Below are 112,604 nucleotides of genomic sequence, written 5' to 3'. Positions count from 1 at the left end.
GCCCTTCGCGACATCCACCCGATACGAAAGCGTCACCACGCCGGTCTCCCCGGGCGCCAGCGTCAGCCGCCACGTGAGCTCGCCCAGCTCTGATGTCTCCACCGGCTCCGGTGATGTCTTCACGTCCCGCACCGTGATCGTGTCGTCCCGCGAAACCGGGGCCTGGTCCAGCACCGTCACCACAGCGGCACGCGGCCCGTGGTTCCCGACCGAAATCCGGTACTCGGCCTCGCGCCGCTTCTGGCCGGACAGCGTGGCCTTCGAAGCCGTGCGGCGGACCAGTTCCCGCTCCACGCGGATCCGGTCGTCGACGCCGAGAGCCAGCTCGAGTTCCTCCCCGGGCGCCCACGGCTCCAGCATCGTCGTCCCGACGAACTCCGCGTCGTGGAACACCGAAGCCCGCCCGGGCCGCAGGGCCTGCTCCGAAGTGTTGACGACGGTGGCCCGCAAGTAAGCCTCCTCCGCCAGAACCGGCGCCGTGACATATCCCAGCGAAGCCGTGAGATCCAGCTGCGCCAACGTAGTCCGGTGCCCCTGCGCGCCGGAAGGCACCGCCACCGGCCGCGAAGGCCGGTACGTGACCGCCGTCGTGCCCTGCTCCACCGCGGCCAGCTTCGGCGCCAAAGACGCCGACGAGGCCGCGTAGTCCCTTCGGAGCCCTTCCGGAATTCCGCCGCCTGCTGCGCCGTACGCCATGGCCGGCGCCGCGGGGGCCACCGGCACCGGGCGGACGCGGTCCAGGTACCACGGCTGCAGTTCCGGGACCACCACCGACACCGCGGGCCGGGCCGTCGACAGTGCCAGCTCGCACTCCGGCCAGTCCTCGCCCGTGTACTGGCTCACCAGCCCGTACGACACCACCGTGACGTCGGTCCCGCGCACCCGGACGTCGTAGCCCGGCTCCCAGCTCGCGCCGGGGACCACATAGGACAGTTCCAGCTCGGCTTCCCCGGACGGCTCCGCGATTTCCAGCTCCACGATCACCGACGTGCTGTCCCGGCCGGACTGCGCGCCCTGCGCCTCGATCCGCCGGTCGAGCGCGGCGAGGTCTTCGCGCAGCCGCGCGATCCGCTCGGTCAGCACGCGGCGCGCCTTCAACGCGGCGGCCAGCCGCGCACTCAGCGCGTCGGTGACTTCGGCGACGCGCGAAGGCTCGGCGGTGCCGGCGGCGAGGGCCTTCGCGAAGCTGCCACCGCTGCGCTTCGCGAGCGAAGTCAGCAAATCCACCTTCATCGTCTCGGCCGCTTCGTCGTCCAGGACGCCGTCGAGCGTGGCCTGGTCGGCACGCCGTTGCTCGACGAGCGTCTCCAGGGCCGCGTCGGCCGGGGCCGCGTGCCACTCGGTGCGCACGTCGACGCCGGTGATCAGCGCCGGGCCGGTGCCGGTGACGCGCACCGAAGCCGGGTCCAGCGCCGGCGGCAGCCCGGCGAACGTCAGGCGCGGTCCGCCGTCGAGCGGGGCCTTGCCCCGGCGGGTGATCCGAGCCTGCTGCGGGTAGACGGTGACGGCGGTGATCGGCGCTTCCACGGTCGGCATGCCTCCGACGTTAGTCTCTTGACACCTCCGCGGGCGGACCGGAAGTGTCTTCAGGCGTCCGCTTCGCCCGGCTTGGGGGTTTGAGTGAAAGCCGCAGTCCTGCTCGCCGCCGTCCTCGCGCTGCCGCTGACCGCGGGCATCGCCGAAGCCGCGCCACCGGCCCCGGTGTTCACCGGCGGCCAGGCGCAACCGGTGTTCGACCCGGCCGACGTCATCCGCGAAGACGTCTGGGTCACCGCGCCCGTCGACAGCGACCACGACGGCGCCGACGACCTCGTGCACGCCCAGGTCGTGCGCCCGCGCGCGACCCAGCAGGGCTTGAAGGTGCCCGTCGTCTACCAGGCCAGCCCGTACTACGCCGGCGGCAACGACGTCGCCAACCACGACGTCGACGTCGAGCTGTACGCGCCGGGGTACGCCCGCGGCCCGGAAGGCCCGCGCGTCGCCGCGCACGGCGTCGGCCCGGCCACCCCGATCACCTGGCGCTACCAGGACTACTTCACCGCGCGCGGGTTTGCGGTCGTCTACGGCGAATCGCTCGGCACCGGGCTTTCGACCGGCTGCCCGACCACCGGTGACGTCAACGAGACGATCGGGGCCCGCTCGGTCGTCGACTGGCTCAACGGCCGCACCTCCGCGCGGGACGCGAACGGCGTTGCGGCGAAGGCGGACTGGACGACGGGCAAGACCGGCATGATGGGCGTGTCGTACAACGGCACGCTGCCCAACGCCGTCGCGAGCACGGGTGTCGCGGGGCTCGAAACGATCGTGCCGATCGCGGCCATCTCCAGCTGGTACCAGTACTACCGCAACGACGGCGCGGTGGTCGCGGCCGGCGGGTTCCAGGGCGAGGACGCCGACGTGCTCGCCGAGTACGTCTACACCCGCGCCGACCGGCAGGTCTGCCGCCCGGTGATCGACGGCCTGACCCGCGACCAGGACCGGGTCACCGGCGACTACACGCCGTTCTGGGACGTCCGGAACTACCGCAACGACGTCGGCAAGGTGCACGCGTCGGTGCTCGCGGTGCACGGCCTCAACGACTGGAACGTCAAGACCGACCAGGTCGCCGAGTGGTACGAGGCGCTGAAGGCCCGCGGCGTCGAGCACAAGATCTGGCTGCACCAGTCCGGCCACGCCGACCCGTACTCGCTGCGGCGCGACGTCTGGCTCGCGACGCTGAACAAGTGGCTGTCGCACTACCTCTACGGCCTCGACAACGGCATCCAGAACGAGCCGAAGGCGACGATCCAGCGCGAGGACCTGTCCTGGACCGACGAGGCCGACTGGCCCGCCCCGGGCACCGCCGACGTCCGCGTGTACCCGTGGCCGGGCGGTCGCTCGAAGGGCACGATCGACACCCGCAACCCGGTGCCGGGCACCGCGGCCGTCGAAACCCTCGCCGACGACTCCTCGAAGACGATCGAGCAGCTGGCCGGCCTCGCCTCCTCCGGCAATCGCCTGCTGTACGCGACTTCGGCGGCGAAGCAGGCTGTCCGTCTCTCGGGCACCGCGAAAGCCGACCTGGCGCTGGCGTTCGACCGGCCCGCGGCGAACGTCTCGGCGATCCTGCTCGACCGCGCCCCCGACGGCACGTCCCACGTGATCAGCCGCGGCTGGACCGACCCGCAGAACCGCACGTCCCCGGCCCGCACCGAGCCGATCACGCCCGGGCAGACCTACCGGATCGGGGTCGAGCTGATGCCGAAGGACTACATCCTGCAGGCCGGCCACCGGCTGGAGTTCCTGCTGGCCTCCAGCGACCACGACTACACGCTGCGCCCCAAGCCGGGCGCGGGGCTGGCGCTCGACCTGACGAGGACGGCGGTGACCCTCCCGGTCACCGGCGGCAAGCCCGCGCTGCGAGCCGCGTTCGGCTGATGCTGCCGGAGCACCTGCACGCCGACGTCCGGACGCTGTGGGAGTACCACGACCTGCGGCACGAGCCGCGGCGCTCGGACGTCGGGATCGGCCTCGGCAGCCGGGACCCCGGCGTGGCCGTCCACACGGCGGAGCTGTTCCACGCCGGGCGGTTCCCGCTGGTCGTCTTCACCGGGGCCAACGCGCCCACGACGGTGGACCGCTTCCCGCGCGGCGAAGCGGTCCACTACCGCGAGATCGCGCTGGAGCTGGGCGTGCCCGACGACGTCATCCTGGTCGAACCGCAGGCCCGCAACACCGGCGAGAACATCGCGTTCACCCGGCGGCTGCTGGCCGGGCGCGAAATCCGGTCGGTGACGCTGGTGACGCGGCCGTACGCGCAACGCCGGGCCTACGCGACGGCCAAGCGGCTCTGGCCGGATGTCGACGTCGTGTGCGCGTCGAAGGCGGTCTCGTTCGAGGACCACCTCACCGGTGAAGAGGACGTCGAGCGCGTGATCGGCATGCTCGTCGGGGAGACGCAGCGGATCACCGAGTACGCCGAGCAGGGCTTCGCGATCCCGCAGGACGTCCCCGCCGAGGTCGAGCGGGCGTCCGGCCGGCTGGCCGACGCGGGGTTCACCCAGCGCCTGATCCGCGCCGACGATCACTCGAGGTAACGGTTTTCGCAGGGCACGTCAGCCGGCGATGCCCGCCCGGTAGGCGAAGGCGACGGCCTGCGCGCGATCGCGCAGGCCGGCCTTGGCGAACAGGTGGTTCACGTGGGTCTTCACGGTCGCCTCGGTCACCACCAGGGTCCGGGCGATCTCGGTGTTCGACAGGCCCGCCGCGATCAGCCGCAGCACCTCGATTTCGCGCGTGGTCAGGCCTTCGACCTCCTTGACGCGCGGCGGGGTGGTGCGGGCGGCGGCCTCGACCAGCCGCCGCTGCAGCTCGCCGTCCACAGTGGACTGGCCGGCGGCGGCCGAGCGCAGCGCCCGTGCGATGGCCTCGGCGTCGGCGTCCTTGGTCAGGAACCCGCGGGCACCGGCGCGAAGCGCGGCCAGCAGCGCTTCGTCGTCGGCGTAGGTGGTCAGGACGACGACCTCGGTGCCGGGGTGCTCCGCGCGGATCCGCTCGGTGGTCTCGACGCCGTCGCAGCGCGGCATCCGCAGGTCCACCAGCACGACGTCGGGCCGGTGTTCGGCGACGAGGCCCAGCGCGGCGAGCCCGTCGGCCGCGGCGCCGACCACCTCGATGCCCGGCAGCAGCCCGAGCAGCGTGACCAGGCCTTCCCGGACGACCGCCTGGTCGTCGGCCAGCACGACCCGCAGCGTCACGCCGGCACCGTCAGGTGAATCCGCCATCCGTCCTCCCCCGGCCCGCTCTCCAGGCGTCCGTCGAGCAGCGCGACCCGTTCGCCCATCCCGCGCAAACCGTAGCCTGCCGCGGGTGCGTCCGGCGGGCGCCTGCCCTGCCGGTCGGCCACGGTCAGGTGCACCGCGGCCTCGGCGTAGTCCAGCGTGACGTCGACATCGGCCTGCGCGGCGTGCTTGCGGGTGTTGACCAGGGCCTCCTGCACCGCGCGGACGAGCGCGGTGCCGACCGCCGGGTCGAGCTCGCGCGGCTCGCCGCCGACCGTCAGGTCCGCCCGGGCGCCGCTGTCGAGCCGGTAGGCGGCGAGCAGGTCGGCGATCGCGCGTTCCACCGGAACGGCGTCCTCGCGCAGCGCGGCGACCGCCTTCCGCGCCTCGGCCAACCCGTCCGACGCCAGTTTCTGGGCGCGTTCGATCTGGGCGACGGCCTCGGGGCTCGCGCCGTCGCGCACCAGCATCAGCCGGGCGCCCTGCAGGTTCAGCGACAGCCCGGCCAGGGAATGCGCGAGGACGTCGTGCAGCTCGCGGGCGATGCGGGCGCGTTCGGCGAGGGCCGCCGCGCGGGCGTGCTCCTCGTTGGCGGTCTGCGCGCGGGCCAGCGCCAGCTCGGTCTGCTCCACGCGGGCCAGCCGGGCGCGCCGGTTCAGCCCGATCAGCACGATCACGACGACGGCCGCGTACGTGGGCACCGCGCCCTGCCAGGTGCCGTGCAGGACGGCCCAGCAGGTGATCGCGGCCAGGTCGATCGCGACGGCCAGCACGATCGGGCCGGTCCGCTGCTTGAGGACGACGAAGAAGGTGGTGCCGAACATCGTCACCGACGCCCAGCTGTTCGGCACGATCGCCAGCATCGTCGCCGCGGCCGCGATCACCGCGACCGCCACGGCCGGTGCCCACCGGTGCGCGGCGGCGTCGTGGAACCACAGCATGGGGACCGAAAGGACCAGGGTGAGCCCGATCAGGACCCAGGCGAGGGTGTTCGCGCGGGGCATCGCGGCGAACATCGGCCCGGCGACGAGCGCCCAGCGCAGCCAGTCCTGCGCCTGGGGCCGTCGCGTGGTCATTCCGGGTCCTCCGCGGGGTGCTTGTACGGAAAATGTACCGGCGCGGGCTTCGCTGGGTGGCGTCAAGATGTCCCGTTTGTCAGGAGGTTCCCCCATGTCCAGGTTGCGACGGCTCGCCCTGCTCGCCGCCGCCGCGGCGCTGCCCGCGCTCGGCCTCACCCTCGCCGGCCAGGCGACCGCCTCGGCCGCGCCCAACTTCCAGGTGCCGTTCAAGTGCGGGGTCACGGTGACCGCGGCGACGTTCAGCGGCCACAGCCCGGCGTACTCGGTCGACTTCCAGAAGGACGGCATCACCGGCATGCCGGTGCTCGCGGCGGCGTCCGGCACGGTGACCCGGGTGGCCGACGAGGGCAGCACGAGCTACGGCAAGTGGATCGAGCTGGACCACGGCGGCGGCTGGCGCACCCGGTACGCGCACCTGTCGGCCCAGGAGGTCTCGGTCGGGCAGTCGGTCGCCCTCGGCAAGGAGATCGGCAAGGCCGGCGCGACCGGCGGCGTCAGCGGGCCGCACCTGCACTTCGAAGAGCGCCTGGACGGCGTGGTGCAGAAGGCCAAGCTGAACGGCGTCGCGGTCCCGTACTACGGCCACACGAACTTCACGAGCAAGAACAACTGCGGCGGCAACCCGTACTCGGCGGAGGAGGTGTGCGGCGACGGCTTCTCGGTCGTCGACCAGCAGGCACTGGCGAACTCCTCGGGCACGGCTTACCTGCTGTACAACGCATCCACCAAGGCGAACTGCGTGACCACGCTGAAGGCGACGTCCCTCGGCACGGCCAGCGCGGTTTCGGCGTTCCTCGAGGTCCAGGGTTCGACGCGGGTGACCGACTCGGGCAGCTTCACCTACTACGCCGGACCGGTGAAGAAGACCGCCGACTCGACCTGCGTGAAGTGGGGCGGTTCGGTGGGCAGCAACACCTACGAGAGCGGGTTCGAGCACTGCGGCTGAGCCGGTGGCAGCCGGGCTTCGCGCGCCGCTACCCGGAGTCCGGCAGGGCGGTCGGTGTCCTTCGGAGCCTCGCTCGGGCGGGCTCCGCTACCCGGCTCTGCAAGGCGATCGGCGTCATTCGGTGCTTCGCTAGGGCCAGGGTGCCGCGACCCGCAGTTCCGCAAGGCAATGGGTGCTGTTCGGGGCTTCGCCTGGGTGGGGGTGCCGCGACCCGGGTCCCGCAAGGCGATCGGTGTCCTCCGGCCCTCGCCCCGAGCGGGGTCCGCCGCTCCCCGGACCCCCGCAAGACGAGTCCCCGGCCGGTGGGGCCGGGCAGCATAGCCCGCCCCACCGACAGGAACGCCCCGCCCGGTCCCCGCCGGGCGGGTTCTGTCCACATCGGCCCCGCCCATCCACAGATTTGCCGCCACCGCCCCATCCGGCCCCGTCCTGCCGCACCGTGGAGGCATGACCACTGCCACCCCGGCCGGCCACCCGCCGGCCGACCTCCGGAATCCCGCGCAGCTGCTGGCCGCGCTCCCGTACGTGATCGGCTTCCGGCCCGCGCGGTCCGTCGTCCTGATCGGCCACCAGGGCCCGGCGGGCCAGGAGCCGGGCCTGATCCTGCGCGGCGACCTCCCCCGCCGCGAACACCGGGCGTACCAAGCCCAGGCCCTCGCGGCACGGTTCGCCACGGGCCTGCACACCGGCGTGACCCTGGCGATCGTGGGTGGCCGGCGAAGACCCGGCAGCGCGCCACCGCACGCGGGCTTCGTCGACGTCCTGACGAAAGAGCTGGCCGTCCTCGGCGTCCCGGTGAGGCACGCCCTGTGGGCGGCGAAAATCCAGGAGGGCGCGCGCTGGCGGTGTTACGCGAGAACGGACTGCGGCGGCGAGCTGCCGGACCCCCGCACCACGGTCGCGGCGGCCGCCGCCACCGAGCGCGGCACGGTGGCGTTCGACAGCCGCGACGAGCTCGAGGCCCTGCTGTCCCCGCGCTCCCCGGAAGCGCTGGCCCGCAGGTCGGCGGTGTTGTCGCGATTGCCGTGCCCGCCTTGCCCGGACCTGAACGAGGCGGCCTCGGCGATCCGCGCGGAGTTCGAGCGCCACCGCCGCGGCGAAGGGCCGCCGACGGACGAGGAGGCGGTGACGGCGGCCGGTGCCCTCACCCTCCCGGAGATCCGCGACGTGTGCCTGGCCATGGCGGTACCCCCGGAGACGTCGGCCGCGCGCGAGGCCGAGCGCGTGTGGCTGACGCTGGTCCGGGAGCTCCCCGCACCGGAACGAGCGGAACCGGCGGTACTGCTGGGCTTCACGGCGTACATGCGCGGCGACGGCGCATTCGCCGGGATGGCCCTGGAGAACGCTCTGGCGGCGAACCCGGACCACGTGCTGGCGAGATTGCTGAAGACGGTCCTGGACCGGGGAACCCCACCCCAGGTGATCCGCGGCCTGGCCGCGGCGGCCGACCCGGTGGCCACCCTGGGCCTGGAACCGGCGGATTTCGACACGGGGCAAGCGTTATGAGCGGCTTGACGCTGCCCGGAGGACCGGGATCAGGCGGGGCCGAGGAGGTCTGTCCACTTTGGACCGGCGGCTCCGGGGCGGAACCACCGGTCCGGGTGAACCGGCGGGCTCGGCCGCGGCCCGCCGGTCGTGCGGTCAGCCTCGCCGCGACTGGGTGAATTCCCATGCGTCGCGCACGATCCCCGCCAGGTCGGTCCGCTCCGGCTTCCAGCCGAGCTCCTCCCGGGCCCGGTCACTGGCCGCCACGAGCACCGACGGGTCGCCCGCGCGGCGCGGGGCCACCGCGGCCGGCACCGCGTGCCCGGTCACCTCGCGGCACGCCTCGATCACCTCGAGAACGGAGAACCCCGTGCCATTGCCCAGGTTGTAGATCCGGTGCTCACCCGCCGTGGCGTGCTTCAGCGCCAGCAGGTGCGCGTCCGCGAGGTCCACGACGTGGATGTAGTCGCGGACCGCCGTGTGGTCCGGCGTCGGGTAGTCGTCGCCGAAGATCTGGATGCGCTCGCGGTCGCCCGTGGCGACCTGGAGAACGAGAGGAATGAGATGGGTTTCCGTGGTGTGGCGCTCCCCGAAGGTGCCGTACGCGCCCGCGACGTTGAAGTAGCGCAGGCTGACCGCGGCCAGGCCGTGCGCGCCGGCGAAACTGGTGATCGCGTGGTCGATGGCCAGCTTGGTGGCGCCGTAGGTGTTGGTCGGCCGCGTCGGCGCCGTCTCCGGGATCGGCGACTGCTCCGGCTCGCCGTAGGTCGCCGCGGTCGAGGAGAACACCAGGCGGGGCGTGCCGTGCTCGCGCATGGCCTCGAGCAGCCGCAGCGACGTGACGACGTTGCCTTCCCAGTACTTCGCCGGATCCGTCATCGACTCGCCGACCAGCGACTTGGCCGCGAAGTGCAGCACGCCGTCGAAACCCTCGCCCAGCAGGCTGCCCGCCACCTCGGCGGCGTCACCTTCGATGAACCGCGCGTCCGGGTGGACGGCGTCGGCGTGCCCGGTGGACAGGTCGTCGACGACGGTGACCCGGTGCCCGGCCTCGACCAGCCGGGCGGCGCAGACGCTGCCGACATACCCGGCCCCGCCCGTCACGACCAGCTTCAGGGCGTTGCTCTGCTCCGACACGTCCAGGCCTTCCTGTCGAGGGTGACTGTGCTCCCCAGTCTTCCCCCTGGCCGACGCGCGGGTCCGGCCGGGGGTTGCCCCGGCCGGACCCGCGTGGCCTCAGACCTCGTCGCGGCCGGCGCCGCGGGAGGGCACCGCCGTGAACATCCGCGGCCGCCGGTAGCCGGCCTTCTCGTACGCCGCGTCGACGGCCGCCTTGACCCCGTCCAGGTCGGCGTCGCGGACCAGCGCGATCGCCGAGCCGCCGAAGCCGCCGCCGGTCATCCGCGAACCGAGCGCACCGGCCTCCCGCGCCGCGTCGACCGCGAGGTCCAGCTCGGCCGTGGAGATCCGGTAGTCGTCGCGCATGCTGACGTGCGAGGCGTCCAGGTACGGCCCGATCTCGGCCAGCCGCCCGGCGCGCAGGAGCTCGACCGTCTCGACCACCCGCTGGTTCTCGGTGACCACGTGCCGCACGAGCGGCGCCAGCTCGGCCGGCAGCCGGCCGAGGGCGTCGTCGAGGCCCTCGACGGTGACGTCGCGCAGCGCCTTCACCCCGAGCAGCTCGGCTGCCCGTTCGGTGCCGCGGCGGCGCTCGCCGTAGCCGCCTTCGGCGTGCGAATGCTTCGTGCGGGTGTCCATGATCAGCACCTGCAGCCCGGCCTCGGCCAGGCCGAACGGCACCTGCTCCTGCTCGCCCGAGCGCACGTCGAGGAACAGGACGTGGGACTCGGTGCAGCAGAGAGACGCCGTCTGGTCGAGCAGGCCGGTCGGGGCGCCGACGAAGTCGTTCTCCGACCGCTGCACCCACCGCGCCACCTGGGGCCGCGTCGGGACGCGGTCGCCGGTGCCGTCCAGTTCCAGGCCGGCCAGCCCGAGCAGGGCCAGCGACACCGCGCATTCGAGCGCGTGGGAGGAGGACAGACCCGCTCCCGACGGCACGTCCCCGGCGACGACCAGGTCGGCCCCGGCCGTGAAGCCCTGGTCGCGCAGCACCCAGGCGACGCCGGCCGGGTACGCGGCCCACCCGTCGACGGTGCCCGGCGCCAGGTCGGCGATCTTGAGCTCGCCGGTGCGCTGGATCTGGCCGTCGTCGCCCAGGGTGGCCACGGTCAGGATGCCGTCCTCGCGGGGCGACGCCGCCGCGGCCAGCCGGTGCGGCAGGGCGAACGGCAGCACGAAGCCGTCGTTGTAGTCGGTGTGCTCGCCGATCAGGTTGACCCGGCCGGGTGCCGACCAGACGCCGGCCGGCGCGGTGCCGTGGACCGTGCGGAACGCCGCCACGGCGTCCGAAGCGGGGCTCATCGGGCCTGCGCCAGGACGGCGTGCAGCGCGGAGCTGGCGACCTGGGCGGTGGTGTCGCCCCCGGTGACCTCGATGGTGCCGCCGGTGGCCTTGCCGACGGTGACGGTGCCGCCCGGCACGATGCCGACCGACTTGAGCTCGGTCATCAGCGACTCGTCCAGCTGGACGTGTTCGGCGATGCGCCGGATCTCGACGCGGCCGCCGCCGGTGCGGGCGAACTCGTCGAGCCGGACCAGGTCGGCTTCCGCGGGCGGCGCGGGATCGCCGTCGCCCAGCTTGTCCAGGCCCGGGATCGGGTTGCCGTAGGGGGAGGTGGTCGGGTGGTCGAGCAGCTTGACCAGCTTGCGCTCGACGGCCTCGCTCATCACGTGCTCCCACCGGCACGCCTCGTTGTGCACGTGCTCCCACTCGAGCCCGATCACGTCGACGAGGAGGCGCTCGGCGAGGCGGTGCTTGCGCATCACCGCGATGGCGAGTTCGCGGCCGTGGTCGGTCAGCTGGAGGTGCCGGTCGTCGGCGACCACGACCAGCCCGTCCCGCTCCATCCGGGCGACGGTCTGGCTCACGGTCGGGCCGCTCTGCTGCAGGCGCTCGGCGATCCGGGCGCGCAGCGGAACGACACCCTCTTCTTCGAGCTCGTAGATGGTACGCAAGTACATCTCGGTGGTGTCGATGAGATCGTTCACGCTGTCCCCTTCGTCCGCGTTGCTCATCGTAGTCGTTGACCCCGGGAGCGGCGGCGGCCCTCGGACCTAACAACTCGCCGGTGGGGGATATGTCCGCACCCCGGCGCGGCCGGGTGGCCGGCCGCTGGAAGATGGGAGGCATGCGTCCGCTGATCAGCACCACCGACCTCGCCGCCGCGCTGGCCGGCCCGGCCGGGGACCGGCCCGTGGTCCTCGACGTCCGCTGGCGGCTCGCCGGTCCGCCCGGCGCCGACTCCTACCGCGAGGGCCACGTGCCCGGCGCGGTGTTCGCCGACCTCGACCGCATGCTCGCGGCCGAGCCGGGCGACGGCGGCCGGCACCCGCTGCCGGACCCGGCGGACCTGGAGCGCGACCTGCGTGCGGCCGGCGTCCGCACGGGTGTGCCGGTGGTGGCCTACGACGACGCGGACGGGTCGGTGGCGGCCCGGGCGTGGTGGCTCCTGCGCTGGGCGGGCCACGCCGAGGTCGCGGTCCTCGACGGCGGTTACGCGGCGTGGACGGCCGAGGGCCGTCCGGTGAGCACCGAGCAGCCGGACCCGGAGCCGGGCGACCTGACGGTCCGTCCGGGCGCGATGCCGGTCCTCGACGCGGACGAGGCCGCCGCCCTGGCCCGCGACGGCCTGCTGCTCGACGCCCGCGCAGCCCAGCGCTACACGGGCGAGACGGAACCGGTGGACCCCCGCCCGGGCCACATCCCGGGCGCGGTGAACGCCCCGTTCGCCGGCCACAACCGCGAGGACGGCCACTGGCGCACGCCGGAGCAGCTGGCGGCCCGCTTCGAGGAGCTGGGGCTGCGGCCGGGCGAGCCGGTGGGGGCGTACTGCGGGTCCGGGGTGACGGCCAGCTCGGTGGTCCTGGCGTTGGAGCTGGCCGGCCACCCGGGCGCGGGCCTGTACGCGGGCTCGTGGTCGCACTGGTCCCGAGACCCCGGACGCCCCGCGGCCACGGGCACCCTCCCCGGCTGAGGGACGGCGGCCCCACCGGGCGGGTCGGGTGGCCTGAGGCGAGGAGCCCGGCCCGGGCGAGCCGCGCCGGCGCAGCCGAGCCTGCTGCCGACCGCCGCCGTGCCCTGCTCGGCCGGGTCGGGCGGCCTGAGGCGAGTAGCCCGGCCCGGGCGAGCCGCGCCCGCGCAGCCGGGCCTGCCGCCGACCGCCGTCGTGCCCTGCTCACCAGCGTGCCGTGCGCCTCCCACTCCACGGATCGCCCCCGATCGCACTACAGTCGGACCCATGTCGCCGGCCGTCGTTTGGGACCGTGCTCTGCTGGGTTACGACCTCGGTGGGGAGCACCCCTTCAATCCCGTCCGGCTGGAGCTCACCGTCCGGCTGGCCGGCGAGCTCGGCGTGCTCGAGGACGTCGAACTGCTCGTCCCGACCGCCGCCGGGGACGAGGAACTCCTCCGGGTGCACGCCCCCGAATACCTCGCCGCCGTGCGGGAGGCCCCGCTCGTCGGGTGGGATGTCGGGCACGGGCTGGGCACCTCCGACAACCCCGTCTTCTCCGACATGCACGACGCCTCCGCGCTCGTCGTCGGCTCGACGCTGCTCGCCGCGCGGAAGGTCGCCGAGGGCGAAGCGAACCGGGCCGTCAACATCGCCGGGGGACTGCACCACGCCATGCGGGACCAGGCCGCCGGGTTCTGCGTCTACAACGACTGCGCCGTCGCCATCTCGTGGCTGCTCGACCACGGCTTCGAGCGCATCGCCTACATCGACACCGACGTCCACCACGGCGACGGCGTCCAGGCCGCCTTCTACGACGACCCGCGCGTCCTCACCATCTCGATGCACCAGCACCCCTTCACCCTCTGGCCGGGCACCGGCTACTCCGCCGAGACCGGCCGAGGGAAGGCCGACGGCACCTCCGTCAACGTCCCCCTGCCGCCGCGGACGAAGGACCCGGGCTGGCTGCGGGCCTTCAACGCCGTCGTCCCCTCACTGCTCGCCGACTTCGAACCGCAGCTGCTGTTCACCCAATGCGGTGTCGACTCGCACGAAGAAGACCCCCTGGCCGACCTCTCCCTCAGCGTCGACGGGCACCGCACCATCTACGCCACCCTCCGCGACCTCGCCGAGACCTACGCCGGCGGGAAGTGGATCGCCGTCGGCGGCGGGGGCTACCAGCTCATCCGGGTCGTCCCGCGGTCCTGGACGCACCTCATCGCCACCGTCCTCGACCGGGACGTCGACCCGGCGACCCCGCTGCCGCCCGGCTGGGTCGGAACCGTCTCCAAGGCGGCACCGCACGCCGAGCTGCCGCCGACCATGTCCGACGACCGCGACACGGAGTTCAAGCCGTGGGGCGACGGCGAGGACGACCCGGTCGACATCGCCGTCCGGGACACCCGCCGCGCCGTCTTCCCGCTGCACGGCCTCGACCCGGACGACCCCAGGGACTGACCATGACCGGCCGGGATCCCTTCGACTACCCCCGCGACTGGGAGGCCGACGTCGTCCTGTCCGACGGCGGCACCGTCCACCTGCGCCCGATCGTCCCCACCGACGCCGACGGCCTCGTCGCCTTCCACGCGAAACTCTCCGAGCGCACCCGCTACTTCCGCTACTTCGGCGCCTACCCGCGCATCCCCGAACGGGACCTGAAGCGCTTCTCCACGGTCGACCACCACGACCGCGTCGCGTTCGCCGCGTTCCTCGGCGACGACATCGTGGCCGTCGGCCGGTACGAGCGGCTCGACGACGGGCCCTCAGCGGAGGTCGCCTTCGTCGTGAGCGACGCCCACCAGGGCCGCGGGCTCGGCTCGATCCTGCTCGAACACCTCGCCGCCGCCGCGTCGGAGTGCGGGCTGCGGCGGTTCGTGGCCGAGGTGCTCGCCGAAAACGCCGCCATGGTGCGGGTGTTCCGCGACGCCGGCTACCAGGTCAGCCGCGAGATCGAAGAAGGCGTGCTGCACCTCGAGTTCGACATCGACCCGACCGAGGAGTCCCTCGCCGTCGCGCGCTCGCGCGAGCAGGCCGCCGAGGCGCGCAGCGTGCACAACCTGCTGCACCCGTCCTCGATCGCGGTGATCGGCGCGTCCGCCGAGCCGGGCAAGGTCGGCCACGTCGCCTTCGTGAACCTGCTGGCCGCCGCGTTCACCGGCACCGTCTACCCGGTCAACCCGGAGCACCGCGCGATCCGGGGTGTCCGCGCGTACCCGTCGGTGCTGGACATCCCGGATCCGGTCGACCTGGCCGTCGTCGCGGTGCCCGCCGAGGCCGTCGAGTCCGTTTTGGACGCCTGCCTGGCCAAGGGCGTGAAGACGCTGCTGATCCTGTCCAGCGGCTTCGCCGAAGCCGGCCCGCACGGCTTGCACGCCGAGCTGCGGCTGGTCGGCGAGGCGCGGGCGCACGGCATGCGCGTGGTCGGCCCGAACGCGCTCGGCGTGCTGAACACCGCGCCCGGGATCCGGCTGAACGCCACCCTCGCGCCGCGGCTGCCCGGCCGCGGGCGCACCGGCTTCTTCTGCCAGTCCGGCGCGCTGGGCACCGCGATCCTCGCCGACGCCGAGTCCCGCGGCCTCGGCCTGTCGACGTTCGTCTCGGCGGGCAACCGCGCCGACGTCTCCGGCAACGACCTGCTCCAGTACTGGGAAACCGATCCGGACACCGACCTCGTCCTGCTGTACCTCGAGTCCTTCGGCAACCCGCGCAAGTTCGCGCGCCTGGCCCGGCGGCTCGCCCGGACGAAGCCGATCGTCGCGGTCAAGTCCGGGCGGCACGCCGTCCGGCCGCAGCTGGCGGCGACGTCGACGGAAATCGACGAGGCCAGCGTCCAGACGCTGTTCGAGCAGGCCGGCGTCGTCCGGGTGGAGTCGCTGGCGCAGCTGTTCGACACCGCGCTCGTGTTCGCCCACCAGCCGCTGCCCGCCGGGCCGCGGGTCGGGATCGTCGGCAACTCCAGCGCGATCGGCCTCCTGGCCGCCGACACCGCGCGGATGCAGGGCCTGCGGCTGGCGTCGGACCCGGTGGACGTCGGGCCGCAGGCCGCGCCGGAGGAGTTCGCGAAGGCGGTCCGCGAGGCCCTCACCTCACCGGAGACCGACGCGCTGGTCGTGGTGTTCGCGCCGCCGGTGGCGATCCCCGGCACCGCGTACGCGCGCGCCCTGCGGGAGACCGTCGTCGAACTGGGGGAGCGCAAGCCGATCGTCTCGACGTTCCTCGCCGCCGAAGGCGTCCCGGACGAACTCGCGGTCCTGACCAAAGACGGCGTGCCGACGCGCGGTTCGATCCCGTCGTACCCGAGCCCCGAACGCGCGGTGAACGCGCTCGCCCGGGTCGTCCGGTACGCGGCGTGGCGGCAGCGCCCGCAGGGCACGCTCGTGCGGCCCGCGGGGATCCACACCGAGCAGGCGCAAGGCATCGTGCGCGAGCTGCTCGAAGCCGACAGCGGCAAGACGACGTTGCTTTCGGACGCCGAAGTCGTGCGGCTGCTGGACTGCTACGGCGTCGACGTGGTGCCCTTCCGCATCGTGTCCACTGTGGACGACGCGGTCGCGGCGGCGGCCGAGCTGGGCTACCCGGTGACGCTCAAGGCCGTCGACGAACGGCTGCGCGGCCGGCCCGACCTGGCCGGCGTCCGGCTCGACCTGGCGTCCGCGGATTCGGTGCGCAACGCCTACGAAACGCTGCGCGAGGTCTCCGGCGACGACGAGGTCTACGTCCAGCGGATGGCGCCCAAGGGCCTGTCGTGCGTGATCGGCCTGCAGGACGACCCGTCGTTCGGCACGCTCGTCTCGTTCGGGCTGTCCGGTCTGGTCAGCACGCTCCTGGGCGACCGCGCCTACCGGGCCGTGCCGCTCACCGACGTCGACGCCGCGACCCTGCTGCGCGAGCCGCGGACGGCGCCGCTGCTCACCGGCTACCGCGGCGACGAGCCGGCCGACCTTGCCGCGCTGCAGGACATGGTGCTGCGGGTGGCGGCGCTGGCCGAGGACAACCCGGAGGTGCGGTCGCTGGTGCTGGACCCGATCCTGGCGTCGCCGGACGGGGCCTTCGTCGCCAACGCCCGCCTGGTCCTGGGGCCGCCGCCGTCGCGGCCCGACACCGGCCCGCGCCGGCTGCGCGCGATCAACCCGCTGGACTGAGCACCTTGTTCCGGTCAGGACGGCGCCACGGAACGCAACCCGCCCGCACGAGGCGAACCTCGCGCCGGCCGACAGCAGAATCAAGGTCCTGAGCATGTCCGAACTGTCCGAGCTGCTGACCCGGCACACCGGCGACCTCCCGGGCGCGGTGGCGCTCGTGGCCCGCGGCGACCAGGTCGAAGCGGCGGCGGCCGGCTCGGCCGACGCCGAGGGCACCGTGCCGATGGCCCGGGACTCGCTGTTCCGCATCGCGTCGCTCACCAAGCCGATCACCGCCGCGGCCGTCCTGCTGCTGGCCGACGACGGTGACCTGGCCCTGGACGACCCGGTCGCGCGGTGGCTGCCGGAACTGGCGTCGCCGGTGGTCGTCCGGACGCCGGCGGGCCCGGTCGACGACGTCGTGCCGGCCGTCCGCCCGATCACGGTGGCCGACCTGCTCACCTTCCGCTGCGGGTACGGCCTCGCCGCCGACCTGACGCTGCCCGCGGTCGACCTGCTGCTCCAGGTCCTCGGCCACCCGGCCGCGTCGCCGCGCGCGTTGTCGCCGGACGCGTGGCTGGCGGCGCTGGCGCAGGTGCCGCTGCTGCACCAGCCGGGCGCGGCGTGGCTCTACGACACCGCTTCCGACATCCAGGGCGTGCTGATCGCGCGGGTGTCCGGCAGGCCGCTGCCGGAGTTCCTGGGGGAGCGGTTGTTCGAGCCGCTCGGCATGGCCGACACCGGGTTCACCGTGCCGACGGCGGCGCTGGGCCGGTTCACCAGCGCCTACCGCCGCGGCGAGGAGGGGCTGCGGCTGATCGACTCGCCGGAGGGCCGGTGGAGCGCCCCGCCGCCGTTCCCGTCCGGAGCCGGCGGGCTCGTCTCCACGGCCGACGACCTGCTGGCGTTCGCGCGGTTCCTGCGCGACGAAGGCACGGCGGGCGGCCACCGCCTGCTGACCCCGGAGTCGGTGCACCGGATGACGACCGACCACCTGACCCCGGCTCAGCGGCAGTCCGCCCGCCTGTTCCTGCACGGCCAGGGCTGGGGGTTCGGCGGTTCGGTCGACGTCGACCCGACGGAACCCTGGGAGGTCCCGGGCCGCTACGGCTGGGTCGGCGGCGCGGGCACGGCCCTGCACCTGATCCCGTCGACGGGCACGATTTCGGTGCTGCTGACCCAGGTCGAGCTCACCAGCCCGGCGCCCACCCCGCTGATGAAGGAGTTCTGGACCTACGCGGCGAGCTAGCCGCGGTCCGCCAGGAGGTCGCCGAGGGCCAGGAGCTGGTGGGTGGCCGGGCCGAGCTCGAACTCCAGGCGTTTCGCCGCCGCGAAGTAGCGGTGCACCACGTGGTCGACGTCGATGCCGACGCCGCCGTGGACGTGGACCGCCGTGTGGGCCACGCGGTGGCCTGCTTCCGCCGCCCAGAACTTGGCCGTCGCCACCGCTGCCGCGGCCGAGGCGGCCGGGACGTCAGAGGTCAGCTGCCACGCCGCCTGCAGCGTCGTCAGGCGGACCGCTTCGACGTCGAGGTAGGCGTCCGCCAGCCGCTGGCGGACCGCCTGGAACCCGCCGATGACGTGGTCGAACTGCTTCCGCTCGGCCGCGTACGCCGCCGTCAGCTCCAGTGCCCGCTCGACCACGCCGAGCTGTTGCGCGCACACCCCGGCCGTCCCGCGCAGGCGCAGCCACTCGCCGATGTCGCCCAGCGACACCCCCGGCACGTCGGACAGTTCCAGAAGTCCGGCGTCCGCGTGGTCGACCGTCTGCTGCGGCTGCACCGAAACCCCGGGCGCGGACGCGTCGACCAGGAACACCTCGTCCGGAGCGGCCACCAGGAAGCCGTGCGCGAACGCGGCGAACGGCACCGCCGTCCGCGTCCCGGACACGCGACCGTCCGAAGCGGTGAACCCGGACAGCGCCACCGCGAGAACACGTTCTCCCCGCAGCACCGGCAGCACCCAGCGGTCCACCAGCTCCGGCGTGCCGAACTCCGCCAGCGCCGACGCCGCCATCGTGATCGACGGCAGGTAGGGGACCGCCGCCACCGCGCGGCCGACCTCGGTCAGCACCGCGCACTGCTCCGGCAGGCCGAACCCGCCACCGCCGAGCGACGACGGCAGCGCCGCGTCCAGCACGCCCGCCTGGCCGAGGGCCGTCCACGCCACCGGGTCGAAGCCGCCGGTGCCGTGGGGGTCGTGGGTGGCCTTGTCGGCCAGCAGCCGCCGGGTCAGCGCGGCGAGGTCGGCCGACGCCTCGGAAAGGGTGAAGTCCATGGGTGCTCCTAGCGCGTGACGGGCAGGCCGAGGGCGGTGGCGGCGATCATGTCCCGCTGGATCTCGTTGGTGCCGCCGCCGAAGGTGAGGATCAGCGCCGACCGGTGCAGCCGCTCGATCCGCCCGGCCAGCAGCGCGCCCGGCGAGCCTTCGCGGACGACGGCCGCCGCGCCGAGCACCTCCATCAGCAGCCGGTACGCCTCGATCGCGAACTCCGTGCCGAACACCTTCGTCGCCGACGCCTCCGCCGGGCCGAGCTCGCTCGCCGCGGCCGCCCAGGCGATCCGCCAGTTCCGCAGCTTCAGGTACTCCGCGCCCGCGTGCACCCGCGCCAGGTGCAGCCGCACCCATTCCTGCTCGATCGCGCCGGTCTCCCGGGCCCACGCCACGACGTCGGCGAGGGCCTTGCGGACCGGCGCCGACGACGTCAGCGCGACCCGCTCGTGGTTGAGCTGGTTGGTGATCAGCGGCCAGCCCGCGTTTTCCTCGGCCACGCGCGCGGACGCCGGCACGCGCACGTTGTCGTAGTAGGTCGCGCTCGTCCCGGCGCCCGCGACCGTGTGCACCTTCGTCCACGAGAATCCGCCGGCCGACGTCGGCACGATGAGGATCGACAGCCCGCGGTGCTTCTTCGCCGCCGGGTCGGTCCGGACCGCGAGCCAGACGTAGTCGGCGTATTCGATCAGGCTCGTCCACATCTTCTGGCCGTTGACGACGTACTCGTCGCCGTCGCGCTCGGCGCGGGTCCGCAGCGACGCCAGGTCGGTGCCGGCCTCCGGCTCGGAGTAGCCGATCGAGAAGTGCAGTTCGCCGGCGGCGATCTTCGGCAGGTAGAACGCCTTCTGCTCGTCGGTGCCGTAGCGCATGATCGTCGGCCCGACGGTGTTCACCGTCAGGAACGGCACCGGCACCCCGGCGACGGCCGCTTCGTCGGTGAAGATCAGCTGATCGAGCATCGAGCGGCCCTGCCCGCCGTACTCGGGCGGCCAGCCCAGCGCGAGCCAGCCGTCCTTGCCCAGCTGCCGGACGATCTCCTTGTACGCCACGCCGTCGCCGTACTCGCCGCCGCCCGAGCGCAGGCCCTCGCGCCGTTCGGGCGTCATCAGCTCGGCGAAGTACGCCCGGAGCTCCGCGGCCAGCGCCTGCTGCTCGGGTGTGTAGTCGATCCGCACAGTCACCTCGATCCGGCGTTACAATAGAACCTGTTCTAGTTGTACCAGGGCTCACGTGGCGGAGGAAGCATGGAGATCGGCGTCGACCGGCTGGCCTGCGAGGCGAACGCAGTGTGCGTCGGGCTCGCCCCGGCCGTCTTCGACCTCGATGACGAGGAGGAACTCGTCATCACCCCCGGCCCGGTGCCGGCGGACCAGGTGGAACGTGTTTCCGATGCGGTCAAAGCGTGCCCGAAGAACGCGCTGTTCATCACCGGTTAGCGGTGTTCACCTGAAGGCTTGCTCAAAACGAGAACAGATTCTACTGTAGGCGCGGAATCCAGGACTCGATGAGGAGGCCTCGCGTGAGCCTGACCGGCAGGACAGCGATCGTCACCGGCGCCGCCGCCGGGCTCGGCCGGGCCGAGGCGCTCGCGCTGGCCGCCCGCGGCGCGACCGTCGTCGTCAACGACCTCAATGAGCCGAAGGACGTCGTCGCCGAGCTCGAGGCGGCAGGCGGCAAGGCCGTCGCGGTCGGCGGCGACGTCGGGGACCGCGCCACCGCCGACGCCCTGACCCAGGCCGCGCTCGACCTCGGCGGCCTCGACATCGTGGTCAACAACGCGGGCGTGCTGCGCGACAAGATGCTGTTCTCGATGTCCGACGACGACTGGGACACCGTGCTCCGCGTCCACTTGCGCGGCCACTTCCTGTTGTCCCGCAACGCCGCCAAGCACTGGCGCGACAAGTCCAAAGCGGACGGCGGGCCGGTGTACGGGCGGCTGGTGAACACCGCGTCCGAGGCGTTCCTCATCGGCTCGCCCGGCCAGCCCAACTACGCCGCCGCGAAGGCGGGCATCACCGCGCTCACCATGTCGGCCGCCCGCGGCCTGGCCAAGTACGGCGTCCGCGCGAACGCGATCTGTCCGCGTGCCCGGACGGCGATGACCGAGGGCGTGTTCGGTGCTCCTCCCGCCGAGGGCACCGATCCGCTCTCGGTCGAGCACGTCGCCCCCTTCGTCGCCCACCTCGCCTCCCCGGCGGCCGAGCACGTCAACGGCCAGGTGTTCGTCGTGCACGGCGGCACGGTCGCGCTGGTGGAGCCGCCGCGGATCGAACAGCGCTGGCGCCTCGACGAGCTCGAGACGTCGATGAGCACCTTCTTCGCCGGCCGCGACCCCGGCCGGATGTTCGCCGCCACCGAAATCCTGGAGGACCTGTGAGGCTGGACGGGAAGATCGCCGTCATCACCGGCGCCGCGCGCGGGCAGGGCGAGGCCGCCGCCCGCGCGTTCGTCGCCGAGGGCGCGAAGGTGGTGATCGCCGACATCCTGGACGACGAGGGCAAGCAGCTCGCCGCCGAACTCGGCGAGCAGGCCGTCTACCAGCACCTCGACGTCGGCGACGAGGACGGCTGGGCCGCGGTGGTCGAGCGCGCGACCACGGAGTTCGGCCACCCGAACGTGCTGGTCAACAACGCGGGCATCCTGCACTTCTCCGAGCTCGCCCAGACGACGCTGGCCGATTACGAACGCGTGATCCGGGTGAACCAGATCGGGGCGTTTCTCGGGATGCGTTCGGTCGTTGAACCGATGACCGCCGCCGGCGGTGGCTCCATCGTCAACGTGTCCTCTGTGGAGGGACTGGCCGGGATGCCCTACCTCGTCGCCTACACCGCGAGCAAGTTCGCGATCCGCGGCATGACCAAGGTCGCGGCGATGGAACTCGGCAAGAAGCACATTCGCGTCAATTCGGTGCATCCCGGCGCGATCGACACGAAGATGGTCGAGACCGCGGCCGGCGGCCAGAAAGTCGACATGTCCTACGTCGGGAAGAAGGTCGCCCTGAAGCGGGTCGGGCAGCCGGAGGACATCGCCAAGCTGGTGTTGTTCCTGGCCAGCGACGAGAGCGCGTACTGCACGGGTGCGGAGTTCGTGGCCGACGGCGGGGCGACGGCGACGCACGCCCTCAACTTCTGAAGGAGAACTGCCGAAGAGGTGGGTGAACACCGCTAACTCAAGCGGGGACCGGGTGTGGAGAAGACTCGGAGGTCAACGGCGAGCTACTGGGAGGTGTGGTGAGCGGAAGCAGTGGCACGCTCCCGGGAACCGCGGCCCTGACCCAGGTCGGCCGCCTCGCGACGCTTTCGGTGGAAGTCCTGCGCGCGATCTTCAAACGCCCGTTCCAGGCGCGGGAATGGATCCAGCAGTGCTGGTTCTTCGCCAGCGTCACGATCCTGCCGACCGCGCTGGTGGCCATCCCGTTCGGCGCGGTGATCGCGCTGCAGCTCGGCTCGCTGACCGCCCAGATCGGCGCGCAGTCGTTCACCGGCGCGGCCAGCGCGCTGGCCATCGTGCAGCAGGCCAGCCCGCTGATCACCGCGCTGCTGGTCGCCGGCGCCGGCGGCAGCGCGGTCTGCGCGGACATCGGCGCGCGCAAGATCCGCGAAGAGATCGACGCCATGGAGGTCCTCGGCGTCAACCCGATCCAGCGCCTGATCGTGCCGCGGGTGCTCGCCGCGATGGTCGTCTCGGTGCTGCTGAACGGCTTGGTCAGCGTGGTCGGCGTGCTCGGCGGCTACTTCTTCAACGTCGTCCTGCAGGGCGGCACGCCCGGCGCGTACCTGGCCAGCTTCAACGCCCTCGCGCAGGTTCCGGACCTGTGGATCAGCGAGATCAAGGCGCTGCTGTACGGCTTCGTCGCCGGGGTCGTCGCGGCCTTCCGCGGGCTGAACCCGGCCGGCGGCCCGAAGGGCGTCGGCGACGCGGTCAACCAGGCCGTCGTCATCACGTTCCTGCTGCTGTTCCTGATCAACGTCGTGCTCACCGCGATCTACTTGCGGATCGTCCCGCCGAAGGCGATGTGATGACCGCCGAACCGCTGGACGCCGACCGGACGCTCGAGTACATCGCGCGCCCGGGCCAGAGCCTGGAAGGGCTCGGCAAGCAGCTGGCGTTCGCCGCGAAAGCGCTCGCCTGGTCGCCGCGCACGATCCGCCGCTACAGCCGGGAAACGCTGCGGCTGCTCACCGAGGTCTGCTTCGGCACCGGCGGCCTGGCCGTCATCGGCGGCACGCTCGGCGTGATGATCGGGATGACGCTGTTCACCGGCCTCATCGTCGGCCTGCAGGGCTACTCGGCGCTCAACCAGCTCGGCACGGCCGCGCTCACCGGGTTCATCTCCGCCTACTTCAACACCCGCGAGGTCGCGCCGCTCTCGGCCGGGCTCGCCTTGAGCGCGACCGTCGGCTGCGGCTTCACCGCCCAGCTCGGCGCGATGCGGATCTCCGAGGAGATCGACGCCCTGGAAGTCATGGGCGTGCCGAGCATGCCCTACCTGGTGACGACCCGGGTGCTCGCCGGCGTCGCCGCGGTGATCCCGCTGTACGCGGTCGGCCTGCTGTCGAGCTACCTCGCGTCCCGGCAGATCACCATCTGGCTCTACGGCCAGTCCGCGGGCACCTACGACCACTACTTCACGCTTTTCCTGCCACCCGGCGACGTCCTCTGGTCGTTCGGGAAGGTGATCGTGTTCAGCGTGCTCGTGATCCTGTCCCATTGTTATTACGGCTTCACCGCCAGTGGCGGCCCGGCCGGCGTCGGCGTGGCGGTGGGCCGCGCGGTGCGGACGTCGATCGTGCTGATCTCGGTACTGGACTTCTTCCTCAGCCTGGCGATCTGGGGTGCGAACACGACGGTGAGGATCTCCGGATGAGGCGCGAGGTGTGGCAGCGGCTCCGGTACCAGGTGCTGGGGCTGGTCTTCCTGCTCGTCGCCGCGTTGTTCATCGTGTTCACCCTCGCCGTCTACCACAAGGCGTTCACCCCGGTGACGCTCGTGAAGCTGGAGACCGACCGCGTCGGCAGCCAGCTGCGCACCGGCGGCGACGTCAAGGTCCGCGGCATGCTCGTCGGCGAAGTCCGGTCGGTGCTGGCGAAGGGCGACCACGCCGAGCTGGAGCTGGCCCTCGACCCGGGCAAAACGCACGTCATCCCGAAGAACGTCTCCGCGCGGCTGCTGCCGAAGACGCTGTTCGGCGAGCGGTACGTCGCTCTGCAGCTGCCCGAGGCACCGGAAGCCCCGATCGAAGCCGGTGACGTCATCCCGCAGGACCGCAGCAGCGCGGCGATCGAGCTCCAGAAGGTCCTCGACGACGTGATGCCGCTGCTGCAGGCCGTCCAGCCCGAGAAGCTGTCGAGCACGCTGACGGCGGTGTCGACCGCTCTGGAAGGCCGCGGCAAGCAGCTCGGCCAGACCCTCGTGCAGCTGTCCGACTACCTCGGCAAGCTCAACCCGTCGCTGCCGGACATCAAGGCCGACATCACCGGCTTGGCGAACGTGGCGAACACCTATGACAAGGCCGCACCTGATCTCCTGCAGGCGCTGTCGGACCTGACGACGACGAGCCGCACGATCGTCGACCAGCGCGCCCAGCTGAGCGACCTCTACGCCACGGTCACCGCGGCTTCGGTGGACCTGACGAGTTTCCTGCAGGTCAACAAGGACAACCTGATCCGGCTCACGACGGCGATCCAGCCGACGCTCGACGTCCTGGCGAAGTACGCGCCCGAGTACCCGTGCCTGCTGCGGCAGCTCGCGGAGTCGGTGCCGCGCGCGGAACTGGCGTTCGGCAAGGGCACCGCGCACCCCGAGGTCAGCCGGGTCACCATCGAGTTCGCCGCCAGCCGCGGCAAGTACCTCCCCGGCGTCGACGAGCCGAAGTACGAGGACAAGCGCGGCCCGCGCTGCTACCCGCAGGTCCCGAAACCCGGCGTCTGGCCGCAGTACCCGCCGGACGGCGCGATCAAGGACGGCTCCAGCAAGCCCCCGCCGCCGAAGAACCCGCCCGAGACGCTGCCCGCCGGAGGCGGGGCCGTCGGCGGGGACGGCACGATCGTCGGATCCGCCTACGAGAACGACCTGATCGACCTGCTCGCGTCGCCCGCGCTCGGCACCTCGCCGGGTGACGTGCCGGGCTGGGCGGGCCTGCTCGTCGGGCCGCTGTACCGCGGGGCGGAGGTGGAGCTGAAGTGAGGAGCTTCCTCCCGTCGCTGGTCAAACTCGGGATCTTCGCGGTGGTCACCGTGCTGCTCACCGGGATCCTGGCGGCCACCATCGCGAACACGAACTTCGGAGAGACGTCCGGCTACCTGGCGAAGTTCACCGACGCGTCCGGGCTCAAGGAAGGCGACGACGTCCGCATCGCCGGCGTCAAGGTCGGTCAGGTCGACGCGATCGAGGTGGTCGAGGGCGAGCGGAACCTGGCGCAGGTGCGGTTCGACGTCGAGCAAACCTACCGGCTGCCGGAGACGGTGACCGCCACGATCAAGTACCGCAACCTCGTCGGCCAGCGCTACCTCGCGCTCGGCACCGACGTCCCCGGCGACAAGGCGCTGCCCGACGGCGGCACGATCCCGCCCGAGCGAACGAAACCCGCGTTGAATCTCACCGTGCTGTTCAACGGGTTCAAGCCGTTGTTCAAGGCGTTGAGCCCGAAGGACGTCAACCAGCTGTCGGCCGAGATCATCAGCGTCTTCCAGGGCGAAGGCGGCACGATCACCAGCCTGCTGCAGCACACCGCGTCCCTGACGACCGCGATCGCGAGCAAGGACCAGGTGATCGGCCAGGTCATCGCCAACCTCAACACGGTGCTCGGCACGGTCAACGCCCGCGGCCCGGAACTCGGCGACCTCGTCGAGCAGACGCAGAAACTGGTCAGCGGGCTGGCCGAGCAGCGCAAGCCGATCGGCGACGCGGTCAGCGCGCTCGGCGACCTCGCGGTGTCCACGACGGGCCTGCTGGCCGACGCGCGCCCGGCGCTGAAGGACGACGTGGCGCAGCTCGGCGTGCTGTCGCAGAACCTCGGCGATTCCGGCGTGCTGCTCAACCACCTCCTCGAGGTGCTGCCGGGCAACCTGCAGAAGTTCACCCGGACCCTGAGCTACGGCAGCTGGTTCAACTACTACCTGTGCGGGATCACCGGCACCATCGGCATTTCCTCGCTCGACATCACGCTGCCGATCATCCCGATCCCCGGTACGCAGCGCGCGGAGAGGTGTGGTCCGTGAAGCCGCTGAAGGAACGCAACCAGGCCGCGGTGGGCGCGGTCGCGCTCGTGCTGATCGTGCTCGTCACGGCCACGACGTACTTCTCCGACCAGCTCCCGTTCTTCGGCAACGGCACGACGTATTCGGCGTACTTCGGCGAGTCGGCCGGGCTGGCGCCGGACAACGAGGTCGAGGTCGCCGGGGTCAAGGTCGGCACGGTGTCGTCGGTGAAGCTCGCGGGCAAGCAGGTCCTGGTCCGGTTCCGGGTCAAGGACGTCCGGGTCGGCGACGCGACGACGGCGTCGATCGAGATCAAGACGCTGCTGGGGGAGAAGTACCTCGCGCTCGACCCGAAGGGCAGCGGGGCGCAGGAGCCGGACGACACGATCCCGCAGGCCCGCACGCGCACGCCGTTCCAGCTGCAGGACGCCTTCGAACAGCTGTCGACGACGGTCGGCGACATCGACACGAAACAGCTCGCGGACAGCTTCAACGCCCTCTCCGACAGCCTCAAGGACAGCCCGCAGTACCTGAAGGACACGCTGAACGGGTTGTCCTCGCTGGCGAAAACGGTTTCCTCCCGTGACGCCGACCTGCACACGCTCCTGGCCAACACCAGCCAGATCTCGAAGACGCTGTCGGACCGCAACACCCAGCTGCAGCGCGTGATCAGCGACGGCAACCTGCTGCTCACCGAGCTGCAGAACCGCAAGCAGGCCATCAACGCGCTGCTCACCGGCACCCAGCAGCTCTCGCACCAGCTGACCGGGCTCGTCCAGGACAACCGCGCGCAGCTGAAACCGACCCTCGACAAACTGAGCAAGGTGACCGACATCCTGCAGCGCAACCAGGGCAACCTCGACAAGAGCCTGCAGCTGATGGCGCCGTTCGCCCGCGTCGGCGCGAACGCCACCGGCAACGGCCGCTGGTTCGAGGGCTACCTGTGCGGGCTGCTGCCGCCGACGATCACCGCGGGCGGGCTGCACATCAACCCCGAAGGCTGCACCCCGCCGATCGCGGCGCCGAACCAGGGGGTGGGCCGCCGATGACCATCCACACGTCCCGCGGCCGCAGCCTGGTGACCTGGCTGGCGTTCGCCTGCATCCTCGCGCTGATCGTCACCGCCGGCCTGTACCTGGTGTTCCGCTCGTCGACCGGCACCAAGCTGTCGGCGTACTTCGGCAAGACCGTCGGGCTGTACGCGGGTTCGTCGGTGCGGGTGCTCGGGGTGCCGGTCGGCGAGGTCACCGACGTCACGCCTGAGGGGGACGCGGTCCGCGTCGACATGCGCGTCGACGACGTGCCGCTGCCGGCCGGCGTCGGCGCGGTCGTCGTCGCGCCGAGCCTGGTCAGCGACCGGTACGTCCAGCTGACCCCGGCCTACGACAGCGGGCCGGTGCTCGCCTCCGGCACGGTGCTGCCGCGCGAGCGCACGGCCACGCCGGTGGAACTGGACGACCTGTACTCGAGCCTGGACAAGCTGTCGACGGCGCTGGGGCCGAACGGAGCGAACAAGGACGGCGCGCTGTCCGGCGTGCTGGACACCGCGGCGAACACGCTGAAGGGCAACGGCGCTTCGCTGAACTCGACGGTCGGGCAGCTCGCCGGTCTCGCGAAGACCCTGGACGGCTCGAAGGACGACCTGTTCTCGACCGTGCAGAACCTGAACTCCTTCACCGGCGCCCTGGCCCAGAGCGACCAGCAGCTCAACGAGTTCTACGGCCGCGTCGCCGACGTCAGCAAGTTCCTCGCCGCGGACTCGTCCGACGTCGGAGCCGCGCTGCAGTCCCTCGGCGGGGCGCTCGGCGACGTCCAGCAGTTCGTCAACGACAACAAGGCGGCGCTGGAGTCCAATGTGGACAAGCTGGCGTCGCTGTCGAAGGTCCTCGTCGACCAGCGCGCCGCGCTCGCCGAGGTGCTCGACATCGCGCCGACCGGCGCCACGAACTTCATCAACTCCTACGACGCGGCGTCGGGCACCATCGCCGTCCGCGACAACCTGAACGAGCTGACGAACCCGCCGATCCTCACGGTGTGCCGGCTGATCAGCTCGGTCACGCCGAAGGAAGTGCCCGACGCGCTGGGGAACATCTGCAAGCAGCTGGCGCCGATCTTGGACGGCGCGCTGAAGCTGCCGACGATCCCGCAGGTGCTCAATTCCCTGCAGAACGGGACACTGCCGCCGTTGCCGCTCCCGCTCGTCGACGTCATGGAGCAGCTGTCGGGCGGTGCGAAGTGAAGGGGCGCAGGCGGATCGCGGGCGCGCTCGCCGGGGTGCTCGTGCTCGCCGGCTGCAGCGACGGCGGTTTCAACGGCCTCTACGGCACGCCGCTGCCGGGCGGCGCCGACGTCGGCGACCACCCGTACCACGTCACCGCGCTGTTCACCGACGTGCTGGATCTGGTGCCGCAGTCGAGTGTCAAGGTCAACGACGTCGCCGTCGGACGCGTCGACAAGGTCACCCTGACGCCGGACACGCGGTCGGCGCTGGTGGCGATGACCGTCAACGGCGACATCGCGCTGCCCGCCAACGCCCGCGCCGAGCTGAAGCAGTCTTCGCTGCTGGGGGAGAAATTCGTCGAGCTGAGCGTGCCCACGGCCGAGCCGGCGACCGGGAAACTGGGCGACGGCGGGCAGATCCCGCTCGGGCGCACCAACCGCAACCCCGAGGTCGAGGAGGTGCTCGGCGCGCTTTCCCTGCTGCTCAACGGCGGCGGCGTCGAGCAGATCCAGAAGATCAGCCACGAACTCAACGACGCGTTGTCGGGCAACGAGCCGGAAATCCGCGCACTGCTGTCCCGAGTGGACGAACTGGCGACGCAGCTGGACGGGCACAAGACGGAGATCCTGCGCGCGATCGACGGGCTCGGGAAGCTGTCGAAGACCTTGACCGGCCAGACGCAGAACCTGACGAACGCGCTGGACAACCTCGCGCCCGGCCTGAAGGTCGTCACCGACCAGCGTGACCAGCTCGTCGGGATGCTGAACGCGTTGAACACGCTGTCCGGCGTCGCGGTGGACACCGTGACGAAGAGCCGCGACCAGCTCGTCGCGAACCTGCGGGCGCTGCAGCCGACGCTGGCGAAGCTCGGCGAGGCCGGCGCCAACCTGCCCAACGCGTTGCAGATCCTTCTGACGTATCCGTTCCCGGACTACGCGGGCAACGTGATCAAGGGCGACTACGCGAACGTCGAGGCGAACGTGAACCTCGACCTGGACGTGCTGATCTCGAACTTCGCGAACTCGTCGCAGCCGCCGATCGCGCTGCCGTCCGGCCAGCCGTCGGCCGTCGCGCCTCCGCTGCCGCTCCCGGACCTGGGTTCGGTGCCGCCGGCGGCCGGTCCCGACCTGCTGGGCGGGCTGCTCGGCCTGATCGGGGGTGGCCGGTGACCCGCAGGATCCGGATCCAGCTGTTCGCGTTCGTCGTCATCGCGGTGGTCTCGGTGGTCTACGCCGGCGGCCGCTACGCCGGGCTGGACCGGCTCTTCGGCAACCGCGGCTACGTCGTGACCGCGCAGCTGACCGACTCCGGCGGCATCTTCGTCAACTCCGAGGTCGCCTACCGCGGGGTCACGGTCGGCCGGGTGACGTCGATGACGCTGACCGAGCACGGCGTCGACGTCGCCCTCGACATCGACGCGGGTGCCCCGGACATCCCGGCCGACGCGCACGCGCAGGTGGCGAACCGGTCGGCGGTGGGGGAGCAGTTCGTGGACCTGCTCCCGCAGCACAACGGCGGCCCGTTCCTGAAGGACGGCTCGGTGATCACCGCGGACCGGACGTCGCTGCCGCCGTCGCCCGATACGGTGCTGACCCACCTCGACGACCTCGTCGCCAGCGTGCACCCGGATTCGCTGCGGACGGTCGTCGACGAGACGTACGACGCGTTCGCGGGCGCGGGCCCCGAACTGCAGCAGCTGCTCGACAGCACGGGCTCGCTGACCGCGGTGGCCGCGCAGTACGTCCCGCAGACGCAGGGGCTGCTGGCGAACTCGCGGATCGTGCTCGGCACCCAGGAGCGGCAGGCGGCGAACATCACCGACTTCGCTGCCGGCTTGAAGACGATCGCGGGGCAGCTCAAGAAGTCCGACCCGGACCTGCGGCGGGTGATCGCGCAGGCGCCGCAGCTGAGCAGGCAGATCAGCGACGTGCTCGCCGCGTCGGGCACCGACCTGGGCGTGCTGTTCGCGAACCTGCTCACCACCGCGCAGATCACGACGTCCCGGAAGGACTCGATCGAGGAACTGCTGGTGGCGTACCCGATCATTTCGGCGTTCTCGCCGTCGACGTCCCCGGACGGCACCGGCCACCTGGGCGTGGTGTTCAACTTCTTCGACCCGGCATCGTGCACGAAGGGCTACGAAGGCACGAAGCAGCGTCCGGCGAACGACGAGACCGAAGCGCCGGTCAACATGAACGCCTACTGCGCCGAGCCGCCGGGCAGCCCGACCGGGGTCCGCGGGGCGCAGAACGCGCCTTACGCGGGGAAGCCGCCCGCGATCCCGGCGGCGCCCCAGCAGCAGGCCGCGTCGGCTCCTCCGCAGCTTCCCGGGATGCTCAGCCTGCTGACCGGGCCGTCCCCGGGCGGGCTCGGCCGGTTGCTGGGCGCGCCGTGAAGCAGCGTCTCCTGGTGGTCTTGGCCGTGGTGTCGGTCTTGGCGGCGGCCTTCTCCGGCTGGTCCTGGTGGCGTGCGGCGGCGGACGACTCCGCCGCGCGCGGCCGTGCGCGTGACGCGGTGCTCGCCGCGGCGGGCCCCCAGCTGGTCACCTTGAACACGATCGACTACCGCACGGCGGCCGCCGACGTGGACCGCTGGATCGCGGCGACGACCGGGCAGTACGGGAAAGACCTCTCCGGCGACCGCCAGCTTCAGATCGACCGCGCCGTTTCGGCTCGCACCGTTTCCTCCGCTTCCCTGGTCCAGGCGGCGGTGACGGAGATCGATCCGTCGCGCGGCGCTGCGCGTCTCCTGGCGGTGCTGGACGTCCGGGTGTCGACGGGCGGCGGCGCGGTGTCGCCGAAGATGAACCGGCTGACGGTGGACGCGGCCCGGTCCGCGGACGGCTGGAAGATCAGCGGCGTCCAGGCGGCGGGCTCATGACCCGGATCCTGGTCGCGGTGGTGGTGCTCGCCCTGGGCTGCACGGCGTGGTTCACGATCGAGACGGCATCCCTGTCACCGGGCGACAACGCGGCCCTGGTGGATTCCCCGGCGACGGCTTCGGTTTCGTCCGAGGTGAGCGACGCGGTGAAAGCGGTGTTCTCCTACGACTACGCGAACCTGGCCCGCACCGAGCGCGCGGCAGCGGACGTCCTGACGGGGGACGCGGTCCGGCAGTACCAGGCCCAGTTCGCGGCGGCCAGGACCCGGGCCTCGGCGGAGAAGCTGGTCCGGACGACAACGGTCCGCGCGGTGGGAGTGCGGTCGTTGCGCGGCGACGAAGCTTCGCTGTTGTTGTTCCTGGACCAGCAGACGGTGGCCCAGGGCGGGGGAGCACCGTCGTCGTCGGTGGCCCAGCTGGCGGTGACGGCGAAGCGCATCGACGGCCGCTGGAAGCTGGCCACCCTGACGGCGCTTTAGCTCGCGGTGCCGGGCGCAGGCGCCGGACCGGGTGCCTTCCGCATGGTGCTCGACCACCGCGCGCCCTCCTCGCTGATCACCGCGTGCAGGTCCTCCGCCAGCACCTCCCGCCGGGTCGCGGCCTCCCGGTAGGGACCCACCCGGCCCGCGTACCGGTACGCCAGCTGCCGGATCGCCTCCGCCGAACCGCGGTAGCTCAGGTAGTTCGTGTGCAGCTGGAACAACTGCTGGATGCCCTCGAGCACCACGACCACCGCGGCGAACGACGCCGTCCAGGCCGGCGGGGCGGAGACTGCGGCCAGGACCGGGACCGCCGCGGCCACCGCGATCGACACCGTCTTCAGGCCCTGGTAGCCGAGCCGGGTCCGGGTGGCGGCCTGGTGGTACCACGCGAACTCCGCGCGGAGGTGCTGCCAGACGACGTCGGCCTCGTCCTGGGGATCGGGCAGCGAGGGGAGTGCTTCGTCGAGGCGTTGCCACTGCAGGCGTCTGGGCGATCCCGGCATGGCCCTACAGTGGCACACCGAGCCTCAGCCGTCCCAGACTGCCGCGCCCTGGCGCAGGACCTCGACGCCCGATGGTGCCGCAGCCGGCCACAGCTCCACCACGTACCGGTAGTGCTCCCCGTACTCGTGGTCGTTCCAGTCCACCGGCGGCGGCCCCGCGGGCACGTACGACACCCGTGCCCGGTACAACCCCGGCAGCACCGAAAAGAACTTCTCCTGCGACGGGTAGTCGGCGGGCCCGGAAATCACGAGTTTCCCGCTCGGAACCGGAAGATCCGCTTCCACGACGTGCTCGGCGTCAGGCGAAAGAGCAGCCGGCGAAGGCAGCAGGGTCACCGAAGACTCGACCAGGTCCGAGCGTGCCGTCGCGATGGCGAGACCGCCGGGCTCCACCCCGATCCGGTGACATTCCACCGCTTCCGGCGTCCAGCCGCTGCCGGTCAACCGGGAGCGGGAGTCCCGCACCGAGAACTGCCGCTGGTCGGCGTGGACGACGAGGTGCACACGAACCACCCTAGCCAGGACCCGCCCCGAAATGGTATCGACACCGGGTTTAGCGTTGGGGCCATGACCACTGCTTCCGTCGACGTCGACACGGCCCGCAGCGAGTACGCGGCCCTGGTCGGCCGAGGCCTCTCCCTGGACATCACCCGCGGCAAGCCGTCCCCCGAGCAGCTCGACCTTTCGAACGCGCTGCTCTCCCTCCCGGGCGATGGCACCTTCAAGGCCGAGGACGGCACCGACGTCCGCAACTACGGCGGCCTCAACGGCCTGCCCGAGCTGCGCCGCATCTTCGCCGGCGCGCTGCAGGTGCCCGCCGGCCGGCTGCTGGCCGCGGGCAACTCCAGCCTCGAGCTGATGCACGACGCCGTCGTCCAGGCCCTGCTGAGCAAGGTCCCCGGCGCCGAGCGCCGCTGGGCCGACGAGCCGCAGGTGAAGTTCCTCGCCCCCGTCCCGGGTTACGACCGCCACTTCGCGCTCACCGAGCGGTTCGGCATCGAACTCGTCCCGGTCGCGATGACCGACGAGGGCCCGGACATGGACGCCGTCGAGACGCTGGTCGCCGAGGACGCGAGCGTCAAGGGCATCTGGTGCGTGCCGAAGTACAGCAACCCGACCGGTGTCACGTTCAGTGACGACGTGGTCCAGCGGCTCGCCACCATGCGCACCGCGGCGCCGGACTTCCGGATCTTCTGGGACAACGCCTACGCCGTGCACCACCTCACCGACGCCGAGCCGGAGCTCGCCGACCTCCTCGCGCTGGCGACCGAGGCCGGCAACGCCGACCGCGTGTTCGTCTTCGGCTCGACGTCGAAGATCACCCTCGCCGGCGCCGGCGTCGGCTTCTTCGGCGCGTCCGAGGCCAACCTCGCCTGGTGGACCGGGAACACCGGCAAGCGCACCATCGGCCCCGACAAGGTGAACCAGCTGCGCCACGCCCACTTCCTCAAGGACGAAGACGGCGTCCGCGCCCACATGCGCAAGCACGCCGAGATCATCGGCCCGAAGTTCGCGGCCGTCGACCGCATCCTCAGCGAGGAACTGGCCGACCTGGCGTCCTGGACCAAGCCGACCGGCGGGTACTTCATCACGCTGACCGTCCCGCAGGGCACCGCGAAGGAGGTCGTGCGGCTGGCGAAGGAGGCCGGGGTCGCGCTGACCCCCGCCGGGGCGACCCACCCGCACGGGAACGACCCGGCCGACGCCGTCATCCGGATCGCGCCGACCTTCCCGAAGCTCGCGGAGGTCGAAGAGGCCGTCCGCGCGCTGGCCGTGTGCGTCCGGCTCGCCGTCGCGCAGCGCGGCTGACCTGGGGAAACCCAAGTCGATCAAAAATTTTCCCGATTTGACCGAGCCGGGGGACGCCCAGGTACGTATGACCGGTGGGTGAGGTGGACGAACTCGTCACGAGAGGACGTCCCCCGGTGTTCGGAAAACGCTACACAGAGCAGCTGATCGAGCGCAGCGCGGAGAACGCGACCGACCGCCGCCGCTTCCTCAAGGCTGCGGGAGCGGCGGGACTCGGCGTCGCGGGTGCCGGCGCGCTCGGCACGGCGCTGTCGCTGGGCCTCGGCTCGGCGGGTGCCACGTCGCAGTACGGTGCGCAGGGAGGTGACAAGGCGAAGGAGGCGGCGAGTGACGCCGCCGTGCTGAACTTCGCGTTGAACCTCGAGTACCTCGAGGCGAACCTGTACTCGTTCGCCGTCTACGGCTACGGGCTGAACGAGAAGTACGTCAACGGCGTCGGCAACCTCGGCAAGGTGTCCGGCGGCCACGCGGTGAAGTTCAAGAGCGAGCACACCAAGCAACTCGTCCAGGAGATCGCCGGCGACGAGGTCGCGCACGTCAACTTCCTGCGCAAGGCGCTGGACAAGGCCGCCGTCGCGCAGCCGGAAATCGACTTCCAGAACAGCTTCACCGCGGCCATGCAGGCCGCCGGCGTGATCAAGCAGGGCCAGACGTTCGACCCGTTCGGCAGCGAGAACAACTTCCTGCTCGCCGCCTACCTGTTCGAGGACGTCGGCGTCTCCGCCTACAAGGGCGCCGCCCCGCTGGTGAACAACAAGACCTTCCTCGACGCGGCCGCGGGCATCCTGGCCGTCGAGGCCTACCACGCCGGAATCGTGCGGTCGGCCCTGTTCGAGCGCGGCCTCGGGGACATCACGAACAAGATGTCCGACGCCCGCGACAGCCTCGACGGCAAGGCCGACGACGACGAAGGCGTCATCAAGGACGGCAAGGCGAACCTCGTCCCCGCGGACGCGAACGGCATCGCGTTCGGGCGTTCCGCGGACCGCGTGCTCAACATCGCCTACCTGAACCCGGACAAGGTGTCCTCGGGTGGCTTCTACCCGCGCGGCCTGAACGGCGAGATCGCCACCAGCGGTGCGAAGGAGAAGTAGGCCCCGCGTGCCGCCGTCACGGTAACGTCGGCGACGGCGGCACGCGGAGTCGAGGGGGCGCGAAGTGCGGGTACTGGTCGCGGGTGGCGGGATCTCGGGCACGGTCACGGCGATGGCGCTGAAGCTCGCCGGGCACGAACCGGTCGTGTACGAGGCCCACCCCACCGGTGGGGACGACGCCGGCGCGTTCCTCACGATCATGCACAACGGCATGGACGCCCTGCGCGCGATCGGTGCCGACGGCCCGGTGATCGAGGCGTCCTCCGCCGCCTACGGCGTCGAGCTCGTCGCCCCGACGGGGGAGACCGTCGGGCGGCGCGAGTTCGACACCGAAGGGCTCGACGGGCCGCGCACCCTGACCCGCGCGACGCTCTACCGCGTCCTGCAGGACGAAGCCGCGCGCCGCGGTATCCCGCTGGAGCGCGGCCGCCGGCTGGTGGGCGCGCAGCCCGGCCCGGACGGGAGCACGGCGGAGTTCGCCGACGGCACCACCGAAACGGGTGACGTGCTGGTCGGCGCGGACGGGTTGCGCTCGGTCGTCCGGCGGCTGATCGACCCGGCCGCGGACGAGCCCCGCTACACCGGCCTGACCGTGGTGTACGGCTACACGCGGGCGGGCGGATTGCCTGCCGCGCCGGGGATCTACCGGATGGCCCGCGGCAGCCGGGCGGCCTTCGGGTTCACCACGGACCCGGACGGCGCCACCTTCTGGTTCGCCCGCATCCCGGACGCCGAGCGGCCCCGCGACGAGATCGCCGCGGTCACCCCGGCGGGCTGGCGCGAGTTCGCGTACGCGGCGTTCGACGGAGACCCGTTGCCGTGCACGGACATCATCGCCGCCACGGGGGACGAGGTGTTCGGCGGGCACTCGTACGACGTCCCGGAGACGCGGGTGTGGTCGACGCCCGAGATGGTCCTCGTCGGCGACGCCGCGCACGCCGCGTCCCCGGCCGCCGGTCAGGGGGCGTCGATGGCGCTGGAGGACAGCGTGGTCCTGGCGCAGTGCCTGCGCGACCTGCCGGATCCGGCCTCGGCTTTCGCGGCCTACGAGGGGTTGCGCCGGGAACGCGTGGAGAAGCTGGTCGCGGCAAGCGCGGGCCAGGACGTCGGCGAAGAGAGCGGCTGGCTGTACTCGCACCACATCGACTGGGACGCGAAGATCACCGTCTAGGGGTCTGCCGCGGCTTGTCGTGAGTGAGAAACAGTGTTAGAATACTGTTTCTCACTCACGACCGGGAGCCGCAGGATTCGCGGACCACCAGTTTCGTCGGCAGCAGCACCGGTTCCGGTGCGTCGGCGTTCTCGAGCATCGCCAGCAGCGCGCCGGCCGCTGCCGTGCCGAAGCCCGGTTTGTCCTGGGCCACCGTCGTCAGCGCCGGGTCCACCAGGGACGCCACCTCGATGTCGTCGAATCCCACCACGGCCAGGTCCGCCGGGACCTGCAGCCCGGCCGCGCGGGCCGCCAGGAGCGCCCCCACCGCCATCTCGTCGCTCGCCGCGAACACCGCCGTCGGCGGGTCCTTTCTGGCCAGGAGCCGGCGCATGCCGACGAAGCCGCTCTCGCGGTAGAAGTCGCCCGTGATCACCAGGTCCTCGCGCGCCTCCAGCCCCGCCTCCGCCAGGCCGCGCCGGTAGCCCTCGGTCCGGGCGGTCGCGGGCGCGTTGCCGCGCGGGCCGGTGATCGTCGCGATCCGGCGGTGGCCCAGGGACGCCAGGTGCCGGACCGCCGACGCCGCGCCGCCGGCGTTGTCCGACGTCACGTACGTCGCCCGTGGTCCGGACAGGGCCACGTCCAGCGCGACGCACGGCAACCCCGACTGGGCGAACGCCGTGAACGCCTCGGCGTCCGTCCCGCTGTCGATCAGCACCAAGCCGGCCAGGTGGTGACGCCGGGTCATGCTCACGTAGGCGAGCGGGTCGGCCAGTGACACGCCCGGGTGGCGGTCGCGGGCGTCGTCGCTGGTCGCGAGCATCAGCAGGTGGTAGCCGTGCGAACTCAGCGCGGACTTGAGGCCCAGCAACAGGTCCTGCAGGAACGGGTGCCGCCAGCCGGGCCGCCGGTGGTCGGTGTCCCAGACCAGCCCGACCATCGCCGACTGCTGCCGCGACAGCGCCCGCGCCGACTCGTTCGGCGAGAAATCCAGGTCCCGCGCCACGCGTTCGACGCGTTCGCGCGTCGTCGCGCTGACCGTGGCGGGGCGGTTGAAGACCCGCGACACGGTGGCGACGGAAACCCCGCAGAGCTGCGCTACTTCGCGGGCAGTGACCATGGCGATCTCCGTTCTTGTAACCGGTTACATCAGTAGCACACGATCTCAGGCTGCGTAAACGCCGGAGTCAGTTACCATTTCGTTACTTGACGGATGGTTGCTGGGAGCGCTCTCATGGGACCCGCGTTTTCCCGACGGCCCGCAGAACAACGGAGATCTCATGCGCCCGAAAACGACGAACCGCCGGCTTCGCCTGATCGCCGGGGCGTGCGCCGCCCTGGCCGCGGTCACCGCGCTGACCGCCTGCGGTGGCGGTGGCAGCGCCGCCGGCGGCGGCAAGGTCAAGCTGAGCCTCGGCCTGTTCGGCAACTTCGGCTACACCGACCTGATCAAGGAGTACCAGGCGGCGCACCCGGACATCGAGATCACCGAGCGGACCGCCGCCTACTCCGACCACCACAAGAACCTCGCCGCGCACCTGGCCACCGGCGCCGGCGCCGCGGACGTCGAGGCCATCGACACCGGGTACGTCGCCCAGTTCAAGGCGGCGCCGGACAAGTTCGTCGACCTCAACACCGTCGGCGGCGACAAGCTCAAGGACCGCTGGCTGGCCTGGAAGTGGGCGGCGTCGCTGGCCAAGGGCGGCCAGCAGATCGGCTACGGCACCGACGTCGGCGGCCTGGCCATCTGCTACCGCCGCGACCTGTTCGAGCAGGCCCAGCTGCCCGCCGACCGCGACGCCGTCTCCGCGCTCTGGCCGACCTGGCAGGCGTTCTTCGAGACCGGCAAGCGCTTCCAGGCCAAGGCCCCGAACGGCGTCAAGTTCATGGACGGCGGCCCGACCGTGCTCAACGCGATCGTCGGCCAGGCACCGCAGGGCTACTACGACCAGAACGACCAGATCATCGTGGGCAGCAACCCGGCGCTGCGCCAGGGCTGGGACCTCGTGGTCGACGCGGTCAAGGCGAACCTGAGCGCGGGCCTGCTCTACAGCACGCCGCAGTGGAATACCGGCTTCACCCAGGGGCAGTTCGCCACCGTCACCTGCCCGGCCTGGATGATGACCAAGATCAAGGACCAGGCGCCGGACACCGCGGGCAAGTGGGACGTCGCGGCCGTGCCCGGCGGGGGCGGCAACTGGGGCGGTTCGTACCTGACCGTGCCGAAGCAGGGCAAGCACACCAAGGAAGCCGCCGAGCTCGCCGCCTGGCTGACCGCGCCCGAGCAGCAGGCGAAGGTGTTCACCAGCAAGGGCCTGCTGCCGTCGGCGCCGTCGCTCTACGACGACCCGAAGATCACCTCCTACACCAACCCGTTCTTCAACAACGCGCCCGTCGGCAAGGTCTTCACGGACGCGGCGAAGAAGCTGAACCCGCAGTACCAGGGCCCGAAGGCCGGCGACGTGCAGACCGAGTTCGGCAACGCGATGCAACGCGTCGAGCAGGGCAAGCAGGACGGCCCGGCGGCGTGGCAGCAGCTGGTCGGTGACGTCTCGAAGATCAAGTAATGGCACTCACCTTCGCCGAGCGGCGGCAGAAGTGGGACGTCAAGCTGTCGCCGTTCGGTTTCATCAGCCCGTACTTCCTCATCTTCGGCGTCTTCGGGCTCTTCCCGCTGCTGTACACGGCGTTCGTGTCGCTGCAGAAGCGGAACCTCATCGACGCCGAAGGCGCCCAGTTCATCGGGTTCGGCAACTACGAGCAGCTGCTGTTCCACGACCCGTACTTCTGGAACTCGATGGGGAACACGGTCAGCCTGTGGCTGCTCACCACGGTTCCGCAGATCCTGTTCGCGCTCGGCATCGCGCACCTGCTCAACCGGCGGCTGCGCGGGCGGATGTTCTTCCGGATGGGGATGATCCTGCCGAACATCACCTCGGTGGCGGCGGTGACGATCATCTTCGCGCAGCTGTTCGGCCGGGACTTCGGCCTGGTCAACTGGGTGCTGAGCTGGTTCGGCGCCGGCCAGGTCGACTGGCAGGCCGGCACGGCCAGCTCGCACACCGCCATCGCGGCGATGGTGGTGTGGCGCTGGACCGGCTACCACGCGCTGATCTTCCTGGCGTCGATGCAGGCGATCCCGTCGAGCATGTACGAGGCCGCCACCCTCGACGGCGCCAAGGGGTGGCAGCAGTTCTGGCGGATCACCGTGCCGCTGCTGCGGCCGCAGATCATCTTCTCGACGGTGATCGCGACGACCGGGAACATGCGGCTGCTGGCCGAGCCGCTGCTGTTCAACCCCGGCACCGCGGCCGCCACCGGCGGCTCCGACCGGCAGTTCCAGACCGCCGCGCTCTACCTCTACGAGCAGGGCTTCACCAAGTACGACTTCGGCTACAGCTCGGCGATCGCGCTGATCCTGGCCGTGGCCACGATGCTCGTCGCGGGCCTGTCGTACCTGGTCACCCGGCGGATCCAAACGGACTGAGGAGCGACATGACTTCCGTGCTGACCTCGGCGCCCGCCGCGCCGCCGAGCCCGCCCGGCCGGGCGCGGCGGCTGGTCCGGCGGGCCACGAGCCCGTGGACCTACGCCGCGCTCATCGCGATCCTGGCCGGCTCGGCGTTCCCGGTGTACTGGTCGTTCGTCGTCTCTTCGCAGACGACGGAGGCGGTCGGGAAGGTCCCGCCGGTGCTCGTGCCCGGCGGGCACCTGTTCGAGAACATCGCCCGCGTCTTCGACGAGACGGACTTCGCGCTGGCGCTGGGCAACTCGCTGATCGTCGCGGGCACGATCACCGTGTCGGTCGTGCTGTTCTCGACGCTGGCGGGGTTCGCCTTCGCCAAGATGCGCTTCCGCGGGCGGACGTTCCTGCTGCTCGTCGTGGTCGCCACCCAGGCGATCCCGACCGAGCTGGGTGTCGTGCCGCTGTACATGATGATGGCCGACTTCGGGTGGGCCGGGCAGCTGCAGGCGGTGATCGTGCCCGGCCTGGTCACCGCGTTCGGCGTGTTCTTCATGCGCCAGTACTTCGAGCGGGCACTGCCGCTGGAGCTGCTGGAAGCGGGCCGGATGGACGGCTGCGGCTCGCTGCGGCTGTTCTGGCACGTGGCCCTGCCCGCCGCCCGCCCGGCCGCGGCGGTGCTCGGCCTGTTCACCTTCATGCAGGCGTGGAACGACTTCTTCTGGCCGCTGGTGGTGCTGGTGCCGGAGAACCCGACCGTCCAGACCGCACTGTCCACACTGGCCAGTGGCTACACCACCGACTACACGCTCGTGCTCACCGCCGCCACCATCGGCACCGTCCCCGTCCTGATCGTGTTCCTGCTGTTCGGCCGCCAGATCGTGGGCGGCATCATGCAGGGCGCGCTCAAGGGCTGACCTTCCCGGAGCTCACTGTGACCACCAGTTTCCCGCCCGGCTTCCGCTGGGGCGTAGCGACTTCGGCGTTCCAGATCGAGGGCGCCACCACCGCGGACGGCCGCGGACCGTCCATCTGGGACACCTTCGCCGCGGTGCCGGGCGCGGTGGCGGGCGGTGACACCGGGGAACCGGCGGCCGACCACTACCACCGCTGGCCGGACGACCTGGCCCTGCTCACCGGGCTGGGCGTGGACTCGTACCGGTTTTCGGTGTCCTGGCCGCGCGTCCAGCCGGACGGGCGCCGCGTGGAGCGCCGCGGCCTCGACTTCTACCGGCGGCTCGTGGAAGGGCTGCGGGAGAAGGGGATCGAGCCGTTCCTGACGCTGTACCACTGGGACCTGCCCCAGGCCCTGGAGGACGCGGGCGGCTGGCGCTCGCGCGACACGGCGTACCGGTTCGCCGAGTACGCGGCGCTGGTGCATGGGGAACTCGGGGACGTCGTGGACTTCTGGACGACCCTGAACGAGCCGTACCCGTGCGCGGTGGCGGGGTACGGCGAGGGCCGCCACGCGCCGGGGGCGCGGGAGGGACACGGCGCGCTGGCGGCCGCCCACCACCTGCTGCTCGGCCACGGCCTGGCGGTCCGGGCGATGTGCGAGCGGGCGGCGTTGCCGCACCAGTTCGGCATCGTCCTCAACCAGTCACCGGCGGTCCCGGTCTCCGACTCGGCGGCCGACGCCGCGGCGGCGGCCCGCCAGGACACGCTGCTGCGCCGCCAGTTCACCGACCCGCTGTTCGGCGGCCGCTACGCCCCGGGCCTGCCGGCGATGTTCGACGGCGTCTCGGACTTCTCGTTCCGCCGCGACGAAGACCTGGAGATCATCGCGGCGCCCCTGGACTACCTGGGCGTGAACTACTACTACCGCCTGCACGTCGCGGACGCCCCGCACCGCGAGCCGGACCCGGCGTCGAGGACGGTGGCCGACATCGGCGTGGACACTTCGCGGCTGCCGGACGTCCCGCGGACCGGGATGGGCTGGCCGGTCGAGCCGGAGGGCCTCACGGAAGCGTTGGTCGGCCTGCACAACCGGTATCCCGGCCTGCCACCGGTGTACGTCACGGAGAACGGCTGCGTGTACGCGGACCGGAGTGATTTCGCGGACTACGAGCGCATCAGCTTCTTGAGCGAGCACATCGAGGCGGCCCGCACGGCCGCCGCGGCCGGCGTGGACCTGCGCGGGTATTTCTGCTGGTCCCTGCTGGACAACTTCGAGTGGGCGCACGGGTACAAGCACCGGTTCGGCCTGGTCCACGTGGACTACGCGACGCAAGCGCGCACGCCCCGGTCGAGTTACCGCTGGTACCGCGACTTCATCGCGGCCCAGCGGTCCCTCGGGTGACTACTTCTTGTAGAGACCTTCGATGTCGTTCGCGTAGTTCTTCGAGACCACGTTCCGCTTCAGCTTCAAGCTCGGCGTGATCTCCCCGCCCGCCTCGGTGAAGTCGTTCGCCAGCACGGTGAACTTCTTGATCGCCTCGGCCTTGGATACCGACTTGTTGGCCTCGTCCACCGCGGCCTGGATCTCCGCGAGCAGGTCGGCGTCCGAAGCCAGGTCCGCGACCGTGGCCGAGGCGGGCTTGCCGTGCTGGGTCTTCCAGGACGGGAAGTACTCCTCGTCCACCGTCACCAGGGCCGCGATGAACGGGCGCTGGTCGCCCACCACCATCGCCTGGCTGACCAGCGGGGACGCCTTGATCGTGTCCTCGAGGCCGGACGGGGCGACGTTCTTGCCGCCCGCCGTCACGATGATCTCCTTCTTGCGGCCGGTGATCTTGAGGAACCCGTCCGCGTCCAGCTCGCCGAGGTCGCCCGTGTGGAACCAGCCGTCGGTGAGCGCTTCCTTGGTGGCGGCCGGGTTGTTGTAGTACGCCCGGAACACGACGTCGCCCTTGAGGAGCACCTCGCCGTCGTCGGCGATGCGGACCGACGTGCCGTTGACCGGCTTGCCGACCGTGCCCACGCGGAACGCCGTCTGGGTGTTGACGTTCGCCGCTGCGGACGTCTCGGTCAGGCCGTAGCCCTCGAACACCGGGACGCCGATGCCGCGGAAGAAGTGCGCCAGCCGCGCGCCCAGGGGAGCGCCGCCGGAGACCGCCGCGACGCAGCGGCCGCCGAGGGCCGCGCGCAGCTTGCCGTAGACCAGCTTGTCGAACGCCAGGTGCTTCAGCTTCAGCCCGAGCCCGGCGCCGCCGTGGTCCTGCGCCTCGCTGTAGGCGACCGCCGTGGCCTCCGCGGCGTCGAAGATCTTGCCCTTGCCTTCGCTGTGCGCCTTCTGCTTGGCCGAGTTGTAGACCTTCTCGAACACGCGCGGCACCGCGACCACGAACGTCGGCCGGAAGGTGCCCAGGTCGGCGACCAGGTTCTTGACGTCCGGGGTGTGGCCGAGGGTGACGCGGGCGGTCAGCGCGGTGACGGCGATCGCGCGGGCCAGCACGTGCGCCAGCGGCAGGAAGCACAGCAGCGAGTTGCCCTGCTCCATCAGCTGCGGGAACGCCTCGATGTCGGCGCGGATCTCGGCCAGGAGGTTGCGGTGGGTCAGCTCGACGCCCTTGGGGCGGCCGGTGGTGCCCGAGGTGTAGACGATGGTGGCGAGCTCGTCCGCGGTCACCTCGCGGCGCCGGTCGTGCAGCTCGTCGTCCGACAGGGACGCGCCCAGCGCGGAGAGCTCTTCGACGGCGGGGGAGTCGCCCTCGATCTGCCACGTGTTCTGCAGGTCGGTGAGCCGGTCCCGGATCTGCTCGACCGCCGCGGCGTGGGCGTTCGTCTCGACGAAGATGCCCTTCGCGGCCGAGTCGGAGAGGATCCAGTGCACCTGCTCCGGGGAGGACGTGTCGTAGATCGGGACGGTGACCGCGCCGGCGGCCCAGATCGCGAAGTCGATCAGCGTCCACTCGTAGCGGGTCTTCGACATGATCGCGACGCGGTCGCCGCGGCCGATCCCGGCCTGGGCCATGCCCTTGGCCACGGCCAGCACCTCGGCCGCGAACTCCTTGGCGGTCACGTCCAGCCAGCTGCCCTCGACCTGGCGGCGGAAGCTCACCACGTCGGAGAACCGCTCGGCGTTCGCCCAGACGACATCGGACATGTTCTCGTCGTCGGCCACCGGCTTGCCGGCGGGAGCGCTGTATTCGCGCACGTGGACCTCCGTGTTCAACGCGTGCGGCAGGCGACACCGCTGTTACCCGCCAGTCAACTTAGCGTGGTGAGCACCTTAAGACCATGCTGATCGCCCGTGCGCGGCGAGGCCGTGACATTCTTCGCACGTGACCGCGCCACCCTCCCTCGACATCGTCGACGAGACCTTCCTCGCCGTGCCGCCGGCCACCGTGGCCGCGGTTTTCGCCGAACCGGCGTCCTGGCGGCGCTACTGGCCCGACCTGGTCCTGGAGGTCTACACCGACCGGGGTGACAAGGGCCTGCGCTGGACCGTGCGGGGCGCCCTCGTCGGTACGATGGAGGTCTGGCTCGAGCCGGTGCTCGACGGCACCCTGCTGCACTACTTCCTGCGGGCGACCCCTGCTGATGCGGCCGGGACGCCCCGGGTGCTCGCGCCGCGCGAACTGCGCCGGGAGTTCGACCGGCGGGCCCGCGCGGCGAAGGCGATCGCGCTCGGGCTGAAGGAGATCCTGGAGGACGGGCGCGAGCCCGGCGTTCCTCCGCGCGTCGAGGGCTAAGGGGACCAGGGGTGCGGGTACACGTCGTCTCGGACGTGCACGGCAACGCGGATGCGCTGAAGCAGGCGGGCGACGGGGCCGACGCCCTGGTCGTGCTCGGCGACCTGATCGACTTCGTCGACTACCACGACCACGAGAAGGGCATCATGGGTGCCCTGTTCGGCGCGGAGAAGGTGGCCGGGTTCGCCCGGCTGCGCCGCGAGGGCACCCGTGACGAAACCGTTGCCTACTCTCGGGAGCTCTGGGCGAGCCTCGACGACCCGGCCGCCGCGGTCGACGAAGCCATCCGCGCCCAGTACGCGACGCTGTTCGCGGCGATGACCGCGCCCACCTACGCCACCCCCGGCAACGTCGACACGCCGGACCTGTGGCCCGAGTTCGCCGGCGAGGGCATCCGGGTCCTGGACGGCGAGGTGGCCGAGATCGGCGGCCTGCGGTTCGGCTTCGTCGGCGGCGCGCTGCTGCCCGACGGCGTGGTCCCGCGCCGCCGCAAGGGCGCCGCCTGGCGCCCCTACCTGCGGGATCGCGAAGACTACGACCGCAGCGTCGCCGCGCTCACCGACGTCGACGTCCTCTGCACGCACGGCCCGCCTGCCCTGCCGGAGCTGGTCTACGACGTCGTGGCGCGCCGCAACGAGATCGGCTCGGTGGCGCTGCTGGAGCTGATCCGGGCGCAGCGGCCGCGGTGGTCGGTGTTCGGGCACGTGCACCAGCCCCTCGCGCCGCGCGCCCGGGTCGGCCTGACCGAGTGCCGTAACGTGGGTCACTTCAAGGAGACCGGGCAGCCCTACGTGCTGCGCTGGTGACCGACCGCGGCGGCTACGCTTCGACCCATGGCCGAGCAGTCCACACAGTCCATCGAGGTCGACGCCGAGCCCAGCCGGGTGATGGCCGTGATCGCCGACTTCCCCGCCTATCCGGAATGGGCCAAGGCCGTCCGGGAGACCGAGGTCCTCGACACCGACGCCGGCGGGCGGGCCAAGCAGGTCAAGCTCACCCTCGACGCGGGCCCGATCAAGGACGTCTACACCCTCGAGTACGACTGGGACGAAGACGGCCTCGGCGTCAGCTGGCACCTGGTCAAGGGCCAGATGCAGAAGGCGCAGAACGGCCGCTACGCGCTGGCCGACCTCGGCGGCGGCCGGACGCGGGTCACCTACACCCTGTCGGTCGAGCTGGCCCTGCCGATGATCGGCCTGCTGCGCCGCAAGGCCGAGAAGATGGTCATGGACACCGCGCTGAAGGAGCTCAAGAAGCGGGCTGAGGGGTAGCGTGCGGATCCTGCTGTTCACCGGCAAGGGGGGTGTCGGGAAGACCACGCTGGCCGCGGCCACCGGCGCCGCCCTCGCCGCCCGCGGCAGGAAGACCCTCGTCGTGTCCACCGACCCGGCGCATTCGCTCGGCGACGCCTTCGGCCGCCCGCTCGGCGCCGAACCGTCCGAAGTGGATTCGCTCCTGTCCGGTGTGCAGGTCGATTCGCGCTCCCTGGTGGACGCCACCTGGGAAGGGCTGCGCGGCCAGCTGCGGGCGGTGCTGGCCGGCGCGGGCCTGGACGACCTCGACGCCGAAGAGCTCACCGTGCTGCCCGGCGTCGACGAGCTGCTCGCGCTGACCGAGGTCCGCCGGCTGGCCGAGGACGGGCCGTGGGAGACCGTCGTCGTCGACTGCGGGCCGACGGCCGAGACGCTGCGGCTGCTGGCCCTGCCCGAAGCCGTCTCCGGCTACCTGACCCGCGCGTTCGGGCGCCGCGTCTCCGAGCCCGTGCGCCGGCTCGGCGCCCATCTCGACGGCCTGCGCGGGCTGCTCACCGACCCGGCAGTGACGACGGTCCGGCTGGTCCTGACGCCGGAGCGGGTGGTCGTCGCCGAAGCGCGGCGCACGCTCAGCTCGCTGGCCCTGCGTGGCATCGCCGTCGACGGCCTGATCGCCAACCGGCTGATGCCCGCGCCCGGCATCTGGCGCGGCGCCGCTGCCTCCTGGCTGCGCACGCGGCGGACCCAGCAGGACGCCGTGCTCGCGGACCTCGCCGCGGCCGGGATCGCGCCGGTCACCCGGGTCGAGCACCGCGCGGCCGAGCCGGTGGGGCTGCCCGCGCTGCTGGAGATCGCCGCCGAGCTGTACCGCGGCGGCGACCCGCTCGACGGCGACGGCGCGCCCGTCACCCCGCTGCTTCGCGTGCGGCCCGCCGACGGCGGGTACACCCTGCGCGTCGCGATCCCGCTCGCGCGGGACGCCGAGGTCGACCTCGCCCGCGTCGACGACGACCTGGCGATCACCGTGGACGGCTTCCGCAGGCTCATCGCCCTGCCGGAGCCGCTGCGGCCGTGCCGGATCACCGGCGCGGAATCCGACGCCGACGGCCTGGTCGTGCACCTGGCCGGGAACCGGGGACTCGGGTGAGCGAAGAGGAACACGGGCCGCGCCTGGCGGAGGAGATCCGCCTGCTCACCGAAATGGTCGCGGAGAAGGCGGCGCCGTGGCTCGAGGGGTTGCTCGCGGCCGGGCACGGCAACTTCTTTTCGGGGGTTCCGGGTGGCGGAGCCCCCGGCCCGGGGCGAAGCCCCGGTGGTTACGGGACTCCGGATGAGGCGAAACCGGACGGTTCGGCGTGCGGCTGGTGTCCGCTGTGTGCGATCGTCGCGGTGGTGCGGGGTGAGCGGCCCGAGCTGGTCGCGCGGCTGGCCGAGCAGCTCGCCCACCTGGTCGCCCTGCTGCGCGCGGTGCTCGCGGACCGCTGGGAGCCGGAGGAGGGCGTGCACATGCCCGGGTTCCGGCCCGCGCCGCGGCCCGCGGACCCGCGGACATCGCCGCGGGTGCAGCACATCGCCGTCCGCCGGCGCGACGAGTGGGAGAGCTGAGTGCGGACGATAGGGGTGGACGTCGGCGGGACGAGTGTCCGGGCCGGCGTGGTGGACGAACGCGGCTCCCTGCTCGACACGGCCCGCGTCGCGACACCGACCGAGGAAGGCGCGCTCGAGGACGCGATCGCCGGGGTGGTCGAGGACCTGCGCAACCGTCACGAGGTGTCCGGGGTGGGCCTGGCGGTGGCGGGTTTCGTGGCCCGGGACCGCCGGTCGGTGATGTTCGCCCCGCACCTGGCCTGGCGCGGCGCCCCGGTGGCGGACCGGATCGAGAAGCGGGTCGGCCTCCCGGTGCTGCTGGAGCACGACGTGAACGCGGCCATGGTGGGTGAGCACCGGTTCGGCGCGGCCCGCGGCGCCCACGTGGCGGCCCTGGTGGCGCTGGGCACGGGCATCGGCGCGGGGCTGTTGCTGGACGGCAAGCTGTTCCGCGGCGCGTACGGCGTGGCCCCGGAGCTGGGCCACCTGACGGTGGTCCGCGGCGGCCGCCCCTGCCCGTGCGGCAAGTACGGCTGCTGGGAGCGGTACTGCAGCGGAACGGCCCTGGCGGCGACGGCGGTGGAGCTCCTGGCCCGCCACCCGGGCCGCTCGACGGTCCTGGCCCCCCAGGTGGCGGGCGACCCGGGTTCGGTGACGGGCCGCCGGGTGGCCGGCGCGGCCCGCGACGGCGACCCGATCGCCCAGCTGGCGATGGCGGAGCTGGCCAAGTGGCTCGGCGAGGGCCTGGCCCTGGTGGCGGACGTGTTCGACCCGGAGATCATCGTGATCGGCGGGGGAGTGTCGGAGTCGGCACCCCTGTTTTTGGACGAGGCCCGTGAGCACTACGCCGGGGCGATCACGGGGGCGCGGCACCGGCCGCTGGCGCGGATCCGGACCGCTCACCTGGGCGACGACACGGCGATCGTCGGCGCGGCGGCGTTGGCGCTGGAGGCGGCGAAGACCCCGGTCTGAGCAGCTGGTCTCGCCGCCGGAAGGGCCCGGCGTCCGCGGAGAGGTGCTTCGCGGCCGACCTGTGACACGCTGGACCGGTGAGTCACCTGTCCGCGAGCGTCTTCGTCCGCTGTTCCTGCGGGCACGTGCACTGGGGCCGCTACGGTGCGGCCGGTCTCCTGCTCGTCGACCCCGCCCGCGGTGTCCTCCTGCAGCGCCGTGCCTGGTGGGTGCACCACGGCCGCACCTGGGCGCTGCCCGGCGGGGCCATCGAAGCGGGCGAAACCGCCGTCAAAGCAGCCGCCCGCGAAGCCTTCGAAGAAGCCTCCGTGCCTTCAGAAGCCTTCCGAGCGGTGTCGGCCTCCGTGGTGGACCATGGGGACTGGAGCTACACCACCGTCCTCGCCCTCGCCGAGGGCGCCGAGGCGCGGGTCGCCAACACCGAAAGTGCGGAGGTGCGCTGGGTGGATCCCGACGACGTCCCCGGTTACCCCCTGCACCGCGACTTCGCCGCCGCCTGGCCGGACCTGCGGGACCGCGTCGGGCAGGAGCTGGTCCTGGTCGTCGACGCCGCCAACGTCGTCGGCTCGCGCCCGGACGGCTGGTGGCGTGACCGGCACGGCGCCGCCGAACGCCTCCGCGACCAGCTCGCGAAGCTCGCCGAAGCCGGCGTGCCGGACCCGGACCACACCTCGGTGACCTGGTGGCCGCGGATCATCCTGGTCGTCGAGGGCAAGGCCAAGCACGTCGCGTCGACGCCGGGGGTCGAGGTCGTCGCCGCGGACACCGACGGCGACTCGAAGATCGTCGAGGTCGTCGCGCAGCAGAAGGGCAAAACGCTCGTCGCGACGGCCGACCGGGAGCTCAAGCGGCGCGTCGAAGCCCTCGGCGCGTCGATCCTCGGCCCCGGCACCCTCCGCACGCAGCTGGACGCGCTCTAATCCTTCGCGATCCCGTCGCGCATCTCGGCGACCAGCGACGCGACGACGGCCTTCAGGCTGCCCTTGTGCCGCTCCGCCACCGCCCGCTGCCGCCGGTAGCTGGGCCCGTACCGCAGGATCGTCTCGACGTCCCGCAGCTCCGCGACGCAGTCGAGCCGCCGCGCGACCGGCTCCAGCCGGTCCAGCAGGTCCGCCACGTCGTCGGTGACGAGCCGTTCACGCCCGGCCGCGTCCAGGATGACGATCGCGTCCGTGCCGTAGCGGGCCGCGCGCCACTTGTTCTCCTGGACGTGCCACGGCGGCAGGGTCGGCAGGACTTCGCCGTCTTCCAGGCGCTCGACGAAGTCGTCGACCAGGCACTGCGTCAGCGCCGCGATCGCGCCGACCTCCTCCAGCGTCGGCAGGCCGTCGCAGACGCGCATCTCGATCGTGCCGAGCTTCGGCGACGGCCGGATGTCCCAGCGGATCTCCGAAAAGCTGTCGATCACGCCGGTGGTGAACATGTCCTCGACGTAGCTCTCCAGCTCCGCCCACTTCCGGAACTGGAACGGCAGCCCGGCCGTCGGCAGCTGCTGGAACATCAGCGCCCGGTTCGACGCGTAGCCGGTGTCCTCGGCACCCCAGTACGGCGACGAAGCCGACAGCGCCTGCAGGTGCGGCGCGTAGTTGAGCAGCGCGTCGAGGACCGGCAGCACCTTTTCGCGGTGGTCGACCCCGACGTGGATGTGGACGCCGTAGATCAGCATCTGCCGTCCCCACCACTGGGTGCGGTCGATCAGCTTGGCGTAGCGCTCCTTGTCGGTGACCTTCTGCTGGTACCAGTTCGAAAACGGGTGCGTCCCGGCCGAGAACATCTCGACGCCGAGCGGGTCGGCGACGCCGTGCACGACGTCGAGCGAGTCGTTCAGGTCGGCCTTGGCCTCGGCGATCGTGTCGCAGACGCCGGTGATGATCTCGATCGTGTTGAGCAGCAGCTCCTGCTTGATCTTCGGGTGCTCGGCCCGGCCGTCGGGCCGGACGGCCTCGAGGATCTGCTCGGCCACCGACGACAGCTCGCCGCTGCGGCGGTCGACCAGGCCGAGCTCCCATTCCGCGCCGACGGTCGATCGCCGCGAAGGGCTGAACTCGATGTGCATCGCCGTCCGCGTCAGACCTGGGCGCCGTTGCTGGGGTCCGCGCCCGGCGGCGGACCCTGCCGGACGCGGAGCAGCAGCAGCGCGATCGAGGTGGCGAGCGCGAGGATGCCCAGCGGCGTCGCCACCGTCGGGCCGACGCCGATCGCGCCGGGCAGGATCAGCAGGAACAGCCCGGCCAGGAACAGCAGCAGGATGAGGAACGCGCCCATCTTCGGCCGGGGCAGCGGCGGCGGCTCCGGCGGGACGTAGTGCTCGTCGTCGTCCGCCGGGTCGTCGGAGAACATCGTGGTGTCCCACGACGTGCCGCCGGAGCGCCAGCCGGGCTCCGGCGGGGTCTCCACGGCCGGCGGCTCGGCGGGCCGCTCGGGCGTCTTGCGCGACTCGGCTCCCGCGGTGCCGGCCGCGTCGGCGGTGTCCTCTTCGGGCAGCCCGAACCCGCCGGCGCGCAGGTCGGCGACGATCTCGGCGAACGTCGCGTCGACGTCCTCCGGCCCGTCCTTCCCCCGGCTCATGCGGTCTCCTCCGGCTGGGCGGCGTGCGCCTTCGCGAACTCGACGCTGCGCGTGAAGATCACGTCGGCGTCGTTGTCCTGCGTCGCCACGTGGTAGCTGTTCTCCAGCACGACTTCGGTGACGTCGGTGCTCGAGACACCCCGCAGCACCAGCTGCGAGTTCACCGGCTCGACGACGTGGTCGACCGACGAGTGCAGCAGCAGCACCGGCTGCGTCACCTTCGCCAGGTCGGCGCGCACGACGGCCCACAGCTTCGCCAGGCTCGCCGCGGCCCGCACCGGCGTGCGCGGGTAGGCCAGCTCCGTCTCGCCCGGCTTCTTGATGTCGTTCGCGATCGCCGGCACCGACGGCACGATCCGGCCCAGCACCGGCAGCAGCTTCGTGTCCCACTTCAGCCGCGTCACCGACGGGTTGACCAGCACGATCCCGGCGATCCGGTCACCGAACTCCTCGGCGAGGCGCAGGGTGAGCGTGCCGCCCATCGACAGGCCGCCGACGAACACGGTCCGGCACGTCGAGAGCAGCGCGAGCAGGGCCTCGCGGACGGCGCCGTACCAGTCCTCCCACGTCGTGCGGTTGAGGTCCGGCCAGCGGGTCCCGTGCCCCGGCAGCAGCGGGCAGCGCACCGTGAACCCGGCTCCGGCCAGGTGGTCACCCCAGGCCCGCATGCTCGCCGGGGTACCGGTGAACCCGTGGCAGAGCAGGAACCCGGTATCGGCCGAACCGGTGTGGCCGAACGGTTCCGCGCCGGCGAGCACGCCCATGCGATCGCCTTCCGTGTGAGCGGGGCAGTCCCTCCATGCTCTCACGGCCGGCGGACGTTGTGGGGCTCCGCCCGGGCCCGGAATTCGCTGTGAGATCGATCGCTGCCGAAGTGGTAACCGGGTGGTCTGCGTTGTGCGGCGGCCACCGGTGTTCGTACGCTGTTCGTCTCGGGTGGACGAGGGGCTGCGGCTGCGATGGAGGACTGAGGCACCGGTGCTGTACTGGCTCATGAAGTGGGTATTCATCGGACCGCTGCTCAAGACGCTGTGGCCGACCAAGGTCGTCGGCGCGGAGAACATCCCCGAGACCGGTGGCGCGATCCTGGCCGGCAACCACCTGGCGGTCGCCGACTCCTTCTTCATGCCGCTGCGGGTCAAGCGCAAGGTCACCTTCCCGGCCAAGTCCGAGTACTTCACCGAGCCCGGCTTCAAGGGCACGCTCAAGAAGTGGTTCTTCACCGGCGTCGGCCAGTTCCCGATCGACCGGTCCGGCGGCAACGCCGCGCAGGCCGCGCTCGACACCGCGATCCGCCTGGTCAAGGCCGGCCACCTGCTCGGCATCTACCCGGAGGGCACCCGGTCCCCGGACGGCCGGCTCTACAAGGGCAAGACCGGCGTCGCCCGGATCGCCCTGGAGTCCGGCGGCGTGGTGATCCCGGTGGCGATGATCGGCACCGACAAGGTCAACCCGATCGGCTCGAAGATGTGGTGGCCGCGCCGCCTCGAAGTCCGCTTCGGCAAGCCCCTGGACTTCTCGCGCTACGAGGGCCTCGCGGGTGACCGGTTCATCGAACGGTCCATCACGGACGAGATCATGTACGCGCTCATGGAGCTGTCCGGCCAGGAGTACGTCGACATCTACGCGGCGAAGGCGAAGGAACTCCTCGCGGCGGAAGCGGCCGGCGTGAAGCCGAAGGTGCCGTCCCAGCCGGCCGCACGCGACGCGGCCCGGGTGCCGGATTCGAAGGTCGGCTGACCTACTACTGTTCACCAGTGCGTTTTTTCTACGACACCGAGTTCATCGAAGACGGCGTGACCATCGATCTGGTGTCGATCGGAGTGGTGGACGAAAACGGCCGCGAGTTCTACGCGGTCTCGACGGAGTTCGACCCCTCGAAGGCCGGTCAGTGGGTCCGCGACAACGTCCTGGACAAGCTGCCCTCGCCGGCCGACCGCGCGTGGCGCAGCCGCGAGAAGATCCGCGCCGACCTGCTGGAGTTCTTCGGCAAGCCGCCCGGCGGCATCGAGCTGTGGGCCTGGTTCGCCGCGTACGACCACGTGGCGCTGGCCCAGCTCTGGGGCCCGATGCCCGCCCTGCCGCGGCAGCTGCCGCGGTTCACCCGCGACCTGCGTCAGCGCTGGGAGGACGCGGGCAAGCCGAAGCTCCCGGCCGCCCCCACCGACCAGCACGACGCGCTCGCGGACGCGAAGCACAACCTGGCCCGCTGGGCGGTCATCGAGGAGTACTTCCACCGCCGCTGATCCGGGCGGCGACGCCGTCGAGGAGGAACTCGAGGCCGGCCCGGAAGGTTTCGCCGGCGTCCAGGTGCGGGCCGTCGCGGACCATCGACTCCACCGCGGGGAACCGGCCGGCGGCGAAGACGCGCTCCAGGTAGGGCCCGTAGGCGGCCTGCCACTGGCGCTGGTCCAGCCCGCTGGCCCGCTCGGCCCGGCGTTCGGCGATCTCCCGGCGTACCGCGCCGATCACGTACGCGTTGACCGCGGAGATCGCCGGCACGGCGATGTCCAGGTCGAGGTCCTTCAGCCCGGTCAGGACGGCGTCGCCGCTCGCGAGGGTGTTCGGCCCGAGCTGGGGCCGCCCGCCGAGCAGGTCGGCGAGCCATTCGTGCCGGTGCACGGCCCGGCGGGTGGTTTCGGCCAGCGAGCGCAGCACCTCGCGCCAGCCGTCGCCGTCCGGCCGGATCCCGGCGTAGACCGCGTCGACCATCAGGTCGAGCAATTCCTCCTTGGTGTCGATGTAGCCGTACAGCCGCATCGGCCCGACGTCCAGCGCGCCGGCGACCTTCCGCAGTGACACCGCGTCCAGGCCGTCCGCGTCGGCCAGCCGGACCGCCGCCCGGACGATCGCCTCCCGGCTCAGCGGCGCCGGCGCCGGCCGCCCCGGCGGCTCGGGTCGTTCCCACACCAACATGCCGGGGACGATACATCGCCTTTCGCGATACAGTGTATTGAGAGATACAGCGTATCGAAGGGACGACGATGACCATCGCCATCATCGGAGCCGGCATGGGCGGCCTGGCTCTGGCCCGGGTCCTGCACGTCCACGGCATCGAAGCGGCCGTGTACGAGCGCGAACCGGCGCGCGACGCCCGCGACCAGGGCAGCATGCTCGACATCCACTCAGGACAGCGCGCGCTGCGCGAAGCCGGTCTGCTCGAGGAGTTCTTCGCGATCGCGCGCGGCGAGGGCCAGGACATGCGGCTGCTCGAACCGGACGGCACCCTGCTGCTGCAGGAGGACACGCCCGACGACGCACCGCTCCTGCGGCCCGAAGTGGACCGCGCCGACCTGCGCAACCTGCTGCTGGACTCGCTTCCCGAGGGCACGGTCCGCTGGGGACACGCGTACGAGTCGGCTGCCGACGGCGTGGTGCACTTCGACGGCGGCCGCAGCGCGCGGTACGACCTGCTGGTCGGCGCGGACGGCGCGAACTCCCGCGTCCGCGCCCTGCTCACCGACGCCCGCCCGGCGCACCTCGGCCAGAACGTCGTGGAGCTCGGCATCCCCGACGTCGACCGCACGCACCCCGGCCTGGCGGCCATGGTGGGCCGCGGCAACTACTGGGTCTTCGGCGACGGGATTTCCCTGGCGGCCCAGCGCAACGGCGACGGCCGCGTCCGCATCGGCATCAGTTTCTACAACACCCCGGAGGACTGGTTCGAGACGACCGGCATCCGCTTCGACGACCCCCCGGCGGTCCGTGCCCGCCTGATCGAACTGCTCCCCGGCTGGGACGCCGGGATCACGGCGTTGATCGAGGCGTGCGACGACCGGGTGGCCCCCCGGACGCTCAAGACGCTCCCGGTCGGGTTGACCTGGCCGAGCCGCCCGGACGTGACGCTCCTCGGCGACGCGGCGCACCTGATGCCCCCGGTGGGCGAGGGGGCGAACATGGCCCTGCTGGACGGCGCACTGCTGGCTTTGGCCCTGGTGGCCCACCCGGACGACCAGGCGGCGGCGATCGAGGAGTACGAGCGCGAGATGTTCGAGAGAACCGGCGCCGCGGCCCGGATGTCGGCGGGGATGCAGGAGCTGCTGATGTCCCCGGATGCGGCGCAGCGGCTGCTGGAGTTTTTTCAGCCGGGTTGAGGTACCGGGGGTGGGGGTCGTGCGGCCGGGCCGGGGTGGCGGTCCGGCCGCACGGACGAAAACTGTCGGTGGCCACCGGTAACGTGAAAACCGGGGATCCCCCGGGCGGGGACCCCCGTGTGGTGCGCACACCACCGGGGGCCCGGAACCGGCACCCTCAGCGTCGCGCCCGCACCGCCGAAGCCAGCTCGTCGAGCAGCGGCGCCGTGTCGTCCCAAGCCAAGCACGCATCCGTGATCGACTGCCCGTAGGTCAGCTCCTCCGCGTGCCCCAGCGAAAGCTCCTGCCGCCCCCCGGCCAGGAAGCTCTCCATCATCAGCCCCGAAATCCCGCGTTCCCCACCGGCGATCCGCTCGGCCAGCTCCCGGACCACCGCACCCTGCCGCACGTGGTCCTTGCCGCTGTTCCCGTGCGAAGCGTCGATGATCACCCGCTCCGGCAGCCCCGCCTTCGCCAGCCGCGCCAGGGTGTCGGCCACAGTCGAAGCGTCGTAGTTGGGTCCCCCGTTGTGACCCCGCAGGATCACGTGGCAGTCCGGGTTGCCCGACGTCGTCAGGAGCGCCGCCAGGCCGTCGGTGTTGATGCCCGGGAACACGTGGCTGGCCGCCGCCGCGCGGGTGGCGTCGATCGCCACCTGGACGTCGCCCTCCGTCGAGTTCTTGATGCCCACCGGCATCGACAGGGCGCTGCACAGCTGGCGGTGCACCTGGCTCGCCGCCGTCCGCGCGCCGATCGAGCCCCACGTCACGATGTCCGCGATGAACTGCGGCGTGATCGGGTCGAGGAACTCGCACCCCACCGGCAGGCCCAGCGCCGAGACGTCGAGCAGCAGCTTCCGCGCCATCCGCAGGCCCTTGTTGACGGCGAACGTGCCGTCGAGGTCCGGGTCGTTGATCAGGCCCTTCCAGCCCAGCGTCGTCCGCGGCTTCTCGAAGTACACGCGCATCACGACGTGCAGCTCGCCGCGCAGCTCCTCGGCCTTCGCGGCCAGCCGGCGGGCGTAGTCGAGGGCCGCCTCGGGGTCGTGCACCGAGCACGGGCCGACCACCACGAGGAGCCGGTCGTCGCGGCCCTCGAGGATGTCGACCGTCTCGGCGCGGCCGTGGCGCACGACCTTCGCGACGGCGGCATCGGCCGGATGGTCTTCGCGCAGCAGCGCGGGCGAAATGAGCGGGCTGATCGACGTGGTGCGCGCGGCATCGAGATCACCGATGGTGGCCGGTCCGGCGGAGAGCGTCATGGCGGGGGTGTTCCTTCCTGGTGGACACCGACCCGCGGGGGACTCGCCGAGCCGGTTGCGAAATCCGGCTCGGGGTGGGAGTCAGCGCAGGTTCACGCCGCCGTGCCCACCCGGGGCCGGCTTCGTAAACCAGAAATAGCGCTGCATGCGCATCAACGTAGCACAGCCGTCACGAGGACCGATCCGGCAGGTGGTATGCCCTGCACCGATCAAGACGGGAGCCGCTACGCTGGCGTCTGACGAAATGTGACTGTCATCTCCCGAGAACAGACGGAGGCTTCTCATGCGTGTCGGTGTGCTGACCGGCGGCGGCGACTGCCCGGGGCTCAACGCGGTGATCCGCGCGGTGGTGCGCAAGGGCATCGAGGTGCACGGCTGGGACTTCGTGGGCTTCCGCAACGGCTGGAACGGCCCGCTCACCGGCGACAGCCGCCCGCTGGGCCTGAACGACGTCGAGGACATCCTCACCCGCGGCGGCACCATCCTGCGGTCCTCGCGCACCAACCCGTACAAGGTCGAGGGCGGTGTCGACAAGATCAAGCAGGTCCTCGCCGACCAGGGCGTCGACGCGCTGATCGCGATCGGCGGCGAGGACACCCTCGGCGTCGCGAAGCGGCTGACCGACGACGGTGTCGGCGTCGTCGGTGTACCCAAGACGATCGACAACGACCTCGGCGCCACCGACTACACCTTCGGCTTCGACACCGCGGTCTCCATCGCGACCGAGGCGATCGACCGGCTGCACACCACGGCGGAGTCGCACCACCGCGCCCTCGTGGTCGAGGTCATGGGCCGCCACGCCGGCTGGATCGCGCTGCACTCCGGCCTGGCCGGCGGCGCGAGCGTGATCCTGGTGCCGGAGAAGCACTTCAACGTCGACCAGGTCGTCTCCTGGGTCGAGCGCCGCTTCGAGAAGGAGTTCGCGCCGATCATCGTCGTCGCCGAGGGCGCGCTGCCCGAGGGCGGCGAGGAGAAGCTGCTGACCGGCGAGAAGGACGCCTTCGGGCACGTCCGCCTGGGCGGCATCGGCACCTGGCTGGCCGACGAGATCGCCCACCGCACGGGCAAGGAGTCCCGCGCGGTCGTGCTGGGCCACGTCCAGCGCGGCGGCACCCCGACGGCCTACGACCGCGTGCTGGCCACCCGCTTCGGCCTCAACGCGGTCGACGCGGTCGCCGACGGCGACTTCGGCGTGATGGTCGCCCTCAAGGGCACGGACATCGTCCGCGTGAAGCTGTCCGAGGCGACGGCCGAGCTGAAGACGGTCCCGGTCGAGCGCTACCAGGAAGCCGAAGTCTTCTTCGGCTGAGTTGCCCCGCCGAAGGGCCGTCCCGGGAAGCCCCGGGGCGGCCCTTCGCGCGTTCAGGGGTTGCCGATCCCGTGCAGGGTGGTGCTGTTCCAGGTGATCCCGAGGACCGGACGGCCGGTGGTGTCCTTCGCCGTAGGTGCTCTTGTGCAGGTAGGCGAGCATGGCGTCGGCGTCCGCGGGCAGGTCCGCGGGGGCAGCCGGGTGCGGCACACACCGGCTCGTCCCGCCGCGGCACGGAACGGGCGATCCGGGTTCACGCCTAGATGCGGGCCAGCCGCTCCAGCACGCCGACCGCGGCGGCGATGTCGTCGGTGAGCGGCCGGTCGTCGACGCTCGGATCCAGCACGGCCGACGCCGCTTCGAACGCGTCCCGCACCGGCAGTTCCACCAGGTCCGCCTCCCGCATCCGCAACGCCCGCACCGCCGCCACCAGCTCGCACGCCAGCACCTGCTGGTACGCCGAGCACGCCGCGGTCGCCGCGCGGGCCGCCTGGGTCGAGAAGCTCGCGTGGTCCTCGATGCCGCGGGAGACCACCGCCGTGCCGAGCGTGGCCGGGAGCGCCGCCTGGCGCAGCTCCGTCAGGGCGTCGTGGGCCACGTACTCCAGGATCATCACGCCCGAGCTGCCCGGCGGCCCCGCCGCCAGGAACGGCCGCAGGCCGGTGAACTCCGGCTCCACCAGGTCGCCCAGCCGCGCCACCGACAGCTCCGCCACCTGGTGCACCGTCGCGCGGGCCTGGTCCAGCGCCGTCGACACGTACGCCGTGTGGAAGTGCGCGTGGTGGTAGGCGTCGCCGTGCACCGTCGAGATCATCGGGTTCTCGGTGCTCGCGTTGATCTCCACGGCGAGGACGTCCCGCAGGTAGTGGATCGCGTCCAGCGCGGGGCCCTGGACCTGCGGGAACGCCCGCAACCCGAACGGGTCCTGGAGCCGCCGTCCCGGCTTGGGCGTCTGGTGCATGCCCAGCAGCCGCCGCATTTCGGCCGCGCAGGCGACCTGCCCGGCGTGCGGACGCGCTTCGTGCACCGGCGTCGCGTACGCCTCGGGGTTGCCGTCCAGCGCGACGTACGTCAAGGCCGCGACGGCGTGGCTCGCCCTGGTCAGCGTGTCCAGCCGCATCGCCGCGAGGGTCGCTTCGGCGAGCGTTGCCGCGTTGCTGCTCATGAACGCCAGCGCGTCGCCCGCCCGCACCGGCACCGGGGGCACGTCCCCGGTGACCCACGGCCGCTCGCCGGTCAGCGCGAGCGCCGCCTCGGCCAGCGGGGCGAGGTCGCCGGTGCCGATCGCGCCGAGCCGGTGCACCAGCGGCCGTGCGCCGGTGCGGACCGCTTCGGCCAGCGCGCCGATCAGCTCGGGGCTGATCCCGGACCGGCCGGCCAGCAGCTGGTTGAGCCGGATCAGCAGCATCGCGCGCACGTGCCCCGGCGGCATCTCGTCACCGCTGCCGCCGGCGTGGCTGCGCAGCAGCCGCAGGCCGTGCTCGGTCGAGCTTTCGACGGAGTCGTCCTTGTTGGCGCCGACGCCGGTGGTCCGGCCGTAGACCACCCGGCGCGTGCTCAGGTCTTCGGCCAGCTTCCACGCGTGCTCGGCTTGCCGCAGCGCGGCGATCGAGACGTCGATGCCCAACGGGCCCTCGGTGCGCGCCGCGGCCACCACGTCCGCGCACCGCAGGGTCCGGCCGTCCACCCGGATCAAGGCAGCCTCCTTCCGACTGCCCTCACTATGCGGCTAGGACGACGGCGGCTGCCAGGGCGGCACCGGCCAGTCCCAGTGCGGGACGGGCTCGTGCAGGTCGGGTTCGGCGCCGGGGGCGGAGAAGATGACGGCCAGGCGGCTGCCCCACTCGAGGTAACCGGCGAACGCGGCCCGGAACTCCGGGTCGCCGGGCAGTCCGGTCTCGTCGGCCGCGTCGAGCAGCAGGGTCACCCACCGGCGGCGCTGCTCCTCGGTGATCCCGCGGCCGAGGTGGCGGCCGATCATGTGGGCGTGCCCGCCGTGGCTCGCGGAGTACTCGGCCGGCCCGCCGAAAACCTCGCCGAGCCAGACGGCGACGTGCTCGGCGTGGTGCGGGTCCATGTGGCGGAAGACCGGTTCGAGCAGCGGATCTTCGACGACGTGGCCGTAGAAGACGGTCAGCAGCTTCACGAGGGCTTCGTGGCCACCGGCCCAGTCGTAGAGGGTCGGCGTGGTTTTTGGCACGATCACCCGCACCAGGCAACCAGTGGTTCCCCGGCCGGGCAACCACGTACTTTCCGGTGCGTAGGGGAGAGCGGGATGAAGCGGTACCACTGCGCGACGGAACTGGCGGTCGACCTCATCGGCGGCAAGTGGAAACCGGTGATCCTGGCGCACCTGAAGGAGGGGGCCCACCGCTACGGCGAGCTGCGGCGCCGGATGCCGGGGGTGAGCGAGAAGATGCTGACCCAGCAGCTGCGCGAGCTCGCCGCGGACGGCATCGTCCGCCGCGAGGAGTTCGACGGCCGGCTCCCGCACGTCGAGTACCACCTGACGGAGGTGGGGGAGGAGCTGCGGCCCGCGCTGACGGCGCTGTACGAGTGGGGCGAGCGCCGTGCGGCGGAACGCGGGATCACCTTCGGCTGAGGACCGGGCGGCTCAGGTCTCGTCGAGTCGGCGTTCCAGCGCGTCCAGCCGGTCCGACCAGAAGCGGCGGTAGGGCGCGAGCCAGGCGTCGACCTCGGCCAGCGGTTCCGGGCGCAACGCGTAGCACCGCCGCTGCGCCGCCACCCGGACCGTCACCAGCCCGGCTTCGCGCAGCACCCGCAGGTGCTTGGACACCGCGGGCTGGCTCAGCTCCAGCTGCTCGACCAGCTCGCCGACCGACCGCTCGCCGTCGCGCAGGAGGTCGAGGATCGACCGGCGCCGGGGCTCGGCGAGGACGTCGAAAGTCTGCATCACCCCTGAAATGTGCTCCGCCGGGCATATTCCTGTCAAGGAATGTGGATCTGCCGTGGTCTGAACCATTGACCTAGTGGTCTAGTCCACTTACGGTGAGTGTGGTCCCCACCACTCCGGCACCGACGCCGTGAGTAATTCCCCGGAGGGAGAACGCATGTCCCGATTCCGCAGGAAAAGCTTCTCGGCCCTGCTGACCGTGGCGGCCGCCGCGGGCCTGGTCGCGGGCGGGGTCACCGCCCCGGCCGCCACCGCCGCGACCGAGGCGTCCGTCGGCAAGGTGGTCGGCTACTTCACCGAATGGGGGGTCTACGACCGCAACTACCACGTCAAGAACATCGAGACGTCGGGCTCGGCGGCCAAGCTGACCCACATCAACTACGCGTTCGGCAACGTGACGAACGGCGGCTGCGCGATCGGCGACGCCTATGCCGACTACCAGAAGACCTACGACGCCGCGGGCAGCGTCGACGGCGTCGCCGACACCTGGGACCAGCCGCTCGCCGGCAGCTTCAACCAGCTCAAGAAGCTCAAGGCCAAGCACCCCGGCCTCAAGGTGCTCTGGTCCTTCGGCGGCTGGACGTGGTCGGGTGGCTTCGGGCAGGCCGCCCAGAACCCCACGGCGTTCGCGAACTCCTGCTACAACCTGGTCAACGACCCGCGCTGGGCCGGCGTCTTCGACGGCATCGACATCGACTGGGAGTACCCGAACGCCTGCGGCCTGAGCTGTGACACCAGCGGCGCGGCGGCGTTCAAGAACCTGATGAGCGCGCTGCGGGCGAAGTTCGGGTCGAAGCTGGTGACCGCGGCGATCACCGCCGACGGCACGAGCGGCGGCAAGATCGACGCGGCCGACTACGGCGGCGCGGCGCAGTACGTCAACTGGTACAACGTGATGACCTACGACTACTTCGGCGCCTGGGCCGCCCAGGGCCCGACGGCCCCGCACTCGCCGCTGACTTCGTACTCGGGCATCCCGACGGCCGGCTTCTACTCCGACGCGGCGATCCAGAAGCTCAAGAGCAAGGGCGTCCCGTCGAGCAAGCTGCTGCTGGGCATCGGGTTCTACGGCCGCGGCTGGACCGGCGTCACGCAGAGCGCCCCGGGCGGCACCGCGACCGGCCCGGCACCCGGCAAGTACGAGCAGGGCATCGAGGACTACAAGGTCCTCAAGACGTCCTGCCCGGCGACCGGCACGATCGCCGGCACCGCGTACGCCAAGTGCGGCAGCAACTGGTGGAGCTACGACACCCCGGCGACCATCGCGGGCAAGATCTCCTACGCCAAGGCCCAGGGCCTGGGCGGCGCGATGTTCTGGGAGCTGTCGGGCGACACCGCGAACGGCGAGCTGATCACCGCCGTCGCGAAGTAGCGAGCGCGGGGGCACCGGCGAAAACCGTCGGTGCCCCCGTTTACTGTCGTCCGCGTGAAGTTCAGCGGATTCGGCGAGTACGCCATCGACTTCTACGACGGCCTCGTCGAGGACAACTCCAAGCCCTACTGGGACGACCACGTCGAGACCTACAAGTCCGACGTCCGTGCCCCGATGGAGGCGCTGCTGGCCGAGCTGGCGCCCGAGTTCTCCGACGGCTTCGGCGAGCCCAAGGTGTTCCGCCCCTACCGGGACGTCCGGTTCGCCAAGGACAAGACGCCGTACAAGACCCACTGCGGCGGGGTGATCGAGCAGGGCCGCGGCGGTGGCGCCTACTACGTCGAGGTCGGGCCGGAGGGCCTGCGCGTCGGCGGTGGCTGCTTCTACCTGGCCGCCGACCAGGTCGCCCGGTTCCGCAAGGCGGTCGACACGGAGCTGCACGGCGAGGCCCTGCGCAAGATCCTCGCCAAGCTGGAACGGGCGGGCTGGGAGGTCAAGGGCGACCGGCTCAAGTCGAAGCCGCGCGGGTTCGACGCCGACCACCCGCGCCTGGACCTGCTGCGCTACCGCTCGGTGTACGCCGTCCGCGGCTGGGAGCCCGACGACGTCCTGCACGAACGGGGCGCCCTCGACCGGGTCCGCAAGGCCTGGCGGCAGCTTCGGGAGTTCAACGAATGGGCCCGTGACCGGGTCGGCCCCAGCGAACAGCCCCGTCGCTGAGGGTGATCTGAGCCCGCAGGTTTCTGAACATCTTCTTGAACATTCGGGATCGGTACAGACGAACGCGCGAAGAGGGTCTACGCTATGTGGACGTGAGCCGACGCGCGAAGATCGTTTGTACCCTGGGCCCCGCCACCGCGACCCCGGAGAAAATGCGGGCCCTGGTGGATGCCGGCATGGACGTGGCCAGAATGAACTTCAGCCACGGCAGCCACAGCGACCACAAGGAGGTCTACGACCTCATCCGGTCCGCGGCCGCCGAGAGCGGGCGGGCGGTCGGCGTCCTCGCCGACCTGCAGGGCCCGAAGATCCGCCTGGGCACGTTCGCCGGCGGTCCGGTCGAGTGGCACAACGGCGACATCGTCCGGATCACCGTCGAGGACGTCGCCGGCACCCACGACCGCGTCTCCACCACCTACAAGGGCCTGGCGAAGGACGCCAAGCCCGGTGACCGGCTGCTCGTCGACGACGGCAAGGTCGGCCTGGTGGTCCGCAAGGTCGAGGGCCCGGACGTGGTCTGCGAGGTCACCGAAGGCGGCCCGGTCAGCAACAACAAGGGCGTCTCGCTGCCCGGCATGGACGTCTCCGTGCCCGCCCTCTCCGACAAGGACATCGAGGACCTCGAGTTCGCGCTCGAGCTGGGCGTCGACTTCATCGCCCTGTCCTTCGTCCGCTCGCCGGCCGACATCGACCTGGTCCACCAGGTGATGGACCGGGTCGGCAAGGGCCGGCTGCCGGTCGTCGCCAAGATCGAGAAGCCCGAAGCCGTCTACAACCTCGAAGCCATCGTGCTGGCCTTCGACGCGGTGATGGTCGCCCGCGGCGACCTCGGCGTCGAGCTGCCGCTGGAGCAGGTCCCGCTGGTGCAGAAGCGCGCCATCCAGATCTGCCGCGAGAACGCGAAGCCGGTCATCGTCGCGACGCAGATGCTCGAGTCGATGATCAACAACTCCCGGCCGACCCGCGCCGAGGCCTCCGACGTCGCGAACGCGGTCCTCGACGGCACCGACGCGGTGATGCTGTCCGGCGAGACCAGCGTCGGCCGCTACCCGATCGAGACCGTGCAGACGATGGGCCGGATCATCGAGGCGGTCGAGACCGACTCGCCGATCGTGCCGCCGCTGTCGCACGTCCCGCGCACCAAGCGCGGCGTGATCTCCTACGCCGCCCGCGACATCGGCGAGCGGCTCAACGCGAAGGCCCTGGTCGCGTTCACGCAGTCCGGTGACACCGTGCGCCGCCTCGCGCGGCTGCACACCCGGCTGCCGCTGCTGGCGTTCACCCCCGAGGAGTGCGTCCGCAGCCAGCTGTCGATGACCTGGGGCACCAACACCCACATCGTCCCGCAGGTCAACTCGACCGACCAGATGATCCAGCAGGTCGACCACGCCATGCTGGAGATGGGCAAGTACCAGAAGGGCGACCTGGTCGTCATCGTGGCCGGCTCGCCGCCGGGCACCGTCGGGTCGACCAACCTGATCCGCGTGCACCGCCTCGGTGAAGACGACCACGCATAAGGGACGCGTCACCCGTTCAGCGCATAAGGTCTGGCCATGACTGAAATGGCCAGGGCCGCCGCCGAACAGGAAACCCCCGGTGGCGGCCAGCCGGTGCTCGACCGCCTGATCGCGCTGCTCGACCTGGAGAAGATCGAAGAGAACATCTTCCGCGGCGTCTCGCCCGCCCACTCGCCGGTGCGGGTGTTCGGCGGGCAGGTCGCCGGCCAGGCGCTGGTCGCGGCCGGGCGCACGGTGCCCGAGGAACGCCGGGTCCACTCGCTGCACGCGTACTTCATCCGCGGCGGTGACCCCAGCGTGCCGATCGTGTACGAGGTCGACCGGATCCGCGACGGCCGGTCGTTCACCACCCGCCGGGTGGTGGCGATCCAGCACGGCAAGGCGATCTTCTCGCTCTCGGCGTCGTTCCAGACCGACGAGGCGGGCATCGAACACGCCGAGGAGATGCCGGCGGACGTCCCGGCGCCGGAGACGCTGCCGACGCTGATGGAACGCGCCGAGGGCTACGCGATCGGCGCGCACGCCCGGCCGCGGCCGATCGACGTGCGGTACGTCAACGAGCCGCCGTGGATCACCCGCGAGACCGGCGAGCGGCCCGCCCGCAACCGGGTGTGGATGCGCGCCGACGGCAAGCTGCCCGCCGACCAGCTGCTGCACGTGTGCGTGCTCACCTACGCCTCCGACATGACCCTGCTGGACTCGGTGCTCGCGCGCCACGGCGTCTACTGGGACACCGACAAGGTGCTCGGCGCCAGCCTCGACCACGCACTGTGGTTCCACCGGCCGTTCCGCGCCGACGAGTGGTTCCTCTACGACAGCGCCTCGCCGACCGCGTCCGGGGCCCGTGGTCTGGCCACCGGCCGGTTCTTCGCGCAGGACGGCACGCTGATCGCGACGGTCGTCCAAGAAGGACTCTTGCGCGTCTTGTGAAGTTCGCCGGGAAATCACCCTTCCGGGCGATGAATAGCTCGAATATTGGTCGCGGGAAAAGGGCATTCGGCCCACGTGAGGGGGCCGGGACCGATCGGGGGACGGCCCCGGACCCCTTCGCCCGGCGACCGGGCGGCACTTCGTGCGATCATCGTCTACCCTGCTCAGAGGCCGGTTGAAGCCACAGGCGGCCGACTGTCGAGCGCCCGTTGCAGTGCAGGGTGCGAGCGTACAAGAGCATTTTGCAAATTGCAGATCCGGTGCCGGCAATCGCCTCGTGTTAATGCTCCACCGAGTCTGCGACCGGCTGGTTAGATACAGGAACGTCGAGATCCGGAGGTGCCGCGATGGCAAGGGGACAGAGCCCCACGGTTCGCCGCCGGAGGCTCGCGGGGGAGCTGCGCCGGCTCCGCGAGGCCGCGGACCTCACCATCGACGAGGTGGGGGAGAAGCTCGAGTGCTCCGCCTCGAAGATCAGCCGCATCGAAACCGGCCACGTCGGGGTCACCCCGCGTGACGCCCGGGACATGCTGGCCCTCTACGGGATCACCGGCGACGAGCAGGAGGCGCTCGTCCAGCTGGCCAGGGAGGCCCGCAAGCGCGGCTGGTGGCACGCCTACAACGAGGTCTTCACCGGCACCTTCGTCGGGCTCGAAGCCGACGCCAGCTCACTGCGGGCGTTCCAGGCGCTGCTGGTGCCGGGGCTGCTGCAGACCGAGCGGTACGCCCGCGCGGTGATCCGCGCGCTGCGGCCGGACGCCGAGGAAGCCGAGATCCGCCGGCGCGTCGCCGCCCGGATGGCGCGCCAGGAACTGCTGTCCGAGACCCCGCCGCCGGAGTACTGGGCGGTGATGGACGAGGCCGTGCTGCGCCGCGTGGTCGACGGACCCGAGGTGATGGCCGAGCAGCTCTACCGCATGGTCGCCGTCGCCGAGAAACCGAACGTGACCATCCAGGTCGTGCCGTTCGGCGCCGGCGCGCACCCGGGCATGGAGGGCCCCTTCCTGATCATGGGCTTCCCCGAGCAGGCCGACCCGGACGTCGTCTACGTCGACGACAGCACGTCCAGCGGCCTCTACCTGGAGGAACCCTCAGACGTCCGGCGCTACGGGCTGATGTTCGACCATCTGCGCGCGGCCGCACTGAAGCCGGACGACTCGGTGGAGCTGATCGCCGAGGCGGCCGGACGGTTCGCCGAACAGGCGGCCGTACCGGCTCCGGTGCACCAACTGGAACCGAGGACACAGTAAGGAGTGGGGACCATGGAAGCAGAACTCTCCGCGGCGCGGTGGCGCAAGAGCAGCCACAGCGGTGGCGGCAACGACTGCGTCGAGGTCGCGTTCGTCGGCGGCGGCGCCGCGGTGCGCGACTCGAAGGACCCCGAAGGGGGTGCGTTCCGCCTGCCCGCGTCGGGTTGGCAGGGGCTGCTGGCCGCGGTGCGGACCGGCGGCCCGGCGCTCGACTGAGGCGCTCGGGAAGACCCCTTACCCCCGCCGAGCTGGGCTTGGCCGGGAGTAAGGGGTCTTTTCGTGCCCAGGCATACGTGATCACCCGATGCCCGGGGTGCTCCCTCAGGACGAACCTGAGTGTCACCAACGACGGAGACAGGGGAACACGATGCACAGCGATCTGATGCTCGACGCAGTCCGGGCCGAAGCGGCCTACCGGGCCGAGGAACTGCGGAAGGCCGGGCGCAGCGCCTGGGCCGCCCGCGCCCGCCGCGCCGTCCGCCACCTGCGGGCCGCGCACAGCGACGTCGACGTACCGAAGCAGGAGCGCCGCGAGGCCACGCGGGAGACCGCGGGCGTCGGCGAGACCGCCCGGTAAGCGGCGGTGAAGGTGTCAAAGGCGATAAGCGGTCGGAAACCGGCAGGGACATCTGGGGCTTCGCCCCAGGTCGGGGGCTTCGCCACCCGAACCCCTGAAAAAATGTCGGTGGGGTGAGCAACAATGCTCCTCGTGCCCCGACTCGGCTCCGGAATCCCGCTCGTCGCCCGTACCCACGAGATGCGGCGGCTCCGCGCCGCCTTCGCCCGGGCCGAACGGGGCGAAGCCGGCGCGGTGCTGCTCTCGGGGGACGCCGGGGTCGGCAAGACCCGGCTGCTGACCGCGCTCGGCGAGCACGTCGCCGGCTGCAGTGGGCTCGTGCTCACCGGCCGCTGCATCGACGTCCGCGAGGGTGGTCTTCCTTATCTTCCGTTCGCCGAGGCGCTGGCCCCGCTGGGCAGCGCGACGGACCCGGCGGTCGCCGCCGCGGTGCGGGCCCGGCCGGCGCTCGGGCGGCTGCTGCCGCAGGGCCCCGGCTTCGAGGAGCCCCGGACGGCCGAACACCCGCCGATGACCTCCAACGACCGGGAAACCATGGTGCGTCCCCGGCCGGAGCAGGACCTCGGTCAGCTGCAGTTGTTCGACGCGGTACTGGGGGTGCTGACCGAGATCGCCGAGTCGCGCCCGGTGGTGGTCCTGCTGGAGGACCTCCACTGGGCCGACGCGTCGACCCGCAACCTGCTGTCGTTCCTGCTCAGCCGGCTGCGGGCGCAGCGGCTGCTGGTCGTGGGCAGCTACCGCGAGGAGGACGTGCACCGCCGTCACCCGCTGCGCGGCGTGCTCTCGGAGCTGGTCCGGCTGGCCACGGTCGAGCGCGTCGACCTGCATCCCTTCGGCGCGGCCGACGCCCGCCGGTTCGTCGAGGCGCTGGCCGACGAGCCGCTGCCGTCGGACGTCGTGGCCGACATCGTCAGCCGTTCGGAAGGCAACCCGTTCTTCGCCGAGGAGCTGCTCGCCACCAAGACCGAGTGCAACGACCTGCCCGCCGGGCTGGCCGAGGTGCTGCTGTCCCGGCTCGAGCGGCTCTCCCCGGACGCCCGCCGGGTCGCGCGGGTGATCTCGGTGGCCAACGAACCCGTCATGCACGCCGCCCTCGCCGAGGTCTCCGGGCTGGGGGAGCTCGAGCTCGACGACGCGTTGCGCGAAGCCGTCCAGCACCACGTGCTGGTGGTGCTGTCCGACGGCTCCTACACGTTCCGGCACGCGTTGCTGCAGGAAGCGGTGTACGGCGACCTGCTGCCCGGGGAGCGGTCGCGCACGCACGCGGCGTACGCGGCGCGGATCAAGGCGCGGCCCCAGGGGCGCGGCCACGACGCGAAGCTCGCCTACCACTCGATGCAGAGCAGCGACCTGGTCACGGCGCTGCCGGCGTTGCTGCGCGCGATGGACGAGGCCGAGAAGCTCGGCGCGCCCGGGTCGGCGCTGCAGCACGTCGAGCAGGCGCTGTCCATCTGGGACGCCGTCGCCCCGGCGGACCGGCCCGCCGACTTCGACGAGCTGCGGCTGCTGTACGAGGCGTCCTACTTCGCGGGCACGTCGGGCGAGCCCGAGCGGGCCGTCGCCTTCGCCCGCTCGGCGTCCCAGGCGCTGACCCCGGAGATCCCGATCGACCGCGCCGCCAAGGTGTGGCGGCGGCTGGCGGACGCGCTGCTCGCCCTGGAGGGCACCCTCGAGGAGGCCGTCGCGGCCATCGACCGGGCCTGGGACCTGGTCAAGGACACCGAGCCCAGCTCGGCGCGGGCCTGGGTGCTGGCCAGCCGGGCCGGGTTCCTGCGGATCCTCGAAGAGCCCGGGGCGGCCCTGGACAGCGCGCAGATGGCGGTCGCCGACGCGCAGGCCGTCGGCGCGGCGGGAGCGGAGGCGTCGGCGCTGGTCACCCTGGGCACGCTGGCCGACTCGCGGGGCGAGCCGGCCGAGGCGCGCGAGTGGTTGCGCAAGGCCGAGCGCAAGGCGCGCGACGCCGGAGCGCTGAACACGGAGATCCGGGCCATCTACTTCCTCGCGCTCAGCTACGACGACGAAGCGGCGTTCACCGAAGCGCTGGAGCACGCCGCGCGCGGCGTCGCCCGTGCCGAAGAATCCGGGCTGAGCTGGAGCTCGTTCGGGCTCGAACTGCGGGCGCGGCACCTGATGCTGCGCTACCTGACGGGTGACTGGCCGGACGAGAGCGCCGGCCGGGCCGGGCGCGGGGTGTCCAGCGCGGTCGCCGCGCGGATCCAGGCCATCTGGTCGCTGTTCGTCGTCGCCCGCGGCCGGTTCGACGAGGGCGCGAAGCTGCTCGGCGGGCTGCGGCAGCACTGGACGGCGGACATGCAGATCCCACTGTCGGCCGGAGCCGCCGGGATCGAGCTGGCGTACTGGCGCGGCGACCACGGCGAGGCGGTCCGCCGGGCCGAAGACCTCATCGGCTGGCTGGAACGCATCGAATCGGGTCTGCTGGCCGGCATCCGGGTGGCCACGCTGGGCGTGACGGCCGCGGCCGCGCTGGCCGCCGGCGCCCGGGCCCACGGCGACCGGGCCGCGGCCGACGCGGCGATCGCGGCCGGCGAGCGGATGCTGACCCACGGCCGGATGTGCGCGGTCGTCGGCCAGCCGCGTTCGGGGACGCTCGGCCCGGAAGGCCGGGCGTGGCTGGCCCGGCTCGAGGCGGCGGCGTCGTGCCTGTCCGGCCGCGGCGACGCGGCGAAGTGGGCGGCCACGGCGGAGGCGTTCGGCTACGGCGCGGTGTACGAGCAGGCGGTCTGCCGCTGGCACGAGGCCGAGGCGTTGCTGGCCGCGGACGCCGACGCCCGCCCCGCCTTGGAGGCGGCGCACGCGGTGGCGGTCCGCCTCGGCGCGATCCCGCTGCGCGACGCGGTCCGCGACCTGGCGCACCGCGCCCGCGTCGACCTGGCGGGCGCGGAACCGGTGGCCCCGGCCCGCGACGTCACCGACCCCCTGACCGACCGCGAACGCGACGTCCTGGAGCGCGTCGCCCTGGGCCGCACGAACCGCCAGGTCGGCGAAGAGCTGTACATCAGCGAAAAAACAGTGAGCGTCCACCTCTCCCGCGTGATGGCCAAACTCGGCGCCAGCCGCCGCGCCGAAGCAGTCGCGATCGCCTACGACCGCGGCCTCCTGACGGCCCCCACCGCCGAACACGCGTGATCAGAGTGTCAACTCACGTGATTGAAGGGTCGACACGCGTGATTGCAGGGTCGACACGGCCGGGCCCGCCGGTTTCGCCGTGTCGACCCTGCAATCACGAGTGATGACCTTCCAATCACGCGTGATGACCCTTCAATCACGTCAGCGGGGGAGGCGGCGGAGGGCTTTGAGGCCGAATGTCATGCCGCGGGACCAGAGGGAACCCGGGACTGCGCGGGGTGGGCGGAGGGCCAGGCCGCGCTGGAGGGCGATCGACTGGGACTCCGTGTACTTCAGGAGGCCCTCGGCGCCGTTGCGGCGGCCGACGCCCGAGTCCTTCATGCCGCCCATCGGGACGCCGACGCTGCCGAACGTCGCCGCGTAGCCCTCGTTGACGTTGACCGTCCCGGCCTTCAGCCGCGCCGCGACCTCCCAGGCCGCGCGCCCGTTGCGGGACCAAACACTCGCGTTGAGGCCGAACGGCGTGTCGTTGGCCCGCTCGATCGCGTCGGTGACGTCGGTGTAGCCGTAGATCGACACCACCGGCCCGAACGTCTCCTCCGCGAACGGCAGCATGTCCGGCGTGACCCCCGAAAGCACCGTCGGCTCGTAGAACAGCGGGCCGAGGTCGGGCCGCGCGCGGCCGCCGGTGAGCACCGACGCGCCCTTCGCGCGGGCGTCCTCGACGTGCGCCGACACCGCCGCGAGCTGCTCTTCCGACGTCAGGGAGCCCATCTGGGCCTGGTAGTCCAGCGCACCGCCCAGCCGCAACGCCGCCGTCCGGGCCACGAACGCGCGGGTGAACTCGTCGCGGATGTCCTCGTGGACGTAGATCCGCTCGACCGAAACGCACAGCTGCCCGGCCGAGGAGAAGCACGCCGTCACCGCGCCCGTCGCGGCCTTGGCGACATCGGCGTCGGGCAGCACCACCATCGGGTTCTTGCCGCCGAGCTCCAGCGAGTACGACGTCAGCCGCTTCGCCACCTGGCCGGCCAGCTCCTTGCCGGTCGGCGTGGAACCGGTGAAGCACAGGTAGTCCGACTCCTCGACCAACGCGGTGCCGATCTTCGACCCGCGGCCGAGCACGATCTGCCACGTCCCGGCGGGCAGCCCGGCCTCCTCGGCGAGCTCGTGCAGCCACAGCGCCGAAAGCGCCGTCTGGTTGTCCGGCTTCTGCACCACGGCGTTCCCCGCGGCCAGTGCCGGCAGGACGTCCATCGCGGTCAGCGCGAGGGGGTAGTTCCACGGCGAGATGATCCCGACGACACCCTTGGGGTGCCGGATCTCGCCCGCGCGGGTCAGGCCGGGGATGACCCCGGCGACGCGGCGGGGCGCGAGGAGCTTCGGGGCGTGCTTGCCGTAGTAGGCCGCCACCAGCGCGGTCGCGCTGACCTCGTCGAACGCGTCGAGCCGGGCCTTGCCCGCCTCGACCTGGACCAGGTCGAGGACCTCGTCCTGCTTCGCGAGCACGAGGTCGTGCAGCCGGGTGAGGACGCGGGCGCGGTCGGCGGGGGAGCGGTCCGCCCACGCCCGCTGCGCCGTCCGCGCGCTGCCGAACACCGCGCGGACGTCGGCGTCGGTGGCCTGCGGCAGGGTCGCGATCGGCTGCCCGGTGAAGGGCGCGGTCATCCGGATCGGCGCCGAGTCCGCGCCCCCGGCTACGCGGGCGACGAGCTGGGCCGCCCGTGCCGAGCCGGGCGCCCCGGCGACGCCGCCGACGGTCGGCGGCAGCGGGGTGTCTTCGACGGCCTTCGCGGGGGTCGTGCTGGTCATGACGTCTCCGTTCCACGGCGTCCGGAGGTTACCGACGAGTACACCATACCGTCGGTACGTCAGATGTCCAGTCTGATGTGAATATGTTTCACGTATTGGGCGGGTTGAGCGGCGGCAGCTGGTAGTTCGGCTCGGTCGGCGACGCGGGTTCCTGGTGCGACGGGTGCGGCTGGGCCTGCGTCACGCCGCCGTAGGGGTCGTCGAGCCGCGATGCCACCCCGCCGGGCGCCGGGACGTCACCGGACTGCGCGGGGAAGGGGTGGCCCGGGGCGGCCCCGGCCTGCGGCTGCGCGGGGAACGGCTGGGACGTGGGGCCGCCCGGCGGTTGCGCCGGGAACGGCTGAGACGACGGCCCGCCGGCCCCCTGCGCCGGGTACGGCTGCGATGCGGGCCCGCCCGGCGGCTGCGCCCCGAACGGCTGCGCCCCGCCGTACCCGGCCGGCGAGTACCCGCCGGGTCCCGGTTGCTGCGGGTACGGCCCTTGCTGCTGCGGGTACGGCCGCGCCTGCTGCTGGTACGGCCCCGGCGGCGGCCCGCCCGGGACGGCGGCGGGCGCCCGGCGCCCGGCCAGCACCGCGAACACCAGCGTGACCAGCGCGACGACCCCGCCGCCGAGCAGTATCCAGAAGCCCGTCCCGGTCGCGTAGTGCGACTTGATCGTCCCTTCCTCGGTCTCGTAGGTCAGCGTCGCCGAGACGTCCATGCCGAGCATCCACACCGCCGCGGCCACCCCGGCGGCGCCCGCCACCAGGGCCGTCCGCGCGCCCGAGCGCAGCCCGGGGCCCGCCGAGCGGCGTGCGCCGGCGAACGCCAGCCCGGCGCCGGCCAGCAGCACCACCGCGCCGGCGGTGAGCGGGATGCCGTACCGCGCCACGTGGGTCTGGTCGTAGAACTTCTTGGCCTCGCCGGTGGGCTCGACGGCGAACGAGCGCGACCAGGCGCTGACCGTCTGGTCGCTTTCGGTCTTGCCGTCCACGACCTGCTCGAACGACGTCTGCGGCAGGAACGACCCGGCGATCACCAGCAGTGCGGCGAGGACGCCGAGGATCCCGGCGAGCAGCCGGAAGAAGGCCCCGGGGTCGGCCGGCGGCGCGGGAGCCTGGGCGGGCGGCGGGCCGTAGGAGTACGGGTACGGGGCGGCGGTCATCGGAACTCCCCTCGTTCGCCAGGATTGGACCACGAAATCCGCCTGCGGGATAAGGGGCAAAGCAGCGTTGTGGTCAGCTCGGCGCAGTGGTGGCGTCCTGGTAGAGCAGGACCGCGATGCGCTTCCACTCCTCCAGCAGCTGGCGGCGCCGGGCCGGGTCGCCGCCGAGTTCGGCGTCCAGCGCGAGCCCGCGGGTGAGGTTGACGGTGAGCCAGAACAGCATCTCCGCGCGTTCGGGCGGGAGTTCGCCGGCGACCTGGGTGACGTGTTCCAGGGTGGCCCGGCCGAGCGCGCGGTCGACCGGGCGGATGGCGGCGCGCAGCTCGGGGTCGGTGCGGGCGGCGACCCACAGCTCGGTGACGGCGGTCGAAAGGGTGCCTGAGTAGCCGGCCCACAGCAGGTCGATCGCCGCGGCGACACCGGTTCCGCCGCCGGGCAGGTCGTCGAGCGAGGCCGCGAGCTGGCGGCGCAGCTTCGTCGTCAGGTGCTCGACCGCGGCCGCCATCAGCTCGGCCTTCGCGGTGAAGTGGTGCTGCACCGCACCCTTCGACACGCCCGCGCGGGCACAGATCTCCTGCACCGACGTGCGGGCGTACCCGACCTCGACCAGGCAGTCGATGGTGGCGTCCAGCAGCGCCGTGCGGGTCTGCTCGCGCCGCTGGGCCTGGGTCCGGTGCGCCGTCTCGGTCACCGCGGCCTCCCTGCTTTACCTACCGGACGGAATGGATGTACATTCCGACCAGAACTTACATGCTGATCGTCATGTTTTCCAGCAGGAGGGTCCCGTGCCACTGCAACTGCCGAAGAGCTCGTGGAGCACGACCGAGCTCGATGACCTCCGTGAGCTCGCGCGGTCGTTCCTGCAGAAGGAAGCCGTCCCGCACCAGGAGCGCTGGGCGGCACAGAAGAAGGTCGACCGCGAGCTGTGGAACAAGGCGGGCGACGTCGGCCTGCTCTGCCTGTCCATCCCCGAGGAGTACGGCGGGGGCGGCGGCACCTTCGCCCACGAAGCCGTGCTCTACGAAGAGCAGTCGCGGGCCGGGGACGGTGCCTGGGGTGTCACCGTCCACAATGGAATCGTCGCGCACTACCTGCTCGCCTACGCCTCCGAAGAGAAGAAGCGCGAGTGGCTGCCGAAGCTGGCCAGCGGCGAGCTGGTCGGCGCGATCGCGATGACCGAGCCCGGCACCGGCTCCGACCTGCAGGGCATCAAGACGCGCGCGGTCCGCGACGGCGACCACTACGTGATCAACGGCGCCAAGACCTTCATCACCAACGGCCTGCACGCCGGCCTGGTCGTCGTCGCGGTGAAGACCGACCCGGACGCGGGCGCGCAGGGTGTCTCGCTGATCGTGGTCGAGACGGACACGCCGGGCTTCCGCCGCGGCCGCGTGCTCGACAAGGTCGGGCTCAAGGGCCAGGACACCGCCGAGCTGTTCTTCGACGACGTCCGCGTGCCGGCCGCCAACCTGCTGGGCGACGCCGAAGGCCAGGGCTTCATCCAGCTCATGCTGCAGCTGCCGCAGGAACGGCTGATCATCGCCGTCACCGCGGTGGCCGGGCTGGAGGCGGCGGTCGACCTCACGCTGGAGTACACCAAGGAGCGCACGGCGTTCGGACGGCCGATCTTCTCCTTCCAGAACACCAAGTTCAAGCTCGCGGAGGCGGCGACCGAGGCCGCGGTGGCGCGGGCGTTCCTCGACCAGTGCATCGAACGCCACCTCAAGGGCGAGCTCGACGTCCAGGGCGCGGCGATGGCGAAGCTGTGGACCACCGAGCGCGTCAACAAGGTCATCGACGACTGCGTGCAGCTCTTCGGCGGCTACGGCTACATGACCGAGTACCCCATCGCGCGCGCCTGGGCCGACGTCCGCATCTCCCGGATCTTCGGCGGCACCAGCGAAATCATGAAGGAAATCATCTCCCGCTCGCTCTGAAAGGCCCGACTATGAAGGCAGGTCCGCTCAGCGGCCTGAAGGTGGTGGAGCTCGCGGGTCTCGCCCCCGGGCCGTTCGCCACGATGATCCTCGCCGACCTCGGTGCCGACGTCGTCCGCGTCGACCGCGCGCAGCCGGGGGAGGACGTGCTCGGCATCGGGACCGACCCGCTCGCCCGCGGCCGCCGCTCGGTCGGCATCAACACCAAGACGCCCGAAGGCGTCGAACTGGTGCTGAAGCTCTGCGACACGGCCGACGTCCTCATCGAGGGATTCCGGCCCGGGGTCGCCGAGCGGATCGGCCTCGGCCCCGACGTCGTGCACGCCCGCAACCCGCGGCTGGTCTACGGCCGGATGACCGGCTGGGGCCAGGACGGCCCGCTGGCCACGGCGGCCGGGCACGACATCAACTACATCGGCCTCGCCGGTGCCCTCGAACCGATCGGCCGCGCGGGCGAGCGGCCGGTGCCGCCGCTCAACCTCGTCGGCGACTTCGGCGGCGGCGGGCTCCTGCTGGCCATGGGCGTCCTGGCCGCGCTGTACGAACGGAACACTTCGGGCCGCGGCCAGGTCGTCGACGCCTCGATGGTCGACGGCGCCGCCCTGCTGACCACGAGCCTGCACGGCATCAAGGCGGCCGGTCTCTGGTCGGAGGAACGCGGCGAGAACATGCTCGACGGCGGCGCCCCGTTCTACGACACCTACGAAACGGCGGACGGCAAGTACGTCGCCGTCGGCGCGATCGAGATGCGGTTCTGGGGCGACCTGGTCAAGGTCCTGGAGCTGGATCCGGCGGAGCTGCCGCTGCACATCGACAAGACGCAGTGGCCGAAGCTGCGCGAGATCGTGGCGGGGGCGATCGCCAAGCACACCCGCGACGAGCTCGTGGCCCGCGCGGAGGGCACCGACGCGTGCCTGACGCCGGTGCTCTCGCCCACCGAAGCCGCCTCCCACCCGCACAACGCGGCGCGCGGCACGTTCGTCGAGATCGGCGGGATGGTGCAGCCGGCCCCGGCGCCACGGTTCGACCGGACGCCGCCCGCGACGCCGGAAGCCCCGCGGGCCAAGGGATCCGACACCGAAGCCGTGCTCGCCGAACTGGGCGTCACGGACCTCGCGGCGCTGCGCGAAGCCGGGGTGATCGCCTAGTTCTTCGCGAGGTCGGAGCGCACGACCGAGTAGAGGACGTGGTCACGCCACTCGCCGTCCCGGAAGTCGTAGCCGCGGAGGACGCCTTCGCGGGTGAAGCCGGCCTTCTCGAGCGAGCGTTGTTCGGCGCGGTTGCCGATCTCGGTCGTCGCTTCGACGCGGTTCAGCTGCGTGTGCGCGAACAGGTAGCCGACGAGCAGGCGCTGGGCCTCGGTGCCGTAGCCGTGGCCGCGGGCTTCCGGGGCCAGCACCAGGCCCATGTTCCAGCAGTAGGACGCCGGCCCGGTGCGGGTCCGGTGCCAGGAGACGAGGCCGAGCACGCGGCCGCCGAGCGTCGGCACGAGCATGCCGGTCTCGGCGGTCAGCATCCCGGTCTCGTGCCACCGGCGGCGCAGGTAACCGGGGTCGTGCCAGCCGAACCACTGGTGCTCGCCGGTGGCGACGGGATCGTTGGTCAGCCGTTCGAGGAGCTCGAGGTCGGCCTCGGCCACCGGCCGCAGCTCCACTCCGGAAGCTTCGTCGTCCATCCGGGAACCTTATCGGCCGCTTGACCGGAACCGGCCCGGTGCCGCGGCGGATCGCTCGCTCGAGGCATGCCCGGTCACCGAGCGGGTACACCCCCGCGATCGGGGGCAGCCACCCTCCGGGCGCCGATGAGGTGTCTTCCGGGGCCGCCTTCCCTAGAGTGTCGGTGTGGCCACTCCCAGGACGGGGACGGCGAGCCGGGGAGGAAGCGCATGTCGGGCGGCGTGAAGAAGATCCTCATCGTGGGCGTGGTGGCGCTCGTCCTCTTCTTCCTGATCACCCAGCCCACCCAGTCCGCCGACTTCGTGCACCGGGTGCTCGGCTGGCTCAAGGACGGCGCCGAAGCGATCGTCACCTTCTTCCGGACGCTGTTCTCCTGACCTCGTGCTTCTGCGTACCGGTACCGCCACGGGGGGTGCCGGTGGCTACCGTGCGTGTTAGCGGACGGTAAATCACCGAGCGTCACCAATCTCGGATTTCGGACTCCGGCACTCGACCATCCGGGTGGATTGCGGTCGAAAACGCGCAGGTCGTCGAATTCGTGGCATCCGGGGTCTGGCGAAGGGGACCACCCCGGCCCTACGGTGCTCACATTGCGTGATCGGGTGGTTCGCCACCCCCTCGGAGAACCCCGGTACGCAGGCAGTTTCCACTCAGCAAGGTGCAGGTTGGTGCGTGCGGCACCACCGCGTGGGACAGGCGTCAGGACCTGTCCGTCGGGGACCTACCAAGGAGGCAGGGATGACCGGAGATCCCGGAGTGGACGCGTTGATCCGGCAGTGGGCCGCCGAGCGCGAGCAGACCCCGGAGGAGCAGGAGGTCGACCGGATCGCGTCCGCGTGGCTGGCCGACGCACCCGCGCAGGCCCCGGGCATTCCCGGCCAGCGCGCCCGGACCGGGCAGTCCCGGTTCGTCCCCGTCGAGTCGGCCGACCCCGGCTACCTCGAGGCCATGCGCCGCCGGCTGCCGGAGGTGCCCGAAGAACTCCTCACCGCCGCCGCGGGCTGGTGGCAGATGGTCGGCGGCGTCGCCGAGGCCGAGGAGTGGTGGGACGCCGGCATCAGCCCGCTCGACCAGCGGGCCCTCGACTACCGGGCGGCCGGGCTGGCGCCCTCGGACCTGAGCCGCCGGCTCGGGCCGATGACCGTTCTGCAGCACCTCCGCCGCGGCAGCGCCCCGGCCTGGTGCGTCGCGCGGCTCGCGCGGCAGCAGAAATCCGCCTGAACGAGACGGTTTTCCACTCGGCCGGGTGACCCGGTGAGGTGAGACGATCGGGACGGCCCGCGTAACGCTAACCTGCGCGGGCTCGTTGACACTTCGTCGACACCACGCTGGAGGACCGGAGTTTCGTGCGCACCAGGACCGGAAAGACCGAGGACGACCCGATCGGCGCCGACGCCGAGGAAGCCGCCCCCGCCGCACCGGCACCGGCGCCGCGCTCCGGGGGCGTGGCCGTGCTCACCCGGCTGATCGTGGTGCTCGCCGTGCTGGCCGTGGCCGGCGGCGGGATCTGGCTCGTCACCCGCGCCGCGACGCCGGAAGCGAGCCCGACGACCACCGAAATCCCCGCCCTGCAGGTCAAGGCGGCCGACGTCCGCCCGGGCTCGGTCGTCCCGGCCGGTGGCGCGGTGGCGGGCGGGGCCGAGCAGCAGACCTCGCCGCAGCAGGTTCGCCCGAGCAGCACGGGCCCGGCGACGCTGACGCAGTGGGCGAGCCAGGTCGCCGCGGCCACCGGCGTCCCGGCGCGGGCGCTGCAGGCGTACGGCAACGCCGAGCTGGCGATGCGCGCGGACCAGCCGTCCTGCAAGATCTCGTGGGCGACGCTGGCGGGCATCGGCCGCATCGAGTCCAACCACGGCCAGTACGCGGGCGCGGTCCTCGGCGCGGACGGCCGCCCGTCCAAGCCGATCATCGGCGTCCCGCTCGACGGCTCGGCGGGCGTCCAGGCGATCGGCGACACCGACGGCGGCCGCTACGACGGCGACGCGGGGGTCGACCGCGCGGTGGGCCCGATGCAGTTCATCCCGGGCACCTGGCGCAAGTGGGCTTCCGACGGCAACGGCGACGGCCTCGGCGACCCGCAGCAGATCGACGACGCGGCACTGGCGGCGGCCCGGTACCTGTGCGCGGGCGGGCGCGACATGGCCAGCCCGGGCGGATGGTGGGCGGGGATCCTGTCGTACAACAACTCGACGGAGTACGCGCAGAAGGTGTTCGGCTTGGCCGACGGGTACGCGAAGGCGGCGCAGGCGGCGCGCAAGCAGGGCTGAGAGCCGGGCCACCTCGCCCGCGGTCGGCCGTCACCTCTCAGGTGCCCAGTGCTAGCGTCGGAGCGTGCCAGCCTCCCCGTCACCGGCCACATCCCCTTGGGGACGGCGGATCGCGATCGTCGCGACCTGCCTGGTGAGCCTGCTCGTCTGCTGCGGGCTCGCCTGGTGGCAGTGGGACCGCTTCACCTCCGCGAACGGCACCTTCCAGAACCTCGGCTACGTCCTGCAGTGGCCGCTGTTCGGGCTCTTCCCGGCCTTCATGTTCTGGCGGATCCGCAAACTCCGCCTGAAGGCCGAAGCCGACGGCACCGCGGACGAGACGCCGAAGCCGGCCCCCGCCGCCGAGGTGCCCGCTCCGCGTCCCCGCCCGGACACGAAGGTCACGGACGAGGACGAAGAGCTGGCCGCGTACAACCGTTACCTGCGCGAGCTCAACGCCCGCGACCAGCAGGCCGCAGAGTGAGGACGACGATCCGATGACCACCAGCACCGAAGGCGCCCGGACCGCGGTGCCGCTCGCCGGCCCCCTGGTCCGGTTCCGCACCGCCGCCTACGTCACCGGCGTCGGCCTGCTCGGCCTCTGCTTCGTGATGGTGCTGCGGTACGGCTTCGACAACCCGACGCCGTCGGCCGTCTACTCGCCGATCCACGGCGTCCTCTACATGATCTACCTGGTGCTGACCATCGACCTGGCGATCAAGGCCCGCTGGTCGATCAAGGGCACCGTCCTCGTCCTGCTCGCCGGGTGCGTCCCGTTCGTCTCGTTCCTCGTCGAGCGCCGGGTGACGCACAAGGTCAAGGCCGGGCAGAAGCTGTAGTCCGGCGGAACGTCAGCGCCACCAGGACCGTGCCGGCCGCGATCACCGCGGCCGTCGCGAACGCCGACGTCATGCCGTCGACCACCAGCTGCGGCCCGGTGGTGCCCGCCGCGGCCGCCGAGCGGGTCGCCGAGCCGAACACCGTCACCAGGACGGCCAGCCCGAGCGTGCTGCCCACCTGCTGCATCGTCTGCAGCACGCCGCCCGCGGCACCCGCGTCCGCGGCCGGCACGGTGGCCATGATGATCACGTTCAGCGGCGCGAACGCCAGCCCGCCGCCCAGGCCCATCAGCAGCAGCGGCCCGAGCAGGGCCGGGAAGTACGTGCTGTCGGTGGTGAGCAGCGCGAGCCAGCCGACGCCGGCCACCATCAGCAGGGAGCCGATCAGGGCCAGCGGCTTCGGGCCGTAGCGGGGGAGCAGCCGCGGCACCAGCCGGCTCATCGTGAAGATCAGCGCAGCCATGGGCAGGAACGCGAAGCCGGTGGCCAGTGCGGCGAAGTGCCGGATGTCCTGCATGAACTGGGTCAGGAAGAAGAACATCGACATCATCGCCATCGGCGCGAGGAAGAAGTTGACGTAGGCCGCGCTGCGGTTGCGTTCGGCGAACAGCCGCAGCGGGACCAGCGGCAGCGCGGTGCGGGCTTCGAGGATCACGAACGCGGCGAGCAGCGCCACGCCGGCCGCCAGCGAGCCGAGCGTCACCGGGTTGCCCCAGCCGTCGGACGCCGCGTGGGTGAAAGCGAACACGAGCGCGCCGACGCCGAGGGTGCCGGTGACCGCGCCGGGCAGGTCCAGGTGCGCCCGGCGGCGTTCGGGCTCGGCCACGAACCGCGGGGCGAGCACGGCGATCGCCAGCCCGAACGGGACGTTGATGAACAGCGCGGCGCGCCACGAGAACCACTCGGTGAGCAGGCCGCCGACGATCAGGCCGATCGCGAAGCCGCCGCTGGACATCGCCGAGAACAGCGCCAGCGCCCGGACGCGTGCTTGCGGCTCGGTGAACGTCGTCGTGATCAGCGCCAGGGTGCTCGGGCCCGCCATGGCGGCGCCGACCCCCTGCAGGGCGCGGGCGGCGATGAGCAGCGCGGCGGAGCCGGCCAGGCCGCCGGCCAGCGAGGCGAGGGTGAACACGACGATGCCCGCGACGAACATCCGCCGCCGGCCGAACAGGTCGCCGGCCCGGCCGCCGAGCAGCAGCAGGCCGCCGAAGACCAGGCTGTAGGCCGTCATCACCCACGACAGGCCGGTGGCGGAGAACCCCAGGTCGGCCTGGATGCGCGGGAGCGCGACGTTCATCACCGTCGCGTCGAGGACGAGCATGAGCTGGCAGGTGAGGATGATCGCGAGGACCAGCCCGCCGCGCCGCGGGGCGGCGACGGGCGCGGGATCGAGCGTTTGCTGGGACAAGGGATACTCCCCCAAGGAGCACGAAGAGAAGCGGAGAGTTTCTCCACTTGGTACGGAGGCGATAATATGGAGAGCGTCTCCGGATGCGCAAGGGAATTCGGAGAATCTCTCCGGTTATGTGGGTGAGGAGGCCGGGATGCCGGATGGGGAGCGTCCGATGCGGGCGGACGCGCGGCGGAACTACGAGCGCATCGTCGCGACGGCGAGGGAGCTCTTCACCACGGGGGGCGCCGACGTGCCGCTCGACGACATCGCCAAGAAGGCGGGGGTGGGAGCCGGCACGCTCTACCGGCACTTCCCGACGCGGGAGAAGCTGTTCGAAGCGGTCTACCGCGAAGAGATCACGGTGCTGGCCGATCGCGCGTTCGTCCTGCACGACGAGCTGCCGCCGTGGGAGGCCCTGGAAACCTGGCTGGGGGAGCAGGTCACCTGGGTCGTGGAGCGGTACAAGCTGGCGATGCTGCTCAAGGAGTCGATCGACGCCGGCTCGGAGACCTTCCAGTACTGCCAGAAGCGGCTGCGCGAGGCGGTCGGGGTGCTCGTCGAGGGAGCCGCGGGGCTGATCCGGCCGGACGTCTCGGGGCCCGACGTGCTCCGGCTCGGGCACGGGGCGGGGATGGCGGTGCGCAACTGCACCCCCGAGGAGGGAAAGCGGGTGCTGGACGTGATCCTGGACGGCCTGCGCGCGTGACGCAGGCCGCCGGCGCGGCTCAGCTCCCGATGCCGGTCATCGACCGGACCTCCATCTCGGCCTGCTTCTCCGGGTCCGCCTTCGGCCGGCCCACCAGCGTGCCGGCGAAGCCGCACAGGAACGAGAACGGGATCGAGACCAGGCCCGGGTTCTTCAGCGGGAACCAGGCGAAGTCGACGCCCTTGAAGATCGCGTCCGGGGCGCCCGAGACGACCGGCGAGAACAGCACGAGCAGCAGGCACGCGATCAGGCCGCCGTAGATGCCCCAGAGCGTGCCGGTGGTGTTGAACCGCTTCCAGAACAACGAATACAGCAGCGTCGACAGGTTCGCCGACGCCGCCACCGCGAACGCCAGAGCCACCAGGAACGCGATGTTCTGCCCGTTCGCGAGCACGCCGCCCGCGATGGCCAGCACCCCGACCGCGATCGCGGTCAGCCGGGCCACCCGGACCTCGTCCGCCGGTTCGGCCTTGCCCTGCTTGAAGATGTTGGCGTAGACGTCGTGGGCGAACGAGGCCGACGCGGTGATCGTCAGCCCGGCCACCACCGCGAGGATGGTCGCGAACGCCACCGCGGCGATGACGCCCAGCAGCAGCGTCCCGCCCACGTGCAGGGCCAGCAGCGGCGCCGCGGAGTTCTCGCCGCCCGGCGCGCTCTTGATCTCGTCCGCGCCGACCAGCGCGGCCGCGCCGAAGCCGATCACCAGCGTGCACAGGTAGAACACGAACATGCACGCCGTCGCCCAGACGACGCTTCGCCGCGCCTCGCGGGAGTTGGGCACGGTGTAGAAGCGCATCAGCACGTGCGGCAGCGCCGCCGCGCCGAGCACCAGCGCCAGTGACAGCGACACGAAGTCGAGCTTGGTCGTGTCGTTCTTGCCGTAGGAGCCGCCCGGTTCGAGCAACTTGTCGCCGAGCGGGCTGTTCTGCGCCGCGGAGGAGAGCAGGTTCGAGAAGGAGAACCCGAACTTGCCGAACAGGAACACCGTCAGCAGCGCGCCGCACAGCAGCAGGATGGTCGCCTTGATGATCTGCACCCACGTGGTGCCCTTCATCCCGCCGACCAGCACGTACAGCACCATGACCAGCCCGACGACCCCGATCACCAGCGCCTGGCCGAGCTTCGAGTGGACGTTCAGCAGCAGCGCGACCAGGCCGCCGGCGCCCGCCATCTGCGCCAGCATGTAGAAGAAGGAGACGACCAGCGTCGACGTCGCCGCGGCCGCGCGGACCGGGCGCTGCTTCATCCGGAAGCTCAGCACGTCGCCCATCGTGAACCGGCCGGTGTTGCGCAGCAGCTCGGCGATCAGCAGCAGGTCGACCAGCCAGGCGACGAGGAAGCCGATCGAATAGAGGAACCCGTCGTACCCGTGGATCGCGATGGCGCCGGCGATGCCGAGGAAGGACGCGGCCGACAGGAAGTCACCGGAGAGGGCGATGCCGTTCTGGCGGCCGGTGAACGCGCTGCCCGCGGCGTAGTAGTCCGCCGTCGACGAGTTCCGGGCGCCGGCCCGGTAGACGACGTACAGCGTGATCGCGACGAACAGGGCGAACACGGCCGTGTTCACGATCGGGTCGCTGGCGGGTACGCCCGCGGCGAGGGCGGTCACCGGCGTGGTCCGTCCGGCAGGCCCGCGCGGGCGCGCAGCTCGGCGACGCGCGGGTCGAGCCGGCGGCGCGCGTAGCGCAGGTAGAGCCAGGTGACCAGCGCGGTGCTGGCGAACTGGCCGATGCCCAGCACGATGCCGACGTTGACCTGGCCGACCACCTTGCGGCTCATGAAGTCGTGCGCGTAGGCGGCCAGCAGCACGTACGTCATGTACCAGGCGAAGAAGGCGAAGCTCATCGGGAAGACGAAGCCGCGGAACCGGCGGCGCAGCGAGACGAACTCGGGGCTGGCCTGGATCGCGGGGTAGTCGGGGCCGGTGCGGGCGGTGGCCCGGTGGGGCGGGGCGCCGGCCGGCCCGTCGCCGGTGAACAGGACCGGCAGCACGCCGGTCTCCTCGAGGGCGTTGCCCGGCGAGGGCCGTGCTACGTCGTACATGGTGCCTCCGGCAGGGCCTCCGTGGCGGCGGGAGCCGGGCGCTGTGTGTGTGCGGCACCGGACCGCCCTTGCGGACTGCGAGGGCACATCGTAACTACGCCGTCCGGCCGAGGCCGAAGGTGGCCGGACCGGCCGGTCGGTCGGTGCGGGAGGGTATTCGTTTTCCTGTCGAACCCGTCGAATGCGCGAGCGGCGGCAAGGGCGAAGGGAGCGTGTCCGCAATGGCGAAAAGAATTGTGACGCCAAGTTGTTGGCGGCACTATTCGCTACGACGAACGGGTTAACGAAGGGCAAGCCCTCGGTAAGGTGATTACACAATGTAGCCGAAAGCGGGGCGAGGTGAACCCGTCGGTGATCCCGGACGGGCGGGTGAGCGCCGAAGATCCACTGGTCAGCGTGGTGTTCCGTCAGAAATCACCAGGTCGTGGCGCTGGGGGACGCAACGCCACAACATCGGGCACACCTTGAGACTTGACCCACCCGTTGGTGGTACGGAGTGTAGATCGTCCGAGGGATGCTGCTACCCTGTCTGGGCTAATCGGGTGACCACCGGATGCCTCTGGCCCCCGCGTCCGGTAACCGGAATTCCCTCTTCGGGGGCGGCGAGGGGGAATGGTGGGGCCCGAGTCGGGTCGCGAAAGCACTTTTCGCAGGTCAGCGGCCGAGTGGAGAAGAAAATTGACCGGCGGGGCGTCGGGGGTACGATTCTTTGGCCCAGCTGACCGCAGCGATCGATTGGCACCGATAAAGTTGATCTCGATCACCGTGCACAACGCAACTTGCGACATGCACGTGCAGAGTCCCGGGCACGGGGCGGCGGGACGGTGCCTGCCCGGTGACGGGCGCGCGGACGGCGGGGCTGCCGGGGACGAGCGAGGGCGCCGGGGAAGCGGCAGGGCGGGGGCGGCACGGCCGTCCGGCGGCCCGCCGCGAGCCGGGGCGCCGCGCCGCCGACGCGGATCCATGACGCCGGACAGGGAGTCACTCACGTGACCGTTGCAGGAGAAGGTCAGGTGCCCGTCGGGGAACTGCTCGGCCGAGCACCCCGGCGGTCGAAGGGGAAGGCCGTGTGGCGCGCGCTCGTGCAGTGGCGCGACTGGAGCCTGCCCGTCAAGCTTTCGGCCGTCACGGTCGTGCCCATCGTGCTCGCGCTGGTGCTGGGCATCACGACGATCGCCGCGCAGGTCGGCCGCTCGGGCGAGTACCAGCGGCTCGACCGGCTCGTCGCGCTCGGCGGCGGGGTGCGCGCGCTCACCGGCGCGCTGCAGGAGGAGCGCACGGTCACCTCGGCCATGCTGACCGCGGGCACCGTCGGCGGCACCCCCGAGCTGGCCGCGGCGCGCAAGGCGACGGACGCCGCGATCGGCCCGTTCACCGCGGAGCAGGCCCGCGCCGCCGAAGCCGAGCCCGGCGTGTCCGGCGCCGCGGGCGCGGCCACGGCGCAGGTCGGCAACCTCGGCTTCCTCCGCCGCCAGGTCGACGGCGGCCAGCTCGACCCCGCCCAGGCCATCTCGGCGTACGCCGCCCTCACCGGCTCCCTGATCAGCCTCGACACCGCGGTCACCGCGGGCGCCGGCGACGGCACCCTCGGCGGCACACCCGCCGGCCTGCACGAGCTGCTGGTCGCCGGCGAGCAGGTGTCGCTGAGCCAGGCGCTGGTCTCCTACGGCATCGGCCGCGCGGCGCTGACGCCGAGCGAGCTCGCCACGCTGCGCGCCGCCGAGCTGCGGCTCGCCGACCGGCTGGTCGACTTCCGCTCCGCGGCGGGCGACACGCTGCAGCGCGATTTCGCGGCGATCGCGGAAGGCACGCAGGCGCAGAGCCGGGCCCGGATGGTCGAGACGGTGCTGAACGCGCCGGCCGGCGGGGTGGACGACGCCTTCCGCGCGCTGCCGGCCCAGGACTGGACGGCCGCCTCGGCGGCGATGCGCACGCAGATCGGCCAGGTCGCCGACCGGCTGGGCGGGGCGGCCTCGGCGACGGCCGCCCAGCTGGTCGACGAGTCCAGCAGCGGCGCCGGCCTGCTCGCGGTGCTGCTGTTCGCCGCGATGGTGCTGGCCGTCGCGGTCGTCTTCCTCATCACCCGCCAGCTGCTGCGCTCGCTGAAGGTGCTGCGCCGCAGTGCCCTCGACGTCGCCGAGACCGCGCTGCCGGAGGCGGTCCGCAACATCCAGGAGGGCCGCGCGCAGGGCACCGACGTCCGGCCGGTTCCGGTGCACACCGACGACGAGGTCGGCGAGGTGGCGCGGGCCTTCGACAAGGTGCACCACCAGGCGCTGCGGCTGGCGACCGAGCAGGCCGCGATGCGCACCGGCTACGGCAGCGTCTTCGTGAACCTGTCGCGGCGCAGCCAGAGCCTGGTGCAGCGGCAGCTGCAGCTGATCGAGCAGCTCGAGCGGGACGAGGAGGACGCCGACCAGCTGGCGACGCTGTTCCAGCTCGACCACCTCGCCACCCGGATGCGGCGCAACAACGAGAACCTGATGGTGCTCTCGGGCGCCGAGCCGGGCCGCCGGTCCGGGAAGCCGGTCGGCACCACCGACATGCTCCGCGCCGCGGTGTCCGAGATCGAGCAGTACCAGCGGGTCCAGGTGCAGCCGCCGCCCCCGGCCCGGATCGTCGGCTACGCCGCCAGCGACCTGATGCGCCTGGTCGCCGAGCTGCTGGACAACGCCACGGCGTTCTCCGCGCCGGAGACCACGGTGACCGTGGCGTCGCGGCTGGGCGAGGACGGCTCCCTCCACATCGACATCCTCGACAAGGGCATCGGGATGAACGAGTGCGAGGTCATCGAGGCCAACACCCGGCTGACCGAGGCCGGGTCGGTCGACCTGGTGACGTCCCGCCGGATGGGCCTGTTCGTCGTCGGCCGGCTGGCCGGCAGGCACCGGATCGGCGTGTCGCTGCACGGCGGCAAGGACATCGTCGGCGTCCGCGCCACCGTCGTGGTCCCGGCGGAACTGGTGATGCCGGTGACCGACGGCCCGGCCACCGGCCCGATCGGCGCGCTCCAGCAGCACCCGGCGAGCCCGGCGGCGGGCAACCAGCTGCCGCGCCGCCCGGTCAACGGCAGCACCCGCCCGCACCCGGTGGTGCCGCCGCAGCCGGCGATGGGGGAGGAGCGCTGGCCGTCGGCGAGCGACCTGGCCGGCCTGTCCGGCGTGCGCCCGCCGTCGGACCTGGAGATCTCCGGCACGGCGCTGTTCGCCCCGATCCCGAAGGACGAGGACGTCCCGCCGCAGCGCCCGGCCCTGCCGTCGGTGCCCGCGGTGCTCCCGCTGCCGCAGCAGCCGCCCCGCGCGGACGACCTGCCGGCGGGCAAGGACCTGTTCACGGCCAACGAGACGACGCTCAGCGACTGGTGGCAGGAGGCGACCGCGGGCCAGGAGCCGCCCCCGCCCGCCCCGGCACCGGACCGCTCGGAGACGACGCCGATCTTCGACGAGATGCTGTCGGCGTGGTTCCGCGAGGACAAGCCGCCCGCGGAGGAGGAACCGGCGGCGTCCGAGGAGACGCCCCCGGAGGAGCGCCGCAGCTGGGACTTCGCGAGCGACGAGAACTTCCGCACGGTCCAGGAGCGCACGAAGGCCGAGCCGACGGCGTTCACGGACGCGGGCCTCCCGCGCCGCCGCCGTGGCGAGCAGCTGCTCCCTGGCAGCGCCACACCGGTCCCGTCGGCCCCCCAGCTGGCCCCGGCCCGCCCGGACCTCCCGGTCCGCGACCCGGCGGACGTCCGCAGCCGGTTGAGCAACTTCCAGCAGGGCGTGGTGCGCGGCCGCCGCCAGACCCGGCAGGCCCGCCAGGCCGCGGCCCAGCGCCCGAAGCCGCTGCAGAGCGGACAGCCGGTGCAGGGACTGGGCACGGCCCAGTCGGCGGGCGCGGTGGAGCAGGTCACGCCCGCGCCGGAACCGGCCGAGACGCCGGGGCAGCCCGGGCAGCCCGCAGTGGCCCACGGCGCGCCGCAGGATCCCGGTTCGGCTCAACAGGTGGGGGTTTTCGAGGAGCAGCCCGCAGCCGCGCAGGAGGCCGAGCAGCCGGGCGGCGCGGCGGCGGAGGGTGTTGCGCCCGCTGGTTCGCAGCCGGGCGGTCGCTCGCAGCCCGGGGCGCAGGCCAACGGGCTGCCGCAGCCGGCGCTGCGGGGCGACATCTTCGCCACGGACCTGCCGCCGGAACAGCAGCCGGAACAGCAGCCGCCCACCGGCGAACAGCCGGACCAGGCCGGTTCGCGGCAAACGGTCCTGCCGCAGCGGTCCGCCACGCCCCGGCCGAACGGCCTGCCGCAGCCGTCCTCCGCCAACGGCCGGCCGAAGCTGCAGGGCGACATCTTCGCCGCCGGGCTGCAGCCGGACCAGGGCGGTGCGGAGCCGGCCGTCCTGCCGCAGCGGCCCACCGCGCCGCAGGCCAACGGCCTGCCGGCCCACCGCGAACCGCCCACCGTCTTCCACGAGTCCGGGCAGCTGCCGGTCGCCGACGGGCGGCCCGCCGGTCCGCCGTCTACGCTTCCCTCCCGGAAGCCGCCGGAGACGCCCGCGCCGCGCCGGGAAGAATCGGTGGTGGAGACCACGGCCGAGTGGAACTTCGGGACCGATGACGGCTGGCGGGCCGTGCAAGCGGTGTCCCAGTCGACGCCCTCCACTTTCACTTCGGCAGGATTGCCCCGGCGCCGTCGCGGGGAGCAGCTGCTCCCGGGCAGCGCCGGACCGTCCACCGGGGCCACGGCCCCCCGACCACAACGGGACGCACACGACGTGCGCGGCCGCCTGCGGAGTTTCCAGCAGGGCATCGAGCGCGGACGCCACCGCACCGCACAGGCGGCCGAGACCAACCACGAGACCTTGGAGGGTGAATGACCTCGCCGAGTAGCGCGCAGCCGACGCAGAACCAGTTCGGCTGGCTGGTGAACGACTTCGCGGAGCGGGTGCCCGGGGTGGCCCACGCCGTGGTCGTCTCGGCGGACGGCCTGCTGCTGACCGCGTCGAACCGGCTCCCGCTCGACCGGGCCGACCAGCTCGCCGCCGTCGCTTCCGGCCTGGTCAGCCTCACCCAGGGCGCCGCCCGCTGCTTCGAAGCCGGCGCGGTCAACGAGACCGTCGTCGAGATGGAGCTCGGCATCATGGTGCTGATGTCGATCAGCGACGGCTCCTGCCTGGCCGTGCTGGCAGCCCCCAACTGCGACATCGGCCAGGTCGCCTACGAGATGACGATGCTCGTGGACCGGGTCGGCCAGATCCTCACCCCGGAGCTGCGCGCCCAGCTCCAGGGCTCCGGTGGGTCGCTGATCGGCGAACCGGTGGGATGATGGCGCGATGAGCACGGGGTCCGGATTCGACGGCGAACCACCCGCGGGGCGCAACCCCGCCGGGCGCGGGGACGACGGCACGTTCGCCGACGTCCTCAACGGGTTCACGCTGGATTCCGGCCGTGCCCGCCGGAAGCGCAAGAAGAGCAAGGAGACCCCGCCACCCCCGGCCGCCGGTGCCCGTGCGGCCGCGGAACCGCCGGCGCCCGCGCCGTCGGCCGACCCAGGAGATCGCGTGACCTCTTTAGTCTCTCCACCCGGCAGCACCGACGGGGACAGCCCCAGACCAGGCGGTTTGTTCGATCCGGGCCCGCCCAGCGGCGAGTTCGTGATGCCCGCGGTGTTCGAGCAGCCGCCCGCGCCCGAGGAGCTGACGGCCATCGTCCGGCCCTACGCGCTGACCGGCGGCCGCACCAAGGCCAATTACGCCCTGGAGCTGGAGACACTGATCTCCGCGAAGGACTACGCTGCCACCGGTGGCTTCCCCGAAGTGGCCGCGGAGCAGATCGAGTGCATCTCGATCATGGAAGAGTGCCGGACCCCCCGTTCGGTCGCCGAGATCGTGTCGGCGCTGCGGGTGCCACTGGGCGTGGCCCGGGTGCTGATCAGCGACGCGGCCGACGCGGGGCTGGTCACGGTGCACAAGACGATTACCGGCAATGACGGCGCCGAGGCACATCTGGTGTTGATGGAAAGGGTTTTGAGTGGACTCCGTCGGCTTTAAGGCACCGCGGGACACCGCGCCCCCGACCATGACCTCCGCCAAGATCGTGGTGGCCGGCGGATTCGGCGCGGGGAAGACGACGTTCGTCGGGTCGGTGTCGGAGATCGTGCCGCTGACCACCGAGGCGATGATGACCGACGCCAGCGTGGGGGTCGACAACCTCGACCACACGCCGGGCAAGTCGACGACCACGGTGGCGATGGACTTCGGCCGCGTGTCGCTGGACGCGGACCTGATCCTCTACCTGTTCGGCACGCCCGGGCAGCAGCGGTTCTGGTTCATGTGGGACGACCTGGTCCGCGGCGCCATCGGCGCGGTGGTGCTGGCCGACACGCGGCGGCTGGCGGACTCGTTCGCCCCGATCGACTTCTTCGAGGACCGCGGCCTGCCGTACATCGTCGGCATCAACACGTTCGACGGCGTGCTGGAGCACGACATCAACGACGTCCGCGAGGCGCTGTCGATCGACCCCAACATCCCGATCGTCCGCTGCGACGCCCGGGACCGCGAGTCGACGAAGCAGACGCTGATCACGCTGGTCGAGTACGCCATGCGGCAGTGGATCGCGCTCCGGGCGGCCAACGCGCGCTGACCGTGGCGGAGCCAGGGGCCCGGGACACGCCCGGGCCCGGCGGCGCCGGTCACGCGCGGCGGAAGCGCAGCAGCACGACCTGGTCGTCGAAGGTGCGCGACTGCGCCAGTTCGAGGCCCAGCCGCGCGGTGCCCTCGGCGAACGGCCGCTTGCCGCCGCCGAGGACGACCGGGTGCACGAACACCTGGTACTCGTCGATCAGCCCGCGCGCGGTGAGCTCGGCGGCCAGTTCCGCGCCGCCCATGAGCAGCAGGTCGTCGCCCGGCTCGGCCTTCAGGGACGCCACCACCTCGCTCAGGTCGCCGCCGACGACCCGGGTGTTCCAGTCCGCCTTCTCCAGCGTCCGCGAGAACACGACCTTCGGCGTCTCACGCCAGACGGGCGCGAAGGCGATGTCGTGCGGGTGGTCCGAGATCGACTCGGCCTCCGGCCAGTACGCGGACATCATGTCCCAGACCTTCCGCCCGTAGGCGAACTCGCCGCAGCGCTCGGTCTGCTCCCGCGAGTAGGCCGACAGCTCGGGGCCCATGACCGGCCAGTCGAACTCGCCGTCCGGGCCCTCGACGCAGCCGTCGAGCGAAGTGTGGACCATGTAGACGATCTCGCGCATTTCCGTCTCCTCCTGGTGGGTCTGACCGAGGAGGTCGGAGCCGCGGACGGGGACCGGACACGCTCGCCGGAAAACTTTTCAGTACTCGTCGTGACGGCGCCACCACGAGCCGGGGCCGTCGTCGCCGCGGCTCTCCTCCTCCCACGCCTCCTGGCGGCCCAGCGGCGTGACGTCGAGGTACCGGTGCGACACGAGGAACATCTCGCCGCCGCGGCCGGAGGTGAAGTACGTCCGGTGGACGTCGTCGCCGTCGCGGAGGAAGACGCTGACGCCGAAGCCCCGGCCGACACCGCAGTCTTCGGTGAAGTCGCTGCCGTGCGCGGACACCCACGGCACGTCCCAGCCCATCCGCGTCTGGTACCGCTCGATCTCCGCGAGGGTCGCCGGTGCGACGACCTTCAGCGTGACGTCGCGGGCGTGCAGGTGCGCCAGGTGCGGCAGGTTGTCGACGATCAGCGAGCAGCCGGGGCAGCCCGCTTCGTCGCCCGGGTGCAGCATGAAGTGGTAGACGATCAGCTGACGGCGGCCGTCGAACAGGTCGAGCAGGCTCTGCTTGCCGTCGCCGGAGTCGAACTCGTACGGCTTGGTGAACGGCACCATCGGCAGCCGGCGGCGTTCGGCGGCGAGGTGGTCGGCCGCTTTCATCAGCTCCTTCTCCTTGACCAGCAGCGCGTCGCGCGCGGCCTGCCATTCCTCCGGCGAGACGATCTCGGGCAGGGTGGCGGTCATCGGACGTCCTTTCCTCGGATGAAGGCGGTCAGGTCCTCGAAACTGGAGCTCCAGCCCTCCTCGTGGCCGTCGCGTTCGGCGGCGGTCGGGAAGCCGGTCTGGACGAAGGTCATCTCGGTCTTGCCGTCGAGGTCGGCGAAGCCGATCGTCACGAGCGTCTCGTCGCGCAGGTCGCCCTCGGTGTCCCAGGCGAAGGTGAACACGAGCCGTTCGGGCGCGGTGATCTCGCGGTAGGTGCCGTGCATCCAGTGCTCGTCGCCCTCGGGGGAGCGGATGCACGCCCGCCAGGCGCCGCCGGGCCGGGTGGCGAGGGTGACGGCGGAGCCGGTGTAGCCGTGCGGCCCCAGCCAGCTCGCCAGCTGGTCGGGGTCGGTCCACGCGGCGAAGACCAGCTCGCGCGGGGCGTCGAAGACCCGGGTGATGGTGAGGTCAGGCATCGCCGGTCAGCCTCCTCAGGTGGTCCTCGAGGCGGTCGAACCCGTCGTCCCAGAACCGGCGGTAGGCCGCGACCCAGCCGGCCACGTCTTCCAGGGGTTTCGCCTCCAGCCGGCAGGGCCGCCACTGGCGGGTGCGGCCGCGGGTGATCAGCCCGGCCTCTTCCAGCACCTTCAGGTGCCGGGACACCGCGGGCAGGCTCATCGGGAACGGCTCGGCGAGTTCGTTGACCGTCGCTTCGCCGTTCGACAGGCGTTCGAGGATGGCGCGGCGGGTCGGGTCGGCGAGGGCCGAGAACGTCCGGCTCAGCGTGTCCGTCATTTCACCACCTTGTTAATTAACGTACCTGTTAAATATAGGGCCGAGCTGGCGGTTGTCAAGGTTCTCCGCCGTTGCCCTGAGAGCTGCGTCACCGGTTCTCGGGTTTCCAATAGTAGGAAGCCAAAGTATTTTGGAAGGATGACCAGCGAGCTGTACCGTCCCGCGCACCCTGTCCGGTTCGTGACGGCGTCGAGCCTCTTCGACGGGCACGACGCGTCGATCAACATCATGCGGCGGATCCTCCAGTCGCAGGGCGCGGAGGTCGTGCACCTGGGCCACAACCGGTCGGTCGACGAGGTCGCCACCGCGGCCATCGCCGAGGACGTCCAGGGGGTGGCCATCTCTGCTTACCAGGGCGGGCACGTCGAGTACTTCTCCTACCTGGTCGAACTGCTCCGCGAGCGCGGCGCCGGGCACATCAAGGTCTTCGGCGGCGGGGGCGGGGTGATCGTGCGCGAGGAGATCGAGCTGCTGCACTCGCGCGGCGTCGCGCGCATCTTCTCGCCCGAAGACGGCTACGAGATGGGCCTGCCGGGCATGATCAACTCGATGATCAAGGCCTGTGACGTCGACCTCGCGGCCGAGGCCCCTTCGCTGGACAAGGTGCTCTCCGGAGACGTGGCCTCGCTTTCGCGGGTCATCACGCAGCTGCAGGCCTCGAAGCTGTCCGAAGACCTGCTCGGCGGCATCACCGAGGCCGCGGGCAAGCGCGAGGTACCGGTACTGGGCATCACCGGCACCGGCGGCTCGGGCAAGTCGTCGCTCACCGACGAGCTGATCCGCCGTTTCCGCCTCGACCAGGAGGACAAGCTGCGGATCGCGGTGCTCGCCGTCGACCCGTCGCGGCGCAAGGGCGGCGGGGCGCTGCTCGGCGACCGCATCCGGATGAACTGCCTCGACGGCTCCCCGGTGTACTTCCGCTCCCTGGCCACGCGAACGACGTCCGGGGAGATCCCGGCCGGCCTCCGCGAATCGATCCTGGCGTGCAAGGCCGCCGGGTACGACCTGGTGATCGTCGAGACGCCCGGCATCGGGCAGGGCGACGCCGGGATCGTCGACTTCGTGGACGAGTCGCTGTACGTGATGACGCCGGAGTTCGGCGCCGCGTCGCAGCTGGAGAAGATCGACATGCTCGACTTCGCCGACGTCGTCGCGATCAACAAGTTCGAGCGCCGCGGCGCCGAGGACGCCCGCCGCGACGTCGCGCGCCAGCTGGTGCGCAACCGCGAGGCCTTCTCGTCTTCGCCGGAAGACATGCCGGTGTACGGCACGAGCGCGGCGAAGTTCAACGACGACGGCGTCACCGCGCTGTACCAGCACCTGCGGGGCATGCTCGCCGAGCGGGGCCTCGGTGTGTCCGCGGGCACGCTCCCGCACGTCGAGGGCAAGGTCTCGACGGACGCCTCGACGATCATCCCGGGCAACCGGGCCCGGTACCTGGCCGAGATTTCGGAGACCGTCCGCGGTTACCACGCGAAGACGCAGCAGCAGGTCGCCGCGATCCGCAAGCGGGACGCGCTGGCCGTCGCCCGCGAAGAACTGGCCAAGGTGGACGCGTCGACCGACGCGCTGGACGGGCTGCTCGCGGCGGCCGAGTCCGATGTGGACGGGGAGACCACGCAGCTGCTGGAGCGGTTCCGGGCGCTGGCCGAGGAGTACCGCCAGGACGAGCTCGTCGTGAAGATCCGCGACAAGGAACTGCGCACGCAGCTGTGGCGCGACACGCTGTCCGGCAACCGGATCCCGCGCGTCGCCCTGCCGCGGTACGCGGAGTCCGGCGAGCTGCTGTCGTTCCTGCGCCGCGAAAACCTGCCGGGCTACTTCCCCTACACCGCGGGGGTCTTCCCGTTCAAGCGCGAGGGGGAGGACCCGGCGCGGATGTTCGCCGGCGAGGGCGACGCGTTCCGCACCAACCGGCGGTTCAAGCTGCTGTCGGCCGATTCCGAGGCCAAGCGGCTCTCCACGGCGTTCGACTCGGTGACCCTCTACGGCCACGACCCCGACACGCGCCCCGACATCTACGGCAAGGTCGGCACGTCGGGTGTGTCCATCGCGACCCTCGACGACATGAAGGCGCTCTACGACGGCTTCGACCTGACCGCGCCGAACACATCGGTGTCGATGACGATCAACGGCCCGGCGCCGACGATCCTCGCCTTCTTCCTCAACACCGCGATCGACCAGAAGCTGGAGGCGTTCCAGGCCGAGCACGGGCGTGAGCCCTCCGACGCCGAAGCCGCCGAGCTGCGCGAATGGGTGCTGCGCAACGTCCGCGGCACGGTGCAGGCCGACATCCTCAAGGAGGACCAGGGCCAGAACACCTGCATCTTCTCCACCGAGTTCAGCCTCCGGATGATGGCCGACATCCAGGAGTGGTTCATCGAGCACGGCGTCCGCAACTTCTACTCCGTGTCGATTTCGGGCTACCACATCGCCGAAGCCGGGGCGAACCCCATTTCACAGCTGGCCTTCACGCTGTCCAACGGCTTCACCTACGTCGAGTCCTACCTCGCGCGCGGCATGGACATCGACGACTTCGCGCCGAACCTGTCGTTCTTCTTCTCCAACGGCATGGACGCGGAGTACTCGGTGCTCGGCCGGGTGGCGCGCCGGATCTGGGCCGTGGCCATGCGCGAGCGCTACGGCGCGAACGAGCGGTCGCAGAAACTCAAGTACCACGTGCAGACGTCCGGCCGGTCGCTGCACGCGCAGGAAATGAGCTTCAACGACATCCGCACCACGCTGCAGGCGCTGTGCGCGCTGTACGACAACGCGAACTCCCTGCACACCAACGCCTTCGACGAGGCGATCACCACGCCGTCGGAGTCGTCGGTGCGCCGCGCGATGGCCATCCAGATGATCATCAACAAGGAATGGGGCCTGTCGAAGAACGAGAACCCGCTGCAGGGTTCGTTCGTCATCGACGAGCTGACCGACCTGGTCGAGGAGGCCGTGCTGGCCGAGTTCGACCGCATTTCCGAGCGCGGCGGCGTCCTCGGCGCGATGGAGACCGGCTACCAGCGCGGCCGGATCCAGGACGAGTCGATCCTCTACGAGCGCAAGAAGCACGACGGCTCGCTGCCGATCATCGGCGTCAACACCTTCCGCAACCCGCATGCGGGGGAGGAGGACGTCGAGGTCGAGCTGGCCCGGGCGACCGAGGACGAGAAGCGGTCCCAGCTGGACCGCCTGGCGGACTTCCAGCACCGCCACCACGAGGAGGCCCAGCAGGCGCTCAAGGCCCTGCGCGAGGCGGCCACCCGCGGCGGCAACCTGTTCGGGGTGCTGGTGGATGCCGCGCGGGTGTGCTCGCTCGGTCAGATCACGGAGGCGTTCTTCGAGGTCGGCGGCCAGTACCGGCGCAACGTCTAGCGCCGGACCGCCGTCAGGTACCAGACCGGGACCAGGACCCGGCCGCCGGTGTCCGTGGGCAGGCCGGACAGGTCGGCGTCGTCCTCGTCCAGCACCGCCCGGACGCTCTGCCGCAGCTCCTCCGGCGTCATCGACGTCGTGTAGACGGTCGGTTCGAGCTTCTCGACGGTCCAGTCCCGGCCGACGGTCTCCCGCAGGTTCGCTTCGCTGATCAGGTAGGGCGCGGGAAATCCGGCCGGCACCTCCGGGGAGAAGGCGAAGAGGTGCAGCCGCGCGCCCGGCCGCGTCGCGCGGGTCAGGGCGGCGAGGTACTCGTGGCGCTGTTCCTCGCTCAGGCAGTGGTAGAGGGCGCTGTCCAGGACCGTGTCGAAGCGGCCTTCGTAGCCTTCGAGTTTCGTCGCGTCGGCGACGGCGAACTCGATGTCGAGGCCCTTCTCCGCGGCGCGGGCGCGCGCCTGCTCGACCGCCGACGGGGCGCCGTCGAGGCCGGTGACGTGCAGGCCGCGGGAGGCGAGGAACGCGCTGTTGTCCCCGAGGCCGCAGCCGATGTCGAGGACGTCACCGGTGAACCCGCCCGCGTCGGCCAGCGCGACGACGGCGGGCTGCGGCGCGCCGAGGTCCCACGGCATCTTCCGGCCGATCGGCGTGCTGCCCCGGTAAAGCTCCTCGAAGTCGACGTCCTGGACGTCCATGACTACCCCCTTATTCAACGTATGATGAGATGACTCCATCCTGCACCTCCTGTCCACCCGGTGGTAGTCCTGGAAGCATGAAATTCGGGATTTCGACGTTCGTGACCGACGAAGGCATCCGGCCGGACGTGCTGGGCGCCGCCCTGGAAGAACGCGGCTTCGACTCGCTGTGGCTGGCCGAGCACTCGCACATCCCCGCGAGCCGGGAAACGCCGTACCCGGGCGGGGGCGAGCTGCCGCGCGTGTACTACCGCACCCTCGACCCGTTCGTGGCGCTGGCCGCTGCGGCCACGGCGACCTCGGAGCTGCTGCTGGGCACCGGGATCGCCCTGCTCATGCAGCGCGACCTGATCCACACCGCCAAGGAAGTCGCGTCACTGGACCTGATTTCCGACGGCCGGGCGCTGTTCGGCGTCGGCGTCGGCTGGAACCGCGAGGAGATGCGCAACCACGGCACCGACCCGAAGACCCGCGGCGCGCTGATGGACGAGCAGCTGGCCGCGCTCAAGGAGATCTGGACGTCGGAACAGGCGGAGTTCCACGGTGCGCACGTCGACTTCGACCCGATCTTCAGCTGGCCGAAGCCGGTGCAGCAGCCGCACGTCCCGATCTACATCGGCGGCGAAAGCGAGGCGGCGCTGAACCGGCTGGTCAAGTACGGCGACGGCTGGCTGCTCCGGGGCTTCACGAAGTACCAGGAGGCCCAGCGGGTGCGCGGCTGGCTGGCGGACCAGGGCCGCGAAGACGTCCAGTTCGCGGTGTTCGGCGGCCCGACGACACCGAAGGTGATCGACGGCTTCCGCGAGGCCGGCGTCGAGCGGTACACGTTCCTGCTGGACACGCTGCCGGAAGCGGAGACGCTCAAGGCGCTCGACGAGCTGGCGAAGGTGGCCGCCGCGCACCGATGAGGGTGACCTGCACGGCACCGGAAACTGTCGGTGCCGAGCGATAGAGTGGAACCGGGGGGCGCCCCCGTGGTTCGGGTGCGGCGGTTACTTGTCCAGCAGCAGGTGCACCGAGAGTTCGAGGCGGTTCGCGACGTCGGCGGCCGAGGCGCGGCGGGTCACCCAGGCCACCAGGTTCGCCATCCAGACGTCCGCGACGACGTGGAAGATGTCGCGGTCCGCCTCGGCCGGCTCGGCGATGCCCATCGCTTTGGCGAACATGTTCTCCATCAGCCGTCCGACCTGCTCGACCTCGGCGGCGGCGGAGGTGTCGGCGAACATGAACGCGCGGACCATGGCCTCGGTGAGGTGCGGGTCGCGCTGCATCATGCGCGTGTTGCGGCCGAGCACGAACATCAGCCGCTCGGCCGGCGTGTCGCCGGGGATGGCCTGGCGTTCCAGCTTCTCCTGCGCGCGCTCGAACTCGCGGGCCAGTCCGGAGACGAGCAGGTGGATCTTCGAGGGGAAGTACCGGTACAGCGTGCCGAGCGCGACGTCGGCCTTCTCGGCGACGGCGCGCATCTGCACCGCGTCGTAGCCGCCCTTCGAGGCCAGCGCGAGGGTGGCGTCGATGATCCGGCGGCGGCGGTCGCGCTGGGCGGCCGAGCCGAGCTCGTCGGCCCCGATCGCGCTCAGGCCGTTGCCGCGGGCCTTGGTCTTGCCTGGCATCGGCGTTCCCCCGTCCTTCGGAACTTGTTCCAGTTCACGACGTAGATTACCTGTCCTGGCGAACCTCGCGACAGCTGACCCACTGGCCGAAAAACTGTAACACGTTCTACACTCGCGAGTAGTGTCACGCCCGCGAGGAGGTCCGATGCCGGTCGCGCTCACCGAGGAACAGGCCGCGCTGGCCGAGGCGATCCACGCCTGGTCCGCGGCGCACCACCCGCGAGAGGCGGTGCGCGCGGCGGAAACCGGGGCCGGCGCGGGAATCCCGGCGGGCTTCGCCGAACTCGGCCTGTTCGGCGTCGCAGTGCCCGCGGCAGCCGGGGGCGCCGACGGCAGTGTCGCCGATCTCGCCGCCGGGCTCGCCGCGGCGGCGGAAGAACTCGTTCCCGGGCCGGTGCTGGGCACCGCCCTCGCCGGGATCCTGCTGGCCGAAGTCCCCGAGGCGAAGGAGCTGCTCTGCGCCGTCGCCGAGGGGGAAGCCACGGTCGCGGTCCTGCTGGACGTCCTGTCGCTCGAGGACGGCGTCAGCGGGCCCGTTCCCGGCGCGGATGCCGGGACGTGGCTGCTGGTGCCGGTCGACGGCGGCCACGTGCTGCTCGCCCCCGGCACGCCCGGGGTGGCCGTCGAGCCCTTGGCGGCGTTCGACTTCTCGCGTCCGCTGGCCCGCATCCGGTTCTCGGGCGTCCGTGCCGAAGTGCTCTCGTTGCCGCCGGTCCGGCCGTCGGCGGCGATCCTCGCCGCGGCCGAGGCGGCGGGCGTGGCGCGGCGGTGCCTCACCATCGCCGTCGAATACGCCAAGGTCCGCGAGCAGTTCGGGCAGCCGATCGGGGCGTTCCAGGCGGTCAAGCACCTGTGCGCCGAGATGCTGTGCCGGGCCGAAGCCGCCGAAGCGCTGGCCTGGGACGCGGCCTCCGGGCAGCACCCGCTGTCGGTGGCGAGCGCGGCCGTCGTCGCCCTCGACGCGGCCGTCGCCAACGCCGAGGACTGCGTCCAGGTGCTCGGCGGGATCGGCTTCACCTGGGAGCACGACGCGCACCTGTACCTGCGCCGGGCGGTGGCCCTGCGGCAGTGGCTCGGCGGGTCGTGGCGGCGGCAGGCGGCTTCGCTGGCGCTCTCCGGGACCGAGCGGACGCTGGGTGTCGACGTGGGCGACGATCCGGTGTTGCGGGACGAAGTGGCTCGGATCGCGGCACTGCCCTCCGCTTCGCAACGCGTCGCGCTCGCTGATGCGGGTCTGCTGACGCCGCACTGGCCCGCGCCCTACGGCCGGGGTGCCGATGCCGCGGAGCAGCTGCGGATCGACGCCGCACTGGCCGCCGCCGGTGTCCGCCGTCCGGACCTGGTGATCGGCGCGTGGGCGGTGCCGACGATCCTCGAACACGGCAGCGACGAGCAGCGGGCGCGGTTCGCCCGGCCCACCCTGCGCGGCGAAATCACCTGGTGCCAGCTGTTCAGCGAGCCCGGCGCGGGGTCGGACCTGGCCGCGCTGCGGACGGCGGCCCGGCGCGTCGACGGCGGCTGGCGGCTGTCGGGGCAGAAGGTGTGGACGTCGCTGGCCCGCGAAGCCGACTGGGGCATCTGCCTGGCCCGCACCGACCCGGACGCGCCGAAGCACAAGGGCATCACCTACTTCCTGGTCGACATGCGCGCCTCCGGGATCACCACGCGGCCGCTGCGGGAGATCACCGGGGAAGCGGTGTTCAACGAGGTGTTCCTCGACGACGTGTTCGTGCCGGACGCGGACGTCGTCGGTGTCCCGGGCGGCGGCTGGCGACTGGCCCGCACGACCCTGGCCAACGAGCGGGTGGCCATCGGCAGCGGCTCGGCGGTCGGCGAGAGCGTGCAGACGTTGGTGTCCACAGTGGACGCCTCGGTCCTGGACGACGTCGCCTTGGAGCGGCTCGGTTCGCTGGTCGCCGACGGCGTCGCGGGCTCGGTGCTGGACCTGCGGGCGGCCCTGCGCCGGCTGGAGGGCCAGGACCCGGGTGCCGAGTCGAGCGTGCGCAAGCTGCTGGGCGTTTCGCACCGGCAGGACGTGGCCGAGTTCGCGCTGGAGCTGGCGGGCACGGGCGCGTTGCTCGCGGACGGCCCGGCCCAGCACGAATTCCTGCTCACCCGCTGCCTCTCGATCGCGGGCGGCACGACGCAGGTCCTGCGGTCCCTCACGGCGGAACGCCTCCTGGGCCTGCCTCGCGGGTGAGGTCCCTGAGTTGCGTCGTGCAACGGTGCGAAAGGACCGTTGGCGCCGCCGAGGGCAAAACTGTCGGGGTCGTGTTCTAGCGTTGCGGTCGTGGAGTTCAGCGCAGACACCCAGGCCACGTACCTTCCCGCGGATCCCCCGCGGGACGGCGTGCTGGCCCTGTGGGGCGAGGACGTGGCCGGCGGGACCACGATCGAGCTCGTGCTGCCCCGCGGCGCGAAATTCGCCCGGACGAAGGTCGACGCCGAACTGGTCCCGCTGGAGCGGGCGCTGCCCCGGCTCCTGTCGGTGGGGGAGGGGGCGAGCCCGGCGGTCGCGGCGTGGTCGGCCGCGGTCAACGCGGGGGTGAACCTGGTCGCCCGGGGCCGGCTGCGCCCCGCGGCGTCCCCGGCCGGCGCGGCGGCATGGCGCATCGGCCCGCTCGACGCCGCCGACGAGGAACTGCTGCGCGGGCTGGCGGGCGCGTTGCCGCCGGAGGCGTACGCGCTGCCGCTGACGGGGCTGAAACGCATCCGCCTGCACTCGCCGGACTCGCTGGTCCGCGCGCTCTGGGACGCCACGGCCGACCTGCTGGTCCGCAGCCCGGCCGCGCCGGTCGGGGCCGGCGACCCCGCGTTCGCGGCCCGGGAACCGGCGTTGCTGGGCCCGGACGGGGCCGCGTGGCTCGCGGAGCTGGAGGCCCGCGAACCGCGTGGCGTGCAGGTGCTCCTGCGGGTCGAAGGCGTCGGCGACGACTCGTTCGCCGGGGTGCTGGCGGTGCGCAGCATGGCGGAGCCGAGCCTGGTGGTGGAGGCGGCCACGCTGTGGGACGCCCCGGACGCGGTGCTGAACCGGCTCGGCGACCAGGTCGAGACGCAGCTGCTGCTGGGCCTGCGTCGCGGCGCGCGGGCCTGGCCGCCGCTGGGCCGGGTGCTGGCCGAGCCCGCGCCGGCGTCGCTGGCGCTGTCCGACGACGAGGTCGTCGACCTCCTCACCGACGGCGCCCGCGAGCTGGGCGGCGCGGGCATCGAGGTGCTGTGGTCGAAGGGCCTGTTCGCGGGCGAGGTGAAGGCCAAGGCGAGCGCCACGCAGGCGCCGGCGAGCGTGGCCGGGCCGGAGTTCGCGTTGCGGTCGCTGCTGGAGTTCCGCTGGCAGCTCAGCCTCGGCGGCGAGCAGCTGACCGAGGCCGAGGTGACGGCGCTCGCCGAGGCCAAGCGGCCGCTGGTCCGCCTGCGCGGCCAGTGGGTGCGCGTGGATCCGCAGCTGCTGGCCCGGGTCCGCGGCCGCACCCGCAAGCTGGACGCGGGCGAGGCCCTGGCGGCGGCGTTGACGGGCGAGCTGGAACTGGACGGCGAGCGAGTGGAGTTCGCGGCACCCCCGGCGCTGGACGGGCTGGTTTCGCGCATCCGGGACCGGGCGGAGGGGGCGGTGGCACCGCCGCCGGGGTTGCAGGCGACGTTGCGGCCGTACCAGCAGGCGGGACTGGCATGGCTGGCGACGATGACGGGACTGGGGCTGGGTGCGTGCCTGGCCGACGACATGGGGCTGGGCAAGACGATCCAGCTGATCGCCCTGCACCTGCACCGCCGGGCTTCGGCGGCTCAGGCACAGCTCCAGCCCGCCCGCGCGCAGCCTGGCGAGGTGGCTGGGCCGGCGGGCGGGGGATTGCGGCAGGCCGGTGAGTCCGGCCAAGCGGCCGGTGGGGCGTCGCCGCAGCTCGGCGACGTGGCTGGGGGATTGCGGCAGGCTGGTGAGTCCGGCCAATCGGCCGCGGGGTCGTCGCCGCAGCTCGGCAAGGTGGCCCGAGCGGCGGGTGGGGGATTGGGGCAGGCCGGTGAGTCGAGCGAATCGGCCGGTGGGTCGTCGCCGCAGCTCGGCGGGGTGGCCCGGCCGGCGGCCGGGGTACCGCCGCAGCCCGCCGAAGCCGAGCGGCTTGCGGCTGCGTCTTCCCCCGATGCGGATCTCCCCCTGGCGGCGGCCGAACCCGAGCTCGGCGGCCCCACCCTCGTCCTCTGCCCCACCTCCCTCCTCGGCAACTGGGAGCGCGAGTTCGCCCGCTTCGCCCCGGACATCCCTGTCCGCCGCTTCCACGGCGGCCGCCGCCATCTCGGTGACCTCGCCCCGGACGAGGTCGTCCTCGCCACCTACGGCGTCCTCCGCCGTGACCGCGAAACACTGTCCGAAGTGGACTGGGGGCTGGTCGCCGCCGATGAGGCGCAGCACGTCAAGAATCCGCTGTCCGCCACCGCCAAGGAGCTGCGCAAGATCCCCGCCCGGGCCAAGGTCGCCCTCACCGGCACGCCCGTCGAGAACCGGCTCACCGAACTGTGGTCCATTGTGGACTGGACGACCCCCGGCCTGCTCGGCCCGCTCGACCGCTTCCGCCGCACCGTCGCGCGGCCGATCGAACGCGACCGCGACCAGGCCGTCACCGAACGGCTGGCCGCCACCGTCCGGCCGTTCCTGCTGCGGCGGCGCAAGACCGACCCGGACATCGCCCCGGAACTGCCGCGCAAGACCGAGACCGACCGGTTCGTCCCGCTCACCGCCGAGCAGACCACGCTCTACGAAGCCGTCGTGCGGGAAAACCTGGCCGAAATCCGCGAGACGCAGGGCATCAAGCGGCGCGGGCAGGTCCTGCAGCTGCTCACCGAGCTCAAGCAGATCTGCAACCACCCCGCCCAGTTCCTCAAGGAACCGCACGGCACCCTCACCGGCCGCTCCGGCAAGCTCGCCGCGTTCGAGGAACTGCTGGACGTCATCCTCGACGAGGGCGAGAGCGTGCTCGTCTTCAGCCAGTACGTCCAGCTCTGCCGCCTGCTCGAGCGGCGCCTCACCGAGCGTGGCCTGCCCACCGAGCTGCTGTCCGGGGCCAGCTCGCCGGCGAAGCGGCAGGACATGGTCGACCGGTTCCAGGCCGGCGAAATCCCGGTGTTCCTGCTTTCGCTCAAGGCGGGCGGCGTCGGGCTCAACCTGACCCGGGCCACCCACGTGATCCACTACGACCGCTGGTGGAACCCGGCGGTCGAGGACCAGGCCACCGACCGCGCGTACCGCATCGGGCAGGACCGGCCGGTCCAGGTGCACCGGTTGATCGCCGAGGGCACCCTCGAAGAGCGGATCGCGCAGGTCCTCGAAAAGAAACGCGGGCTCGCCGAGTCGATCGTCGGCGCGGGGGAGGACTGGATCACCGAACTGTCCGACGACGAGCTCGCCGACCTCGTCCGGCTCGGGAGCGGGTGATGCCACCGAGGCGGAACTTCGGCACCACCTGGTGGGGCCGCGCCTGGGTCGACGCGCTGGAGCAACGCGCGAAGCTCGACCCGAACCGGCTGCCACGCGGGCGGACGTACGCGCGGAAAGGCACGGTCAGCGAGCTCCACTTCGGCGCCGGTGGGATGACGGCGCGCGTGCGTGGCAGCCGGCCCCAGCCCTACCAGGTCACGATCACCATGCGCACGTTCACCGACGGCGAATGGGACACGCTGCTCGGCGTGGTCGGCACGCAGCTCGGGCACGCGGCGGCGCTCCTCGACGGCGAGCTGCCCGGCGCGCTGGCCGAGCAGGCCCGCGAGGCGGGCGCCGACCTGCTGCCGGGCCCGGGCGACCTGCGGCCGCGGTGCTCGTGCCCGGATTCGGCGAACCCGTGCAAGCACGTCGCCGCGGTGTACTACCTGGTCGCCGACGAGGTGGACCGCGACCCGTTCACGCTCTTCCTGCTGCGCGGACGCCCGCGGGCGGACGTGCTGGCCGAGCTCCGCGCCCGCCGGTCACCGGCGCGCGGCGAGAAACCGAAGCTGCCGAAGCGCGTGGACGAGGGCCTGACCCCGAAGGCCGCCTACACCCGCCGGCCGGGCGCGATCCCGGCCCTGCCGCCACCCCCGCGGATCCCCGGCCCGCCGGCGGTCCTCGACCTCGACCCACCCCCGGCCACGGGCTGGACGGCGGCGGCCCTGTCCACCTTGGCGGCGGACGCGGCCTCCCTGGCCCGCGACCTCCTCACGAGCGGCGCGACGGCGACGGAGCTGACGTTCGAGGAGGACCTGGCCCGCCGAGCGGCGGCCCGCACCGGCCCGGAGATCACCGCCCTGGCCGCGGCGGCCCAGGTGCCACCCCGCGACCTGGCCCGCTGGGCGGAAGCCTGGCGGGAAGCAGGCCGCGGCGGGTTGGCGGCCCTGCGCGAAACCTGGCAGCCGGGCCCGGGTCCGCTGGCCGAAGCGCAGGGAATCCTGGCGGACGCGGGTTTACCGGGAACGCCGAAGGTGTGGCGAAACCGTCTCACGCAAGGAGAACTGCAGTTGCGCTACGGCCGCGACGCGCGCTGGTACCGCTTCGTGCGCGAAGGAACGGAGTGGCGCCTCGACGGCCCGCCCTCGGCGAGCCCGCTGGACCTCGTCTACTGAGCCCGCTCGGCCTTCCAAGCGTTGTACGTGTAGTCCAAGAACCGCGCCACCCCGCGCACCACGTGCGCCGACCGCACCGACGTGAACACGTCGAACGCGTGCTGCGCCCCCGCCAGCTCCGCGTACGCCACCGGCTCCCGGGACTTCTCCCGCAGCCGCCGCACGAACTCGCGGGCTTCGCGCACCGGGACCAGGGAATCGTCCCGGCCGTGGAGCACGAAGAACGGCGGGGCGTCCGACGTGATCCGGTCCAGCGGGGAGGCCGCGATGTAGTCGTCCAGGTGGGACACCGGGTCCCGGTCCGGGGCGAACACGCGCCGCGCGATCAGGCTCTCCAGGCGGTACTTGCTCGCCGGGGCGCCGGAGGTCGCCGCGAAGTCGTACACGCCGTAGTGCGGTACGCACGCCTGGACGCTCGTGTCCGCGTCCTCGAACGACGGCTGCAACGCCGGGTCGTTCTGCGACAACGCCAGCAGCGCCGACAGGTGCCCGCCCGCCGAGCCGCCCGTCACCGCCACGAACCGCGGGTCGCCGCCGTACGACTCGATCGACGAGCGGATCCACGCCAGTGCCTGCTTCGCCGCGACGATGTGCGCCGGCCAGCGGTGGGCCGGGGCCAGCGGGTAGTTGATCGCGACGCACACCCAGCCGCGGCGGGCCAGGTAGCGCATCAGAGGACGGCCCTGCTCCTCCTTGTTGCCGATCACCCACGCCCCGCCGTGGACCTGCAGCAGCACCGGCGCGCCGGAGACGGGCTCGGAAGGCCGGTACACGTCGAGCAGGAACCGCTTGCCGCCCGGGGCGTAGGCGATGTTGCGGTCGACGCGGACGTCCGGGGCGCCCATCCGGAACGGCAGCGCCAGCTCGCCCCACGGCAACCCCAGGTCGGACCGGCCCAGCTCCGACGCGTAGTCCGGACCCAGCGCCGACGTCAGCGCCTTCTCGATCTCCTCGCGGGCGCCGTGCCCGGTGCGGACCAGCGTGGCCAGCCCGGCCGCGGACGCCGCCGCCATCGCCAAGCCGACCTTCGTCGACCGGTCGCCCACGCCGTGGCGGGCCACGTGGACCAAGGAATCCGCTGCCGTCAGCGCGAGGAACTGGGGCGCCAGCTCGCCGGTCAGCCAGCCGGCGAAGAACACCGGGATCGTCGTGGAACGCGCCCGCAGCGGGCGGAGCGCGTTGGCGGTGAGACCGAGCTGGACCGCGCGACGGATCAGGAAATTCGGCTGCACCAGCGTGATGATACCGGCGAGTAGGGTGACGCGCCGCCCGTCCGGCGTGGCCTACCCTGGCGCCATGCAGAGATTGAGCGGCCTCGACGCGAGCTTCCTCTACCTCGAGACGTCGTCCCAGGTCCTGCACGTCTGCGGGCTGCTCGTCCTCGACGGCTCGACCGTCCCCGGCGGCTACTCGTTCGCGAAGCTGTACGAAAAGCTCGACGCGCGCGTGCGGGAAATCCCGGCGTTCCGCCGCAAACTGCACAATCCGCTCTGGAACCTCAGTCATCCCGTGTGGATCGAGGACGAGGAGTTCGACCTCGACCACCACGTGCACCGCATCGGCGTGCCCGCCCCGGGCGACCGCACCGAGCTGGCCGACCTCTGCGCGCACATCGCCGGGCAGCAGCTCGACCGCGCGCACCCGCTGTGGCAGCTGTACGTCATCGAGGGCCTGGCCGACGGCCAGTTCGCCGTCCTGCTCAAGATGCACCACGCGAGCGTCGACGGCGTCAGCGGCGCCAGCCTGATCACCTACCTGGCCGGCCTGGAACCGGACGGCCCGATGCCCCGGGTCGACGAGCGCAGCACCGGCGGCACGCCGTCGCCGCTGGACCTGCTGCGCTCCGGCGTCGAGAGCGTCGCGAGACGCCCCGCCGAGGTCGCGCGGCTGCTGCCCGACCTGCTGGGCCTGGTGCCGCGGTGGCTCGGCCGGGCGTTGCGGGGCCAGGGCATGCCGGTCCCGTTCACCGCGCCGAGGACGTCGCTGAACGGCACGATCACCGGGCACCGCAGCGTCGCGTTCGCCCAGCTCGACCTGGCCGAGATCAAGGAGGTGAAGAACGCCTTCGGGGTCACGGTCAACGACGTCGTGCTCGCGCTGGTCGCCGGCGCGCTGCGGGAGTTCCTCGCCGCGCGCGGCGAGCTGCCGTCGGACCCGCTGGTGGCGACCGTCCCGGTCTCGGTGCACGACCGCACCGAACGCGAGCACGGCAGCAACAAGGTTTCGGCGTTCTTCGCCTCCCTGCCGACGCACCTGGCCGACCCGGCCGCCCGGGTGTTCTTCCTCGCCGAGGCCAACCGGCGGTCGAAGGACCACCACCACGACATCGACGCCGACATGCTGCAGGACTGGGCGCAGTTCTCGGCCGCGACGGCGTTCGGACTCGCCGTGCGCGCGTATTCGGCGCTCAGGCTGGCCGAAAAGCACCCGGTGGTGCACAACCTGGTCGTCTCGAACGTGCCCGGCCCGCCGATGCCGCTGTACTTCCTCGGCGCGCGGATCACCGGCTTCTACCCGCTCGGCCCGGTGTTCCACGGCGCCGGGCTGAACGTCACCGTGCTGTCCAACGCCGGCAAGGTGCACGTCGGCCTGCTCGGCGCGCGCGAGCTGGTCAAGGACCTGTGGCCGCTGGCCGACGCGCTGCCGGACGCGCTCGCCGAGCTGCTCAAGGCCGCGGGCTGAGCACCACCACCGGGATCTCCCGCTCGGTCCAGGCCTGGTATTTCGCGAAGTCCGCGTACAGCTCCACCAGCCGCGGCCAGAGGGTGTCGCGTTCGGCTCCCTCCGCGACCCGCGCCCGGACCGGAACCCCGCGGCGGCCCTTGAGGTGGATGCGGGTTTCGGGGTGGGCCAGCAGGTTGTGGTACCACTGCGGGTGCTTCGGCAGCCCGCCCTGCGAGCCGACGATGACGACGTCGTCGCCGGAGCGCAGGTACAGCAGCGGGGTGGTGAACAGCCGCCCGGACTTGCGGCCGCGGTGCTCCAGCAGCAGCGTCGGCACGGGCTTGCGGAACCCGGCGCCCACCCGCCACTTGCTCCCGATGCGGCCGCCGGTCAGCCGGAAGACCGCCACCTGCGCCTTGGCCGCGTACTTCATGACTTTCGCCGTCACGGGCGAGTCGAGGCCGCCGGGCTTCCGGTCGGGCAGGCTGAAGCGTCCCATCAGGGGTTCCTTCCTCGGAGGGAGTGGACGGCGGCGAGCAGGGCGGGCACCCACCGGTCGGCGGCGAGGACGCAGGCGGCGTGCCCGGCCGCGACCTCGTAGGCCGCCGCGCCCGGGATCCGGCGGGCGAGGGACCGCTGGTGGTCCGGGGCGATGAACCGGTCCCGGGCGGTCACGACGACCGCCGCCGGCAGGCGCAGCGTGGGCAGCCACGGCGTCGAGTCGAACCGGCCGATCTCGTCGACGGCGACCGCGATCTCCCACGGCTTGGTCGACCGGAACTCCCGCAGGCCCCACCGGTAGTCCTCGACGCGCCGCGACGGTGCTTCCGGGAGCCGGACGCGCGCACGCAGCCGCGGCAGCGCCCGGCCGAACAGGTCGAGGGCGGCGCGCTGGCGCAGCCCGCGGCGGAAGCTGCTCGCGGTCGAACAGAGCACCAGACCGGTAACACGTTCTGGTTCGGCGCGAGCCGCGAGCTGGGCGACCAGCCCGCCCATCGAGTACCCGGCGAGCGCGAACCGTGCCAGGCCGAGCGCGTCCGCGACCGCGATGACGTCCCCGGCGCAGTCGGCGAGCCGGAACTGCGGCGACCGGATGCCCCGGCCGTGCCACCGCTGGTCGAACACGACGACGCGGTGGTCCCGCGCCAGCTTCGCCAGCGCCGGGTACCAGGTCAGCAGGCCCGTGCAGGCCACCGAGTGCAGCAGGACCAGCGCGGGCGCCTCCCGCGGCCCGACGTCGGTGACGACGGTCCGGCCGCGCCCGGGCAGGTCGAGGGGAACCGGGTCCGGCACGCCGGCGGTCGGGGGCACGGTGATCAGCCGCCTCCGCGCCATTGCGCCACCCCCGGGGGTTGCCGTGTCCGCCCTTTCCGGTTAAGACTAGAACAAGTTTCAATATTGCGCCCGATCCGGAGGACAGGCGTGGACTTCGCCCTTGACGATACGCAGACCGAGATCGCCGCCCTCGCCGCGAAGGTGCTCAGCGACTTCGGGGGTGCGAACCCCGCACCCCGCCCGGGGGGCTCTGCCCCCGCGGACCCCTCGAAGCGGGTGACGTCCGACGATCCCTGGCGCGCACTCGCGTCGGCGGGCCTGCTGGCTCTGGCGTTGCCCCCGGAGCTGGAAGGCGACGGCCTCGGCGTCTCGGAGGTCGCGCAGGTGCTGACCGAGGTCGGCCGGGCCGCCGCGCCGGTGCCCGCGTACGCCGCGCTGGCGCTGGGCGTCCTGCCGCTCGAGTCCCTCGGTACTCCGGCCCAGCGCGCGGAGTTCCTGCCGCCGGTCGCGGCCGGGGAAACGCTGCTGACCGCGGCATTGCACGAGCCGTCCGCTCCGCTGGCCGCCGAGCCCGCGACCACCGCGCGCGCCGCCGACGGCCGCTGGATCCTCGACGGCGTCAAGACCGCCGTCCCGTATGCCGCTGAGGCCCACCGGATCCTCACGCCGGTGTCCACCCCGCACGGCACCGCCGTCTACCTGGTCGATCCGCACGCCGATGGCGTCACCCTCGTGTCCACCCGCAACTCGGCCGGAACGCCGGAATGCACCGTGCGCCTGGACGCCGTGGCCGTCGAAGAGGCCGACCTGCTGGCCGACGGGGACGCCGTCGCCGTCCTGCACCGGTTCGCGCTGGCCGGGGCGCTCGCCCTCGGCGACGGCCTGCTCGCCGGCGCGCTCGCGCTGACCGTGAAGCACGTCGGGGAGCGCACCCAGTTCGGCCGTCCCCTCGCGGCGTTCCAGGCGGTGGCCGGGCAGATCGCCGACGTCTACGTGGCTGCGCGGACCGTGCACCTCGCCGTGACGTCCGCGGTGTGGCGGCTGGCTTCCGGGCTCGACGCGGACGCCGAACTGGACATCGCCGCCTACTGGTTCGCTTCGCAGGCCCCGCAAGCACTGGCGACCTGCCACCACCTGCACGGCGGGGTCGGCGTCGACGAAACCTATCCGCTGCACCGGTATTCGTCGGCGGTCAAGGATCTCGGCCGGGCGCTCGGCGGCGCCGCGCACCGGCTCGGCAGGCTCGGCGAACGAGTGGCGGGGTGAGCGGATGCACGTCGAACTGACCGCGGCGCAACGGGAACTGCGCGCCGAGCTGCGCGCGTACTTCGCCGGGCTGATCAGTCCCGAGGAACGTCAAGCCATGCGGCGCGAGCGGCACGGGCCGGTGTTCCGCGAGATCGTCCGGCGGATGGGCCGTGACGGCCGGCTCGGCGTCGGCTGGCCGGTCGAGTACGGCGGCCAGGGATTCGGCGGCCTCGAACAGCACCTGTTCGTCGACGAGGCCGCGCGCGCCGACGTCCAGCTGCCGTCGGTGACGCTGCAGACGGTCGGGCCGACGCTGCAGGAGTTCGGCACGGACGAGCAGAAGTCGTTCTTCCTGCCGAAGATCCTGGCCGGCGAGATCCACTTCGCGATCGGGTACACCGAGCCGGAAGCGGGGACCGATCTGGCGTCGCTGCGGACGACGGCGGTGCGCGACGGCGACGAATACGTCGTCAACGGGCAGAAGATCTTCACCACCGGCGGGCACGACGCCGACTACATCTGGCTCGCCGTGCGGACCGACCCGGAGGCGCCGAAGCACCGCGGCATCTCGATCCTGATCGTCGACACGAGCGACCCCGGCTACTCGTGGACGCCGATCATCACCTGCGACGGCGCGCACCACGTCAACGCGACGTACTATTCGGACGTTCGCGTACCGGCGAACCGCTTGGTGGGCAGGGAAAACGCGGGCTGGCGGCTGATCACGACGCAGCTCAACCACGAGCGCGTGATGCTCGGCCCGGCCGGGCGCATCGGCGGCCTGTACGACCGCGTGCACGCCTGGGCGGCCGCGCACGGCCTGCTGGACCTCGCCGACGTCCGCGCCGTGCTGGCCGACGCCCTCGCCGTCACGCGGGTGAACGAGCTGCTGAACTGGCAGGTCGCGGTGTCCTCGGCGAGCGCGCCGGTGGGCGTGGCCGACGCGTCGGCGACGAAGGTGTTCAGCTCCGAGGCCATCCAGCGGATCGGCCGTGATCTCGAAGAAGTCGTCGGGCGCCACGGCGACCTGGCCGATCCGGACACCGCCGAGCTGGCGGACTGGCTCGACCTCACCGCGAAGCGCAACATCGTGCTGACGTTCGGTGGCGGCGTCAGCGAAATCCAACGGGAGCTGATCGCCTCGATCGGCCTGGGCCTGCCGAGGGTGCCACGATGAACGTCCGGGAAGCCGCCGACGAAATCGCGGCCAAGGGGGAATCCTCGCCGAGCCTGGCCCGGGACCCCGTCAACCAGGCCATGGTGAACAACTGGGTCGAGGCGATCGGGGACGCCAACCCGGTCTACACCGACCCGGAGTTCGCCGCCGCGAGCGTCCACAAGGGACTGGTCGCGCCACCGGCGATGGCTCAGGTGTGGACGATGAAGGGCCTGCACGGTGCGCGGGCCGAAGACGACCCGCTCGGCGCGATGATGGCGGTGCTCGACGAGGCCGGGTTCACCTCCGTGGTGGCCACGAACTCCGAACAGACCTACCACCGCTACCTCCGGCCGGGAGAGCAGGTCGCGGCGACCACCCGGCTGGAGGACGTCGCCGGGCCGAAGAAGACCGCCTTGGGCGAGGGCTGGTTCGTGACGACGCGGACGACGTGGTACGTCGGCGAAGAGGCCGTCGCCGAGATGGTGTTCCGCGTCCTCAAGTTCCGCCCGCCCGTCCCGAAACCGCCGCCCGCGCCGGTGCTGCGGCCGGTGATCAGCCGGGACACCGAGTTCTTCTGGGCGGGCCTTCGCGAGGGCGAGCTGCGGATCCAGCGCTGGGGCGAGACGCTGCGGCACCCGCCGGGGCCGATGCCGCCCGACGGCTCGCTGGACGCCAAGCCCGACTACGTCGTCGCGAGCGGCCGGGGGACCGTGTTCTCCTACGTCGTGCACCACCACCCGCCGGTGCCGGGCAAGGAACTGCCGTTCGTGGTGGCCCTGGTGGAACTGGAAGAAGGGGTGCGCGTGATGGCCGAGCTCCTCGACGCGTCACCGGAAGAGGTCCACATCGGACTGCCGGTGGTGGCGGCGTTCGTCCGCGTCGACGACGACCTGACCCTGCCCGCGTGGAAGGTGGCCCGATGACCGCCGTCGCCGAAGGCACCGAGCTGCCGCCGCTGACGATCGAGGCGACGCCGACGTTCGTCGTCAGCACGGCCTTGGCCACCCGCGACTTCCAGGACGTCCACCACGACCGCGACTCGGCGGTGGCCCGCGGTTCGAAGGACATCTTCCTCAACATCCTCACCGACACGGGTCTCGTCCAGAGGTTCGTGTCGGAGTGGGCCGGGCCCGAGGCGCTGATCCGGTCGATCAAGATCCGGCTCGGCGTACCGTGCTACGCCTACGACACCCTGACGTTCACCGGCCGCGTGGTCTCGCGCGAGGGCAACGACGTCGTGGTGTCGGTGTCCGGTGTGGACAGTCTCGGCGAGCACGTCGCCGGGACGGTGGAGGTGACGCTGCCGTGACGCTGCCGGGCAAGGCGGCCATCGCCGGGATCGGCGCGACGGAGTTCTCGAAGGACTCCGGGCGCAGCGAACTGCGGCTGGCGGCCGAATGCATCTCGCACGCACTGGCCGACGCGGGCCTCGAACCATCCGATGTGGACGGACTGGTGTCGTTCACCATGGACGGCAACGCCGAGATCGCGGTGGCGCGCGAACTGGGGATCCCCGAACTCAGGTTCTTCAGCCGGATCCACTACGGCGGCGGCGCCGCGGCGGCGACCGTGCAGCAGGCCGCGATGGCGGTGGCGACCGGCGTCGCGGACGTCGTCGTCGCGTACCGGGCGTTCAACGAGCGGTCCGGGCACCGCTTCGGCCAGGTGTCCTCGGCGGCGGCCGGGCAGGTCAACTCGTCCGGGGTCGACAACGCGTTCCACTACCCGATGGGCATCGCGACCCCGGCGGCGACGGTCGCCATGGTGGCCCAGCGGTACCTGCACGACTACGGCGCGACCAGCGAGGACTTCGGGCGCGTCGCGGTGATCGACCGCAAGCACGCGGCGACCAACCCGGAAGCGTGGTTCCACGGCCGGCCCATCACCCTGGCGGAGCACCAGGCGTCGCGCTGGGTGGCCGAGCCGTTGCA

At 72.0% G+C, this 112,604-nt stretch carries 107 protein-coding genes (2 of these 107 cut by a window edge); 71 read left to right on the top strand and 36 right to left on the bottom strand.

The features are described 5' to 3' along the window. Nucleotides 1–1,536 carry the 5' portion of a DUF4139 domain-containing protein gene (locus AB0J55_RS24090; RefSeq protein ID WP_364252404.1) on the bottom strand. Its footprint begins 27 nt before the window's first position, so the window shows 1,536 of its 1,563 coding nt (coding positions 1–1,536); the start codon lies at nt 1,534–1,536; its stop codon lies off the left edge, out of view. Between the two features lie 84 nt (nt 1,537–1,620). Here AB0J55_RS24090 and AB0J55_RS24085 point away from each other — a divergent pair, with 84 nt between their 5' ends. Together AB0J55_RS24085 and AB0J55_RS24080 are read left to right on the top strand one after the other, a co-directional pair. Then, a complete protein-coding gene (locus AB0J55_RS24085) occupies nt 1,621–3,417 on the top strand; it encodes a Xaa-Pro dipeptidyl-peptidase (RefSeq protein ID WP_364252401.1) in 1,797 nt (598 codons plus the stop codon). After that, complete coding sequence (locus AB0J55_RS24080) at nt 3,417–4,076, top strand: YdcF family protein (protein WP_364252398.1); 660 nt, start codon at nt 3,417–3,419, stop codon at nt 4,074–4,076. The genes AB0J55_RS24085 and AB0J55_RS24080 overlap by 1 nt, the downstream gene beginning before the upstream one ends. 18 nt (nt 4,077–4,094) lie before the next feature. Here the strand turns inward: AB0J55_RS24080 and AB0J55_RS24075 are convergent, their stop codons facing one another. Next, on the bottom strand, nt 4,095–4,736 hold the full coding sequence (locus tag AB0J55_RS24075) for a response regulator transcription factor (RefSeq protein WP_364253077.1): 642 nt from the start codon (nt 4,734–4,736) through the stop codon (nt 4,095–4,097). Beyond that, the gene (locus tag AB0J55_RS24070; RefSeq protein WP_364252395.1) at nt 4,733–5,836 is read right to left on the bottom strand and encodes a histidine kinase; all 1,104 of its coding nucleotides are present in this window, start codon (nt 5,834–5,836) and stop codon (nt 4,733–4,735) included. Before AB0J55_RS24070 ends, AB0J55_RS24075 begins: the two co-directional genes overlap by 4 nt. 94 nt (nt 5,837–5,930) lie before the next feature. Between AB0J55_RS24070 and AB0J55_RS24065 the strand changes: the two genes are divergently transcribed. Both AB0J55_RS24065 and AB0J55_RS24060 read left to right on the top strand, forming a co-directional pair. Then, nucleotides 5,931–6,785: a M23 family metallopeptidase gene (locus AB0J55_RS24065; protein ID WP_364252392.1), complete on the top strand. Its 855-nt coding sequence runs from the start codon at nt 5,931–5,933 to the stop codon at nt 6,783–6,785. Between the two features lie 447 nt (nt 6,786–7,232). Continuing rightward, complete coding sequence (locus AB0J55_RS24060) at nt 7,233–8,291, top strand: DUF4192 domain-containing protein (RefSeq protein WP_364252390.1); 1,059 nt, start codon at nt 7,233–7,235, stop codon at nt 8,289–8,291. 135 nt (nt 8,292–8,426) lie between these two features. Here the strand turns inward: AB0J55_RS24060 and galE are convergent, their stop codons facing one another. The 3 genes from galE to AB0J55_RS24045 all read right to left on the bottom strand — a co-directional run bounded on the left by galE (nt 8,427) and on the right by AB0J55_RS24045 (nt 11,404). Beyond that, nucleotides 8,427–9,407, bottom strand: a complete 981-nt coding sequence (gene galE / locus AB0J55_RS24055; protein ID WP_364252387.1) for a UDP-glucose 4-epimerase GalE — start codon at nt 9,405–9,407, stop codon at nt 8,427–8,429. Nucleotides 9,408–9,506: 99 nt separating this feature from the next. Next, nucleotides 9,507–10,691, bottom strand: a complete 1,185-nt coding sequence (galK, locus tag AB0J55_RS24050; RefSeq protein WP_364252384.1) for a galactokinase — start codon at nt 10,689–10,691, stop codon at nt 9,507–9,509. Further along, nucleotides 10,688–11,404 (bottom strand): metal-dependent transcriptional regulator, encoded by a 717-nt coding sequence (locus tag AB0J55_RS24045; RefSeq protein WP_013224289.1) that lies wholly within the window; start codon nt 11,402–11,404, stop codon nt 10,688–10,690. Before AB0J55_RS24045 ends, galK begins: the two co-directional genes overlap by 4 nt. Before the next feature lie 113 nt (nt 11,405–11,517). Here AB0J55_RS24045 and AB0J55_RS24040 point away from each other — a divergent pair, with 113 nt between their 5' ends. The 4 genes from AB0J55_RS24040 (at nt 11,518) to AB0J55_RS24025 (ending at nt 17,709) form a co-directional block, all read left to right on the top strand. Beyond that, nucleotides 11,518–12,363: a sulfurtransferase gene (locus AB0J55_RS24040; protein WP_364252381.1), complete on the top strand. Its 846-nt coding sequence runs from the start codon at nt 11,518–11,520 to the stop codon at nt 12,361–12,363. A gap of 264 nt (nt 12,364–12,627) precedes the next feature. Continuing rightward, on the top strand, nt 12,628–13,797 hold the full coding sequence (locus tag AB0J55_RS24035; RefSeq protein WP_364252378.1) for an acetoin utilization protein AcuC: 1,170 nt from the start codon (nt 12,628–12,630) through the stop codon (nt 13,795–13,797). Between the two features lie 2 nt (nt 13,798–13,799). After that, entirely contained in the window at nt 13,800–16,481 is a 2,682-nt protein-coding gene (locus AB0J55_RS24030) for a GNAT family N-acetyltransferase (RefSeq protein WP_364252375.1), read from the top strand. A 94-nt stretch (nt 16,482–16,575) separates the two neighbouring features. Then, on the top strand, nt 16,576–17,709 hold the full coding sequence (locus tag AB0J55_RS24025) for a serine hydrolase domain-containing protein (protein WP_364252372.1): 1,134 nt from the start codon (nt 16,576–16,578) through the stop codon (nt 17,707–17,709). Here AB0J55_RS24025 and AB0J55_RS24020 read toward each other — a convergent pair. Together AB0J55_RS24020 and AB0J55_RS24015 are read right to left on the bottom strand one after the other, a co-directional pair. Next, nucleotides 17,706–18,737, bottom strand: coding sequence for an acyl-CoA dehydrogenase family protein (locus AB0J55_RS24020; protein WP_364252370.1), 1,032 nt, complete (start codon nt 18,735–18,737; stop codon nt 17,706–17,708). The genes AB0J55_RS24025 and AB0J55_RS24020 overlap by 4 nt on opposite strands. An 8-nt stretch (nt 18,738–18,745) precedes the next feature. Then, complete coding sequence (locus AB0J55_RS24015) at nt 18,746–19,909, bottom strand: acyl-CoA dehydrogenase family protein (protein WP_364253074.1); 1,164 nt, start codon at nt 19,907–19,909, stop codon at nt 18,746–18,748. A 69-nt stretch (nt 19,910–19,978) separates the two neighbouring features. On the opposite strand from AB0J55_RS24015, the gene AB0J55_RS24010 reads away from it, so the two are divergent. The 13 genes from AB0J55_RS24010 to AB0J55_RS23950 all read left to right on the top strand — a co-directional run bounded on the left by AB0J55_RS24010 (nt 19,979) and on the right by AB0J55_RS23950 (nt 31,513). Continuing rightward, nucleotides 19,979–20,170: a ferredoxin gene (locus AB0J55_RS24010; protein ID WP_364252368.1), complete on the top strand. Its 192-nt coding sequence runs from the start codon at nt 19,979–19,981 to the stop codon at nt 20,168–20,170. Nucleotides 20,171–20,253: 83 nt separating this feature from the next. Continuing rightward, nucleotides 20,254–21,111 carry a 3-oxoacyl-ACP reductase gene (locus tag AB0J55_RS24005; RefSeq protein ID WP_364252365.1) on the top strand — a complete coding sequence of 286 codons (858 nt, stop codon included), beginning with the start codon at nt 20,254–20,256 and terminating at the stop codon, nt 21,109–21,111. Beyond that, the gene (locus AB0J55_RS24000) at nt 21,108–21,866 is read left to right on the top strand and encodes a glucose 1-dehydrogenase (RefSeq protein WP_364252362.1); all 759 of its coding nucleotides are present in this window, start codon (nt 21,108–21,110) and stop codon (nt 21,864–21,866) included. Before AB0J55_RS24005 ends, AB0J55_RS24000 begins: the two co-directional genes overlap by 4 nt. A gap of 98 nt (nt 21,867–21,964) precedes the next feature. Then, entirely contained in the window at nt 21,965–22,753 is a 789-nt protein-coding gene (locus AB0J55_RS23995; RefSeq protein WP_003090755.1) for an ABC transporter permease, read from the top strand. Continuing rightward, nucleotides 22,753–23,601 (top strand): ABC transporter permease, encoded by an 849-nt coding sequence (locus tag AB0J55_RS23990; RefSeq protein ID WP_354828795.1) that lies wholly within the window; start codon nt 22,753–22,755, stop codon nt 23,599–23,601. The genes AB0J55_RS23995 and AB0J55_RS23990 overlap by 1 nt, the downstream gene beginning before the upstream one ends. Beyond that, a complete protein-coding gene (locus AB0J55_RS23985) occupies nt 23,598–24,920 on the top strand; it encodes an MCE family protein (protein WP_364252360.1) in 1,323 nt (440 codons plus the stop codon). Before AB0J55_RS23990 ends, AB0J55_RS23985 begins: the two co-directional genes overlap by 4 nt. Further along, on the top strand, nt 24,917–25,954 hold the full coding sequence (locus AB0J55_RS23980) for an MlaD family protein (RefSeq protein WP_364252357.1): 1,038 nt from the start codon (nt 24,917–24,919) through the stop codon (nt 25,952–25,954). The genes AB0J55_RS23985 and AB0J55_RS23980 overlap by 4 nt, the downstream gene beginning before the upstream one ends. Continuing rightward, entirely contained in the window at nt 25,951–26,982 is a 1,032-nt protein-coding gene (locus tag AB0J55_RS23975; RefSeq protein ID WP_364252354.1) for an MCE family protein, read from the top strand. The genes AB0J55_RS23980 and AB0J55_RS23975 overlap by 4 nt, the downstream gene beginning before the upstream one ends. After that, nucleotides 26,979–28,172 carry an MCE family protein gene (locus tag AB0J55_RS23970; RefSeq protein WP_364252351.1) on the top strand — a complete coding sequence of 398 codons (1,194 nt, stop codon included), beginning with the start codon at nt 26,979–26,981 and terminating at the stop codon, nt 28,170–28,172. Before AB0J55_RS23975 ends, AB0J55_RS23970 begins: the two co-directional genes overlap by 4 nt. Continuing rightward, nucleotides 28,169–29,323, top strand: a complete 1,155-nt coding sequence (locus AB0J55_RS23965; protein WP_364252348.1) for an MCE family protein — start codon at nt 28,169–28,171, stop codon at nt 29,321–29,323. Before AB0J55_RS23970 ends, AB0J55_RS23965 begins: the two co-directional genes overlap by 4 nt. Beyond that, nucleotides 29,320–30,549, top strand: a complete 1,230-nt coding sequence (locus AB0J55_RS23960; RefSeq protein ID WP_364252345.1) for an MCE family protein — start codon at nt 29,320–29,322, stop codon at nt 30,547–30,549. The genes AB0J55_RS23965 and AB0J55_RS23960 overlap by 4 nt, the downstream gene beginning before the upstream one ends. Beyond that, nucleotides 30,546–31,034 carry a hypothetical protein gene (locus AB0J55_RS23955; RefSeq protein WP_364252342.1) on the top strand — a complete coding sequence of 163 codons (489 nt, stop codon included), beginning with the start codon at nt 30,546–30,548 and terminating at the stop codon, nt 31,032–31,034. The genes AB0J55_RS23960 and AB0J55_RS23955 overlap by 4 nt, the downstream gene beginning before the upstream one ends. Continuing rightward, nucleotides 31,031–31,513, top strand: a complete 483-nt coding sequence (locus tag AB0J55_RS23950) for a hypothetical protein (RefSeq protein WP_364252339.1) — start codon at nt 31,031–31,033, stop codon at nt 31,511–31,513. The genes AB0J55_RS23955 and AB0J55_RS23950 overlap by 4 nt, the downstream gene beginning before the upstream one ends. On the opposite strand, the gene AB0J55_RS23945 is transcribed toward AB0J55_RS23950, so the two are convergent. Both AB0J55_RS23945 and AB0J55_RS23940 read right to left on the bottom strand, forming a co-directional pair. Then, nucleotides 31,510–32,019: a DUF4231 domain-containing protein gene (locus AB0J55_RS23945; RefSeq protein WP_364252336.1), complete on the bottom strand. Its 510-nt coding sequence runs from the start codon at nt 32,017–32,019 to the stop codon at nt 31,510–31,512. The two genes, AB0J55_RS23950 and AB0J55_RS23945, sit on opposite strands and share 4 nt — an antisense overlap. Nucleotides 32,020–32,043: 24 nt before the next feature. Then, nucleotides 32,044–32,523 carry a hypothetical protein gene (locus AB0J55_RS23940; protein WP_364252333.1) on the bottom strand — a complete coding sequence of 160 codons (480 nt, stop codon included), beginning with the start codon at nt 32,521–32,523 and terminating at the stop codon, nt 32,044–32,046. A gap of 63 nt (nt 32,524–32,586) precedes the next feature. Between AB0J55_RS23940 and AB0J55_RS23935 the strand changes: the two genes are divergently transcribed. The 3 genes from AB0J55_RS23935 to AB0J55_RS23925 all read left to right on the top strand — a co-directional run bounded on the left by AB0J55_RS23935 (nt 32,587) and on the right by AB0J55_RS23925 (nt 36,093). Then, nucleotides 32,587–33,828 carry an aminotransferase class I/II-fold pyridoxal phosphate-dependent enzyme gene (locus tag AB0J55_RS23935; protein ID WP_364252330.1) on the top strand — a complete coding sequence of 414 codons (1,242 nt, stop codon included), beginning with the start codon at nt 32,587–32,589 and terminating at the stop codon, nt 33,826–33,828. Between the two features lie 116 nt (nt 33,829–33,944). After that, on the top strand, nt 33,945–34,922 hold the full coding sequence (locus AB0J55_RS23930; protein ID WP_364252327.1) for a ferritin-like domain-containing protein: 978 nt from the start codon (nt 33,945–33,947) through the stop codon (nt 34,920–34,922). 64 nt (nt 34,923–34,986) lie between these two features. Further along, nucleotides 34,987–36,093, top strand: a complete 1,107-nt coding sequence (locus AB0J55_RS23925) for an NAD(P)/FAD-dependent oxidoreductase (protein ID WP_364252324.1) — start codon at nt 34,987–34,989, stop codon at nt 36,091–36,093. Nucleotides 36,094–36,148: 55 nt separating this feature from the next. Here the strand turns inward: AB0J55_RS23925 and AB0J55_RS23920 are convergent, their stop codons facing one another. Next, entirely contained in the window at nt 36,149–37,192 is a 1,044-nt protein-coding gene (locus AB0J55_RS23920; protein ID WP_364252321.1) for a LacI family DNA-binding transcriptional regulator, read from the bottom strand. Between the two features lie 160 nt (nt 37,193–37,352). On the opposite strand from AB0J55_RS23920, the gene AB0J55_RS23915 reads away from it, so the two are divergent. The 4 genes from AB0J55_RS23915 to AB0J55_RS23900 are packed head-to-tail and all read left to right on the top strand — an operon-like array spanning nt 37,353 to nt 41,834. Next, on the top strand, nt 37,353–38,639 hold the full coding sequence (locus tag AB0J55_RS23915) for an extracellular solute-binding protein (RefSeq protein WP_364252318.1): 1,287 nt from the start codon (nt 37,353–37,355) through the stop codon (nt 38,637–38,639). After that, nucleotides 38,639–39,559: a sugar ABC transporter permease gene (locus AB0J55_RS23910; RefSeq protein ID WP_364252315.1), complete on the top strand. Its 921-nt coding sequence runs from the start codon at nt 38,639–38,641 to the stop codon at nt 39,557–39,559. Before AB0J55_RS23915 ends, AB0J55_RS23910 begins: the two co-directional genes overlap by 1 nt. An 8-nt stretch (nt 39,560–39,567) precedes the next feature. After that, a complete protein-coding gene (locus AB0J55_RS23905) occupies nt 39,568–40,452 on the top strand; it encodes a carbohydrate ABC transporter permease (RefSeq protein WP_364252312.1) in 885 nt (294 codons plus the stop codon). A 17-nt stretch (nt 40,453–40,469) separates the two neighbouring features. Beyond that, a complete protein-coding gene (locus tag AB0J55_RS23900) occupies nt 40,470–41,834 on the top strand; it encodes a GH1 family beta-glucosidase (protein WP_364252309.1) in 1,365 nt (454 codons plus the stop codon). On the opposite strand, the gene AB0J55_RS23895 is transcribed toward AB0J55_RS23900, so the two are convergent. Continuing rightward, a complete protein-coding gene (locus tag AB0J55_RS23895; RefSeq protein WP_364252306.1) occupies nt 41,835–43,631 on the bottom strand; it encodes a long-chain fatty acid--CoA ligase in 1,797 nt (598 codons plus the stop codon). It lies immediately after the preceding gene. A gap of 127 nt (nt 43,632–43,758) precedes the next feature. On the opposite strand from AB0J55_RS23895, the gene AB0J55_RS23890 reads away from it, so the two are divergent. From AB0J55_RS23890 to AB0J55_RS23860, 7 genes are all read left to right on the top strand, one after another. Then, nucleotides 43,759–44,169: a polyketide cyclase / dehydrase and lipid transport gene (locus tag AB0J55_RS23890; RefSeq protein ID WP_364252303.1), complete on the top strand. Its 411-nt coding sequence runs from the start codon at nt 43,759–43,761 to the stop codon at nt 44,167–44,169. A gap of 11 nt (nt 44,170–44,180) precedes the next feature. Beyond that, nucleotides 44,181–44,975, top strand: a complete 795-nt coding sequence (locus AB0J55_RS23885) for a metallophosphoesterase (RefSeq protein WP_364252300.1) — start codon at nt 44,181–44,183, stop codon at nt 44,973–44,975. A 27-nt stretch (nt 44,976–45,002) separates the two neighbouring features. Continuing rightward, nucleotides 45,003–45,440 (top strand): SRPBCC family protein, encoded by a 438-nt coding sequence (locus AB0J55_RS23880; protein ID WP_003074379.1) that lies wholly within the window; start codon nt 45,003–45,005, stop codon nt 45,438–45,440. Between the two features lies 1 nt (nt 45,441). Next, entirely contained in the window at nt 45,442–46,569 is a 1,128-nt protein-coding gene (locus AB0J55_RS23875) for an ArsA family ATPase (protein ID WP_364252297.1), read from the top strand. Next, nucleotides 46,566–47,027, top strand: a complete 462-nt coding sequence (locus tag AB0J55_RS23870) for a hypothetical protein (RefSeq protein ID WP_364252294.1) — start codon at nt 46,566–46,568, stop codon at nt 47,025–47,027. Before AB0J55_RS23875 ends, AB0J55_RS23870 begins: the two co-directional genes overlap by 4 nt. 15 nt (nt 47,028–47,042) lie before the next feature. Continuing rightward, nucleotides 47,043–47,981 (top strand): ROK family protein, encoded by a 939-nt coding sequence (locus AB0J55_RS23865; RefSeq protein WP_364253071.1) that lies wholly within the window; start codon nt 47,043–47,045, stop codon nt 47,979–47,981. Between the two features lie 77 nt (nt 47,982–48,058). Next, nucleotides 48,059–48,901 carry an NUDIX hydrolase gene (locus AB0J55_RS23860; protein WP_364252291.1) on the top strand — a complete coding sequence of 281 codons (843 nt, stop codon included), beginning with the start codon at nt 48,059–48,061 and terminating at the stop codon, nt 48,899–48,901. On the opposite strand, the gene AB0J55_RS23855 is transcribed toward AB0J55_RS23860, so the two are convergent. Genes AB0J55_RS23855 through AB0J55_RS23845 form a run of 3 tightly spaced genes read right to left on the bottom strand, consistent with a single transcriptional unit; the run spans nt 48,898 to nt 51,313 of the window. Next, nucleotides 48,898–50,037, bottom strand: a complete 1,140-nt coding sequence (locus AB0J55_RS23855) for a glutamate--cysteine ligase (protein WP_364252288.1) — start codon at nt 50,035–50,037, stop codon at nt 48,898–48,900. The genes AB0J55_RS23860 and AB0J55_RS23855 overlap by 4 nt on opposite strands. An 11-nt stretch (nt 50,038–50,048) precedes the next feature. Continuing rightward, nucleotides 50,049–50,549, bottom strand: a complete 501-nt coding sequence (locus AB0J55_RS23850) for a hypothetical protein (RefSeq protein ID WP_364252285.1) — start codon at nt 50,547–50,549, stop codon at nt 50,049–50,051. Further along, complete coding sequence (locus tag AB0J55_RS23845; RefSeq protein WP_364252282.1) at nt 50,546–51,313, bottom strand: alpha/beta fold hydrolase; 768 nt, start codon at nt 51,311–51,313, stop codon at nt 50,546–50,548. The genes AB0J55_RS23850 and AB0J55_RS23845 overlap by 4 nt, the downstream gene beginning before the upstream one ends. A gap of 214 nt (nt 51,314–51,527) precedes the next feature. On the opposite strand from AB0J55_RS23845, the gene AB0J55_RS23840 reads away from it, so the two are divergent. Together AB0J55_RS23840 and AB0J55_RS23835 are read left to right on the top strand one after the other, a co-directional pair. Beyond that, nucleotides 51,528–52,289, top strand: coding sequence for a lysophospholipid acyltransferase family protein (locus AB0J55_RS23840; RefSeq protein WP_364252279.1), 762 nt, complete (start codon nt 51,528–51,530; stop codon nt 52,287–52,289). Between the two features lie 17 nt (nt 52,290–52,306). Then, complete coding sequence (locus AB0J55_RS23835; protein ID WP_364252276.1) at nt 52,307–52,795, top strand: polyadenylate-specific 3'-exoribonuclease AS; 489 nt, start codon at nt 52,307–52,309, stop codon at nt 52,793–52,795. On the opposite strand, the gene AB0J55_RS23830 is transcribed toward AB0J55_RS23835, so the two are convergent. Further along, entirely contained in the window at nt 52,767–53,465 is a 699-nt protein-coding gene (locus AB0J55_RS23830) for a TetR/AcrR family transcriptional regulator (protein ID WP_364252273.1), read from the bottom strand. The genes AB0J55_RS23835 and AB0J55_RS23830 overlap by 29 nt on opposite strands. 68 nt (nt 53,466–53,533) lie before the next feature. Between AB0J55_RS23830 and AB0J55_RS23825 the strand changes: the two genes are divergently transcribed. Further along, entirely contained in the window at nt 53,534–54,643 is a 1,110-nt protein-coding gene (locus tag AB0J55_RS23825; protein ID WP_364252270.1) for an NAD(P)/FAD-dependent oxidoreductase, read from the top strand. 157 nt (nt 54,644–54,800) lie between these two features. Here AB0J55_RS23825 and AB0J55_RS23820 read toward each other — a convergent pair whose 3' ends face one another. Beyond that, a complete protein-coding gene (locus AB0J55_RS23820; protein ID WP_364252267.1) occupies nt 54,801–55,883 on the bottom strand; it encodes a 3-deoxy-7-phosphoheptulonate synthase in 1,083 nt (360 codons plus the stop codon). A 283-nt stretch (nt 55,884–56,166) separates the two neighbouring features. Here AB0J55_RS23820 and AB0J55_RS23815 point away from each other — a divergent pair, with 283 nt between their 5' ends. Next, complete coding sequence (locus tag AB0J55_RS23815) at nt 56,167–57,192, top strand: 6-phosphofructokinase (RefSeq protein ID WP_364252264.1); 1,026 nt, start codon at nt 56,167–56,169, stop codon at nt 57,190–57,192. 259 nt (nt 57,193–57,451) lie between these two features. Here AB0J55_RS23815 and AB0J55_RS23810 read toward each other — a convergent pair whose 3' ends face one another. Together AB0J55_RS23810 and AB0J55_RS23805 are read right to left on the bottom strand one after the other, a co-directional pair. Further along, on the bottom strand, nt 57,452–58,888 hold the full coding sequence (locus AB0J55_RS23810) for an aromatic amino acid ammonia-lyase (RefSeq protein WP_364252261.1): 1,437 nt from the start codon (nt 58,886–58,888) through the stop codon (nt 57,452–57,454). A 33-nt stretch (nt 58,889–58,921) separates the two neighbouring features. Continuing rightward, entirely contained in the window at nt 58,922–59,398 is a 477-nt protein-coding gene (locus AB0J55_RS23805; protein WP_364252258.1) for a group II truncated hemoglobin, read from the bottom strand. A 69-nt stretch (nt 59,399–59,467) separates the two neighbouring features. Between AB0J55_RS23805 and AB0J55_RS23800 the strand changes: the two genes are divergently transcribed. Further along, complete coding sequence (locus AB0J55_RS23800) at nt 59,468–59,794, top strand: helix-turn-helix domain-containing protein (RefSeq protein WP_364252255.1); 327 nt, start codon at nt 59,468–59,470, stop codon at nt 59,792–59,794. Nucleotides 59,795–59,806: 12 nt separating this feature from the next. On the opposite strand, the gene AB0J55_RS23795 is transcribed toward AB0J55_RS23800, so the two are convergent. Then, a complete protein-coding gene (locus AB0J55_RS23795; RefSeq protein WP_364253068.1) occupies nt 59,807–60,106 on the bottom strand; it encodes a metalloregulator ArsR/SmtB family transcription factor in 300 nt (99 codons plus the stop codon). 157 nt (nt 60,107–60,263) lie between these two features. Between AB0J55_RS23795 and AB0J55_RS23790 the strand changes: the two genes are divergently transcribed. The 8 genes from AB0J55_RS23790 (at nt 60,264) to AB0J55_RS23755 (ending at nt 69,619) form a co-directional block, all read left to right on the top strand. Continuing rightward, complete coding sequence (locus tag AB0J55_RS23790; RefSeq protein WP_364252252.1) at nt 60,264–61,478, top strand: glycoside hydrolase family 18 protein; 1,215 nt, start codon at nt 60,264–60,266, stop codon at nt 61,476–61,478. 54 nt (nt 61,479–61,532) lie between these two features. Beyond that, nucleotides 61,533–62,198: a DUF2461 domain-containing protein gene (locus tag AB0J55_RS23785; RefSeq protein ID WP_364252249.1), complete on the top strand. Its 666-nt coding sequence runs from the start codon at nt 61,533–61,535 to the stop codon at nt 62,196–62,198. A gap of 92 nt (nt 62,199–62,290) precedes the next feature. Then, nucleotides 62,291–63,715: a pyruvate kinase gene (gene pyk, locus AB0J55_RS23780; protein WP_364252246.1), complete on the top strand. Its 1,425-nt coding sequence runs from the start codon at nt 62,291–62,293 to the stop codon at nt 63,713–63,715. Between the two features lie 36 nt (nt 63,716–63,751). After that, the gene (gene tesB, locus AB0J55_RS23775) at nt 63,752–64,645 is read left to right on the top strand and encodes an acyl-CoA thioesterase II (RefSeq protein ID WP_364252243.1); all 894 of its coding nucleotides are present in this window, start codon (nt 63,752–63,754) and stop codon (nt 64,643–64,645) included. 347 nt (nt 64,646–64,992) lie between these two features. Continuing rightward, nucleotides 64,993–65,895, top strand: coding sequence for a helix-turn-helix transcriptional regulator (locus tag AB0J55_RS23770; RefSeq protein ID WP_364252240.1), 903 nt, complete (start codon nt 64,993–64,995; stop codon nt 65,893–65,895). A 12-nt stretch (nt 65,896–65,907) separates the two neighbouring features. After that, nucleotides 65,908–66,111, top strand: a complete 204-nt coding sequence (locus AB0J55_RS23765) for a DUF397 domain-containing protein (protein ID WP_364252237.1) — start codon at nt 65,908–65,910, stop codon at nt 66,109–66,111. A gap of 151 nt (nt 66,112–66,262) precedes the next feature. After that, entirely contained in the window at nt 66,263–66,472 is a 210-nt protein-coding gene (locus AB0J55_RS23760) for a hypothetical protein (protein ID WP_364252234.1), read from the top strand. Between the two features lie 123 nt (nt 66,473–66,595). Continuing rightward, complete coding sequence (locus AB0J55_RS23755) at nt 66,596–69,619, top strand: AAA family ATPase (protein WP_364252231.1); 3,024 nt, start codon at nt 66,596–66,598, stop codon at nt 69,617–69,619. 141 nt (nt 69,620–69,760) lie between these two features. On the opposite strand, the gene AB0J55_RS23750 is transcribed toward AB0J55_RS23755, so the two are convergent. The 3 genes from AB0J55_RS23750 to AB0J55_RS23740 form a co-directional block, all read right to left on the bottom strand. Further along, the gene (locus AB0J55_RS23750; protein ID WP_364252228.1) at nt 69,761–71,371 is read right to left on the bottom strand and encodes a succinic semialdehyde dehydrogenase; all 1,611 of its coding nucleotides are present in this window, start codon (nt 71,369–71,371) and stop codon (nt 69,761–69,763) included. A gap of 88 nt (nt 71,372–71,459) precedes the next feature. After that, nucleotides 71,460–72,518, bottom strand: coding sequence for a hypothetical protein (locus AB0J55_RS23745; RefSeq protein WP_364252225.1), 1,059 nt, complete (start codon nt 72,516–72,518; stop codon nt 71,460–71,462). Between the two features lie 73 nt (nt 72,519–72,591). After that, nucleotides 72,592–73,209: a TetR/AcrR family transcriptional regulator gene (locus AB0J55_RS23740; protein WP_364252222.1), complete on the bottom strand. Its 618-nt coding sequence runs from the start codon at nt 73,207–73,209 to the stop codon at nt 72,592–72,594. A gap of 94 nt (nt 73,210–73,303) precedes the next feature. Between AB0J55_RS23740 and AB0J55_RS23735 the strand changes: the two genes are divergently transcribed. Then, entirely contained in the window at nt 73,304–74,455 is a 1,152-nt protein-coding gene (locus AB0J55_RS23735; RefSeq protein ID WP_364252219.1) for an acyl-CoA dehydrogenase family protein, read from the top strand. Nucleotides 74,456–74,466: 11 nt separating this feature from the next. Further along, nucleotides 74,467–75,603, top strand: a complete 1,137-nt coding sequence (locus AB0J55_RS23730) for a CaiB/BaiF CoA-transferase family protein (protein WP_364252217.1) — start codon at nt 74,467–74,469, stop codon at nt 75,601–75,603. On the opposite strand, the gene AB0J55_RS23725 is transcribed toward AB0J55_RS23730, so the two are convergent. Next, nucleotides 75,600–76,130 carry a GNAT family protein gene (locus AB0J55_RS23725; RefSeq protein ID WP_364252215.1) on the bottom strand — a complete coding sequence of 177 codons (531 nt, stop codon included), beginning with the start codon at nt 76,128–76,130 and terminating at the stop codon, nt 75,600–75,602. The two genes, AB0J55_RS23730 and AB0J55_RS23725, sit on opposite strands and share 4 nt — an antisense overlap. A 210-nt stretch (nt 76,131–76,340) precedes the next feature. Between AB0J55_RS23725 and AB0J55_RS23720 the strand changes: the two genes are divergently transcribed. The 5 genes from AB0J55_RS23720 (at nt 76,341) to AB0J55_RS23700 (ending at nt 79,216) form a co-directional block, all read left to right on the top strand. Continuing rightward, a complete protein-coding gene (locus AB0J55_RS23720) occupies nt 76,341–76,508 on the top strand; it encodes a hypothetical protein (protein WP_004558947.1) in 168 nt (55 codons plus the stop codon). Nucleotides 76,509–76,869: 361 nt separating this feature from the next. Further along, nucleotides 76,870–77,352, top strand: a complete 483-nt coding sequence (locus tag AB0J55_RS23715) for a hypothetical protein (protein ID WP_033261923.1) — start codon at nt 76,870–76,872, stop codon at nt 77,350–77,352. A gap of 125 nt (nt 77,353–77,477) precedes the next feature. Beyond that, the gene (locus tag AB0J55_RS23710) at nt 77,478–78,398 is read left to right on the top strand and encodes a lytic murein transglycosylase (protein ID WP_364252212.1); all 921 of its coding nucleotides are present in this window, start codon (nt 77,478–77,480) and stop codon (nt 78,396–78,398) included. A gap of 109 nt (nt 78,399–78,507) precedes the next feature. Then, entirely contained in the window at nt 78,508–78,861 is a 354-nt protein-coding gene (locus tag AB0J55_RS23705; protein WP_364253066.1) for a hypothetical protein, read from the top strand. A gap of 13 nt (nt 78,862–78,874) precedes the next feature. Continuing rightward, nucleotides 78,875–79,216 (top strand): DUF3817 domain-containing protein, encoded by a 342-nt coding sequence (locus AB0J55_RS23700; protein ID WP_086857625.1) that lies wholly within the window; start codon nt 78,875–78,877, stop codon nt 79,214–79,216. Here the strand turns inward: AB0J55_RS23700 and AB0J55_RS23695 are convergent. Then, nucleotides 79,194–80,624, bottom strand: a complete 1,431-nt coding sequence (locus AB0J55_RS23695) for an MFS transporter (protein ID WP_364252209.1) — start codon at nt 80,622–80,624, stop codon at nt 79,194–79,196. The genes AB0J55_RS23700 and AB0J55_RS23695 overlap by 23 nt on opposite strands. A 136-nt stretch (nt 80,625–80,760) precedes the next feature. Here AB0J55_RS23695 and AB0J55_RS23690 point away from each other — a divergent pair, with 136 nt between their 5' ends. Next, a complete protein-coding gene (locus AB0J55_RS23690) occupies nt 80,761–81,315 on the top strand; it encodes a TetR/AcrR family transcriptional regulator (RefSeq protein WP_364252206.1) in 555 nt (184 codons plus the stop codon). A 19-nt stretch (nt 81,316–81,334) separates the two neighbouring features. Here the strand turns inward: AB0J55_RS23690 and AB0J55_RS23685 are convergent, their stop codons facing one another. Together AB0J55_RS23685 and AB0J55_RS23680 are read right to left on the bottom strand one after the other, a co-directional pair. Beyond that, a complete protein-coding gene (locus AB0J55_RS23685; RefSeq protein WP_364252203.1) occupies nt 81,335–82,924 on the bottom strand; it encodes a cation acetate symporter in 1,590 nt (529 codons plus the stop codon). Continuing rightward, the gene (locus tag AB0J55_RS23680; RefSeq protein WP_364252201.1) at nt 82,921–83,358 is read right to left on the bottom strand and encodes a DUF485 domain-containing protein; all 438 of its coding nucleotides are present in this window, start codon (nt 83,356–83,358) and stop codon (nt 82,921–82,923) included. The genes AB0J55_RS23685 and AB0J55_RS23680 overlap by 4 nt, the downstream gene beginning before the upstream one ends. A 1,013-nt stretch (nt 83,359–84,371) precedes the next feature. Between AB0J55_RS23680 and AB0J55_RS23675 the strand changes: the two genes are divergently transcribed. From AB0J55_RS23675 to AB0J55_RS23660, 4 genes are read left to right on the top strand one after another with little or no spacing between them, the layout of a single operon-like run. Next, a complete protein-coding gene (locus tag AB0J55_RS23675; RefSeq protein ID WP_364253063.1) occupies nt 84,372–88,208 on the top strand; it encodes a nitrate- and nitrite sensing domain-containing protein in 3,837 nt (1,278 codons plus the stop codon). After that, a complete protein-coding gene (locus AB0J55_RS23670) occupies nt 88,205–88,657 on the top strand; it encodes a roadblock/LC7 domain-containing protein (protein ID WP_004561253.1) in 453 nt (150 codons plus the stop codon). Before AB0J55_RS23675 ends, AB0J55_RS23670 begins: the two co-directional genes overlap by 4 nt. A gap of 7 nt (nt 88,658–88,664) precedes the next feature. Next, on the top strand, nt 88,665–89,381 hold the full coding sequence (locus tag AB0J55_RS23665) for a DUF742 domain-containing protein (RefSeq protein ID WP_364252198.1): 717 nt from the start codon (nt 88,665–88,667) through the stop codon (nt 89,379–89,381). Between the two features lie 28 nt (nt 89,382–89,409). Next, nucleotides 89,410–89,973, top strand: a complete 564-nt coding sequence (locus AB0J55_RS23660; RefSeq protein ID WP_004561255.1) for an ATP/GTP-binding protein — start codon at nt 89,410–89,412, stop codon at nt 89,971–89,973. 49 nt (nt 89,974–90,022) lie between these two features. On the opposite strand, the gene AB0J55_RS23655 is transcribed toward AB0J55_RS23660, so the two are convergent. From AB0J55_RS23655 to AB0J55_RS23640, 4 genes are all read right to left on the bottom strand, one after another. Next, nucleotides 90,023–90,583: a dihydrofolate reductase family protein gene (locus AB0J55_RS23655; RefSeq protein WP_364252195.1), complete on the bottom strand. Its 561-nt coding sequence runs from the start codon at nt 90,581–90,583 to the stop codon at nt 90,023–90,025. Nucleotides 90,584–90,661: 78 nt separating this feature from the next. Continuing rightward, nucleotides 90,662–91,312, bottom strand: a complete 651-nt coding sequence (locus tag AB0J55_RS23650; RefSeq protein ID WP_364252192.1) for a DUF899 domain-containing protein — start codon at nt 91,310–91,312, stop codon at nt 90,662–90,664. Then, a complete protein-coding gene (locus tag AB0J55_RS23645; protein WP_364252189.1) occupies nt 91,309–91,749 on the bottom strand; it encodes an SRPBCC domain-containing protein in 441 nt (146 codons plus the stop codon). The genes AB0J55_RS23650 and AB0J55_RS23645 overlap by 4 nt, the downstream gene beginning before the upstream one ends. Then, nucleotides 91,742–92,068 (bottom strand): metalloregulator ArsR/SmtB family transcription factor, encoded by a 327-nt coding sequence (locus AB0J55_RS23640; protein ID WP_364252186.1) that lies wholly within the window; start codon nt 92,066–92,068, stop codon nt 91,742–91,744. Before AB0J55_RS23640 ends, AB0J55_RS23645 begins: the two co-directional genes overlap by 8 nt. 138 nt (nt 92,069–92,206) lie before the next feature. On the opposite strand from AB0J55_RS23640, the gene icmF reads away from it, so the two are divergent. After that, nucleotides 92,207–95,440, top strand: coding sequence for a fused isobutyryl-CoA mutase/GTPase IcmF (gene icmF / locus AB0J55_RS23635; RefSeq protein ID WP_364252183.1), 3,234 nt, complete (start codon nt 92,207–92,209; stop codon nt 95,438–95,440). Here icmF and AB0J55_RS23630 read toward each other — a convergent pair. Further along, nucleotides 95,437–96,132, bottom strand: coding sequence for a class I SAM-dependent methyltransferase (locus AB0J55_RS23630; RefSeq protein WP_364252180.1), 696 nt, complete (start codon nt 96,130–96,132; stop codon nt 95,437–95,439). The two genes, icmF and AB0J55_RS23630, sit on opposite strands and share 4 nt — an antisense overlap. Before the next feature lie 77 nt (nt 96,133–96,209). On the opposite strand from AB0J55_RS23630, the gene AB0J55_RS23625 reads away from it, so the two are divergent. Beyond that, nucleotides 96,210–97,040, top strand: a complete 831-nt coding sequence (locus tag AB0J55_RS23625; RefSeq protein WP_364252177.1) for an LLM class F420-dependent oxidoreductase — start codon at nt 96,210–96,212, stop codon at nt 97,038–97,040. Nucleotides 97,041–97,124: 84 nt separating this feature from the next. Here AB0J55_RS23625 and kstR read toward each other — a convergent pair whose 3' ends face one another. Further along, entirely contained in the window at nt 97,125–97,745 is a 621-nt protein-coding gene (gene kstR, locus AB0J55_RS23620) for a cholesterol catabolism transcriptional regulator KstR (protein WP_364252174.1), read from the bottom strand. Between the two features lie 145 nt (nt 97,746–97,890). Between kstR and AB0J55_RS23615 the strand changes: the two genes are divergently transcribed. From AB0J55_RS23615 to AB0J55_RS23605, 3 genes are all read left to right on the top strand, one after another. After that, nucleotides 97,891–99,945: an acyl-CoA dehydrogenase family protein gene (locus AB0J55_RS23615; RefSeq protein WP_364252171.1), complete on the top strand. Its 2,055-nt coding sequence runs from the start codon at nt 97,891–97,893 to the stop codon at nt 99,943–99,945. A 90-nt stretch (nt 99,946–100,035) separates the two neighbouring features. Next, the gene (locus tag AB0J55_RS23610) at nt 100,036–103,167 is read left to right on the top strand and encodes a DEAD/DEAH box helicase (RefSeq protein ID WP_364252168.1); all 3,132 of its coding nucleotides are present in this window, start codon (nt 100,036–100,038) and stop codon (nt 103,165–103,167) included. Beyond that, on the top strand, nt 103,167–104,327 hold the full coding sequence (locus tag AB0J55_RS23605; RefSeq protein ID WP_364252165.1) for an SWIM zinc finger family protein: 1,161 nt from the start codon (nt 103,167–103,169) through the stop codon (nt 104,325–104,327). Before AB0J55_RS23610 ends, AB0J55_RS23605 begins: the two co-directional genes overlap by 1 nt. On the opposite strand, the gene AB0J55_RS23600 is transcribed toward AB0J55_RS23605, so the two are convergent. Further along, nucleotides 104,321–105,559 carry an alpha/beta hydrolase gene (locus AB0J55_RS23600; RefSeq protein ID WP_364252162.1) on the bottom strand — a complete coding sequence of 413 codons (1,239 nt, stop codon included), beginning with the start codon at nt 105,557–105,559 and terminating at the stop codon, nt 104,321–104,323. The genes AB0J55_RS23605 and AB0J55_RS23600 overlap by 7 nt on opposite strands. Nucleotides 105,560–105,623: 64 nt before the next feature. Here AB0J55_RS23600 and AB0J55_RS23595 point away from each other — a divergent pair, with 64 nt between their 5' ends. Beyond that, nucleotides 105,624–107,009: a wax ester/triacylglycerol synthase family O-acyltransferase gene (locus AB0J55_RS23595; protein WP_364252159.1), complete on the top strand. Its 1,386-nt coding sequence runs from the start codon at nt 105,624–105,626 to the stop codon at nt 107,007–107,009. Here AB0J55_RS23595 and AB0J55_RS23590 read toward each other — a convergent pair. After that, complete coding sequence (locus tag AB0J55_RS23590) at nt 106,993–107,490, bottom strand: nitroreductase family deazaflavin-dependent oxidoreductase (protein WP_364252156.1); 498 nt, start codon at nt 107,488–107,490, stop codon at nt 106,993–106,995. The two genes, AB0J55_RS23595 and AB0J55_RS23590, sit on opposite strands and share 17 nt — an antisense overlap. Further along, nucleotides 107,490–108,326, bottom strand: coding sequence for an alpha/beta fold hydrolase (locus AB0J55_RS23585; RefSeq protein ID WP_364252153.1), 837 nt, complete (start codon nt 108,324–108,326; stop codon nt 107,490–107,492). The genes AB0J55_RS23590 and AB0J55_RS23585 overlap by 1 nt, the downstream gene beginning before the upstream one ends. Before the next feature lie 87 nt (nt 108,327–108,413). Here AB0J55_RS23585 and AB0J55_RS23580 point away from each other — a divergent pair, with 87 nt between their 5' ends. The 5 genes in view from AB0J55_RS23580 to AB0J55_RS23560 are tightly spaced (at most 4 nt apart) and all read left to right on the top strand, a layout consistent with a single transcriptional unit that may run on beyond the window. After that, complete coding sequence (locus tag AB0J55_RS23580) at nt 108,414–109,532, top strand: acyl-CoA dehydrogenase (RefSeq protein WP_364252150.1); 1,119 nt, start codon at nt 108,414–108,416, stop codon at nt 109,530–109,532. 4 nt (nt 109,533–109,536) lie between these two features. Continuing rightward, nucleotides 109,537–110,691 carry an acyl-CoA dehydrogenase family protein gene (locus tag AB0J55_RS23575; protein ID WP_364252147.1) on the top strand — a complete coding sequence of 385 codons (1,155 nt, stop codon included), beginning with the start codon at nt 109,537–109,539 and terminating at the stop codon, nt 110,689–110,691. Continuing rightward, nucleotides 110,688–111,596 carry an OB-fold domain-containing protein gene (locus AB0J55_RS23570; protein ID WP_364252144.1) on the top strand — a complete coding sequence of 303 codons (909 nt, stop codon included), beginning with the start codon at nt 110,688–110,690 and terminating at the stop codon, nt 111,594–111,596. The genes AB0J55_RS23575 and AB0J55_RS23570 overlap by 4 nt, the downstream gene beginning before the upstream one ends. Beyond that, the gene (locus AB0J55_RS23565; RefSeq protein ID WP_364252141.1) at nt 111,593–111,982 is read left to right on the top strand and encodes a MaoC family dehydratase; all 390 of its coding nucleotides are present in this window, start codon (nt 111,593–111,595) and stop codon (nt 111,980–111,982) included. The genes AB0J55_RS23570 and AB0J55_RS23565 overlap by 4 nt, the downstream gene beginning before the upstream one ends. Next, on the top strand, nt 111,979–112,604 hold the 5' portion of the coding sequence (locus tag AB0J55_RS23560) for a lipid-transfer protein (RefSeq protein ID WP_364252138.1). Its footprint extends 544 nt past the window's final position; only the first 626 of its 1,170 coding nucleotides appear in the window; it begins with the start codon at nt 111,979–111,981; its stop codon lies off the right edge, out of view. The genes AB0J55_RS23565 and AB0J55_RS23560 overlap by 4 nt, the downstream gene beginning before the upstream one ends.

The sequence above is a fragment of the Amycolatopsis sp. NPDC049688 genome (assembly GCF_040674975.1).
GTDB lineage: Bacteria > Actinomycetota > Actinomycetes > Mycobacteriales > Pseudonocardiaceae > Amycolatopsis.
The sequence above is the reverse complement of the archived record's forward strand: the minus strand, read 5'-3'. Positions and strand labels throughout refer to the sequence as shown.

Coding starts and splice junctions, on each gene's coding strand:
- AB0J55_RS23770 (WP_364252240.1), top strand. CDS start 64,993: ATGGCAAGGGGACAGAGCCCCACGGTTCGCCGCCGGAGGCTCGCGGGG.
- icmF (WP_364252183.1), top strand. CDS start 92,207: ATGACCAGCGAGCTGTACCGTCCCGCGCACCCTGTCCGGTTCGTGACG.
- AB0J55_RS23755 (WP_364252231.1), top strand. CDS start 66,596: ATGCTCCTCGTGCCCCGACTCGGCTCCGGAATCCCGCTCGTCGCCCGT.
- AB0J55_RS23935 (WP_364252330.1), top strand. CDS start 32,587: ATGACCACTGCTTCCGTCGACGTCGACACGGCCCGCAGCGAGTACGCG.
- AB0J55_RS23855 (WP_364252288.1), bottom strand. CDS start 50,037: ATGCACATCGAGTTCAGCCCTTCGCGGCGATCGACCGTCGGCGCGGAA.
- AB0J55_RS23650 (WP_364252192.1), bottom strand. CDS start 91,312: ATGACCGCCACCCTGCCCGAGATCGTCTCGCCGGAGGAATGGCAGGCC.
- AB0J55_RS23670 (WP_004561253.1), top strand. CDS start 88,205: ATGACCTCGCCGAGTAGCGCGCAGCCGACGCAGAACCAGTTCGGCTGG.
- AB0J55_RS23690 (WP_364252206.1), top strand. CDS start 80,761: ATGCCGGATGGGGAGCGTCCGATGCGGGCGGACGCGCGGCGGAACTAC.
- AB0J55_RS23790 (WP_364252252.1), top strand. CDS start 60,264: ATGTCCCGATTCCGCAGGAAAAGCTTCTCGGCCCTGCTGACCGTGGCG.
- AB0J55_RS23765 (WP_364252237.1), top strand. CDS start 65,908: ATGGAAGCAGAACTCTCCGCGGCGCGGTGGCGCAAGAGCAGCCACAGC.
- AB0J55_RS23570 (WP_364252144.1), top strand. CDS start 110,688: ATGAACGTCCGGGAAGCCGCCGACGAAATCGCGGCCAAGGGGGAATCC.
- AB0J55_RS23590 (WP_364252156.1), bottom strand. CDS start 107,490: ATGGGACGCTTCAGCCTGCCCGACCGGAAGCCCGGCGGCCTCGACTCG.
- AB0J55_RS23565 (WP_364252141.1), top strand. CDS start 111,593: ATGACCGCCGTCGCCGAAGGCACCGAGCTGCCGCCGCTGACGATCGAG.
- AB0J55_RS23730 (WP_364252217.1), top strand. CDS start 74,467: ATGAAGGCAGGTCCGCTCAGCGGCCTGAAGGTGGTGGAGCTCGCGGGT.
- AB0J55_RS23915 (WP_364252318.1), top strand. CDS start 37,353: ATGCGCCCGAAAACGACGAACCGCCGGCTTCGCCTGATCGCCGGGGCG.
- AB0J55_RS23910 (WP_364252315.1), top strand. CDS start 38,639: ATGGCACTCACCTTCGCCGAGCGGCGGCAGAAGTGGGACGTCAAGCTG.
- AB0J55_RS23645 (WP_364252189.1), bottom strand. CDS start 91,749: ATGCCTGACCTCACCATCACCCGGGTCTTCGACGCCCCGCGCGAGCTG.
- AB0J55_RS23680 (WP_364252201.1), bottom strand. CDS start 83,358: ATGTACGACGTAGCACGGCCCTCGCCGGGCAACGCCCTCGAGGAGACC.
- AB0J55_RS23655 (WP_364252195.1), bottom strand. CDS start 90,583: ATGCGCGAGATCGTCTACATGGTCCACACTTCGCTCGACGGCTGCGTC.
- AB0J55_RS24045 (WP_013224289.1), bottom strand. CDS start 11,404: ATGAGCAACGCGGACGAAGGGGACAGCGTGAACGATCTCATCGACACC.
- AB0J55_RS24070 (WP_364252395.1), bottom strand. CDS start 5,836: ATGACCACGCGACGGCCCCAGGCGCAGGACTGGCTGCGCTGGGCGCTC.
- AB0J55_RS23760 (WP_364252234.1), top strand. CDS start 66,263: ATGCACAGCGATCTGATGCTCGACGCAGTCCGGGCCGAAGCGGCCTAC.
- AB0J55_RS23990 (WP_354828795.1), top strand. CDS start 22,753: ATGACCGCCGAACCGCTGGACGCCGACCGGACGCTCGAGTACATCGCG.
- AB0J55_RS23830 (WP_364252273.1), bottom strand. CDS start 53,465: ATGTTGGTGTGGGAACGACCCGAGCCGCCGGGGCGGCCGGCGCCGGCG.
- AB0J55_RS23945 (WP_364252336.1), bottom strand. CDS start 32,019: ATGCCGGGATCGCCCAGACGCCTGCAGTGGCAACGCCTCGACGAAGCA.
- AB0J55_RS23605 (WP_364252165.1), top strand. CDS start 103,167: ATGCCACCGAGGCGGAACTTCGGCACCACCTGGTGGGGCCGCGCCTGG.
- AB0J55_RS23845 (WP_364252282.1), bottom strand. CDS start 51,313: ATGGGCGTGCTCGCCGGCGCGGAACCGTTCGGCCACACCGGTTCGGCC.
- AB0J55_RS23970 (WP_364252351.1), top strand. CDS start 26,979: ATGACCATCCACACGTCCCGCGGCCGCAGCCTGGTGACCTGGCTGGCG.
- AB0J55_RS23615 (WP_364252171.1), top strand. CDS start 97,891: ATGCCGGTCGCGCTCACCGAGGAACAGGCCGCGCTGGCCGAGGCGATC.
- AB0J55_RS23630 (WP_364252180.1), bottom strand. CDS start 96,132: ATGGACGTCCAGGACGTCGACTTCGAGGAGCTTTACCGGGGCAGCACG.
- kstR (WP_364252174.1), bottom strand. CDS start 97,745: ATGCCAGGCAAGACCAAGGCCCGCGGCAACGGCCTGAGCGCGATCGGG.
- AB0J55_RS23595 (WP_364252159.1), top strand. CDS start 105,624: ATGCAGAGATTGAGCGGCCTCGACGCGAGCTTCCTCTACCTCGAGACG.
- AB0J55_RS24025 (WP_364252372.1), top strand. CDS start 16,576: ATGTCCGAACTGTCCGAGCTGCTGACCCGGCACACCGGCGACCTCCCG.
- AB0J55_RS23795 (WP_364253068.1), bottom strand. CDS start 60,106: ATGCAGACTTTCGACGTCCTCGCCGAGCCCCGGCGCCGGTCGATCCTC.
- AB0J55_RS23700 (WP_086857625.1), top strand. CDS start 78,875: ATGACCACCAGCACCGAAGGCGCCCGGACCGCGGTGCCGCTCGCCGGC.
- AB0J55_RS23985 (WP_364252360.1), top strand. CDS start 23,598: ATGAGGCGCGAGGTGTGGCAGCGGCTCCGGTACCAGGTGCTGGGGCTG.
- AB0J55_RS23750 (WP_364252228.1), bottom strand. CDS start 71,371: ATGACCAGCACGACCCCCGCGAAGGCCGTCGAAGACACCCCGCTGCCG.
- AB0J55_RS23950 (WP_364252339.1), top strand. CDS start 31,031: ATGACCCGGATCCTGGTCGCGGTGGTGGTGCTCGCCCTGGGCTGCACG.
- AB0J55_RS23720 (WP_004558947.1), top strand. CDS start 76,341: ATGTCGGGCGGCGTGAAGAAGATCCTCATCGTGGGCGTGGTGGCGCTC.
- AB0J55_RS24020 (WP_364252370.1), bottom strand. CDS start 18,737: ATGGACTTCACCCTTTCCGAGGCGTCGGCCGACCTCGCCGCGCTGACC.
- AB0J55_RS24010 (WP_364252368.1), top strand. CDS start 19,979: ATGGAGATCGGCGTCGACCGGCTGGCCTGCGAGGCGAACGCAGTGTGC.
- AB0J55_RS23905 (WP_364252312.1), top strand. CDS start 39,568: ATGACTTCCGTGCTGACCTCGGCGCCCGCCGCGCCGCCGAGCCCGCCC.
- AB0J55_RS23745 (WP_364252225.1), bottom strand. CDS start 72,518: ATGACCGCCGCCCCGTACCCGTACTCCTACGGCCCGCCGCCCGCCCAG.
- AB0J55_RS23665 (WP_364252198.1), top strand. CDS start 88,665: ATGAGCACGGGGTCCGGATTCGACGGCGAACCACCCGCGGGGCGCAAC.
- AB0J55_RS24060 (WP_364252390.1), top strand. CDS start 7,233: ATGACCACTGCCACCCCGGCCGGCCACCCGCCGGCCGACCTCCGGAAT.
- AB0J55_RS23850 (WP_364252285.1), bottom strand. CDS start 50,549: ATGAGCCGGGGGAAGGACGGGCCGGAGGACGTCGACGCGACGTTCGCC.
- AB0J55_RS23725 (WP_364252215.1), bottom strand. CDS start 76,130: ATGGACGACGAAGCTTCCGGAGTGGAGCTGCGGCCGGTGGCCGAGGCC.
- AB0J55_RS23640 (WP_364252186.1), bottom strand. CDS start 92,068: ATGACGGACACGCTGAGCCGGACGTTCTCGGCCCTCGCCGACCCGACC.
- AB0J55_RS23660 (WP_004561255.1), top strand. CDS start 89,410: ATGACCTCCGCCAAGATCGTGGTGGCCGGCGGATTCGGCGCGGGGAAG.
- AB0J55_RS23920 (WP_364252321.1), bottom strand. CDS start 37,192: ATGGTCACTGCCCGCGAAGTAGCGCAGCTCTGCGGGGTTTCCGTCGCC.
- tesB (WP_364252243.1), top strand. CDS start 63,752: ATGACTGAAATGGCCAGGGCCGCCGCCGAACAGGAAACCCCCGGTGGC.
- AB0J55_RS23575 (WP_364252147.1), top strand. CDS start 109,537: ATGCACGTCGAACTGACCGCGGCGCAACGGGAACTGCGCGCCGAGCTG.
- AB0J55_RS24065 (WP_364252392.1), top strand. CDS start 5,931: ATGTCCAGGTTGCGACGGCTCGCCCTGCTCGCCGCCGCCGCGGCGCTG.
- AB0J55_RS23625 (WP_364252177.1), top strand. CDS start 96,210: ATGAAATTCGGGATTTCGACGTTCGTGACCGACGAAGGCATCCGGCCG.
- galK (WP_364252384.1), bottom strand. CDS start 10,691: ATGAGCCCCGCTTCGGACGCCGTGGCGGCGTTCCGCACGGTCCACGGC.
- AB0J55_RS24040 (WP_364252381.1), top strand. CDS start 11,518: ATGCGTCCGCTGATCAGCACCACCGACCTCGCCGCCGCGCTGGCCGGC.
- AB0J55_RS23585 (WP_364252153.1), bottom strand. CDS start 108,326: ATGGCGCGGAGGCGGCTGATCACCGTGCCCCCGACCGCCGGCGTGCCG.
- AB0J55_RS23825 (WP_364252270.1), top strand. CDS start 53,534: ATGACCATCGCCATCATCGGAGCCGGCATGGGCGGCCTGGCTCTGGCC.
- AB0J55_RS24030 (WP_364252375.1), top strand. CDS start 13,800: ATGACCGGCCGGGATCCCTTCGACTACCCCCGCGACTGGGAGGCCGAC.
- AB0J55_RS23880 (WP_003074379.1), top strand. CDS start 45,003: ATGGCCGAGCAGTCCACACAGTCCATCGAGGTCGACGCCGAGCCCAGC.
- AB0J55_RS23800 (WP_364252255.1), top strand. CDS start 59,468: ATGAAGCGGTACCACTGCGCGACGGAACTGGCGGTCGACCTCATCGGC.
- AB0J55_RS24035 (WP_364252378.1), top strand. CDS start 12,628: ATGTCGCCGGCCGTCGTTTGGGACCGTGCTCTGCTGGGTTACGACCTC.
- AB0J55_RS23815 (WP_364252264.1), top strand. CDS start 56,167: ATGCGTGTCGGTGTGCTGACCGGCGGCGGCGACTGCCCGGGGCTCAAC.
- AB0J55_RS23715 (WP_033261923.1), top strand. CDS start 76,870: ATGACCGGAGATCCCGGAGTGGACGCGTTGATCCGGCAGTGGGCCGCC.
- AB0J55_RS24080 (WP_364252398.1), top strand. CDS start 3,417: ATGCTGCCGGAGCACCTGCACGCCGACGTCCGGACGCTGTGGGAGTAC.
- AB0J55_RS23820 (WP_364252267.1), bottom strand. CDS start 55,883: ATGACGCTCTCCGCCGGACCGGCCACCATCGGTGATCTCGATGCCGCG.